This is a genomic window from Chryseobacterium geocarposphaerae (assembly GCF_002797535.1).
GTDB classification, from domain to species: domain Bacteria; phylum Bacteroidota; class Bacteroidia; order Flavobacteriales; family Weeksellaceae; genus Chryseobacterium; species Chryseobacterium geocarposphaerae.
Window position 1 is genome coordinate 115,343 of sequence record NZ_PGFD01000001.1, and the last position, 115,343, is coordinate 230,685.

Below are 115,343 nucleotides of genomic sequence, written 5' to 3' on the forward strand. Positions count from 1 at the left end.
CACATTACAGACCTTTCTTGGTCTAGAGTGAACCACCCATCTGAAATCCTTGAGGACGGACAGACTGTAAAAGTTGTTATCCTTGACTTTGATGATGAGAAAACAAGAATCCAATTGGGTATGAAGCAATTAGAAGCTCACCCTTGGGATGCTCTTTCTGCTGACTTGAAAGTAGGTGACAAAGTAAAAGGAAAAGTAGTCGTTCTTGCTGACTATGGTGCATTCGTAGAAATCGCTCCAGGTGTAGAAGGATTGATCCACGTTTCTGAAATGTCTTGGTCAACTCACTTGAGATCTGCAGGTGACTTTGTAAAAGTAGGTGACGAAGTGGAAGCTGAAGTACTTACTTTAGACAGAGACGAAAGAAAAATTTCTCTTGGTATCAAGCAATTGTCTAAAGATCCATGGGAAAACATTGAAGCTAAGTATCCTGTAGGATCTAAGCATGTAGGAACTGTAAGAAACTTCACTAACTTTGGGGTATTCGTAGAGTTAGAAGAAGGTATCGACGGATTAATCTACATCTCTGATCTTTCTTGGACTAAGAAAATCAAGCACCCATCTGAGTTCTGTGCAGTAGGTGATAAATTAGATGTTGTAGTTCTTGAATTAGACATCCAGGCTAGAAGATTATCTCTAGGTCACAAGCAATTGACTGAAAACCCATGGGATGCATTCGAAACGAAGTATGCTGAAGGAACTATCCACGCTGGTAAAGCGGTAGAAGTTCATGATAAAGGTGCTTCTGTACAATTCGAAGATGCTGAGGTTGAAGCATTCTGCCCATCAAGATTATTAGAGAAAGAAGATGGATCTAAAATCAAGAAAGGTGAAGAGGCTCAATTTAAAGTAATCGAATTCAACAAAGAATTCAAGAGAGTAGTAGTTTCTCATACAGGTATCTTCAGAGATGAAGAGAAGAAAAATGTAAAAGAATCTGCTTCTAGAAATGTGACTTCTTCTTCAAACAATGAGGAAAGATCGACTCTTGGAGATATTGATGCTTTAGCAGAATTGAAAAGAAAAATGGAAGAAGGTAAATAATCTTCATAACATTTAAAATATTAAGCCACTCATTTGAGTGGTTTTTTTTGTTTTTAGTCCCGAAATCGAGGATCTATAGGATTTGTAGATCTGTTATAAATTCACTTTTTAGAGAGTATTAGTGAAATGGAAAAAATAACCTTATAATTTTATCTTATTTTTAAATAAAATTAAATTATATTATGAATTATTATTATATTAGCGCCTTTATTAGTTGAAATGAAAAAAATAATTCTACCTGCTTTAGTTGCTGTGTTATCGGCAATACCTTCCTCTTTATTTTCGCAAGATAATGAAAAGCTGATTAAAGACTATATTTCTCAAAATAAACTAAGAGAATATAAAAAGTCAGATCTTACCAACTTTATTGTTGATAATGTAGATACTTCAAAGTCCTTAAATGGAAGTGTTGTGAAGTTTCAGCAAACTTATAATGGTTTTCCTGTATATAATGCAGAAGGTACAGCCCTCATAAGAGATAATAAAATAATTTATTATACAGATACCTTTTTAAAGGATTACAGTTCTTCGGTTGCAAATAATATTAGTATTAGCAAAACTACTGCTCTTCAGAAAATTTCAGAAAATCTTCAAAAACAAAAGATTGCAGCTTATCCAATTTTAGGTTTTTTTGATATAGAACCAGAAACAGGGTATGTTGCTAAACAGCGTTTAGTTTATGTAAAAGATGGTGATATTTTAAAATTGGCGTACCAATTTTCTCTTCCTGAACCAGATGCATCAAATTATTGGGATATTCTTGTAGATGCAACTGACGGAAATATTATTAGCAAACTCGATTTAAATTTGTCATGTAATTTCCATAATGATGCCTTTTCACATGATCTTACTAACTATCAAAGTGAATTTGTGGGGCCTTTAAATGGGAGCCAGCAAAAATTTTCGCTTTTAGTACCTGATAATGCTTCATATAATATTTTTCCATTACAATTGGAAGCTCCAACATTTGGTCCGAGAGCTATTGTAAGTAATCCTTGGAATTTGACAGCTTCTCCTGATGGGTGGCATTATGATGGAACTACGCATTATACAATTACAAGAGGTAATAATGCATATGCATATGAGGATACTTTAGCATCAAACACTCCTGGGTTTTCTCCTGATGGAGGGACTTCTCGAAATTTTAATTATCCTTTCAATATTTATGGTGATTCTGTTACTAATCAAAGTGCAGCTATTACTAATTTATTTTATATGAATAATAAAATGCATGATATTTTTTATGCATTTGGCTTTACACCGGCGGCAAGAAATTTCCAAAATACAAACTTTGGACTTGGTGGAGTTGGAAATGATTATGTAAATGCTGAAGCACAAGATGGAGGGGGGACTAATAATGCAAACTTTGCATCTCCTGCAGATGGGAATAAGCCAAGGATGCAGATGTATCTTTGGTCAGCTACAACACCTAGATTATTTTTTTATAATGCACCGACTGTTGCTGTTCCTAGACAACCAGGTGCGGGGACTGCTCAATTTGGTAGTGCTTTAACAGCAACAGGAGTTACTGGAAATATTCAGTTAGCATCGGCTACAGATGGTTGTACAGCTCTGCCTGTAGGATCTCTTACAGGTAAGATTGGTTTAGTGGAAAGAGGAACCTGCGCTTTTACTGTAAAAGTAAAAAATGTACAAAATGCAGGTGCTATTGCTGCAATTGTCTATAATGATGCAACAAATGGAGATACTCTTTTAACAATGTCTGGAAGTGATGCTACTATTACGATTCCATCAGTTTTTATCGGTAATACTGAAGGATCGTATATAAAAACTCATTTGTCAGCTAATACTATAGTAAATGTAACTCTTAAAAATGATCCGTCTACAATAATTACTCCAGACGGAGATTTTGATAATGGAATTATTGCTCATGAATATGGACACGGAATTTCAAATAGATTAACAGGTACGGGTGCTGGATGCTTAAACTCATCTTCTGATAAAGAACAAATGGGCGAAGGTTGGTCGGACTTCTTTGCTTTAATGTTAACGAACAAGACGGGAGATAATGCGTCTGTAGCAAGAGGAATAGGTACTTATGCAGTAGGGCAGTCTATTACAGGTGGAGGAATCAGGCCTGCGAAATATTCTCCAGATTTTACTGTTAATGATTTTACATATGGAGATACTAATGGAATGGAATATACATCAAATGGTGTTCTGGTTCCGGATGTACACTCTATTGGTTTTGTTTGGGCGACAATGCTTTGGGATCTTCATTGGCAATATGTTGCTAAATATGGATATGCTTCAGATGTAATGTCAGGAACAACAAATGGAAGCTCTAGGGTTTTGCAGCTTGTTACAGATGCATTAAAGCTTCAAATCTGTAATCCTACATTTATTGATGGTAGAGATGCAATATTAGCAGCTGAACTGGCTACGACAGGAGGTGCTGATAAATGTATGATTTGGAGAACTTTTGCCAAAAGAGGTTTAGGGGTGAATGCTTCTGCAGGATCGAAAACAAATATTAATGATCAGGTGGAAGACTTCACAGTACCGACAGAATGTGTATTGGCAACTGAAGAAGTTAAATCTGTTAAGGCAAATACGATTTCAATTTATCCGAATCCGGCTAAAAATGAATTCTTTATTGACTTTCCAAGTAATACTCTTGGAAAAGTAAGTGTAGAAATTTACGATATGTCTGGTAAATTAGTTTCGTCAGAAGATAAAGTTTCACCGGAAGCTAAGAAATCGGTTTCAACAGATCGATTAACATCCGGAACGTATATTGTAAAAATAAAAGGCATTGGTATTGACGCTGCTTCAAAAGTTATTGTTAAAAAATAATAGTTAATTCTATAGCTTAATATAATAAAATCGCCGCGAGCTTTGCTCGCGGCGATTTTATTTATCTATAATGGTTTTATCAGCGAAAATTTTAATTATTATACCTTACCTTTGCAGGCTGTTCAAAAAATGAATTATGAAGAAGAAAAATATTTTTAAAGGAGTTTTATTTGTAGGAATCGGAGCAAGTATATATGGTATGTTGGCTACATTTGTAAAACTTGCTTATCAGGACGGGTATACAACATCTGAAGTTACCACCTCTCAGTTTGTATTAGGGTTAGTTGGACTTTTAATTTTAAACCTTATTCAAACTGCAACTTCTAAAAAAGACTTATCAACTCCAAGTTCTAAAGAGGTAAGAAATCTAATGTTAGCAGGAACTTCATTGGGCTGTACAAGTCTATTTTATTATATCTCTGTTCAGTATATCAATGTTTCGGTAGCTATTGTTCTATTGATGCAGTCTGTATGGTTCAGTGTGGTGGTTGAAAGTTTTATGACCAAAAAACTACCTAATACCAGAAAGATAATATCTGTAATTATTGTTTTGCTGGGAACTGTTTTAGCGACCAATTTAGTTAACTCGAAAATTGAGCTTGACTGGAAAGGTGTTTTCTGGGGATTAATGGCAGCAGCTTCCTATACGCTGACCATGTTTACATCCAACACGCTGGCTACACATCTTCCGGTTTTCAGAAAGAGTTTTATTATGCTTTGTGGTGGGTCTATAGTAATTTTTGCATTTTTGTTTTTTGCTCAGATCGGACCTTTATATATAGATGGACTGAAGTCGGTTTATTTAAACTTTACAGAAAATACAGAACATATTCGTGCTTTTGATTACTCCATTCTTTGGAAATATGGTTTGGTCCTGTCATTATTTGGTACTATTATTCCTCCTGTTTTATTTAATATAGGTTTTCCGAATGCTGGTTTGGGATTAGGAAGTATTGTTTCATCTTTAGAGCTTCCTGTTTCCGTGACGATGGCTTTTGTTTTATTGGGAGAAGAAGTGGTTTTCATTCAATGGATTGGAATTGCATTGATTCTTTTTGCTATTGTTCTAATGAATTTACCGCCCAGAAGGAGTATGATACCAGAATTATCTTAAAAAAATTATAATTAATACATTACAAACCGTTTCTTTGGGAACGGTTTTTTAATTTTAATGTTTAAAATGATTTGTATGAAGAAATTTAAGAATATTAGTGCTGCTTTAATGTTGTCGATTGCTTCAAATTTTGCTTTTTCTCAGGTCAAACCTTTGGATGTGGAACTTACAGACTACAAATATCCTTATGAAGTGCATTTTCTTAATTTTAAATCTCAGAATAACGATTTGAAAATGGCTTATATGGATGTACAGCCAAAAACATCAAACGGAAAAACAATTTTGCTTCTTCATGGCAAAAATTTTAACGGAGCGTATTGGGGAAGAACAGCAAAAGATCTTTCCGAAAAAGGTTTTAGGGTGATCATTCCGGATCAGATCGGATTTGGAAAATCTTCAAAACCGCAAAGCTACCAGTTTTCATTTTCTCAATTGGCAGATAATACAAAAGCTATTTTGGATGAATTAAAAATTGATAAAGCTGTTGTTTTAGGACATTCAATGGGAGGGATGGTAGCAACAAGATTTACTTTGTTATACCCAGAAAGAGTCCAGAAGCTAATCCTGGAAAACCCAATAGGATTGGAAGATTATAAAACTTTTGCAGCCTATCAGACAATAGATCAGGCATACCAGTCAGAACTTAAAAATACGGCTGAAACCTATAAAAATTATCAGCTGAAATTCTATTATGATAATAAATGGAAAGCAGAATATCAACCATGGCTGGATTTAATTGCAGGTTGGACGTTACATCCTGATTATCCAAAAGTAGCCTGGGATGCAGCTTTAACTTCAGATATGATTTACAATCAGCCGGTTTGCTATGAGTTTAAAAATGTCAAAGTTCCAACCTTATTAATTATCGGAACAAGAGACAGAACAGCCATAGGGAAAGACAGAGCTCCGAAAGAATTACAATCAAAAATGGGCCAGTATCAGGAATTAGGAAAGAAAACCCAGCAGCAGATCGAGGGTTCAAAATTGGTTGAAATTGAAAATGTAGGTCATCTTCCGCATATAGAAGTCTATGACAAATTCTGGAACGCTTTGTATGAGTTTATTAGATAGGAAGTTTAAAGCTGAGAGTGTTGGAAATGAAAATAATAATTTACAGAAAATAACCATTATAATTTAGATATTCTCAAGATTTCCCTCCTCAGGAGGGGTATCAAAAATTTCAAAGAAATTTTTGACGGGGTGGTTAAAAACGAGATATTTAAAATCAAATTGTCCTCTAAAATAAAAAGAGGCTTTCTAGAATAGAAAGCCTCTTTTTGTATGTATTGTTGTCTGAATTATTTCTTGTAAGGAACGTCTTTAATTCTAGCTTTTTTACCTCTAAGGTCTCTGAAGTAATAAATTCTAGATCTTCTAACTTTACCTCTTCTATCCACTTCAATTTTTTGTAAAGCTGGCATGTTGATTGGGAATACTCTCTCAACACCTACATCTCCACTCATTTTTCTGATCGTGAAAGTTTTTGTAGAACCAGTACCTCTTAATTGAATAACTGTTCCTTTGAAGAACTGAGTTCTTGTCTTCTGTCCTTCTTTAATTTCGTAATACACAGTAATTGTATCACCTGCTTTGAATTCAGGGAATTCTTTTTTCGCAATGTACTTATCTTGTACGTACTTTAATAAATCCATTATTAATAAATAAAATGTTAAAGCTAAGCAACTTACACGGTTATCGTCAGAGGTTGAATAACAGGATGCAAAAATATAACTTTTTTATATAAAAACCAATACCTTGCATAATATTTTTATGAAATTTAGACATGAGAAATAGAATAGAAATTTAAAACAATACTGCAACTTAATTTATCTTAATTCCTTAATGGTTCTAATAAAAGTCTTAAATATTGCTTTATATGAACTTGTTTTCACGGTTTCACAAAAATGTTTAAATTTAGAACTGAAAATCTAATACTATAATAATGATAGATAAAAGAGTAAAAAATGCAAAAGAAGCGATTCAAGGAATTCAGGATGGAATGACGCTGATGTTGGGTGGGTTTGGTCTTTGCGGAATTCCTGAAAATTCAATTAATGCATTGGTAGATAGTAACGTAAAGGATCTTACCTGTATTTCAAACAACGCTGGTGTTGATGATTTCGGGTTAGGATTATTGCTTCATAAAAGACAGATCAAGAAGATGATTTCATCTTATGTAGGGGAAAATGCAGAATTTGAAAGACAGATGCTTTCCGGAGAATTAGAGGTAGAATTGACTCCTCAGGGAACTTTGGCGGAAAAATGCAGAGCAGCTCAGGCTGGAATTCCGGCTTTTTACACACCTGCAGGTTACGGAACTGAAGTGGCTGAAGGAAAAGAAGTAAAAGAGTTCAAAGGAAAACCACATATTTTAGAACATGCTTACGAAGCTGATTTTTCAATTGTAAAAGCCTGGAAAGGGGATCATGCTGGAAATTTGATTTTCAAAGGTTCAGCGAGAAACTTTAACCATCCGATGGCCGGAGCGGGGAAAATTACGATTGCAGAAGTGGAAGAGCTGGTAGAGCCGGGAGAATTGGATCCGAATCAGGTTCACATTCCTGGAATCATGATCCAGAGAATTTTCCAGGGTGAAAAGTTTGAAAAAAGAATTGAACAGAGAACAGTAAGAAAAAGAAATTAATATTTTAGCCTACAGTTTCTAAAAATAAAATACCCCGAAGTAAAATTTTCGGGGTAATTTTTTATTGATATATTATTGTCATTCCGAATATAAACTGAAGGTTTACGAACGAAGTTCAGAAGTGAATGATGAATCTCTTAATATTCTTAATCTCTAAATGGATCTTAATGTTTCAAATTTAACCATTAAGTTTTAGCTTAAGGTATTAAGATCATTAAGAGATTCTTCCTTTATCAGAATGACAATACAAAATATTAATGATTTATACTCCCGCAGTCAGTTTACGCTCTCCAATCTGCTGTCTCCACATTGCATAGTACAATCCTTTTTCTTCAATAAGCTGTAAGTGAGACCCTGTTTCTACCACTTGTCCGCGTTCTAAAACATAGATTCTGTCCGCATGCATGATTGTGCTTAAACGATGGGCAATGAGAACTGTAATTTGCTCTTTTTCCTTTGAGATTTCTTTAATGGTCGTTGTAATTTCTTCTTCTGTAATACTGTCTAATGCAGAAGTGGCTTCATCAAAAATAAGCAAATGTGGTTTTCTCAATAGAGCTCTTGCAATGGCGATTCTCTGCTTTTCACCACCGCTTAGTTTTAATCCGCCTTCACCGATTACCGTTTCTATTCCGTTTTCAGCACGTTCCAAAAGAGCTGTGCAGCTGGATTTTTTTAAAGCCAATTGAAGCTCTTCTTCCGTTGCGGTCGGATTTACAAACAAAAGATTTTCTTTGATTGTTCCTGCAAAAAGCTGGGTATCCTGTGTTACAAAGCCGATCTGATTTCGTAATTCATCAAAATCAAACTCCTTACCGTTGATATTGTTATAAAAAATGTTTCCTTCCTGAGGTCTGTACAAACCGACCAGTAATTTTACCAATGTACTTTTTCCTGATCCGCTGGGTCCTACAAAAGCAATGGTCTCTCCATTTTTAACATCAAATGAAATAGAATTTAATGCCTTATAATGAGCGGTCTGATGCTGAAAAGATACCTTTTGAAATTCCAGTTCCTCGATAGCTCCGATTCTTTTCGGGTTGGTAGGTTTCGGTTCAATCTCTTTTTTCATCACCCTGTCAAAATTATTTAAAGAAGCCTGAGCTTCACGGTAAGAAATAATAATATTCCCGATTTCCTGCATCGGTCCGAAAATAAAGAATCCATAAAACATCAATGATAAATACTGTCCCGGAGTTACAATATTTTTAAAGATCAGTAATAGTAAAGTGAAAGTAATCGTTTGCTGTAAAAAATTAACTAGAGTTCCCTGTACAAAGCTTAAAGAACGGATGCTTTTTACCTTTCTTAATTCAAGATTCAGAATTTTATAGGTATTGTTGTTCAGACGTTCCACTTCCTGATTGGTCAGTCCTAAACTTTTTACAATCTCGATATTTCTGAGACTTTCAGTGGTGCTTCCTGCTAAATTCGTGGTTTCTGTTACAATATTTTTCTGAATGGTCTTAATTCTTTTGCTTAATAAATTAGTGACAACCGCAATAAGAACAATTCCCACCACATACACAGGCATAATTGTCCAGTGTAAACGAATTGCGTAGACCGAAACGAAAATGATACTTACCAAAATTCCGAAAAATACATTAATGAAGTTATTGATAAATTTCACAGAATCCTCTCGAACTTTAGTTAGAATGGAGAGCGTTTCACCACTTCTCTGATCTTCAAATTCCTGAAAAGGCAATCTCATAGAATGCTTTAAGCCGTCAGTAAATATTTTAGCTCCAAATTTTTGAATAATCACATTCACTACATAATCCTGAAATGCCTTTGCAATTCGGCTTACCATCGCTGTTCCGATAAGCAGTCCTAAAAAATAGAATACTCCATGATAGATATCGGTTCCGTAAAGGTATTCGTTCATACTTCTCGGGAGAAGTTTTTCTTTATCAAAAAAGTTGGGATGGGTAACCAGTTTGTCTAATATATTCCCTGTAATAGCCGGAGCGAATAACGAAAATACCTGATTGATTGAAGCTAATAAAAGAGAAGCTAAAATCAGCCATTTATATGGTTTTAAATAATTTAATAAAATTTTCATGAGTAAAATTAAAAGCTTACAAATTTACAACAAATTGAAAAGCAAAATTTATCATAGGATAAGAAAAGAAACTATTTCGTAATTCTGAAAAAATGGCTAATTTGGCGGGATAAGATTATGCTATGCTAACTAAAGAACAAATTGCACAAAGAATTTCCAGAGAAGTAAAAGATGGATATTATGTAAATTTAGGAATCGGAATTCCAACATTGGTTGCGAACTATGTTCCGGACAATCTTTCTGTAGAATTTCAGAGTGAAAACGGAGTGTTGGGAATGGGGCCATTTCCTTTCGAAGGAGAAGAAGATGCAGATATTATCAATGCAGGAAAACAGACAATTACTATTCTGGATGGAGGCTCTTTTTTTGATTCAGCATTCAGTTTCGGAATGATTCGTGCTCAGAAAGTAGACCTTACTATTCTTGGTGCTATGGAAGTTTCAGAAAATGGAGATATTGCCAACTGGAAAATTCCCGGGAAAATGGTAAAAGGAATGGGAGGAGCAATGGATCTGGTAGCTTCAGCAGAAAATATTATTGTTGCGATGATGCACGTGAATAAAGCAGGAGAAAGTAAGATTCTAAAAAAATGTACTTTACCTTTAACAGGAGTAAATTGTGTGAAAAGAGTGGTAACTGAATTGGCAGTTCTAGACATCACACCTGCCGGATTTAAACTTGTAGAAAGAGCTCCAGGAGTTTCAGTAGAACACATTATTCAAGCGACAGAGGCGGATTTAATCATTGAAGGTGAAATCCCTGAAATGCAGTTTTAAAAATAGATCAAAAACATAAAAAAGCCGAAAAGGAAATCTTTTCGGCTTTTATTTTTTAATTTAACTTTAAAGAAGTATTTGATATATCCAGGTATTCTTTAAAGTGTTGAGCATTAATATCCCAATCTTTAAAATTTTCGATATCCAATATTTTCTTTCCACTTTCTATTTTTGAAGTAATTAAGATGTTGGGCTTTTCCTTTGAAAATTTTATGATACGATTTTTATCTTCAGTATAGGATGAAATACTGAAGCCGGAAACCAGATAAAAAATATTGTTTCTTTCCAGTTCCTGCTTCGTTTGATCGTTTATTTTTACTTTATCAGTGTACGAAAAATATAAAATAGGAAAACTGACGGGGATCACAAAATGGTTAGTTCCTGTTAAAATAACAGAATTATTTTCCTTGTCAACTTTCATATCTATTGCTTTGATGGTATTTCCTGCTTTTGTATAACAGTATGCCTGTAATTTCTCAACAGGAATATTTTTCTCAAAATATATCGTTAAATTAAATTGTGCACTTGCAGAAGCCTGAGCAAAAAATAGTTTTGAGCAAAAAATAAAAAGAAATACAATCAATTTTTTCATTGATATAACTTTTAGATTTTTATTTAGTGTCCTGAGCTCCAAAAACCTTTTGCAGAATACTCGTTGTTCTCATTGCAGGTGTATTTCGGATTCCGCTTTCTTTCTCCGCAACCATTTTAAAAACTCCGTTGATGGTTTCAGTGGTTACATATTCGTTAAGATCGGTGGTTACAGATTGTCCCGTTAGCATATTATATTTTGAAATGATTCCCTTCCAAACGCTGTCTGCACCTACTTTTCCTAGAGAAGCTTTCACTTTAGGCTGAAAAGCTGTAAAAAGCTGACTTTGAGTTTTGGTTTGCAAATAGTTTGTTGCCGCATTATCACTCCCTAACAGAATATTTTTTGCATCAGTAATGGTCATTGAAGTAATTGCTTTGGTAAAGATAGGTGCAGCTTCTGTTACGGCATCTTCCGCAGCTCTGTTGAGCAATTTAACACCCTGATCGGCAAGACTTCCTAATCCTAAAGAACGAAGGGTAGTATCAACTTTTCGTAATTTTTCGGGCATTAGTATTTTTACAGCCTCATTTTTCAAAAACCCATCCGTTACGCCCAGCTTTTTTACCCCTTCATTCACTCCCAGACTTAAAGCTTCTTTCAATCCTGATGAGATCTGAGTGGAAGTAAGGCTTCCAAGATTAATTGGAGAAGAAGTGGCGGAAGTATTTTTAGGGGTTGTTGTTGAAGTCGTTGTTTTTACAGGCGTATTAAGATCAATACCGGTATTATCTTTTACAGCAGATTTGATGGCATCTAAAATCTGTGCCTGTGTGGAAACTGAAAATAATAACATTCCAGCCAATACAATTGTTTTTCTCATCGTTTATTTTTTGCAAAATTAGATATTTATACTTTTAATAAGTTAAAAAGGATAAGCGAATTTCAGAAATTAAGTATATTCGCTAAAATCTTAAATCCCGTATTATGCTACGTTTTTTACTGGTATTTTCTTTATTTATTTCAACTCTATTTTTTTCTCAAAAAAAACTGAACTTAATTCCTTATCCGCAAAAAGTTGAATTTCTGGAAGGAGAATTTATAATTCCGGAAACCTTTATATTGGATGAATCTCTCCCTAAAGAAGAAACAGAATACTTTAAGAAGCATATTGATAAGGTATTTAAATTTAAAAATGAAAAAAATAAGAATACTGTTCATTTAGTATACTCATTATACCCGCCAACTTTATCACATATATCGAAAAAGGATGAAGAAAAAAAAGAAAAATACTCTGTTTATATTTCTCCAAAACGTATTACCATAAATTCTTATACAAAACAAGGATATTTTCTGGCTCTTCAGACACTGATCCAATTATTTGAACAGTATAAAGATTCAGGAAAAATTCCTGCAATGAAAATCGAAGACGAACCCAAATTCGCTTGGCGTGGAATGCATTTGGATGTTTGCCGCCATTTTTTCACGATTGCAGAAGTAAAGCAGTATATCGATTATCTGGCCATGTACAAGCTGAATACTTTTCACTGGCATTTAACAGATGATCAGGGCTGGAGAATTGAAATTAAAAAATACCCGAAACTGACAGAAGTTGGTTCAAAACGTAAAGAGTCCATGATTGGTGCTTATGTGGATAATACATTTGACGGAAAGCCTTATGGTCCCTATTTTTATACACAGGATCAGATCAAAGAGGTGGTAAAATATGCGGCAGAAAGATATATTACCGTAGTTCCCGAAATTGAAATGCCGGGTCATGCTTTGGCAGCATTGTCAGCTTATCCTGAGCTGGCTTGTACAAAAGGACCTTTCGAGCCTGCTACAAAATGGGGTGTTTTTGATGATGTTTTCTGTCCGAAAGATGAAACGTTCAAATTTCTGGAAAATGTTCTGGATGAAGTAATGACGCTTTTCCCATCCCAATACATTCATATCGGAGGTGATGAATGTCCGAAAACACGATGGAAAGAATGTGCCCATTGTCAGGAATTGATTAAAAAGAATAATTTAAAAGATGAGCATGGTTTACAAAGCTATTTCATTCATAGAATTGAAAAATATGTCAACTCAAAAGCAAGAAAGATTATCGGTTGGGACGAGATTCTAGAAGGCGGATTGGCTCCCAATGCTGCCGTAATGAGCTGGACAGGTGTCAACAGTGGAATTGAAGCTGCAAAATCAGGGCATTTTGCCGTAATGACACCAGGTTCTTATTGTTATTTCGATCATTATCAGGGAGATCCCGCTACGGAACCGAATGCCTTTGGTGGATTTACACCATTGGATAAGGTATATTCTTATGATCCTATTCCAAGTGAATTGAACACGGATCAGGCAAAATTTATCAAAGGAGTTCAGGCTAACTTATGGACGGAATATATTTTAGACTTTAAGCAGGTTCAGTATATGATCTTCCCAAGACTGTTCGCCCTTTCTGAAGTGGGATGGGGAACCTCGGATCCTAAAAACTATAAAGAATTTGAAGGCAGGGTGATTAATGAATTCAAGGTATTGGATAAAATGGGAGTGAATTATGCGAAAAGCATCTATAATATTACCGGAAAAGTAACAGCTGCTAATACGGGTGTTTCTTATGAATTGTCAACGTCACAGGATCCTAACGGAATTCGATTTACACTGGATGGAACAGATCCGACGGCAAATTCGCAGGTTTATAAAACTCCTGTTTCAATTTCAAAATCTTTAACGGTAAAATCTGCTTATTTTGAAAACGGACAATTAAAAAGTGCTGTTTCATCACAAACTTTTACAGTTTCAAAAACGACAGGTAAAAAAATAACACTGGAACAGCAGCCGAGTGAGAATTATTCTTTTGGAGGAGCTTTCACTTTGGTAGACGGAATTATCGGAAATCAAAGGCAGTTGGGAAAAACATGGTTAGGCTTTCAGGGAAAAGATGTGGTGGCAACGATTGATTTCGGACAGAAAACCCAGTTTTCAGAAGTCTATTTTAATACATTAGACAACAAAGGAAGCTGGATCCATTTTGCGAAATCGGCTCAGATTTTTATCTCTGATGACGGAATGAATTTTAAAATGATTAAAGAAATCGGAAAAGAAGAAATTTTGAATGCCAAAGGAAAGATTAAGCTTACGATAGGAAGTCAAAACTCAAAATATATTAAAGTTAAAATAGAAAATGCAGGAATTATTCCTGCCGGAAATCCAGGGGCTGATTCAAAAGCATGGCTTTTTGTTGATGAAATTGGCGTAAATTAGTAAGGAATTTAATAAGATTATGGAAGGCACCATTTTATCCTCAGAATTTAATTCCTCTCCTGAGCTGGTTGAAAAGCTTTATCAGTATGGAATTACCAAAACCTATCATGAAGGAGATATCATTTTAGATGAAAATTCCTCTATCCGTTCTATTCCTATCGTGATGAAAGGCATGATGAAGGTGATTCGTACCGAGGAAGACGGGCGTGAAATTTTATTATACTATATCAAAGCCGGAGAAAGCTGCATTATGTCGTTCTTGGGTGGAATGCATAATGAAAAAAGTATTGTAAAAGCGGAAGTGGAAGAAGATACCGAGATTCTGTTTTTACCCATAGATAAAGTTTCACTTTTTATAAAAGAATATCCGGAATGGTTAGATTATATTTTCCGTCTTTACCATAAACGTTTCGAAGAATTGTTGGATATTATCAATGCAATTGCCTTTAAAAAAGTAGATGAAAGACTGCTAAATCTGCTTCAAAAAAAATCTGAATTATCAAATTCGAGTACCATTATCATCACTCACGAACAATTGGCCAATGAATTGGGAACAGCCAGAGTTGTTGTTTCCAGATTACTCAAACAGCTTGAAGAAGAAGGGAAGTTGAAACTCGGTAGAAATAAAATTCAGCTTTTATTTTAAGTTATGTAACAAAAGTAACTGTACAGAAATAGTAGAATTTCCATTTTTGCTTTCAAATTAAAGGAAGTAAAAATGGAAATTTTTGGTTATATCGCATCGGTTTTAATTGGTGTTTCTTTAGGATTAATTGGCGGCGGTGGAAGTATTCTTACCGTTCCCGTTCTCGTCTATCTTTTCGGGATAGATGCATTATTGGCTACAGAATATTCGCTTTTTATTGTAGGAATAAGCAGTGTGGCCGGTTCCATGGCATATTTCAAAAAAAGATTGGTGAATCTTAAAATCGCCGTAGTTTTTGGAATTCCGTCTGTAATTTCCATTTTTCTTACCCGCAACTATCTTTTGCCTCTCATTCCGGAGAAAGTTTTTAGAATCAATGATCTGATGATTACTAAAGATATTTTCCTGCTGTTGATTTTTGCAGGATTAATGATGGTAGCTTCCTACAAAATGATTCGGAAAGACGTACAACAGCCGGACGAAAAGCAAGAAAATAAAAATAATACCCTTTTAGCAGCAGGAGAAGGCTCTGTTGTCGGAGTTTTAACAGGATTAGTCGGAGCAGGCGGAGGATTTATGATTATTCCGGCATTGGTTAATCTTCTGAAAACACCCATGAAAGTGGCGATCGGAACTTCGTTGGTTATCATTTCTTTAAACTCCCTGATCGGATTTTTTTCCTCCATTCAGGGAACACTTATTAATTGGAGATTTCTGTTATCCGTATCGGCAATCGCTGTTGTAGGAATCATAATAGGATCATATTTATCGAAAAAGATTGATGGGAAAAAGCTGAAGCCTGCATTCGGATGGTTTATTTTGGTTATGGGAATTTATATCATCATTAAAGAAATTTTTCTCTAAAAACCTTATGTAACAAAAGTAGCTGTGCAGGAAATACTAAAAAGAGAAATTTGTACTCAACAAAACAAAATTTATTAAAAATGAAAATAGAACAGATTTACACAGGATGTTTGGCTCAGGGAGCTTATTATATTATTTCCGATGGGGAAGCGATTATTATTGATCCTTTAAGAGAAACAAAACCTTACCTGGACCGTTTGGAAAAAGATAAAGTAACGCTTAAATATATCTTTGAAACCCATTTTCATGCAGACTTTGTGAGTGGTCATTTAGATTTAAGCCAAAAAACGGGAGCCCCTATTGTCTATGGACCCACTGCAACACCGGAATTTGATGCGATTATTGCAGAAGACAATCAGGTTTTTGAGATTGGAAAAATTAAAATTAAAGTGCTGCATACCCCGGGACACACGCTGGAGAGTTCTTCTTTTTTGTTAATGGATGAACATGGAAAAGAGACAGCATTATTTAGCGGAGATACTTTGTTTCTTGGTGATGTTGGTCGTCCCGATTTAGCTCAGAAAGCTGCGGATATGACTCAGGAACAATTGGCAGGACTGCTTTATGACAGCTTATATCAGAAAATTATGCCTTTAAATGATGATATTATCGTTTATCCGGCTCATGGCGCAGGTTCGGCTTGTGGTAAAAATATGCAGAAAGAAACGGTAGACACGTTGGGAAATCAGAAAAGAACCAACTATGCCTTAAATCAAAAAGATAAAGAAAGCTTTATAAAGGCTGTAACTGACGGACTTTTGCCACCTCCCGCTTATTTTGGGATGAATGTAGCGATGAATAAAAAAGGATATGAAAGTTTTGATGAGGTTTTATCTCATGGCTCGAAAGCATTATCTCCCGATGAATTTGAAGAAACAGCAGAGTTTTCCGGAGCTTTGATTCTTGATGTAAGAGATAATCATGAATTTGCAAAAGGTTTTATTCCGCAATCCGTTAATATAGGATTGAATGGAGATTTTGCACCCTGGATAGGAGCTTTAATTGCAGATGTACAACAGCCGATTGTATTAGTGACCAATGAAAATGAGGAAGAAGAAACAATTACCAGACTGAGCAGAGTTGGGTTTGATCATGTTTTAGGTTTCTTACAAGGTGGTTTTGAATCCTGGAAAGATAGCGGAAAAGATGTGGATTCAATTCACAGGATTTCAGCAAAGCAGTTTGAAGATGAAATTAAGGACAAAGCAGTAAAAGTTATCGATGTAAGAAAAGAAAGCGAATACAATGCAGAGCACATCGATGAAGCTTATAATAAACCTTTGGCATATATCAATGAATGGATCAGTCAGATTGATCCTGAAGAACATTTTTATCTGCACTGTGCAGGTGGATATAGAAGTATGATGGCGGCAAGCATTCTTCAGGCAAGAGGCTACCGAAATTTTACCGAAATTGAAGGAGGATTTAATGCAATTGCGCAAACCGATATTCCTAAAAGTGATTTTGTATGTCAGACTAAGGTTTTTCCCTATATTAGTTAAATCTACGTTACTTTTACAATATAGTATTCATAAAAAATAGAACGAAATAATGATAAATTTTGAACAGCAGGATTATAAAAACCATTGGGAGAATGTATATGAAACCAAAAATCAGGATGAAGTAAGCTGGACGCAAAAAATTCCGCAAACTTCTTTGGATCTTATAGAAGAGGCTTCGAAAGGCAAATCTTCAACAATTATTGATGTTGGCGGCGGTGACAGTAACTTGGTCGATTTTTTATTGGAAAAAGGATTTGAAAATATTTCCGTTCTGGATATCTCTGCAAAAGCACTGGAAAAAGCAAAAACAAGATTAGGGACCCAAGCTGAAAAAGTAAATTGGATTACGACAAACATTACGGAATTTAAACCCAATACAACCTATGATATTTGGCATGACAGAGCAGCTTTTCATTTTCTGACCACAGAAGAAGAAATAAAAAAATACGCAGAGATTGTCAAAAATGCAGTTTCCGATACATTGATTATTGGAACATTTTCTGTAAATGGTCCGCAAAAATGCAGTGGTTTGTCAATTGTAAAATATGACGAAGACCATCTGAAAGAAATATTTTCGCAGAGCTTCGAACTGGTGAAATCTTTTACAGAAGATCATATTACACCGTTTAATACTGTTCAGAATTTTATTTTCTGTCAGTTCAAAAAGAAATAAATTGAAATAACTTATGCTGGATATTATAAAAGAACCTTGGCCTTGGTACGTTGCAGGTCCGTTAATAGGACTTACCGTCCCGATATTACTGATTTTAGGAAACAAATCTTTCGGGATCAGTTCATCATTGCGACATATTTGTGCAGCCTGCATACCGGGAAATATTAATTTTTTTAAATACGATTGGAAAAGAGAAAGCTGGAATTTATTCTTTGTGTTAGGAATTTTCTTTGGAGGAATGATTTCTGCCTATTTTCTGGTGAATCCCGGAGAAGTTATCGTAAATCCAAAGCTTAAAGCAGAATTAGCCGGTTATGGAATTACGGATTACAGCAATCTTGTACCTACCCAATTAATGAATTTTAAAAGCCTGTTGACTTTGAAAGGCTTTCTAACCATGGTTGTTGGCGGATTTTTGGTAGGCTTTGGAACCCGCTATGCAGGAGGATGCACAAGTGGTCATGCTATTATGGGACTTTCCAATCTGCAGTGGCCGTCGTTAGTGGCAACAATCTGTTTCATGATCGGGGGCTTTTTTGTAGCAAATGTCGTGTTGCCGATTATTCTTTCACTCTAAAAAATAACCAATGAAAAATAATAATGCAGTTTGCAATAAAGAAATTACTGTTCAAAATAAGTGGTACCATAATCTAAAATACCTCCTGGTAGGAATTTTATTTGGGATTGTTTTTGTAAAAGCTGAAATCATCAGTTGGTTCAGAATCCAGGAAATGTTCCGTTTACAGTCATTCCATATGTATGGAGTCATAGGAAGTGCCGTGCTTACAGGAATGGTTTCCGTATGGCTGATTAAAAAGTTTAGTATAAAAACCCTTGATGGAGAACCAATTACAATAGTACCTAAAAAGTTTAACAAAGGACAAATTTACGGAGGATTGATCTTCGGTTTCGGCTGGGCAATTACGGGGGCTTGTCCGGGACCACTTTTTGCTCAGATAGGAACAGGGGCTTTCGCAGTGGTCATTACTTTATTAAGTGCAATTTTCGGAACTTGGATTTACGGATATTTGAGAGATAAGTTACCGCATTAATTTTGTTAGATAAATATTGGGAAAGGCTGTAGAAAATAATCTGCAGCTTTTTTTGTTTTATGCTAATATGAAAATCGCTAATTTGTGGCCAAATAAATCAAACATGCAGAGTAGAAGAAAATTCATAAAAAGATCGGCAGTAGCTTCCTTGGCTTTGGCTATGAATCCGCTGGATCTGATCGCTAAAGAACTTCCCGAAAATAATAAAACAGTCAATAAACCCATTGTTCTTTCTACATGGAATTTTGGATTAAAAGCTAACGAAGAAGCCTGGACCATTCTGGGAAAAGGAGGTCGTGCTCTAGATGCGGTTGAAAAAGGAGTTCGCCTAGTTGAAAATGATCCTACCGAAAGAAGTGTAGGGTACGGAGGACGTCCCGATAGGGACGGGAGAGTAACGCTGGATGCCTGCATTATGGACGAAAACTACAATATCGGTTCAGTGGCCTGCCTGGAAAATATTAAAAATCCAATTTCCGTAGCAAGAGCAGTCATGGAAAAGACACCACACGTGATGTTGGTAGGTGATGGTGCTTTGCAATTTGCAGTTTCCCAAGGATTTAAAAAAGAAAATATTTTGACCCCTGAATCCGAAAAAGAATGGAAAGAATGGTTGAAAGAAAGCAAATACAAACCCATCGTAAACATTGAAAACCACGATACTATCGGGATGATCGCGCTGGATGCCAACGGAAACCTTTCAGGAGCGTGTACAACCAGTGGAATGGCTTTCAAAATGCACGGAAGAGTAGGAGATTCTCCAATTATTGGAGCCGGTTTATTCGTTGATAATGAAGTCGGGGCAGCAACCGCGACAGGTCACGGTGAAGAAGTGATCAGAACGGTAGGAACTCATCTGGTGGTTGAACTGATGAGACAGGGCAGAAATCCGCAACAGGCCTGTAAAGAAGCGGTTGAAAGAATTGTGAAGATTACCCAGAGAAGAAACAAAAACCTTAAAGATATTCAGGTAGGCTTTATTGCGATCAATAAAAAAGGAGAATACGGTTCTTATTGTATTCAGGACGGATTTAACTTTGCGGTGTACGACCAAAAAGGAAACCGTCTGGAAAAACCTGAATATGCTTTGAAATAAAATTAAAATAACAGATTGATTAATGATAAAATATGCAATTGTTGCTTCTTTATTTCTAATTATTGGTTGTAAAGATGTTAAAAAAACGGATGAAAACACTAATACTTCTGTAGTAGAAAATAAAGAGGTAACCGATATAAAAGGTGAAGCTGAAGCCGCAAAAAACTGGCTGAAAAGTAGTATTCTAAGTTATTTTAAGGCAGATATTTCTGATCAGCAAAAAATAATGCAGAATATCACGACCAAAGACTACTATGAATACAAAACAGATGCAACAAATGTAGATATGGATGTGGATGGAAGTCTTAGTTTAAAAGATTTTCAGCAAAAATGGGGAAATAAATACAATACAAAATATGCCGGAATAAACACAGGATTTCTAATCTCAGCGCAGGATTGGACAAATATTGAAGTTAGAAAATGTGAATTAGATGCTATTTCAGGAGATGAAGCATTTGTTTTTGATGTTGAGTTAGCTGATGATGGAGCCAAAGCTATTTTTAAACGTAAAATAGGTGTTGTGAAAAAAGACAATAAGTTTCTGATCGCAGATGTAATTGAAAAAGATTAAATTGAAAAAAGAATGTCAAAAATAGAAATAGCATGTTTCAATCCTGAATCCGCAATCATCGCTTTTGAAAACGGAGCAGACCGAATAGAATTGTGTGACGGATTAAGCGAAGGCGGAACAACTCCAGACTTTGAAACCGCAAAATTACTGAGAGAAAAAATCAATATTCCGATTTTTGTAATGATCCGTCCCCGTGGTGGAGATTTCACTTACTCTGATCAAGAATTTGCGCAGATGAAATCGGATCTGGTTCAATTAAAAACTTTAAATGTAGATGGTTTTGTATTCGGGATTTTAGATGAAAATGATGAGGTAAACATAGCACAAAACAAAGAATTGGTTGAGCTTGCAAAACCTTACCAATGTACTTTTCACAGAGCTTTTGACCGTGCAAAAGGATTAAAAGATTCTTTAGAAAAGGTGATCGAATGTGGTTTTAAAACAATTCTTACTTCCGGTCAGAAATCTAACGTTTCAGAAGGTAAGGAAAACCTGAAAAAATTGGTGGAGTTATCCAACGGAAGAATTGAAATTCTTGTAGGAGGTGGGCTTCGTTCTACCAATATTGAAGAACTAAGAGACTTTACCAAAGCCAACTATTTTCATTCCTCCGCCATTACGGATGGAGGAGCTTTTGCGAGTCCGGAGGAAGTTATTGCTTTGAAGAGTAAATAATCATTTCGTGATTCAAAGGTGTGTTTGTCATTCAGAACGAAGCGAAGCGTAGTGAAGAATCTAAGCTTAATATTTTTAAAACCTAACTTTAATCTTAATGGTTTCGATTCTTCCTTCGTCAGAATGACAAACTGTATGTTTTAAACTTTACAATTATAAATTATTATAACTTAATTTATTGATGAACAAATCTATACTTTTTTCTTTTCTTTTTGTTCAAAATATCCTATTCGCCCAGTTTTCCGAGCGAAATCTATCATCAGAAAAATGGCAATTTAAAAATGCTAAAGAAAATAAATGGCTCACAGCCTCCGTGCCGGGAACGGTTCATTTGGATTTGATGAATAATAAAATCATTCCTGATCCTTACCAAGATGAAAATGAAAAAAAAGTCCAGTGGGTAGAAAATGAAGATTGGGATTATCAGACTAGTTTTAAGCTTTCCTCTAAAGAATTGGCCAATCAGAATATTGATTTGGTCTTTAACGGATCGGATACGTTTTCAGAGATTTATTTAAATGGAAAATTATTGCAATCAACAGATAATATGTTCAGAAAATGGACGATTCCGGTAAAACAGAACTTAAAAATCGGCGAAAATATTTTACAGGTTAAATTTAAATCGGCGGTAAATGTTGGAAAAGAACTGGCTAAAAGAGTTCCTTTTACCACGCCTGAATCTCCAAGAAGCTACGTAAGAAAGGCACAATATCAGTTCGGATGGGATTGGGGACCAAGATTGGTTACTGCCGGAATCTGGAAAAATGTACAGTTAAATTTCTGGAATCAGGCAAAATTTGAAAATGTAAAAATTGAACAGAAAGCTTTAACCAGACAAAAAGCAGATTTAAATATTCATGCTGAAATTTTTGCTGAAAAAGAAGGAAAATACAGTTTTTTAATCAATAAAATCTCTCAGAATATTACTTTAAAATCAGGCAAAAATCTAATTTCAATTCCCTATCAGATTCAAAATCCAAAATTATGGCAACCCAACGGTTGGGGCGATCCGAATTTATATCAGTTAAAAATTTTATTGCAAAAAGATTCAAAAACCATTGCAGAAAAGTCTGAAAGAATTGGACTAAGAACAGTTGAATTAATTCAGGAAAAAGACGAAAAAGGGAAATCTTTCTATTTTAAAGTGAATGGAAATCCGATGTATGCAAAAGGGACAAACTGGATTCCTTCAGACAGTTTTACCCCAAGAATAACAAAAGCAAAGTATCAGAAACTGATTAAAGATTCCAAAGAGGCCAATATGAATATGATTCGGGTCTGGGGAGGTGGAATTTACGAAGACGATGAATTTTTCAAGGCTTGTGACGAAAACGGAATTTTGGTTTGGCAGGATTTTATGTTTGCAGGAAGCTTTTATCCTTCGGACGGGAATTTCCAAAAAAATGTTGAATTGGAAGTCAAAGATCAGATAGAAAAGCTTCAGAATCATCCATCATTGGCTTTATGGTGCGGAAACAACGAAGTAGATGAAGCGATCGTAAACTGGGGATATCAGAAACAATTCAAGTACTCAAAAGAAGATTCGTTACAGGTTTGGAAAGATTATAAAAAGATTTTCCATGAGGTGATTCCGAATGCCATTAAAAAATATGCAACCAATGACAAGCAAATTTACTGGCCAAGTTCACCATCCATCGGTTGGGGACACCAAGAAAGTTTAACGGAAGGTGACTCCCATTACTGGGGCGTTTGGTGGGGAGAACAGCCGTTTGAAATTTATAACGAAAAAGTTCCGAGATTTGCTTCAGAATATGGTTTTCAGGGAATGCCCACATTGGAAACTACGAAATCGATGTTTTCCGGAGCTCCGGATTTAAGCTTACAAAACGGAACAATAAAAGCACACGAAAAACATTCGAGAGGTTGGGAAATTATTGACAATTATATGAAACGGGATTACCATATTCCGACAGATTTTGTAAAATATAATTATGTTTCTCAACTGCTTCAGGCTCGCGGAATGCAGATTGCCATTGAAGCCCATCGCCGTGCAAAACCTTACAATATGGGAACTTTATACTGGCAATTGAACGATTGCTGGCCTGTTGTTTCATGGTCTTCAATCGACTATTTAGGAAACTGGAAAGCGTTGCATTACCAGATTAAAAGAAGTTTTGAAAACCAGGTAATTCTAACTGAAGAGAAAGATGAGGTTTTGAACTTTTATGCTGTTAATGATGAGTTGAAGAAATTTGAAGATGTATCATTAATAGTTTATGCTAAAAAATTTAATGGAGATACTATAGTAAGAAGAAGAACAGATTGTAAAAAGAGATGTTTGGATGGAATTTTAAAATTAGCATCTCCAAAAACTTCATTTTTTATTTCAGAATCAGAAAGAGATAATTCTTTTTTAAACTTAATTTTAGTAGATAAAAAGGGTAATAAAATTGCAGAATCAAATTACTTCTTCTCCAAATCAAAAGATTTAAAGCTTACAAAACCTACAATTCAGATTAAGAAAATTTCTCCGACAGAAATCGAAGTTTCTACAGATGTTTTGGCAAAAGATGTTTACTTAATGGGAGATACGCATTTCAGTGATAATTTCTTCGATTTGCTCCCGAAAACTTCTAAAAGAATCAAACTTTCAAAACCTTTGGAAAAAGTTGAAGTAATGAGTTTATTTGATACAATGAACTAAAAAATAATACATACAGTTTGTCATTCTGAACGTAGCAAAGCGGAGTGAAGACTCTCTTCTTGTCATAATTAAACAGAAATCTTCCTTCGTCAGAATGACTTCATAAATACTATTCATCGAATAAAATAAAGATGAAACAATTCAAAAAAATCTTTGAAAACGTCGCGTTAAAAAAGAATTGAGCCGTAAATTCGTATCATATCTTTCAACTATGGCGAATTTTGTTCTGATTGCGGTGTGTATTATTGCAGGAATGGTTCTCAAAGCTACAAAGTCCATTCATCCCGATGCGCATAAAGGCATCAATACATGGATTCTTTATTTGGCACTTCCGGCAGTTTCGTTCAAATATCTGCCAAAAGTTCACTGGACAACAGAAATGCTTTTCCCGATTGTAGCTACTTTGCTTACCTCCGTGCTTTGTTTTTTCTTTATGATGTTTTACAGCAAAAGCAAAGGATACTCCAGACGTTCAAGAAGTACGTTGGAATTGATAAGCGGATACAGCAATACTTCCTTCATCGGATTTCCACTTGTTTCTGCCTTTTATGGTGAAAGTCTTTTGAGTATTGCCATTATTTGTGATCAGACGATGTTTTTTTCTCTTTCTACATTAGGAATTATTGCAGCTTTACGAGGAGGAAGCCAGTCAGGGAAAGTGAGTGCAGCTTTCATCCTGAAAAGATTGTTCACTTTTCCGCCTTTGGTAGGCTGTATTGCTGCATTGGTATTATCAAGATTTATAGATTTTACTTTAGCGGAACCGTTTTTCGATAAACTTGCCGCTACCGTAAGTCCGCTGGCGTTATTTTCAGTAGGGCTGCAATTAAAATTCAACGGCTGGAAAAAACTGATTCCTCAAATGTCTGCTTCCATGTTTTATAAATTAATTTTGGCACCTGCCATTACATTAGGATTAGCGCTTTTATTGGGAATAAAAGGGAATATTGCCAAAATCACCATTTTCGAATCTGCAATGCCAACAGTTCTTACCTCAAGTATTATTGCAGAGCAATTCAGGTTAAATACAAAGCTGACCAATCTAACGATCGGTTTTAGCATTATTATCGGCCTCTTTACCTCTGCAATTTGGTATAAAATTATTGATGTCCTTTTTTAATTCAGTTCAAAATCATACAGGATAATAGAATCTATATTGTCTTTCCACTGTTCCATATGGGCTGAATTGCTTACTGCAGGCGTAATTGATGTTTGCTGGTATGAAGAACTTCCTTTTAGTCTTATTTTAGCTTTGAAGTTCATTTTCTTTCCGGTTTTCTGGATAACGTTTAAAACAAAAATTGGCGCTCCCATGAGCTGCCCTTCACTGAATAGCAGCTCAATGCTGTTATCCTTTATATTATCCTTTTTAAAATGGTGGAGCATATCAAAAAAGTCAATTTTTCCGGTAATATCCTTTTCTTTAACAGTTTCGAAACCGATGATTTTATTATTTTTTATTTCAGGTTTAAGCAGGATTTCTTTACCAATCGGGATAGTGATTTCGCCTTTGTTGAAACTTATTTTTTCCTGAGCCTGGATGATGATTACCACAAATAGCGATACAATTGATAGAAGTCTTTTCATAGCTAGTTTATTAATTTGAATAATATTAGAACGATAAAAATAGAAATTATTGCAGTTCACAAAAGAAAAAATTAATTTTACACTTTAAATATTTCTCTTGAACTACGCCCAAATCGTTTTACCGTTAAATTTAAAAGGATCTTTTACGTACAAAGTTCCCCAGGAATTACTATCCGAAATTCAGGTAGGAATGCGGGTTTTGGTTCCTTTTGGTGGTAAGAAGATTTATACAGGGATTGTTTTCGAGCTTCACGACAATGCTCCGGAAAGTTTTGTAGCCAAAGAAGTTATCAGTCTTTTGGATGATAAACCTATTGTTCCGCAAGAGCAGATACAATTCTGGAACTGGCTTTCAGACTATTATTTATCAGGGTTAGGAGAAATTTACCGTTTTGCTTTTCCTTCATCTCTGAAACTGGAAAGTGAAACGTATTTAAAGCTAAAGCCCAATACTACAATAGATTTTGAAAATCTGGATGTCAATGAAATGTATCTTATCCAGGCATTGGAGGTCCGACAACTTATTAATCTGACGGATATTGAAGCTTTCATTCCGAAAAAAGATATTATTAAAACCATCAATTCTTTGATTGATCTTCAATACATCGAGATTGATGAAAAAATTGCGGAAAAATACAAAGCTAAGGAAGTTGCTTATGTTAAAATTAATGATGAGGTTCTAAAAAATCAGAATCTTACGGAAATTATTTTAAGCTTAAAAAGGGCTCAGAAACAGAAAGATCTTTTCCTCCATATTTTAGAAAAACAGACAGAACATCTGGATGTACCGATTAAAAAATCTGATCTGTTTGAAGACGGCTATTTTGGAAGCTCCCATTTCAAAGCTTTGGCAGATAAAAACCTGGTGGAGGAATATTATATGCAGAAAGACAGGATTGAAAGCTATGAAGGGGAAATTGAAGAAATCGAAGAGCTTTCAGAAGCTCAAAAATTAGCTAAGATCACGATTGATGAAGCTTTTGAGGAAGGAAAAAATGTTTTACTTCATGGAGTAACTTCCTCAGGAAAAACACATATTTATTTAGAAAAAATCGAAGAATGCATCAGTGAAGGAAAAAATGTTCTGTTTTTGCTTCCTGAAATTTCTTTAACGAAACAAATTACCCAAAGGCTAGAAAAAAAATACGGACGACAGCTCGGTTTTTACCATCAGAAACTTACGGATTTTGAACGGGTGGAAGTCTGGAGAAGAATCAGGCAGAATGATATTAAAATCCTTATTGGAACAAGAAATGCTCTGTTTTTGCCTTTTCAGAATTTGGGATTAATCGTTGTGGATGAAGAGCATGATTCTGCTTACAGACCCCGTGAGGTATCACCTTATTTCAATGCAAAAGATTCCGCATTGGTTCTGGGAAATTTTTACGGCGCCCATGTGATTTTAGGTTCTGCAACACCCTCCGTTGAAAGTTATTATAACGCAAGAAAAGACAGGATAAAATATGTTTTCCTTGAAGAGCGTTTTGGTAAGGTAACCCTTCCTGAATTTGAATTGATCAATTTTAAAGAAGCCCAGGATTCCAAAAAAGTTTCCGGGAACTTTTCTTTGAGATTAATTGACGAATTAAAAAGGACTTTAGACGAAAAAAATCAGGCAATTGTGCTTCATAACCGTCGTGGCTATGCCAACGTAATAGAATGTGAAAGCTGCGGATATGTCAATTACTGCTCAAATTGTGACGTGGTGATGACCTATCACAAAGCGGCGAATGAAATGAAGTGCCATTATTGCGGTCAAAGAGCTTCCAAGCCTAGGACCTGTCCGAAATGTCATTCTGAAAATCTGAATGAAAGAGGAGTGGGAGTTGAGCAGATTCATGAAGAAGTCTCCAAATTATTCCCTGAATATGAAGTCGATCGTATGGATGTGGACTCGATGAGGAAAAAATTCGCCTACGAAAAATTATACGAAAAAATTGAACATGGCGAAACCGATATCATTGTCGGGACTCAAATGATTTCCAAAGGACTGGATTTTGATCATATTGAACTGGTTGCCATTCCTAAAGCGGATTCCTTATTGTACGTTCAGGATTTCAGAGCAGAGGAAAGGGCTTATCAACTTATTACACAGGTTTCCGGCAGAGCGGGAAGAGTGTCCGGGAAAGGAAGAATCTTAATTCAGACTTTTAATCCGGATCATTCTGTTTTTCAGTTGATTAAAATGAATAATCCGGCTAAGGTTTATAAATATATTCTTACAGAACGTCAAAAGTTTCATTATCCGCCTTTTACGAAGCTAATTATGATTGAGCTTAAGCACAGAAGAGAAGATAAAGTGAATCGTGCGTCTCAGTTTTTAGGTTCGGTTTTAAGAAAATACCTTCCTGAAGACTGTGTATTAGGACCGGAAAAATCTCAAATTGCAAGACTTAATAATTTATACCAGTTTCAGATTTTACTTAAACTCCCAAGAGGGAAGAACTACGAAAAATTCAAAAAAATGGTTTTATTAAGTTTAAAAGAATTTGATGAAATTACTGCTTACCAAAGCATCAAAAAAGACGTTTTTGTTGATTTTTAACAAACTTTAACAAATTTTATAACGTTTTATTATACCTTAAATATCTGATTAATAGCAATAATTTCTACATTTGATCGTTGCTTATATGTTTGGTTGTGCTTTTGGATTTAACTCTGGTTATTCTGTGGCATCCAAATTGAGTAATAAAAAGAAAAATTAGATGGTAAAATTCAGAAAATATATTTCAGGTATTACGGTATTAGCTTCTGGTTTATTCCTCGCTCAGTCTACCGTTTCTACGGTTCTTTTTTCCCCCACATACGATAGTCAGAAATCCAGCTTGAATCTGCCTTCTCCTGCGGCGGCGATTGAAAAAACAATTTTATCGCCAAAAGAACTGATAGATGTAAATCTAAATACAATGGTAACGGATCCTGTGTTGAAAAACGCCAACTGGGGATTCGTGGTATATGATCCTAAAACCAAAAAGATCATTTCTTCTTATAATGAAAATATGCCTTTAGTTCCGGCTTCCACTACAAAATTGTTGACTACAGAGACTGCTCTGAATTTGTTGGGAGAAAACTATCGTTGGATGACACAGCTTGAATATTCAGGTCAGGTGGATGAAAACGGGGTTCTGAACGGAAATTTATACATTGTAGGAAGTGGAGATCCTTCTTTAGGAACCAATAAAGCAGGAGCATTATCTTACAGGGAAATCATTTCAGATTTTGTAAACGGGCTTTCACGTGAGGGGATAAAAAAAGTAAATGGTGATATCATCATTCAGACAGCGCTTTTCAAAGGTAATATTTCAAGACTTCCGGAAAATGTTGTATGGTTGGAAAATAACAATTACTATTTACCGGTAGGTACAACCCGCGAGATTAGTCCTGCAAATGAAAAGCTGATCGTAAAAAAGAATAATTTCTCAGCAGATAAAAAATTCTTCTATGTTTCTCCTTATGCCAATCAGATGGTATATGCAGAAAAATATGAAGGAGATGGGGTTCTAACCACAAAATTACCGGATGCACCGGCTTATCTTGCCAATTCATTTAGAACAACTTTGGTGAAAAGCGGAATTACTGTAACAGGAAAAGTGACGCCAAAAATGACCGATGCTGCTCCGGAAGCCAGAAAATTGGTTTCAGCTTATAAATCTCCTACATTGGCAGATATTGTTTACTATACCAATCAGCACAGTGATAATTCGCTTGCAGAAGCATTGCTGAGAACGGTGGGCTTTTTTAAGAAAGGAGATCAGACGAGTGAAAGTGGAAGAGTTGTGGTAAAAGATCATCTTAAAGATATTGCGTTTGATTCAGAAGGATTAAATTATATGGACGGAAGCGGATTGTCAAGAAGCAATACGGTAACTCCAATTGCTCAGGCAAAATATCTTACCTCTTTAATGAACGAAAAGTATTATGGCACTTATCTGACTTCATTACCAATTGGCGGACAGTCCGGAACATTAAAAAGAATGTTTAATATAACCGGAAACGGGCAGGTTTTTGCCAAAACAGGAACACTGAACAAGGTAAAAACACTGGCAGGTTATATAAAAACCAATTCGGGAAGAACCTTGGTATTCTCACTTTTGGTAAATAACTATGCAGGGTCTGTAGATATGGTGAAAAAAAGAATGGAGAAAATTATAGAACCGACTTTGGAACTTTAATGTATCCGTAAGAATAAATCTAAAAACCTTTTAATCTTTGATTAGAAGGTTTTTTTTATCTTTGATTTATAATAATTTATAATGAAACACTTTTATCTTCTGATATTAAGTATTGTTACTTTTCAGCAGATCTCTGCACAGCATGAAAACATTGAAATGAAATCTTTCCGGGCAAAGGAAATGAAATCATTTACCAATAAAATGATCGCTTACAATACCAATCCTAATACCCTTAACTACGATCTTCAGTATCAGAGAATGGATGTGAGTCTGGATCCTTCGGTGTATATGATCTCCGGATCGGTAACTTCTCATTTTAAGCCGAATCAGAGTATGAGCAATATCTACTTTGATCTTTCCAACGCCTTGACGGTTTCTCAGGTAACATACCATAATCAGAGTCTTCCCTTTCAGCAGCTAACAACAAAAGAAGTGAAAATTGATTTTCCAAACGCACTTCCAGCGAATGTATTAGACTCTCTTACGATTCAGTATTCCGGAACGCCACCAACAGCAAACAATGCTTTTTCAACAGGGTCTCAGGGTGGATCACCGATTCTTTCCACTTTAAGCGAACCATACGGCGCTCAGGACTGGTTTCCGACCAAGCAGAGTATGAATGATAAAATCGAACAATTTGATTTTAAAATAACAACACCCTCTCAGTACAATGTAGCTGCAAACGGGCTGTTGATGTCTGAAACGATACTTCCTCCCGGACAGAAATTAACGTTCTGGAGAACAATGTACCCTACTGCCGCATACCTTATTGCGCTTTCGATTACCAATTACGTGAAGATTACCGATACGATGGGAACTCCGCCATTTCCATTTATTAATTATGTATATCCATCTACAGCAAATAATACAATGAGTATGGCCAATATCAACTGGACCAAGCAGATCATGAATACTTTTGAAACCTATTTCGGGCCTTATCCTTTCAGAAATGAAAAGTACGGACATATGGAGTTTGGATACGGAGGTGGAATGGAGCATCAGACCATGTCATCAATGGGAGGTTGGGATAAAGGACTTATTGCCCACGAACTTGCCCATCAATGGTTTGGAGATAAGGTAACCTGTGGCGCCTGGAACGATATATGGCTTAACGAAGGTTTTGCAACATTTGGGGCACATTTGGCCAATGAAAAACTGCTGATGAACAATACTGAGTTTATGAATTTCTTGTTATCGGAAAAAAACTATATCACAAGTCTTCCTGATGGAAATGTATACGTTGCCGATGCTAATTTGAATAATATCAATGCTATTTTTAACGGGAGGCTGTCTTATTCCAAAGGTGGATATGTGGTGAGAATGATGAAATGGATTCTGGGCGAAACCGCTTTTTATCAGGCTTTAAAGGATTATCATGCAAGACCGGCTTTAGCTTATAATTATGTAAGAACCACGGATCTTAAAAACTCTGTTTTACAGTCCACAGGAAAAGATCTTACAGAATTTTTCAATGACTGGATTTATGGCCAAGGTTACCCGACTTATGATATCCGATGGAAACAAACAGGCAATCAGATTATTTTTAAAGCTTCTCAAACTCAAAGTCACACTTCTGTAAGTTTTTATGAAATGCCTTTACCGATTAAGGTAACAGGAACCGGGGGACAGATTGCTTATTTTGCTCTAGATAATACCGTAAATAATCAATATTTTACACAAACAGTAACATTTCCAGTGAGTAGTGTAGAGTTTAATTATGAATATCAGATCATCGAAAAAAATTCGACGGTAGCCCAGGACAATACTTTGAGTACTTCGGATATTAACAAGGATGAATTTGCATTGTATCCAAATCCTGCAAAAAATGAAATCAATATAAAAGGCATTGACAGGGCTACAGATTTCGCCATCTATTTTATTGATGGAAAGTTAGTAAGAAAAGAGGTGTATCAACCAGGAAAAGTCATTAATATTTCGGAATTGATTCCCGGAACTTATATTTTTAAAGTTAAAGATAAGAACATAAAATTCTTAAAAAAATAAAATAAAACCTTCAGAATTTCTGAAGGTTTTTTGTTTCATAAATATTAATGAAAAGAGATCGGATAGAAAGAATACGTTGGTCTTTCCGCTGAAAGAATAAGATAAATTAATTCCATAATATGTTTATTTAAAGATTAGTATTTATTTAGATCTGGAAGTTCTTTTGCTTTTTAATTGCTCTGTTGGCTTTTCTGATAGCTTTTCTTACTTTGAAATCGAACCATTTTTCTTTAAACAGATTTCGCATGGCATTATCAAAATGTCTTATCAGAACGAGATTTTTAAAGCCTCTCCATTTTTCCAGCCAGCTTGAAGGTAAAGCTCTGATGGAAACAGAATATCCTTCCGTTTCATATTGGATATAATGCCACCATCCGGAAGGAATATAAAGGGTTTCTCCGGGATTGATGACTGCTTCATACCCATCTATATATTTCAAACCGGGGAATTCCTGGTAATCCGGTTCTTTGATATTGGTAATCGAGTGAAAATTGTAAGGAAGCTTATAAAGGAGATCCGATTGTTCCCAAGGGAATAGCCAGATCTTTTTGATGCCTTGAAACTGGGTAATGAAAACATGCGACATGTCAATATCAATATGATTCCGGGTAACGGAGCCTTCACCTCCAAAAAACATAAAAGGAAGCCATTTCAGAATTTTTCCTTTTGTAACATCATTGTATTGAATATCATTTTTAAGTTCAGGTTTAATGCTTAATAAATTAAAGAGAAAAAGACGGTGTTCAGTGGGAGAGGAGGTAATTAAATCGAGATATTCAGAAAAAGTGCTTTGACCGACCGGCTTACTGGCCACTCTGTCCAACGATTCGATTTCACTTCCGTAAATATTGACTTTATGATCACCTGCAATTTCCTTAAAATAATCATAGTCCCATTTTTTGAAGGCCGGACTTTCAGGGTCGACAAAATCTTTTAAAATCACAGGTTTTGCAGGTTTCAAGTAAGTTTTGAGAAAGTCTCCGGAGGATATATTTTCAATTTTTCGTACTGGTGATAATCGCATTTTGCTGAATTTAAATGACAAATATAATTAATAGTCTACTAAAATTATAGACTATTAACGAAAATATTTGGGTTTTATTTAGGAACTTAGAATAAAAATGAGAAAAGCTATGAGTTTACCGTGATTTTATTAAATTAGCACATCTTAAAAATTATTAGAAATGATCTCTAAAAAGTATCTTGAAAACTTACAGAACGAACTACAGAATATTGATAACGACGGGCTTTACAAAAGAGAAAGAATCATTACCTCTCAGCAGAGTGCAGAAATAGAAGCGAACGGAAAAAAGCTGCTGAACTTCTGTGCGAACAATTATTTGGGATTATCAAACAACCCGGAAGTGATGAAGGCTTCTCAGGATATGATTCAATCTCACGGTTACGGTATGTCTTCGGTACGTTTTATCTGCGGAACTCAGGATATTCACAAGCAGTTGGAACAAAAGATCGCTGACTTCTTAGGATTGGAAGATACGATCCTTTATGCAGCTTGTTTTGATGCAAACGGAGGTGTTTTCGAGCCGCTATTCACAGAAGAGGATGCAATTATCTCTGACGAGTTGAACCATGCATCCATTATTGACGGTGTTCGTTTGTGTAAAGCGGCAAGATACCGTTACAAAAACAATAATATGGAGGATCTTGAAGCTCAGCTGATTGCGGCTTCAGAAAAAAATCACCGTTTTAAAATTATTGTGACAGACGGGGTTTTCTCAATGGACGGAATTGTTGCAGACCTGAAAGGAGTTTGCGACTTAGCTGATAAATACGATGCTTTGGTAATGGTGGATGATTCTCATGCAACCGGTTTCATCGGGAAAACAGGTCGTGGAACTCACGAAGCGAACGATGTGATGGGTAGAGTAGATATTATTACTTCTACGTTAGGAAAAGCTCTTGGTGGTGCTTTAGGAGGATTTACTTCCGGTAAAAAAGAGATTATCGATATGCTGAGACAACGTTCAAGACCGTATTTATTTTCAAACTCTTTGGCCCCGGGAATCGTGGGTGCCGCTTTGAAAGTATTGGATATGATCTCTGAAGATACTTCTCTTCGTGATAAAGTAATGGAAAATGCAGAATATTTCAGAGCAGAAATGAAGTCGAAAGGTTTCGATATTCCGGATGGAGATGCTGCCATCGTTCCGGTAATGCTTTATGATGCACCTTTAGCTCAAAAAATGGCTGAAAAACTGATGGATGAAGGAATTTACGTTATCGGATTCTTCTATCCGGTTGTACCGAAAGGAAAAGCAAGAATCAGAGTTCAGCTTTCTGCCGCTCATACCAGAGAACATTTGGATAAAGCAATTGCTGCTTTTGAGAAGGTAGGAAAGGAATTAGGAGTGATTTCTTAAGATAACAATTTTGTTCTACATTTGTAGAATAAAACAGGATTTCTTATATTTACAGAAATCCTGTTTTTTTATGAAAAAAATATTTATTGCTGTAGTATTGTCACTATTTACACTTTCCTGTCAAACGAAGATGAACCAATATATAAAAGTGAGCAAAAACGCTCAGAAAAGGCATGGCAAATGGAAAGAAGAATATTCTACCAATGAAGGAACTCTTGTTGCTGTCGGTAAATATAAGAAAGGTGAAAAGGTAGGAGTCTGGAAAACATATTTTGATGATAAGCTTTATCAAAAGGAAAGCATCCGAAAAGATATTACGAAAATAAAGAGATACTTCCCAACCGGAGCCATCATGGAGAAAGGGCAGACCAAACTTGAAATTTCTCAACATGAACGCCATTGGTTTTATTCCGGAGACTGGAAATATTATGACAATAAAGGAAACCTTTTATATACCAAGAAATATTATAAGGGCAGTAAAACTGATAGTATTCCTGCAAGAAAAAAACTGTAAATAATTATAAAGACAATTTTCATAATATTAATCCGAAATTTTCAGATTAAATTCTATTTTTTTGTGAAATAAACTATCTTTGCGCATAATTTATTTACATGTTTTTAAAGTCTAAATATCGTGTTGAATTTTCTAAATCAAAAGAAGATATTTTAGAAAATATTAAAAACAGCATATTTGGAGGTTTTCCTGATTTTTTTGGTAAAAGTTTTACCGGAAAGGTTTTTGAAAATGGTTTTAAAGTAAGATTAATGAAAAAAGATTCTCAAACTTTTAAGGGAAATTTTATTAAAGATAAAGAAGGCCAATACAGTCTTGAATTATTCATTGGGCTTGAATTTTATCAAGTATTAACTCTTGCTGTTTTCTTTTGTTTTTCATTAACTATTTTGATAAGAAGTTTTTCTGGAAATTATTATATTTTACTCATTTATTTAATTGTAATTGGCCTCATTGCTTACACAAATTACAGAGATTCAAAAAAAGGGAAACAACTGTTTTTTGACTATTTGGAGAACTTTGACAGAAACTGTGAAATTATTCCTATAAAATAATATTGATTAAAATGTTGTATACCATCATCAAAGCACTTCATATTATCTTCATGGTAAGTTATTTTGCGGGAATTTTTTATCTCGTGAGAATTTTCGTTTACTATAAAGATACCGATGCGTTTGCCGAAGATAAAAAGAAGATTTTAAGAGAACAATATACCTTCATGGCACGCAGGCTTTGGAATATCATTACGGTTCCGGCAGGAGTGATTATGGCGGTTTGCGGACTGGTGATGATCTTCTTAAATACCGGATTAATGAAAATGCCTTGGTTCCATTTAAAGCTTACTTTCCTGATCGGTTTGGCTATTTATCATTACTGGTGCTGGAAAAAAGTTTTAAAGCTTAAGGAACTTAACGGAAATACTTTGGAAACAGCGAATATCAAATTACGACAAGCTAACGAAATCGCAACCTTTATTTTATTTCTGGTGGTTTTCACTGTGATCTTAAAATCAATGGTCATTGAATATTGGTGGCAATTAATTACAGGATTTTTCGTTCTGGTATTCCTGATCATGATGACGGTAAAACTGGTTAATAAAAGTAAAAAATAAAAAGATACAAGTAAAAAGCAGTGCGAAGTCAATGTCTTCTTATTTTACATTTGACTTTTAACATAAAACTTCTAACTAATATATGATTGCAATTTTTAAAAAAGAACTTTGGAGCTATTTTGGGAATTGGAGCGCATGGATTATCATTGCGGCTTTCAGTTTGGTAGCAACATTGTTTTTGTTTTTTTTCGAGAATGATTCCAACATTTTTGATATCGGATTGGCTTCTTTACAAAGTTATTTCGTTTTGGTACCTTGGTTACTAATGTTCATTATTCCGGCATTATCCATGAAAACCTTTGCGGAAGAACAGCAGACAGGAACCTTAAACTGGCTGTTTTCTCAGCCTTTGAAAGTTTCGGATCTGGTTCTTGGAAAATTTTTATCAGTTTGGGTAGTTGGGATTTTATGCCTTATTCCATCACTCATTTACCTTTATACAGTCTATGTTTTAGGAGTTCCGGAAGGAAATATCGATTTAGGAATGACGTTCGGAAGCTATTTCGGAATGGTTATTCTGATCGCTGCTTTTTCAGGAGTCGGAATTTTGGCTTCTTCTCTTTCTCAAAATCAGATCATGGCTTATTTGTTGGGTGTTTTCATGTGTTTTATCATGTACTTTGGAATCGAACAATTAGCAAGTTATAAATTATTGGGTGGAGCAGATTTTATACTGCAAAATATCGGCTTTTATCAGCATTTCTTAGGCTTTACAAGAGGTCTTATTGATTTTAAAGATGTCGCTTATTTTGTTTTAATTATCGGAATTACCTTAGTTTTGTCCAACCATTTTATCAATAAAAAGAAGTAGAATTATGAAGAAGATACCATTCAAATCACCATTCGGAATTTTACTGTTTGTTATTTTGCCGTTGGTTGTTATTCTTGCTATTTCAGGAATCAGATTAGACTTAACAAAAGAAAAAAGATATACGCTTTCCGATAATACGATCAAGGTGTTGGAATCGATCAACAAACCGGTAATGGTAGATGTCTATCTGGAAGGAGATTTCCCTGCAAGTTTCAAACAATTGCAGAGCGAAACGAAATTCATGCTGGAGGAATTCAGAAAAATAAATCCGAAAATCGATTTCAAATTTATTGATCCGATTAAAAGTAAAATTTCTCAGGATACTTTGATGGCCATGGGAATGCAGCCTTCTGTACTTCCTGATGTGAAAGACGGAAAAGTGTCCCAGATTTACTTATTTCCTTATGCGGTTGTGAAATACAAAGGAAGAGGAGTTTCCATTCCATTGGTTGTTCAGCAGAACGGGATTGATGCAGATCAGCAACTGACGAAATCAATTGAGAATTTAGAATACAATCTGGTTTCAAACATCAAAAACATTGCGGTTGACAAAAGAAAGAAGATCGGGATTTTAGTCAATCAGGATGAATTGAGTCCGGAAGAATTCCAGGGATTTATGCACTTGGCAACGGAAAATTACGATGCAGGTCCGATTATTCCTAAAAACCAGACTGAATTGACATTGGCGGATGTTCCGATATTGAAACAGATGAATGCTTTGGTGATTGCAAAACCAAGAAAAGCCTTTACAGACGGTGAAAAAGTAATTCTTGACCAGTACATCATGAACGGCGGAAAAACGTTGTGGATGATCGATGCCGTAAACGCTGAAATGGATACGTTGACAAGGTCTAAAAAAGTAATGCCTTTCCCGGTAGACATCAATATGACTGACTTTTTCTTCAACTACGGAATCAGAATCAATCCGGCGTTGGTAAAAGATGTGAAGAAATTTGCGTTGTTGAGACTGGTAACGGGAGAAGTAGGAGGAAATCCTCAGTATACAAGTCTTCCATGGCCGTATTTCCCGTTAGGAATTGCTGAAAAGAATGATCCGATCACCAAAAATATCAACCCGGTAAAATTTGAATTCCCTACATCGATCGATACTTTGGGCGGAAGAAAAAATATCAAAACAAAAGTTCTTTTTGAATCGAGTGAAAGAACCTTATTGAAACAGGTTCCGAATTATGTAGACCTGAAAGAGATTGCAAGTGTAGACAGTCTCGGACAAATGGAAAAACCAAGTACTCCGAAAATCTACGCAGTGGCTCTGGAAGGGAAATTTAATTCTGCATACGCTTCAAGAATTGAGAGAAAATCTTACCCCGGCTTTAAAGGAACAAGCCCGGAAAACAAAATGATCGTGATTGCAGACGGAGATGTGGGAAGAAATAAGGTGATCAAAGGGCAGCCTTTACCTTTAGGTGTAGATATGCTGACCAACGAACAGTTCGGAAACGAACAGTTCTTAAGAAATGCTCTCGACTATCTTTTGGATGACAGCAATCTGATGGAATTAAGAAACAGAAACATCGAAGAACGTCTTCTGGACCGACAGAGAATTACAGAAGAGAAAAACAACTGGCAATGGTTCAATTTGCTGCTTCCTTTGGTTATTATTGGTGCTTTAGGAGGATTATTCTTCTGGTTGAGGAAGAAGAAGTTTGGATAGGATATAGAAAAAGAGAAGCTGAAAGCTTCTCTTTTTTTCTATAATTATTCCATAAGTCTGAACCAGTCTTTAACGGTTAATTCTAATCTGACAATCTCATCTTCTGCTAAAGGGCAACAATGAGCAATAGGTCCTCTTAGCTGATTTAAATTTGTTGTAATCCTCTGGAAAGCTCTTTGTCCTTTTTTGAAAAGACCTTCAAAAGCTTCCCAATTCCCAGTTACAATTTGGCTCAATTCACCAAAAGTTGTATAATCAATTTTTTCTTCTGAACGAGTTGTAAAACCTGAATCTTCTTCTCTTTTTATGTTTTGTTCAACGTTTCTTCTAATGTCCTCTTTAACATTATCCCACCAATTTTCACCGTACTTCTCTTTCATAAGTTCCATTATTAAGCGTCTAATTGATTTTTCTAAACAATAAAATACTTCATAATGTTCGGCCATTTTTCGTGCCTCAATTCTAAACTCAGAATCAAATTGATAGTAATAGTCTCTTCTTTTTATTTCTTCCTTAGACTTTCTTTGTAAATCAATATCTAAATTATTTTCAATAATATCTAATTGATGTTCTGCAATAGAATTTGATAAACAAAAAAATTGAATTTTTTCAAGTATATCATTATTCATTTAATAAATTTTCTTTAAGTGATTTAAATATAGCGTTATAAATAGCGGGGTCTTCGGTTTTTGGAAGTACTAAATTTATTGTATAACTTAATCCTAAATTAACTTTTTTAATTTTATGTTCTTCGGAATTATTTTGTTTTGAATTGTTTAAGATCATTGGTAAATTATTTTCCGAAGATGGTATTATATCATCATTAACTGTTGATTCTTTTTCAAAATCTGCATATTCTTTAGCTAAGAAAAAAGAACTTACAATAAACTTTACTGTAGAATTATCATGAGGAGCGCCAGTAATTTCAGAAATAAGCTTTGTGAAATTTTTTTTATCGAGTTCATTTGCATATTCATTCCTTTCAAAAGCATCTGAATATCCTTTCCTTAATGCTTGCGCCATAGACTCACTTCTAGATGATGGATTTCTAAAATTTTTATATAATTGTGTTGGAGTTCCATCACTATTAAGAAAACCACATTTTTTTGCCCAAGAGATAAAACTTTTTTGATTACCTCCTTTAAATCCTAATTTTGTTCCAAGAAAATCACCATTGAAATTATCTGGTACTACTGCTTCACAAATTTTGTTTAATATTTTAGGCAAAGTACCTGGTGAGGACATGTAAGCTAAATTTATTCCCATAGTTATTGTTTTTAGTTTCTCCAAATATATTCAAAATTGTCTAAAAAATTATTTAACATAAAAAAGAGAAACCGTAAAGTCTCCAATATCAATTAAACAACCTTCTAAACTCTCCCGGCGACTGATTTGTTTTCTGCTTAAACAACTTACTAAAAGACTGCGGATGCTCAAACCCTAGTTCGTAAGCAATTTCGCTTACAGAAAGATTCGTTGTACTCAAACGTTCTTTGGCGGTATCGATAATCTTATTCTGAATATGCTGTTGCGTATTTTGCTGGGTGTGAATTCGTAATAAACTTCCCAGATAATTAGGGGAAATATTCATCTGTTCGGCAATGGCTTTTACAGAAGGAATACCGTTTTCAATAAGGTTACCGTTTTCAAAATATCGAGAAAGGACTTCCTCAAACCTTTCCAGCAATTCGTGACTGGATTTTTTCCGGGTAAAAAACTGACGCTCATAAAAACGTTCGGCATAGATCAGGAACAATTCGAGTTGGGCAACAATCAGCTCCTGTGTGAATTTATCGATGTTCGTCTGGTATTCTTTTTCAATATTTTTAAACAGATCCACAATAATCTTCTCTTCCTTATCCGAAAGAAAAAGCGCTTCATTGATCTGGTAACTGAAAAACTCATAAGATTTGATCTTCTTTGCCAGAGAAGTTCCCCAAAGAAAATCAGGGTGAATCAACAATAAATATCCGGTGGGTTCCACTTCCACACCGGGTTTCATTTCAAGGCTCAGAAACTGGAGCGGAGAAACAAAACACAATACGCCGGAATCAAAATCATATTCCTGCTGCCCGTAATTGAACTTAGCATTTACATTTCTTTTCAGGCCGATCGAATAGAAATTCTGAATCCATTTCAGTTCCGTATCATCCACAGGATAACGGACTTTGCTGTAATCTATTAAGCTGATCAGCGGATGTTCAGGATTCGGAAGATTACAGAAGCTATGAAAATCTGAAAGCGAATTAAAACGAAACGTATTTTTCATAATGACTAAGTTATTTAATTATTTTGGATGTTGACTTGAACTATTAAAATTATTAGATCCTTCGGCAAGCTCAGGATGACATTGTAGAAAAAATTTCCGTACTAATTATATTATAACAGTTAATATTAGCACCTGCCATTCTGAGCGAAGCCGAAGGATATATAATGACCTAGGAAAATGAAGCGTTAAAAAAATAAATAATGTGAACGTTAAGAAAATTCTACTGTCTGAGCGCGAGACAAATTTAGAATCGAATTGTCAATTATGACATCGCGCGAGTTTTAGAATTTTTAGAGAACAGAATTTATTTTTAGCATTCATTTTCCAAGTCTTGAATTTTTGTTTCTTTTGTTTCAAGACAAAAGAAAACTAGATCACAGTAGAAAACGTCAGTTCACTCCATTTTTTAGCATCATCTGTAATAATCTGAATCTTATTATTCAGATACTCATCTGTACCGCTTCCCAGTAAGAAATGCACCGGCGGATTTTCCACTTCACTGATAGCAATAATCGCTTCTGCACCTTTATCAGGATCATTCGGCTGATTTCCGTTAATTTCATCCAAATGTGCCTGTTCGGAATTTCTTGCCGCTTCATATTCAGGAATTGAATTTTCAGGAGTTCTTACGGATTCTTTTGATAAGAAATCTGTTCTGAAATAGCCGGGATACACCACAGTTGCTTTTACCCCAAAATCTTTAATTTCTTCAGCCAAAGCTTCAGTTAGTCCGGCTACAGCAAATTTGGTTGAACAGTAAATTCCCCATCCCGGAAAATTCCCTGAATATCCTCCGATAGAAGAGATGTTGAAAATATGTCCTGATCTTTGCTGACGAAGATGAGGCATTGCATTTCTGATCACGTTCAGTGTTCCGAAAACATTGACATCAAAATTCGCTCTTGCTTCTTTGTCAGAAAGCTCTTCCAATGTACCTAATTGTCCGTAACCTGCATTGTTTACGACAACATCTAATTGTCCGAAATGTTCAATGGTTTTAGCGATAGCGGATTGTACGTTTTCATTATCCGTTAAGCTCACTTCAAGCGGTAAAAATGTTTCCGAAGTTTCTCCGATTTCAGAAATAATAGACTGTACATTTCTTGTTGTAGCAGCTACGCGATAATTTTGTTCTAATAATTTTTTGATTAAGGCTAATCCAAGTCCTTTTGAAGCTCCTGTCACGAACCATACTTTTGTTGTTTCCATTTTTTAAATATTTATTGGTTTTAAATGATGGTACAAAGTTGGGAAGACGACAGATGAGAAAAGTAGCTCAATCAACGAATGATGTAATCGAATCGTGAATCATGAAACTAAGTTGTGTAATTTATAAGGTCGTTCATTGTACCAATATTGAACTCTTTACCTTTTTTATAAGGATTCCAACCTTTATTAATAGCATATTCAATTACTTGTTTTACAATTGAAGGTATAATTTGGACTTCAACAATATCATTTTCAAAAATATTTACATAATTAAATGATGCAAGTAATTTTTGTCCGGGACTTTCTTTTAAACAAATAATTAAATAAATGATATCATCGTTCCCAGAAGCCATCCATGAATATTTTATATTGTTTACAGTAATAATTTTTGAGGTCTTTTTAGGAAGTGCCATTATAATTCCATTTAATTAAACAAAGGCGACTATATACAATTTTACACCATTGTCATTCTGACGAAGGAAGAATCTCATTGCAGTATAGATTCTTCATTTCACTGCGTTACATTCAGAATGACAGAGTCATAATAAATAAGATAGTAGGAGTAACATAAAATTGTATATAATTACCTAAACAAAAATGCAACAAAATAATTTATATCAAGAACAAAAAAGAGAAACCCGAAAGTTTCTCTTCACACTGTTATTTAAAAAAATTACCAAGGACTGATTCCTGTTTCGTCCTCAATATCGTTACTGTAATATTGTCCGGTTGGAGCCTGATCATTCGTCAAAGTATGCTTGATGATGAAAGAGGCTGCGCTTTCCACAGATCCGGGACCGCTGTGTGCATTGAAATCCGTTGCTGTATATCCGGGATCAATTACGTTTACTTTAAAAGGTAGATCTTTCAGTTCGTAAGCCAAAACAATGGTATAGGCATTCAGAGCGGCTTTTGAGGTTCCGTAACCGGCCGTTTTGATATTGTAATATTTCCAGGACGGATCGCTATGCAGGGTTAGCGAACCTAATCCAGAAGTAATATTGCTGATTCTGGGGCTGTCCGATTTTTTAAGTAAATCAAGAAAAGCCTGTGTAACACTGATGACTCCAAAGAAGTTGGTGTCAAAAATGGTCTGAATTTCCTGAATGGAAAAATCTGAAGCCTGTTGAGGTGTATTTCCTAAAATTCCTGCATTGTTGATCAGGATATCCAGTTTTCCCTGCTCATTTTCTACCATATTTTTTGCTTTTGAAATAGATTCTGGATTGGTAACATCAATTTCAATGGCTTTAATATTTTGAAATCCCTGTTCATGCAATGTTTTTACGGCTTTTTCTCCGTTTTCAAGATTGCGGCTTCCTAAATAAATGAATACTCCTTTTGCTGAAAGCTGTTTTGCTGTTTCAAGTCCAATACTTCTGTTGGCTCCTGTAATTAATGCTGTTTTCATTTTCTGTTTTAATTGATAGTGTAAAATTCCGTCAATTAAATAAGGTGACATTTGCCATTTGGCAAAAAAGGAATTTTTATATCAGAAACTGGATAAAAGTGAAATTTTTGAAGTTTTATGACACGATTAAATTCCCGGCTATCTTATATTCTTCCTGATTCTGCTTAAAGAAGACTGGGTGACCCCCAAATAAGAAGCCACATAAGAAAGCGGAATCCTGTTGACAGCAGTAGGATAGATTTCCAGAAATTTTAGGTAACGGGTTGTAGCATCTTCTGAAACCAGCGGACTTCTTCTTTCTACTTTTTGAATCAATGCTCTTGAAATAATCTTATGGACAATCGCATCAAAACCTACAATGGTCTGCAAAAGTTCCAGCCAGTCTTTTCGTTGAAATATGATCATTTTACAATCTGTCACGGCCTGAACATAAGCACTGGAACAAATCTGATTGTCAAAACTTTCAAGATCTACAACGAGATTGTTTTCTTCAATAAAATATTTCGTAATTTCTTCACTTTTATTGTTGTAATAGCAAACCCGGAGAATCCCGTCAACAACGAATCCGACCTGTTTTGCAATTTTCCCTGCTTCAGAAAAGTATTCCTCTTTAGAAAGATCCAGTTCCGTAGCTTTACTTGCAATGAAATCCATTTGCTGCTGATTCAGGTTTCCGAATCTTAACATAAAATCAAATAATTCTTTCATAAATGCAATTTAAGTAAAGAAAATTGTACAGCATTTGTCATTTGGCAAAAAAAAAGAGAAACCCGAAAGTTTCTCTGTATGATTAATTTTCTAAAACAGGAATCAAATGCTCCCAGTTTAATTGTTTTGCAAAATCCAGGGCTGTTTTTCCTTTACTTGTTTTCAAATTTTTATCACCCCCTGAATTTAAAATGATTTCTACAGAACTTAAGTTTCCGGCAATAGTTTCCCTGTGAATGAGAGATAATCCGTTTTCATCCAGATTGGTGAGCTCATCAGGATAATCGTGTAAAAATTCCACCAGTTTTTCCTTCATATTTTTGCTCATAGGGTGCTCAATAAGGTTTTCCGGTTTTTCTTTTTGTTCATGTACAACTTCAATATCATTATAATCTCCAAAATCAAGATCCCAGAATTCATCATGCTCTTTTCTTTCTTTTTCCGACATATCAGCACGCATTTTCTGAATGGTAAATCCTCCATATGCTTTTGGAATTGGATCTTTTGAAGATGAAAATAATTTTGCAAGTCCTTTCTTCTTTACACTAGGCGTAATCGCAAAAAGCCAGTCGCTGATTTCATTCAGAGGGATTTCAAAATAGTCGCCTGCTTTGATTGTTGTGAGATTATTCGGTTCATTAATTAGGTATCCTTTTACATAATCGCCGTCAAAGTCAATCTCGTTGATCCACATATGCTCTACAATATTTTTTCCGGTTTCGGGATCCTTTTCAGAAAAAGCAACTTTCACGCAAGAAAGATTGAGGGCGGGAACTATTCTTAGGTTTTCCCAATATTGTTCTCTCCAGAAATATTTAAAAGTTTCCTGTGCCTTTTTATAAGCTTCCAACATTTTGGGATCTGCACCGTCAGTAAAAAGGAATGTGTTTACTTCCATTATTTAAAATTTTTGTGATTTAGTGTTAAAGAAATACCAGAAATGTTTTGCTGAAGAGCATTATGAATAAACAAGTACTGATATTTTTGGTTTGACTAAAATACGAAAATATTTAAACAAGAGTTTGAATTTTGTGGAAGATTTTCTTACAATTTTCTTTGGTTGCCACATTTTGGACAAAAAGTAGCAGTTTTTGTTCTGTAAGGTTTACCACAGTTTTCACAATCTGGACCATACATATCTATAAAATGATGCATGATTGCATTCGGATTTGTTTCCTCAAAACCACTCAGATTATTATAATAATCAAGCAGTTTTCTGAAATTTTCCGAAAAAGGAACTTTCATTTGTTTCTTTGCTTCCTGAAAACCCTCCGCCAATAATTTTGAAGCAATTTCTCCTTCTTCCTTATTAAGCATGGGAACATCCATTCGGCATCTCTAGCAATATTTGATTTGCATGTTTTATTTAGTTTGATCTTTTTTAATTCTTAGATTATTTTGTAATCTCTTTTAATGGCAGTTTTAATTGTTAGATTATTATCCGTGAAATTATATATTTTGATTGGAAAATTTATCGCAGGAAATTAAGCTTATAATTAAAAAAGCAGATAAAATTTTCATTGGCTAAACATCCTTTATAAAGTCCTCATACTCGTAATAAAACCTTTCAAAACCATCCATTTTCTCAACAAAAAACTCAAAAACTTCCTGCCATGTGTTTTTATTGAAAATAGAAACTCCATGTTTTTCTACCCAGATCCTGCTGATGACTTTTCCGCTTTCCAGGGTATAAAATTCTTCCTTATTGAAGTCTCCAATAAAATCTTTCAGAATATCTTCCAGCGACCATATTTTATTATAATAGGCATCCCTGAAAACTTCGTCTCGCATTTCGATATCTAAAGAAACTTCCGCTTTTTTATTATCTGCATAAAATTTGAACGACATATCCTTTATTTTGGTGTCATACAAAATCCATTTTCTGGGGAATGACTTTCCGAAAGCCGTCCAAAACTCTTTTTTTAATTGCTGTGCTTCTTGTTTACTGAACATAAAGCAAACTTAATGATTAATAGGTAAAATCGCAAAAATGAAGATGGTTAAACCTGTTTAACGGTTTGACAATTCATGATTTGTGGGTTTTGCAAAAATTAAACAATTTTCTTATTTTTGCTATAATGTTGTCAAAAAAATCTCAATATGCTTTTAAAGCGCTTTCATACCTTGTAGAAAAAAGGAATGATGGCCCTGTACTTATTTCTGAAATTGCAGAACATAAGAAAATTCCCCTGAAGTTTTTAGAAAACATTCTGCTGGAATTGAAAAAAGCGGATATCCTTGATAGTAAAAAAGGAAAAGGAGGGGGATATTTTTTCAGAGAAAATCCTGAAAATGTAAAGCTGGCGAAAATTATACGGCTGGTGAACGGACCTATTGCCATGCTGCCTTGTGTAAGTCTTAATTTTTATGAAAAATGTGAGGACTGTAATGAAGATCACTGCGGTCTGCATGACGTTTTAATCGAAGTGCGGGATGCTTCCTTACGTATTCTGGAAAGTAAAACTTTAATGGATTTGATCGACTGATTCTAATCCTTTTTTTTGATTAATTAGTCTACTTGTTTGGTAGGATAATTATTTTATCTGATATTTGCATGATTTCAAATGATAAAATATGATTTCAAAAGAAGATGCAGATACTCTGAAACAGCTTTCAGCAGAAGAGGGATTGAAATTTATCTCAGCAAAATTCTCAGAAGGCATTGTTTTCTCAACTTCACTTGGACAGGAAGACCAGGTGATTACCGATATAATATTTAAAAATCAGTTGCCTATTAAAGTTTTCACACTGGATACAGGAAGACTTTTCTATGAGCATTACGAACTGCTTTCACAGAACAATTCAAGGTATAAAATAAAAACGGAAGTTTATTTTCCGGAAAGTTCCGATGTTGAAAAATACGTGAATGAAAAAGGAATAAATGCTTTCTATCATTCGATTGAAAACAGAAAAGAATGCTGCTTCATAAGAAAAGTAAAACCTCTAAACCGTGCATTGGAAAACGCAACCGTCTGGATTACGGGACTACGTTCCGAACAATCAGAAAACCGTGAACATATGCCGATCATTGAGTGGGATGATGAAAGAAAGTTATACAAATACAATCCTTTGATCCATTGGAACTATCAGGAAGTTCTCGAATATCTTGAGAGAAATAAAGTTCAGGAACTGTCTTTACATAAAAAAGGATTCATCAGCGTTGGTTGTCAACCATGTACAAGAGCCATTGAGCCGGGCGAAAATCCCCGTGCCGGTCGTTGGTGGTGGGAAAATTCCCATAAGGAATGCGGTCTGCATACCCATTAATTCAAAATTTTAAAGAAAAAAATGAATACACATACATTAGATTATCTGGAACAGCTGGAGGCTGAAAGTATTTATATTATGAGAGAAGTAGCGGCACAGTTTGAAAAGCCGGCTTTACTTTTCAGCGGTGGAAAAGATTCCATTACATTGGTGCATTTGGCAAAAAAAGCTTTTGCTCCGATGAAAATTCCGTTTCCGTTGGTACATATCGATACGGGACATAATTTTCCTGAAGCTCTTCAATTCAGAGATTATCTGGCAGAACATATAGGTGCTGAATTGATAGTAAGAAAAGTAGAAGATACCATTAAAGCTAAAAAATTAACCGAACCTAAAGGGAAATTTGCTTCCAGAAACTGGCTGCAAACCCATACTTTATTAGATACTATTGAAGAATTTCAGTTTGATGCTTGCATTGGCGGAGCAAGAAGAGATGAAGAGAAAGCCAGGGCTAAAGAACGCTTTTTTTCGGTTCGAGATGAGTTTGGACAATGGGATCCGAAATTACAGCGTCCGGAACTGTGGAATATTTACAACGGAAGGATCAATAAAGGAGAAAATGTAAGGGTTTTTCCGATCTCAAACTGGACGGAACTTGATGTATGGAATTATATCAGAAAAGAAAATATCCAGCTTCCTTCCATTTATTTTGCCCATGACAGGGAAGTGATCGAATATGATGGTCAATTAATTGCCGCCTCAGATTTTATTCAAATTGATGAAAATGATGAAGTGATCACTAAAAAAGTACGTTACAGAACTGTAGGCGATATGACCTGTACAGCAGCGGTTGAAAGTGATGCTGAAACTTTAGAAAGTGTAATCAATGAAATTATAGCTTCCAAAATTTCCGAACGCGGTGAAACAAGAATTGATGATAAAGTGACGGAAGCAGCTATGGAAGACAGAAAGAAAGGAGGATATTTTTAATAAATGATGAGTGATAATTGAGCAACAATCATTCATCAATTATCATTAATAACTAAACTTATGGATATACTAAGATTTATAACTGCCGGAAGTGTAGACGACGGGAAAAGTACCCTTATCGGGAGACTTCTCTATGACAGCAAAAATATTTTGATTGATCAGCTTGAAGCATTGGAAAAGCAGTCAAAAAACAAAAATGAAAACGGGATAGATCTGGCGATTCTTACCGACGGATTAAGAGCGGAACGGGAACAGGGAATTACCATAGATGTAGCCTACAGATATTTCTCTACACCAAAGAGAAAATTCATTATTGCAGATGCTCCGGGACATATTCAGTATACCCGGAATATGATTACGGGAGCTTCCAATTCTCAGCTGATTGTGATTTTAATTGATGCAAGACAGGGCGTTATTGAGCAAACAAGAAGACATTCCATCATTGCTTCTCTATTAAAAATTAAAAATGTAGTCGTGGCCATCAATAAAATGGATCTGGTAGATTATGCGGAGGATGTTTTTAATAACATAAAAGCTCAGTATCATTTGGTTGCACAAAAATTAGGATTGGAAAACGTACAATATTTCCCGATTTCTGCATTTTACGGAGACAACATTGTTGAAAAATCTGAGAAAACTCCTTGGTATACGGGATCTACTTTACTTGATTTTCTTGAAACGGTAGAAGTAAAAAACTCTGAAAATACCGTTAACAGCAGATTTCAGGTGCAATATGTAATTCGTCCCCAGACTGAAGAACTCCATGATTACAGAGGGTATTCCGGAGAAGTGATTTCAGGAACGTATAAAAAAGGAGATAAAATAACCGTCCTGCCACAGAATATCGAAACGGTTATTTCAAAAATTGAAACTGGAGGGAAGGAAGTAGACGCGGTATTTACCAATCAACCTGTTGTTTTGCATATTGAAGATGATATTGATATCAGCAGAGGTGACTTTTTAGTGAAAACGGAGCAGCTTCCGAAAGTAGAAAATGAGGTAGAAGCTATTGTATGCTGGCTTGATAAAAAGGAATTAAACGAGGGCAACAAATATTTTATTCAGCATAAAAGTAAAGTACTAAAAACGATCGTAAAAGAAGTTGAATATAAAATTGATGTCAATACACTGGAGAATACACCTGTTTATTCAGGAATTAAGCTGAATGAAGTCGTTAAAGTAAAACTGAAAACTTCTTCTCCGCTGGTTTTTGATAGCTTTAGTGAAAATAATAATACAGGAAGTGCTATTCTGATTGATGAAACGAGCAATTCTACAGTGGGAGCAGTAATGATTTTATAATAATCCGATAACACAGACATAAATGGTGATTTCAAGAAAAGTTCAGCTCAGGCTTAATGTATTTTTTGTAACGGCTGCAATAGTGTTGATCGTGATTCTTTCAATGTATGAACTGGGATATTTGGATGAGCTTCTCACTGTTTTGGCAGAAGACAATTATATTTTTTACTGGATGATGCTTATTGGCTTTTTAGCCGAAATTGTAGCGGGATCCATGGGAATGGGATATGGTGTGATATGTACAACAACATTACTCTTTCTGAATATTCCGCCACATATTGTAAGTGCAAGTATTCATTCAGCGGAAAGTTTTACGACTGCGGCCGGAAGTATAAGTCATGTCAAATTAAAGAATGTAAGTAAAAGCCTGGTGAAAAAGCTGGCGATTCCGGCTGTGATCGGAGCGATTATCGGAGCACTTTGCCTGACGTACCTTGGTGAATATTACGCTAAAATTACCAAAACCCTCATTGCATTTTATACTTTATATCTGGGATTCCAGATTTTATCTAATGCTTTCAAGAAAAAACAAAGCAAAGCGCTGAAAAGAAAAACCAATCTTACCCGGCTTGGTTTAATTGGTGGCTTCATCGATTCTTTTGCTGGAGGAGGATGGGGACCTTTAGTAACCGGAACTTTAATCAAAAATTCCTTTACTCCTAGATTTGCCGTAGGAAGCTCTACGGTAGCAAAATTTATTTTAACATTAACTGCGGCAGTCACCTTCTTTTTTACGTTGGGTATCCAACACTGGAGCATCATTGCGGGACTTTTGCTCGGAGGAATTGTAACGGCTCCTTTTTCTGCCATGCTTACCGCAAAACTTCCTGTGAAAAGTATGTTTGTAGTAATCGGATTGCTGGTTATCATTATGAGTTCAATAACGATCTATAAATCTGTTTTTTAATAAAATTCGTTTCATTGTGGAAAAATAAATGAAGCGAAAAGAGGGATGACTTTGAAAATATTTTACATTTACAGTAATAAAAAACAAAGCATGAACTTACATATCGTTGCGCTTTTCAGGTTTAATGAAAACTATCTGATGGAAGCGGTTGAATTGTTTCAGACCTTAGTGAAAGAAACAAGAAAAGAAGAAGGATGCCTTCAATATGATCTTATTGAGGATAAAGACAACAAAGGCACTTTCTTCCTGGTTGAATTATGGGAAAGCGTAGAACATCATAACCGTCACAACGGACAGGACCACCTGCTGGATTTCCGAAGAGATTCTTCAAAAATGTTGGAAAGCTCTACACAGGTTTATAAAGGATTTAAGATTCTATAAATTCAGAGTCCCAAAATAAGAGTTTTAAGTTGATTTCAAATATCCGACTGATACAAAATTTAAAAGGCTGTTCACCAAAGTGAGCAGCCTTTTATTAGAAAAAATAGAAAGTATTATTTTTTAATAAATTTCGATTGAGTAACACCTCCTTTATTATCTTCTGAAACAAAGATATAAACGCCTGTTGCTAAATTAGAAATATTAAATCTGTTGTTGTTAACAGCTCCTTGAACGACAAGATTCCCTGATGCAGAGTAAACTTTGATAGATTTTACGTCTGATTTTCCTACAAATTGTAATTCATTATCTGTATTGATAGCAAAATTTGAACTATTATTGTTTGATTTTGTTTCGGATGTTCCCAAAACAGACATTACATCATAGATAACATCATCTACATATACCGCAGAATGATTTGCTGCTCCTGTAAATTTCCATGCAATATACTGTTTAGCAGAAGCAGGAACGTCCAAGGTAAATGTTTGTGGGGTTGTATTTGAAGTTGTTATGGTGATCGGAGCTCCTAATGAAGTGAAAGTAGACATATCTGTAGGGTTAGAAACTAAGCCAACTTCAAGAGTAGAATTTCCATTGGCACTTGTAGATACACCAGTTGTATATCGTAATTTTTTACTCCCATCCGGCGCTACGATTTTGGGAGCGATAAGATATGAAGTTGTACCTGCTGTATTGGCTGCATAAAACTGAATAGCACTACTTCCGTTATTTGTTGCGATGTATACATTATATGGTACGGTTGCAATTACTTTATTCCAGCCCATTTGAGGAATTGCAGAAGTTCCTGAAGTAAATGCATTAAAATTTTCGTTGATGGTTCCTACTGCAGGAGTATCATATACTACATTGTCAATCAATGTTGCGGTATGTGCAGCCGTAGGAGTAATTTTAAAAACAATATATGAAGATGAAGACGAAGGAATATTTACCGTATAATTCTGAGCAGTTACACTAGAAATTGAAATTGGATTTCCAACTGCAGTAAATGTTGTCATGTCAGCAGGATTGGATGCCAGTCCAATTTGAATTGTTGAAGTTCCTGGGGAAGTACTTACCAATCCTGAGGAAAAAGTTAATGTTTTATCTCCCGTTGGAGCTACGATTTGAGGCGTTATCAGATAAGATGGAGCAGTTCCGTTATTACCTGCATAAGACTGAACCGCTTTGTTGGTATCTGCAGTCACAATCATCATGGGTGCAGGAGGATAAGGAAGCGGATTGGTTGCCAATTGAACGGACCATCCATTTTGTGGAAAGGTAGTGTTGCCGCTAGTAAAGTTATCAAAGTTTTCATTAATTGTTGCTACTTGAGCATGAACGTTAATAGCAGTAAAAGCTAAAGCTCCTAATAGTAGTTTTAATTTCATGATGTTATTTTTATTTAGAATTATTCCACAAAAGTATATAATTATTTTTAACTATTCTAAATAAAATATTATATTTGTCAAAAATTTTTAGCTTTCATGGAGAAGAAAATACTTTCAATAGTATCATTATCCGCATTGGTTTGGGTACATGCGCAGGAAAAAGATTCTTTACATCAGAAAAAAATTGAAGAGGTTGTCATTACCGGACAATATACTCAGCAATCAATTAATAAATCGATTTATAAAGTTGAGGTAATTAATGCAGAGCAGATCAAAAATATGGCTGTTACTACGGCTGCTGAAGTTTTAAATCAGAATCTTAATATTCAAATTGTACCTGATTCTGGAGATGGCAACTCCAGTGTGAGTATTATGGGGCTTGGTGGAGCTTATACCAAAATCCTTATAGATAATATTCCTGTTGTGAATGACCGAGGAAGCGGGAATCAGACAGATCTTAGCAAGATTAATGTCAATAATATTGAACGTATTGAGGTTGTAAAGGGAGCAATGGGGGTTGAATACGGGAATAATGCTGTGACTGGGGTAATTAATATTATTACCAAAAAGAATTATACTAAAAAGGTAACAGCCAATCTTTCTCTTCAGGAAGAAACGGTAGGTAAAGACTATGATTGGTTCAAAAAAGGAAACGGAAGACATGTTCAAAATTTAAATCTGGGGTATAGAATTAATGATAACTGGACTGTAACTGCGGATATTAATCATAATGATTTTCAGGGGTATAAAGGGAAGTATAACGGGTATAAATATTTTACCGAATCAAATGACGGTTTGAGAGGTTACGAATGGCTTCCGAAAGATCTGCTTACAACGAATGCAGCAATAAGATATGCTAAAAACAATACAACTTTGTTTTATAAAATTAATTATTTGAAAGAAGATATTAATTACCGTAATCAAGTTGTACAGGATTTTCCTTTAGGAGGTGGTGAGAGAACTTATATTGCCAACGATAAAGATTATTTTACGAATAGATGGATTCATCAATTTAATATTCAGACAAAATTGGGAAGAATCAACTACATGGGAGATTTTTCTTATCAGACACAAAAAAGAGAAAGTCAGGATTATAGATATGATGTTCCCAATAGAACTGAAATTTCAAGAGCCTCTAAAAATACGTATTACGATTCTAAGGTTTTGTATTCGAGAGGGATGTTTAGTAATTTCTTAAACAGCGAAAAGTTCAATTTTCAATTAGGGTACGAGCTAGACAGAACAAGTGGTTTTGCAACAGGTTCTACGGTTGCTTATAATCCTCAGGAAATCAACAATGTTAATAGAGCCATTTTCAGTTATGCCAATTTTATTTCGGCAGAATGGAAGGTTACGGATGATCTGTCATTAAGACCGGGGTATCGTCTTGCTTTAAGTGACAGATTTGATTCTCAAATGAATTATTCCCTAACAGCAAGGTACAGTACTTCTGAAAAATCAGATTTACGTGCTGTTTTTGGTTCATCCAATAGATTTCCTACTTATGAAGAGTTGTACACGTATGTGGTAGATGCTAATCATGATATCAGAGGAAATGAAAATCTAAAACCTGAAACAGGGTATTCATTAGGTTTATTCTGGGATTACAAACTGGCCAATGCTAATGCTTGGAAATTTGATGTAAGTCTTTCAGGAATGTATCTTGATGTACAGGACAGGATAGAGAATGTAGTTGTCAGCAACAGTCCTTTAAAATACACCTATTTAAATATCAATAAATATAACTCTTTATTATTTGGGGGAGGTTTTACAGCAAAACGAAATAATTTTTCTTTAAATGCCGGGGTTTCTGTGATGGGGATTTCTCAGGAGCTTATTTCGGGTAATGTGACCTCGCCGGATGATTATAACTTCTATGCTGAAGCTAATTTAGCAGTAAACTATACACTTCCTAAAACCAATACCTTATTTGCGTTATATTATAAATATACTGGGACAAGTAAACAGTTTACATTAGAAGAAAACGGAAATATAGCGGCAGAACCGGTTTATATTCTTGGTGAAGTAGGAAGTTTCAATATGTTAAACTTCACAATTTCTCAGCCTTTCTTTAACAATCATTTTGAAGTAGCTGCAGGTATTAAAAACATTTTTAATGTTGGAACAATTAGAAATACTGTAATTCAGGGGAATGCACATACCGCTGCTGCAGGAGATCAAAACCTTTTCTATGGTAGAAGCTATTTTGCCAGACTTAATTATAATTTTTAAAATACTGAAAATGAAAAAAATATTAATGGGATTATTGTTGGGGACAGCTTTGATTTCTCAGTCATGTATCAGCGATAATGAAGATCCAATTGAAGTTTCACCCATAGATGGGGCTTTAGTAAATGTGAGTGTAGGTGGGGCAACACAACCTAATCAGGTTTGGTTTGACCTTAGTGAAAATAAAAGAGTCTTGACTAAAAGAACGGACTGGGATCTTGCTTTCTATTCAGGAAATGAATTTAAAGTTATAATGAACTCTTCTATCCAGATGGCTGCAGCTAAAATTCCGAATGCTACTAATATTGATGCGGTTACTGCGGCAAGTGTGGCTTCTCTGCAAACAGAAGTTCAGGTGGCTAATTTTAATCCTTCCAATGAAATTTATATTGATGATGTGAAAGGAAACTTCCCTTCAGGATATACAGCAATAGGAGAAGTAAAAGCTTTGGATACGGATAATGGAATTTACCTTCTCAATATGGGTAAAGATATCTATCAGGGGAATGTAGCTGTAGGATCTGTCACGTATAGTGGGGATGCAAGAGGCTGGATGAAAATTCAGGTTACGAGATCAGGAGAAGGGTATAAAATAAAGTATGCGGCACTTGATGATACTTCGCACAAGGAAATTACCGTTACAAAAAATACTTCTTACAATTATAATTTTGTAAGCCTCAAAAATAATAAAGAAGTTTTTATTCAGCCTCAGAAAAAGAAATGGGATCTGTGTTTCACAGTATTTACAAACACGATTACAGGAGCGGGAAGCTATGTTTATGCAGATTTTATCAACAATAATAATGTAGGTGGAGTAGGTGCTTATGAAGTAAAAGTAACGGCTCCTGAAACTGGAGTTAATGCTTACAATAATTTTAAAGCTTCAGATATTGACCCGACTAAATTTGTTTACAATGACCATAGAGTAATCGGATCTAACTGGAGAGGAACAGCTAGTGCTCTGGAAGTGTATGGTGATCGTTTTTATGTAATTAAAGATTCAGACGGATATTACTTTAAGTTACGATTTACCAGACTTACCAAAGCAAATACAGACGATCAGGGAGTTGCAGGTGAGAGAGGTTTTCCTTCTTTCGAATATAAGCCTTTATAAAAATAATCAAATAATAGTATATCATGAAAAAATTCATTTTGGCAGCATCTGTTCTTGTTGCAGTATATTCTTGTAAAAAAGAAACCCAGAAGCCAACTGAAAATACGACAGAAGTTTCATCGGAGACACCAAAATCAAATAATAAAATTGTAACGCTCAACGGTGGAATTACAGAAATTGTAGCTGCTTTAGGTCATGAAAAAGAAATTGTAGGAACAGACGTTACGAGTACCTATCCGGAATCTTTGAAAGCTACGGCTAAAGATTTAGGTCACATGAGATCAATGACGATTGAGCCGATCATGGCGGTTTCCCCGACATTGATTTTAGCTTCTGATAAAGATATCAACCCTGAATTAATGGGAAAAATTAAGTCTTCAGGAATCAAAACTGAGGTGTTCAAGCAAGAATTTACAGTTGACGGAACTAAAAAATTAATTGCTGAGGTTGCAAAAGCTATTGGAAACACAGACTATCAGAAGCTTAATGATAAAATAGATGCTGATTTAAAACAGGTTCAGCCTATCGCTAAAAAGCCGAAAGTTTTATTCATCTATGCAAGAGGAAATATGCTGATGGTTTCAGGTAAAAATACACCCATGGCTGCATTGATTGATCTTGCAGGTGGTGAAAATGCCGTGAATGACTTTGAAGATTTCAAACCACTAACTCCGGAAGCAGTGGTAAAAGCAAATCCTGATGTATTATTCTTCTTTACAAGCGGATTACAGGGAGCAGGAGGAAATGAAGGCGCTCTTAAAATGCCGGGTGTGTCTCAGACCAATGCAGGAAAAAATAAAAAGATTATTGCAATGGACGGTGGCTTGGTTTCAAGCTTTGGACCGAGATTAGGGGAAGCTGCTGTAGGATTAAACAAACTTTTAATTGAAAACACAAAGTAAACTATACTTTTACATTACAATAAGTGCCATACTGCTTATTATTATAGCGGTATGGTCACTTAATACCGGGGTTTACGACTTTGGTGATAAATCTGCATTTGAAGTGTTGGGAAAAGTAATCAAAGGAGATCCGGGTTTATCATTAAGTGATAAATATGTAGTTTGGGACGTAAGAGCTGCCAGAATTATCATGGCGATTCTCATCGGAAGTATGCTTGCCGTTTCCGGAACAGGATTACAGGGATTATTTAAAAATCCTCTGGCAACAGGAGATTTAATAGGACTGACATCGGGAGCAACATTACTTGCCGCCATTGCCATTGTTTTAGGAGGGCATTTCAAGCAGTTTCTTCCTGAAGCCGTACAATTTTCATTGGTAGGTATTTCTGCTTTCATCGGTTCTTTTTTATCAATGTTGTTGGTTTACAGAATTTCCACGAGCGGAGGAAAAACAAATGTGGTCATGATGCTGTTGACCGGAGTTGCCATTACGGCGATCGGTTTTTCCATTACAGGTTTTTTGATCTATATTTCAAAAGACGACCAGTTGAGAGATTTAACATTTTGGAATTTAGGAAGTCTGGCTGCCGCAACCTGGACAAAGAATATTATTCTGACAGTAGTTTTGGTCATTTCCTATATTATTTTATTACCAAAAGGAAAAGCATTGAATGCAATGATGTTAGGGGAAAAAGATGCACAGCATTTAGGAGTGAATGTTGAACGCTTAAAAAAACAGATTATCATTATCACTGCATTAATGGTAGGAAGTTGTGTTGCATTTTCAGGAACAATTGGTTTTGTAGGTCTTATTGTACCCTATATTTTAAGGCTTTTATTCAAATCAAATTATGCGTTCATTTTGCCCTTATCAGCAATTTGCGGAAGTATTTTACTGTTGACAGCAGATACATTCAGCAGAAGCATTGTGGAACCTTCAGAATTACCGATCGGAATTTTGACAGCCTTAATGGGAGGCCCTATTTTCATTACTATTTTAATTAAATTCAAAAAATCACTGTAATGATAAAGGTACATCAGATAAGCTATAAACATAAAGAATTCCATATTCTGGATGGTGTTGATGTTCATTTGGAATACGGTGAATTTTTAGCTATTGTAGGTCCGAACGGAGCCGGGAAATCCAGTTTACTAAGTGTTTTGGCGAATGAAGTAAAATCAAAACATCAGATTTTATTTAAAGATAAAAATATCAGTAATTGGAAGGTGCAAGAACTTTCTAAACATAAAGCGAAATTTTCTCAACACAACAGCAACGATATTCCGCTTGATGTAAAAGATGTCGTCATGATGGGACGTTACCCGTATTTTGATGCACAACCAGGACAGGAAGACCATGAGGCTATGAACAATATGATGTACGAAACCGATGTATTTCACTTAAAAGACAGGGAGTATAATACTTTATCAGGCGGTGAAAAACAACGGGTACATCTTTCCAGAGTAATGGCACAGCTACAGAACGATATTGCCCACAAACTTGTTTTTTTGGATGAACCATTAAACAACTTAGATATTAAACATCAATATAAAGCATTGGAAATCATTAAAAACTTTACAAAAAAGGCAAACTCTGCCATTGTAGTTCTTCATGATCTGAATCTGGCGGCACAGTTCGCAGATAAAATTTTATTGATGAAATCAGGAAAAGTTTCTGCATACGGAACACCAACAGAGGTTTTTACCGCTGAGAATATCAGCAAAGCCTATAACTTTCCCTGTACCATTTGCGACCATCCAATCACAAATAACCCCATGATTATTTTTGGATAATATGGAAAAAGAAGACCTAAAAATATTGGCTCAGCATCTTGCCAATCCCCAAGGAGAAAAAGGGATTGAAATCGGTGAGATGATGAATGCTACCAACATCGGAATGACGCTGGAAAGCATTAAAACACTTTTAATAGAAGACGCTGAAACAATACTTGAAATCGGTCATGGCAATGCAGCCCACGTTAAAAGTATTTTAAACAAAGCCAGGAATGTAAAATACACAGGAATCGATATTTCTGAAACCATGCATTATGAGGCTCAGAGACTGAATGAAGAATATAAGAGTCAGGCTGACTTTGTGTTGTATGAAGGGGAAAAGTTACCTTTTGAAGACCAAAGTTTTGATAAAATATTTACGGTAAACACAGTGTATTTCTGGGAACAACCGGTTGAATATTTAAATGAAATCTACAGGGTGCTGAAAGACAACGGAACCTTTGTTTTGACTTTCGGACAAAGAGATTTCATGGAGAAGCTGCCTTTTACTCAATTCAATTTTACATTATACAATACGGACGAAATGGAGGAAACCGTTTCTAAAAGCCATTTCAAAAGAATGAAAATCTCTGAAAAAGAAGAAGAGGTAAAAAGTAAAACAGGAAACGAAACAATAACAAGAAATTATACAGTTTTAACCATAAAAAAATAAAATAATGAGCACATTAGTAAATGATCTTAAGGAAAAATGGGAAGCATTAAAAGCTGAAAATCCACATATAAGAATCAGAAATGCAGCTACAGAACTTGGAGTAAGCGAAGCTGAATTATTGGTAACCAATGTAGGAGAAAGAGTAACGGTTTTGAGGCCGGAATTTAAAGAAATCCTGACTGAAGTTGAACAATTAGGAAAAGTGATGGCTCTTACCCGTAATGAAGAGTGTGTTCACGAAAGAAAAGGAACTTATCTGAACGGGGATTTCAGTAGCCCGCACGCACAACTTTTTGTGGGGGAGGATATCGATTTGAGAATTTTCTTAAACCATTGGAAATTGGCTTTCGCAGTGGTGGAAGGAGACCGAAAAAGTCTACAATTCTTTGGTAAAGACGGATTGGCTTTACACAAGATTTATTTGACAAAAGACAATAATGAAGGAGCTTTTGATGCTATTGTTGCAAAATTTAAAGCAGAAGATCAGACTTCAACATTCGAATTTGAAACGGTGGCTCCAAAAGCTGAAGAAAAAACAGATGCTGAGATTGATATAGAAGGTTTTCAAAAAGCCTGGACAGAGTTGAAGGATACCCACGATTTCTTCATGATGACAAGAAAATTCGGAGTAAGCAGAACTCAGGCGTTAAGATTGGCGCCAGAAGGATTTACTAAAAAAATCGACAATGCAAAAGTGGTAAATGTGCTTGAAGATGCTTCGGAAAAACAATTGCCAATCATGGTATTTGTAGGAAACAGAGGAATCATCCAAATCCATACGGGAACGGTTAAGAAAACACTTTGGCACCAACAGTGGTTCAATGTAATGGATCCTGATTTTAATTTACACCTTGACGTTACAAAAATTGCTGAAGCGTGGATTGTAAAGAAACCAACGGAAGATGGAGAAGTAACGGCTATTGAAGTATTTAATAAAGAAGGAGACTTTATCGTTCAGTTCTTTGGGAAAAGAAAACCAGGGATTCCCGAATTGCAAGAGTGGAAAGACCTTGTGGCAGACCTTGAAAAATAAATAGTTAGATCATTTTTGTGAAGCCGTTTTGTTGTTTGCAGGGCGGCTTTTTTCTTAAGTACAAACCTAAAATTGTAATTCTAAAACCGCAAAAACTGTAAATTTGTTTAGCATACAGTTTGTCATTCTGACGAAGGAAAAATCTCAGCTTAAGTTATAGAGATTCTTCATTTCACTTCTGAACTTCGTTCGTAAACCTTCAGTTTATATACAGAATGACAATCCGCAATTCAATTGCTGAGCGAAACACCTTTGCGAACGTAAAATATTAAGTTAAAATTAAAAGTAAACATTGTGTACTTTGCGTTAAATTAAAATTATAAAAATGAAACATATTTTCATCACGATATTTCTTATTACTTTTGGCTCATTGAATGCTCAAAACTTTAAACCTTATCAGTTTTATGATAAAAAAGGAAAAGAAATCAAGGCTGAAAAATTAGTAAAAAAGCTGGCTGATTATGATGTGGTTTTCTTTGGTGAAAATCATAATAATTCGATCAATCATTGGCTTCAACTGAAAATTACGGAAGCTTTGTATACTCAGAAAAACGGTCAGTTGATTTTGGGAGCAGAAATGTTTGAAAGAGATGATCAATCTCAGTTAGATAAATATCTAAACGGGAAGTTTGATGCTAAAACCTTAAAAGATTCCGCACGTTTATGGAATAATTTCACAACAGATTACAAACCTTTGGTTGATTTTGCGAAAGAGAAAAAGCTGAGCTTTATTGCAACAAATATCCCTAGAAGATATACCTCTCAAACGTCAAAAGAAGGACTGGAATCTTTGAATAATTTATCCGAAAAAGAAAAAACATACATTGCTCAATTACCAATAACAGTAACGTTGGACACACCCGGTTATCCTGAAATGAAATCGATGATGGGAGATCATGCCGACGGAACAAAAGTGATGAATTTTATTTCTGCTCAGGCCATAAAAGACGCTACAATGGCGGAATCTATTCTGAAAAATAGTCAGGCGGGAAAAACTTTTATCCATTACAATGGAAATTACCACAGTAAAGAATTTGGAGGGATTTACTGGTACATCAAACAGAAAAATCCTAATCTGAAAATAGCGGTAATATCAGTTTTTGAATCCGAAAATCAGGAGTTGAAAGTTCCTGAAAAAGATTATATCCCAACAGATTTCAATCTGGTTATTCCGAGTGATATGACGAAAACGTATTGAGAAAGAGCCAAGTAACAAGTAAAAAGAACCAGGTTTGAAAAGTAGAGAAATCATTAATTGTAAAATTATCAATAGGAGCGGGCTTTAGCCCGTTTTTATATGCCAAAAAATCAAATGGTTTTAACCAAAACGTAGCTGCGGATTAATTATATTTGTAAAACATCCTTTAAAAAATGAAAAAACTACCTTTTCTCCTTATACTTTTCATGGGTTTAATCCATGCTCAGAAACTAACTTCTACTGAGATCTCAATTATTAATCAGGGAGATATCAATTCAGCATTACCGATTTATCAGACGACGGATGAGCATCAGCATAAAACTTTGTTAAGTCTTTCCACAGAAATTGATCCGTTGGATAAAAACACGGCAATTTTAGTCAAAAGAATGAAAGAATCTTTACTTTCAACGGATGGAGGAGTAGGAATTGCAGCACCACAGGTGGGAATAAATAGAAAAATTATCTGGGTTCAGCGTTTTGATAAACAAGGCGAACCTCTGGAATATTTCATCAATCCTATGATTGTTTGGAGATCGGAACTGCAGAATCTTGGTCCGGAAGGCGACTTGTCCATTCCTGATTTCAGAGACCAGTTTTACAGAAGCAAAGTGATCCAATTGGAATATGTTGATTTAAAAGGTCAAAAATATTCAGAAATTGTAGAAGGCTTTACTGCGGTAATTTTCCAGCACGAAATCGACCATCTTTTCGGAATTTTAATTTCAGATAAAAAAGAAAAAGAGAAAAACGATTCTTATAAAAAAGTGGATGCCTTCAAGAAAAGTGATTCTGTGACAAGATAGATTTAGTTTAGATTATTCTTCTGTTTATTATTAATATCTTCAACCATTTTAATAATTTCTAGGAAGTCATCTTCTTTTTTAAAAGCTTTTATCTTTTCAATAACTTCAGGGTAATCTTTGAACAGAATATAGAGATTTTCTTTTGCCTTTTCATATTTCTTTTCTTTCATTCTTATCATATAAGGGTAAGCATATAACTTTTTATCAGGATCACTGGAATCCTGAAAAACAAAATTCGGATAATCTTCTGCGACTCTTGCGATCGCATTATAACCTCTTATAGAAGTAAAATAAATATTGAATTTTCCTTCAGAAATGACTTCTCCAAAGGTTTCCGTAATTTTTGTCGGACTTCCAACTAAAGCATAATTTTCGGCATAGGCAGAGAAATTGTATAAAGGGACAAATTTCATGTTTTCCGAAGAAAAGCTTACAATATCATAAGGTGTATACTTTACAGGTTTTTCTTTTTCGGCTGTTCTGAAACTTAATTTATCATTCTGACTCGGGTACCATTTGATCTGCCCGCTGAGTTCGGACTGATCCTTGAGTGTTATCTTTCCATCGGTAAACTCTGTGGCAAAAGCATACTTTTGGGCATAAGAAAAAATTGTACTTACAACTAAAATTAGACTGAAGATTTGTTTCATGATATTGGTGTTGTTTGAAATCCAAAAATATTAAATTATTTCGGTGTTGAAGCATTAATATCTCCTGATTTAAACGCTATAAATTAACTGAGAAATTATAGTGAACAATAGATTATAATGGTAATAATCAGGATTGTTTTCACTTTGATATCACAATTAATTTTCGACAGTATTTATCTTTGTCATAAACATATTTTGTATTTAATGAGCTTTCTGATGAAGGTATTTCTTTAAGATCGTATCGAATGAGGTCAAATAAAACTTTGACTTTATTATTCCAATCTTTAGCAATATAACTTTTTTGCAAATTGTATTGACGTGGAAAAGAAACACTAAAGGTTTTCGGAATATCATTTTCCATTTCATAGATTTTTACACCATGATGATACATAGTATGCATTTTTTTGTCAATTATTATTTTACCATTATCTAAAATTGTAGGAAAGGAACTTGAAAAATATGCGATCTTATTTTTTGTATTAAAAAGAATATAATTATCAATTTCGAAAGTCTTTACATTAAAAATAAAATAGTTTTCGATTTTAGCAACAATCGTAATCTTTGTTCTTTCGTCACAAAATGGAACTGAAATTACTTTATCATCCTGTAATACTTTTGAATTAATACAATGTTCTGTAATTTGACCTTTAAATTGTAAATTAAATTCTTTCCAAAGCGTATTTTGATCGGGTGAATTTATTTTGGGAATGATAATGCTGTCTTTTTTTATATGATTAAATAAAATATTGTTAACCAATTGAACATTCATTCTAAGATTTCCTACAATAGTCATATCGAAATCTTCACAATTAAATTCATAAGGATTGGAGACATAATCCTGTGCTTTTGAAAAGGAATTTATAATTACTAATAGAAATGTTAACCATTTAGCCATTACTCTATTGAAATCTCAATTAAAACTTTAAATTCCTGGATTTAATTTCATTTTCGAGCTCTCTGCTGTCCGTTTTATTTTTGATTAAAAAGAATACAAAGACTAATGGAAAAAGAGTGAAAAAAGTAAAGCCATTTTTTACAGCTCCATATATTGAAATTCCTATTAGAAATCCAATAAGGACGGCATTGATAATAAGTTGTGTTTTTAAATTTTTCCTTTTGTCTAATAACTCCTGATCACTGTATTTTGCAAATTTTTCTTCTTTCATTATCTGATGTTTTAATGTTGTCTGATGATTCTATAAAATTAATTATTTTCCTCAGAAGAGCTCTTAAAAAACAAAAAAATCCGCTTCAAAAGAAACAGATTTTAGATTATACTTAAAGAAAATTATTCTTAATTGTTTGTTACCGATAACTTCACTTCAATATTATTTCTTGTGGCATTCGAATAAGGGCATATTTCGTGGGCTTTTTCCGTTAAAGCCTGTGCTTCTTCAATCGAAACTCCGGGAATATTCACATCCAGTTCAACGGCTAATCCGAAACCTCCGTTTTCTAATTGTCCGATGCTTACTAATGCTGTAACGGTTGTTTCTCCGGTTCTTGTTTTTGATAAGCTAATGACTCTGTTCAAAGCACTGTCGAAACACGCTGAATATCCTGCTGCAAAAAGCATTTCAGGATTGGTAAAATCATCGTTTGCACCACCTAAAGCTTTTGGCATTCTTACTTCTAAATCAAGAATTCCGTTTTCACTTTTTACCTGACCGTTTCTGCCTCCTTTTGCGGTAACTTTTGTTGTATATAAGGTTTTCATTTATTTTTCTATTTTGTTTAATATTTTTTGGACACTTTCTTTCAGCGCTATCCAGTCTTCTTTCGTGACATCTATTTTGCTGTGAATCTTTTCGGGAATCTCACATGCCTTTTGCTGAAGAGCCTTCCCTGATTCTGTGATGAATACTTCAACCACTCTTTCATCTTCTTTTTTCCTTTTTCGCTGGATAAATCCTTTGGCTTCCAATCTTTTTAAAAGAGGAGTCAATGTACCGCTGTCTAAATACAGTTTTTCTCCAATGCTGTTCACGGCAAGACCATCATTTTCCCACAACACCATCATGACAAGATATTGCGGATAGGTAATGTCGAGCTCGTCAAGAAACGGACGGTAAAGTCCTGTAATCTCCTTTGCAATTACATAAAGTGGGAAGCAAATTTGATTTTTTAATTGTAAAGATTCTGAATTTTTCATACGATAGAAAAATGAAAATTGATGGTTGTTATTTTTTAATGATGAATTCCTGCATCGGAACACGAACTTTCTTCATAGAAGCCAGCCAGTCTTTTTCTTCGTCTCTGTAACCAAGATAAAGCAAACTTACACTTTTTAGCCCTAATTCTTTTAGCCCCAGAATTTCATCAACGATCTCATTACTGAAACCTTCTGCAGGCGTACTGTCGATTTTCAGTTCTGCTGCCTGAGCTAAAGCAAACCCTAATGCAATATAAGTCTGTCTTGCTGTGTGGGCAAAGTGTTCTTCAGGAGTCTGCGCCCCATAAATTTCTTTAATTTTATCCGTATAACTGCCAAAACGTCCTCTTGGCAATTCTCTTACATCGGTGTGATAATCATAAACTTTGTCGATTTTTTCGTCAGAATAACTGTCCCAGGCTGCAAATACCAAAACATGGGAAGAGTCTCTCATTACTTCAGGATTCAAAGCACCCTGAACCATTTTTTCTTTTAATTCCTGGTTTTCCACTACGATAACACGGAACGGCTGTAAACCTGATGAAGTAGGAGCTAATCTTGCTGCCTCTAAAATAGTATTTAAATCTTTTTCTGAAACTTTTTTAGTCGGATCATATGCTTTTACGGCATGTCTCCATTCTAAATCTTGTATTAATGACATCTTGTTTTATTTTAAAAATTATTGTTTACTGATATTATTATGCAAATATATAGCCAATTAAATTGTACACAATTTAATTTATTAAAATTTAACATTTGAAAAAATCTATAATTATTATTAATGGAAATTTAAGTTACTGATTTTTAATTTGGTAAATAAAAAAAAACTGTATCAGATAGATGCAGATTGACGTCTATTTTTTAATTAGATCACTTTTAAGAATGATATTTTTAATTTCAGTTTCGAAATAATAGTATAAACTGCTGTCTTCATTCATCTGATTTTCCAGAATAATAATACTGACATCACTTTCAGGAATATAAATATTAAGAGAAGCAAAGCCGTCTCCCAATCCCGTATGACCGAAATACTGAATATTCTGATCCTTTACAATTCTGATATTATAGCCATATCCCATTTTTTCTTTTCCGAAAACATCATGTTGCGACATTGCGGAGGGAGTAGTCATCACCTGATACATTTTAGAGCTTAAAATTTTTCCTTTATGAAGGTTGCCGTTCCAGATGGATAGATCTTTTGCAGTTGTTATTACCCCGTCTGCAGGCAGATTTTCATTGTTGATAAAAGACTCCTGAACCGGAGTGAAAATATTATTTTCTACCATATGTCCGGAAACAAGATTTCTCCGGTTTTCTTTAGAATAGCAGAAAGTATTTTTCATTCCTAATTGCCGGAACAGTTTATTGGCTAATTCCGTATAAGTTTTATGAGAAACGTTTTCAATAATTTTCCCCAGGAGAATATTAGACAGGTTGCCATATTTAAAATCGGATCCAGGTTTGAATAACAAAGGTTTTTCAAGATCTGAAATTCCATGGGTATGATTTAATAATTGATGAACTGTCACGAAATCTGCCCATGTTTGGGTGAGGTTTGGCAAATACTTTTTGATTGGCGATTGTAAATCAATTTTTCTCTGTTCGACTTGTTTTAATAATAAAACGGCTGTGATTTGTTTGGTGTTTGACATAATTTCAAACTGATCATCAGGTTGTAAAGGAATTTTGGTATTTACATTTTGAAAACCATAAGCTTTTGAATATTGCGTCTTCCCGTTTTTTGTGATCAGAATGACACCGTTGAATGTTCTGGGAGTTTTGGTTGTTATTAAGCTGTCAATTTTACGGATATATTTAGTCTGAGCAGACGAAAATGAAAACAGAAAAATTACTAATAGTGGAAATAATCTGAACTTTTGTGACATGGGGTAGTGTTATTTTGAACCTCAAAAATAAAATTAAAAATCAAATTAGATGATATAAAATAATCTGAATTCCGCAAGAATCGGATTTTTTGAGAACCGCTGTTTTTGAAACTTTGCATTAGTATTTTAAACGATAAACAATGCAAAGATTTACAAACAAATCTGCCTTAATCACAGGCGGAACAAACGGGATGGGATTCGCAACGGCACAACAATTGATCAGGGAAGGCGGAACGGCGATTATTACAGGAAGGAGCGAGGAAACCGTTAACAAGGCATTAAAAGAATTAGGGAAAAATGCTTTCGGAATTGTTTCCGATGTCGGAAATATAAGTGACTTAATGAATCTCCGAAATGAAGTCAAAAAATACACGGAGAATATTGATTTGGTGTTTGCCAATGCAGGTTACGGAAGATTTTCACCGATCGAAAATGTGGACGAAAATCATTTTGATGAATTGTTCAATATGTTGGTAAAAGGTTCTTTTTTCACGGTTCAGCAGATGTTACCGTTGATGAAAAAAGGAAGTTCTGTGATTTTCAATACCTCCGTTGCTACTGAAATTGCGATGCCCAATTTTTCAGTTTATTCTGCGGCAAAATCAGCGGTACAGTCTTTTATCAAAACATTTGCAACGGAATTGACAGAAAGAGGAATCCGGGTAAATGGAATAAGCGCAGGTCACATCAAAACGAATATTTTTAACAATACCGGTCTAAATTCAGAACAAATTGAAGAGGCGGTCAAAAATATTATTCCTACTATACCTTTTAAAAGACAAGGAGAAGCATCAGAAATTGCAAATGCGGTACTTTTCCTGGCATCGGAAGAGGCTTCATATATTCATGGCGCGGAACTGAAAGTGGATGCGGGGATTTCTGTGATAAGATAATAATAAAAAATCTCCTATGTTTACAATATTAAAACATAGGAGATATTTATTTTACTAATAAAAGATTATTTATAATTTAATTCCGCCTCAAAAACATCCGTAAAATGTTTCCTGATTTTAGCTTTAATGTCTTCCATTTCTTCGGGAGTCAAATCTCTTTCAAGTTCTCTTTTTAAAGAAGTGACTTGCTTATCTTTGATTCCACAAGGAATGATGTATTCAAAATAACGCATATCCGTATTCACATTCAAGGCAAAACCATGTAAAGTTACCCAGCGTGAAGCTTTTACACCCATCGCACAGATTTTTCTGGCATATGGTTTTCCGACATCCAGCCAGACTCCCGTTTCTCCTGGTGAGCGTTCTCCTTTTAAACCATATTCTGCAATGGTTCTGATGATCACTTCTTCAAGATTTCGCATGTATTTATGAATATCCGTAAAGAAATTTTCAAGGTCTAAAATCGGGTAGCCCACAATTTGCCCGTATCCATGATACGTAATATCTCCGCCACGGTTTACTTTTACGAAAGTGGCGTCGATTTCCTTTAACTGATCCATTCCGGCCAGCATATTTTCTTCATGTCCGCTTTTTCCCAATGTATAGACATGTGGATGTTCAACTAAAAGAAAATGGTTGGGAGTTGTGCTATGTTCTTCTGCAGGTAAGTCGCGATTCTTTATTTTCGTATCAATAATATCTTTCATCAGTTTTTCCTGATAATCCCAAGCGGGTTGATATTCTTTTATGCCTAAATCTTCGAATTCTACTACTTTATTCTGAATTGTGTTCATACCATTTTTTGAATACACAAATTTAGTGATTTTTATGCTTGTATGGAATGGACAAAATCTATGGTATTTATTCTTGAATCTCTATTTTGTAAAGCTTAATCAGACAGTTTTCAGGATTTGCCTTCTTACTCTTGACAACGTTTCTCTCGACATCCCAAGATAAGAGGCAATCATATGCAGAGGAACTCTGTTGAGCAAATCAGGATGATTTTTAATAAAATGTAAATATTTATCTTCGGGAGTACTGCTGATATTCACCAGCAGCCTGTTATTGATTTCCATTGTTTTTTTTGTTAAAAGTTCCTCAATAAAGATACTGAGTGTAGGAATCTCTTCCCGAAGCTGATGGAAATCATTAAGATTAAATATGAAAATCTCTGAAGGTTCCAGAGTTTCAATATTCAGTTTTGAAGGCGTATTAGTATAGAAACTTTCAGGATCTGTAGTCCAGGACATTTCATTGACAAACTGCAGAATATGCTCACTTCCGTCTTCGGAAATAGAATAATTCCTGAGTAGACCTTTGGCAACAAAAATTTTTAAGTTACAGATATCTCCCTGCCTGCAAATCATTTCCTTACGTGGAAGCGTGATTAATTTACTTTTTTCTACAATTAAATTAAACTTTTCATCCGTTAGATCAGGAAGAACCTTCTGGAAATATTTTTTAAAGATTTCTGACATTTTTAAATAGAAATTATGTTTAAAATTACTCCTTTTTAATGAAACTGTGGTGAAATTGTGTCAAATGACCTATTTTTAAGAATACACTAAAGCTACATTTGTACTAGAAATTTTTAACACAATACATATAATATGAAAGTTTTTGTAACAGGAGCTTCAGGATTTGTAGGCTCTGCAGTCGTAAAAGAATTAATAGCAAACGGACATCAGGTAACAGGATTGGCCCGCTCAGAGGAATCTGCGAAATTTATTTCAGAAGCCGGAGCAGAAGTTCTGATGGGAGATTTGGAAAGTTTTGATATTCTACAGAAAGGAGCGAGAGAAGCAGACGGGGTTATTCACACTGCTTTTATTCATGATTTTTCGGATTACCAAAGTAACGCGCTTAAAGATGAAAAAGCTATCGAAGCCATGGGAGAGGTCCTCAAAGGAACGGATAAGCCTATTGTTGTTACAGGAGGAACACTGGGGTTACCGCTTATTAATGGAAAAATCACTGAAGACAGCAAAGCACCTGCGGAATCGGTCCGGTTTTCTGAAAAAGCTTTTGTGAGTTTGACGGAAGCAGGTGTTAATGCATCTATTGTACGTCTTTCCCCAAGCGTTTATGGGAATTCTGAACATGGTTTCAAAGGAGGTTTTGGCGTGATACTGGCAGAACTGGCAAAAACTAAAGGAACAGCAGCTTATATAGAAGATAGAAATAATGTTTGGCCTACAATTCATCGTCTGGATGCTGCGAAATTGTTTCGTTTAGCGCTCGAGAAAGGAGAAAAAGGAGCAAGATACAATGCTGTTAACAATGATAAGCAGTTATCCATGAAAGAATTTGCAGAATATATAGGTGAAAAGCTAAATATTCCGGTACAATCTTTTTCTAAAGAAGAAGCCTCACAATATTTTACCTGGATGACATATTTTGTACAGGAAAATTGTCCGGCAACAAGTTTGCAAACCCAGGAAAAACTGGGTTGGAAACCTTCCGAGAAAAGCTTTTTTGAGGAATTAGAAAAGTATTTCTTTTAAAAGATAAACAGTCTTATTTCTCAGGGAATAAGACTGCTTTTTTTTAGTTCTTTATATTTTTGATGAAGCTCTGCGCTTTGTCTTTCCAATGTTGATTTTCTAAAAGGATTTTCACAAAAGCTGTTCCGATGATTCCTCCGTCTGCTTTTTCGGTTACGCTTTCAAAATCTTTTTTTGATTTAATTCCAAAACCGATCATGACAGGATTTTTTAAGGGGAGAGAAGCCAGTCGCGAAAGATATTCTTCATTACTCAAAACGGTATTTTCATTTCCGGTGGTTGAGGAAGAGCTTACGGCATATAAAAATCCGGAACTTAAAGAATCCAGATAGAGAATTCTTTCGTCTGAAGTTTCCGGGGTCACCAGAAATGTGAAATTGAGATGGTGTCTTTCTAAAATTTCTTGATAATTTTTCTCAAATTCAATAGGAGGCAAGTCAGGAATAATTAGCCCTGAAACTCCACTTTCAGAACATTCTCTACAGAAGTTTTCAAATCCAAAACTTAAAGCCGGATTGATATAACCCATTAAAATAATCGGAATTTTTATTTCGTCTTTAATGGATTTTAATTGAGAAAATAATTTTTCAATATTCATTCCGTTTTTCAACGCCAGTTCATGAGCCTGAGAAATGATCGGCCCATCTGCAACAGGATCTGAATAAGGCATTCCGATTTCGATCATATCTGCTCCGGAATCCTGAATAGTTTTTATAATATCAGCAGTGTCTTCCAATTGTGGAATGCCTGCGGTAAAGTATATATTTAGTTTTTTCATTTTTTAGAAGTTAGAGGTTAGAAGTTAGAAGTCAGCAGTGAGAAGAATGAATATTGGTTTAAGGTTATTTACCTTTTCATTTGCTTTAAATACGTTTCCATATCTTTATCGCCTCGACCACTCAAACAAACCACAACAACATCATTTTCTTTAAACTGTTTTTTATCTAAAACAGCCAATGCGTGAGCGCTTTCCAGTGCGGGAATAATACCTTCCAGTTTTGTCAGTTCAAATGCAGATTGTAAGGCTTCATCATCATTAATACTAAAAAACTCGGCTCTTTTTTCTTTAAATAAATTGGCGTGAAAAGGCCCGATTCCGGGATAATCCAAACCTGCTGAAATAGAGTGGGGTTCGATGACTTGGCCATCTTCTGTCTGCATCACCAAGCTTTTACTGCCGTGTAAAACACCCAAAGTCCCTAAAAAAGTTGTTGCTGCTGATTTTCCTGAATCTACACCAAAACCTCCAGCTTCTGCTGCAATGATTTTTACACTTTCTTCCTCTACAAAATGATAGAAAGTCCCTGCTGCATTACTTCCGCCACCCACGCAGGCAATGATATAATTAGGATTTTGTCTTCCTGTCTGTTCAAAAAGCTGTTCTTTAATTTCTTTTGAAATAATACTCTGAAAACGGGCAACCAGATCGGGAAAAGGGTGTGGACCGACCACGCTTCCAATCACATAATGTGTTGTTGACGGATTATTGATCCAGTCTCTTAAAGCTTCATTTACAGCATCTTTTAATGTTTTTGAACCTGAAGTTGCGGCTATTACTTCCGCTCCCAGCATTTTCATTCTTGCCACATTCGGGGCTTGTCTCTGAATGTCGATTTCTCCCATATAAACAATACATTCAAGGCCTAACAAAGCACAGGCTGTAGCAGTAGCCACTCCATGTTGCCCGGCTCCGGTTTCCGCAATGATTCTGTTTTTACCCAGACGTTTTGCCAGTAAAACCTGTCCCAAGGCGTTATTGATCTTGTGAGCTCCGGTGTGATTCAGATCTTCTCTTTTTAAGTAGATCTGAGTATGGTATTTCTGACTTAAATTTTTAGCGAAATATAAAGGAGTAGCCCGCCCGACATAGTTTTTTAATAAATCCTGATATTCCTTTTGAAAATCTTCCGATTCAATGATTTTAAGATAGTTTTTCTGTAATTCTTCCACATTAGGATAAAGCATTTCCGGGATGAAAGCTCCGCCAAATTCTCCATAATATCCGTTTTCATCGGGGTTTTTATAATTCATTTCTTTATTCTTTAGTGATTAAATAAGCATTATTCTTATCGCTCAGCTGGCTGAGCTGTTCTTTTCTTTTTGCTGAAACATTAAAAATCAAAATATCATCGTCTTCCGAATTTATCCATTCAGTTCCTATATTTTCTTTTATTGTTTTGGCCTTATCATATAATATTTCAACATTACATTTTTCATAAAACGGACGAAGTTCCTGATGACAAAACCCAATAGTCTCTATATTATTGCTGACCACATAGTCCCTGAAATACTCAACAAGCTTAGCTCCATATCCTTTTTTCTTCTGAGCTGCGACAAGCCCGACAGCTTCTGCAAATGGCAGCTGTGTTCCTGAAATTTCCAATACGAAATCGTAATTAACACGAATGAGAGACAGGATATTTTTATCAGCATCCAAGAGAAAGTGAAATGCTGAATTTTTGAAAAATGTGCGAAAATAATCAGATTTCATTGAGTTCCAGGATGAAATATCCCAGAGCTGAAGAATATGCTCAATTTCCGTTTCAGTTAATTCAGTGATCTGTTTTACTTCATATTTCATATTAGTAAATATTTTTTGCTTTTTGGTATGTTTTTATTAACTCCTGTTTAGGAATTCTTTATGTTAAGGAAGATATAAATCTTTGTATTTTGCTGATGTCTTTATTGCCAGGTTCTGTTTCAAACTTTGAATTGATGTCCAGAGCAAATGGTTTCTGCTTAAGATGCTTAATGTTTTCTATGTTGTCTTCTGAAATACCACCGCTCAGCAAATAGGGAAGTGGGATTTCCACTGTGTTTAAAATATTCCAGTCAAACTGTTTTCCAGTTCCGCCAAATGCTTTGCTGTCTGTATCAAATAAGAAATAGTTGATAATTGAGAGGTTCTGGTTGATAGATTTTTGTAATTCATTGGCAGATTGATTTCCTATTCTGATTACTTGAATGATTTTAATCTCTGGGTTGATTTTTTGTTTTAGTTTAACAATAAAGTCCGCACTTTCATCTCCGTGAAGCTGGATGAAATTTAAATCTGCTTTTTCGGATATTTCAATAATTCTTTCAGCAGTTTCATTGACAAATACACCAACCTTTCCATGATGCTGAATTTTTGAAATTTCTTTTAAATTCAAATGATTCAAAACATATCGTGGTGATTTTTCATAGAAAATAAAGCCCAGAAAGTCTATGTTCAAAGAAATCAATTCCTGAACCTGATCTAATCTTGTTAAACCGCAAACTTTGATTTTAGCCATTATGCAATTTTATATATTGGAAATAAATTCTTCAAATGCTTGAGCAGGATTTGTATTTTTCATAAAATATTCACCCATTAAAAAGCCATCAAATCCTTTTTCTTTTAAATAAAAATAATCCTGAATGTTGTAAATACCACTTTCTGCTACAGATAAGACGTTTTCGGGGAGCAGATTTTTCAAATGAACTGAATGTTGCAGATCAACTTTAAAATCTTTTAAGTTCCGGTTGTTAATTCCCACCAGGTCAATGCTTGAGTTATAATGTCCTAGTTCATCTTCCGTATGGATTTCCAACAATACTTCCAGTCCCAATTCATGAGAGAGCTCCGTAAATTCCAACGTCTGTTGTGGGGAAAGGCAAGCTGCAATAAGCAATACGACATCGGCTCCCATACTTTTTGCTTCATAAAACTGATACTCATCAATCATAAAATCTTTTCGCAAAATGGGAATATGGATGTGATTTCTCACATTTAAAATATCTTCAAAGCTTCCCCCAAAAAAGTCTTTATCCGTTAAGATTGAAATTCCGCTTGCCCCTAACTTTTCGTACGCAGAAACAACTTCTAATGGCGAAACTTTATCATTAATTATTCCTTTGGAAGGAGATTGTCTTTTAAATTCGGCAATAATTCCGGATTTTGATTTTATGGTTTCTTTTAAAGAATAGGTTTCTCTTCCGAAAAATTCTGAATCTTTCAGCTGCTGTAAGGAAATTTTTGATTTTGAATCCGAAATTTCCTGTTTTTTTCTTTCTATTATTTTGTCAAGAATTGTCATTATGTTTAATTTTCAATCTGTCATTTCGAACGCAATGAAATGAAGTGAGAAATCTATTCTTAGCTTACTTAGTCCTTCATTTGAACGATAGAGATATAATTTATAGCTTGTGATTATTCAATCGAATTATTTAAAAAATCCCAATTCTGATTAAAAGTATTTACTAATTTATCTTTTTTTATTCTGGAATAACCTTTAATTTGTTTTTCTCTTGCAATTGCATGTAAACGTAATAGTTATGAGTTCCAAAATTTTTCATTTGTTTGTGTTAGATTCTTCACTTTACTGCGTTCCGTTCTGAATGATAATTAAAGTTATTAGTTTATCAAAGAGTCCAAGCTGTTCAATGCTTTACCACTAAACAAACTTTCTTTCGCCAAATTCAAACAATTCTCATAGTTTCCAAACTTACTGGTATGATGCAATGCAACTGCGGCATTGGCCAAAACAACTGCATTTTGCGATTCTGTACCCTTTCCTTCCAAAATATTTCTGAAAATTTTTGCGGTCTCCGGCGTGTTTTTGCCCGCTTCTATACTTTGAGGAGTAACGGCTGCAAAACCAAGTTCTTCCGGTGAATAGATTTTTTCTCCTTCTTTTGTAATAATCTTGCTGTCCTGTGTTAAGCTTATTTCGTCATAACCATCCATTCCGTGAACCAAAACGAAATCTTTTTCATCTTTTTGCAGCAGATACTGATATATTCTTGCAATTTCCAGATTGTACGTTCCAATCATGGAATATTTGGGTTTTGCAGGATTTACTAAAGGACCTAATAAGTTGAAAAATGTTCTCAGGCCTAAAGATTTTCTCAAGCTTACCACAGATTTTAAGGCAGGATGAAAGTAAGGGGCGTGTAAAAAGCAGATATTGACGTTCTGTAATTCATCATTTAATTCTTCTGAATTGGTTTTAAACTGATACCCCAATTCTTCCAAAAGATTGGATGCTCCGGTAATTGTTGAAGCTCCATAATTTCCGTGTTTAATTACTTTTTGCCCTGTTCCTGCAATCACGAAACTTGCTAACGTAGAAATATTGATCGTATTTTTTCCGTCGCCGCCGGTCCCAACAACATCAATGGCGTCACTTGCATCCAGATCTACAGGAATAGCCATTTGTAATAATGCTTCCCTAAAGCCTTCCAGCTCCGGTAATGTGATGTTTCGCATCAGAAAAATACTTATAAAGGCAGTAACTTCTGTTGCATTGAACTTATTTTGGGCAATCTCAATCATGATGGCTTTTGCCTCAGATTTGGACAAAGTATGGTGATTGAAAAGATATTGCAGAATTTCTTTCATATTATTTAATTCAAAAGAAAGTTTTTAATGATGGTTTCTCCATCCGGTGTTAAAATACTTTCAGGGTGATACTGAACACCGTGAACATCATAGGTTCTGTGTTGTAAACTCATAATCATTCCTTTACTGTCTGTACTGGTAATTTCCAGCTCTTCGGGGAAATTTTCGGGATTAACTGCCCAACTGTGATATCTTCCGACTTCCAGAGTCTGTGGCAAATCATTAAAAAGTTTATGTTCACTGGTTTGGATGGCTTCTGTAGCAACACCGTGATAAATTTCGCTAAGATTAATTAAGGTTCCTCCAAAAGCTTCTGCAATTGCCTGTTGACCAAGACAAACGCCTAAAATACTCTTTGTGGAAGCATATTCTTTAATGACATCCAGTAAAATTCCGGCTTCTTCAGGAATTCCCGGACCGGGCGAAAGAATAATCTTATCATATTTTTCAATTTCTTCCAGCTTAATTTCATCATTTCTTACCACATCAACTTTTGTATTCAAAATTCTTTCGATCATTTGAACCAAATTATAAGTAAAGCTGTCGTAATTATCGAAGACTAATATTTTCATTGTGGATAGTTTATAAGTTTGTAGATCTTTGAATTGTTATATTTTTTCTGCCTTTTCGATGGCCTTTTTCAGAGCATTAAGCTTGTTATTTACTTCCTGGAGCTCACTTTCAGCATTGGATTTGGCTACTATTCCGGCTCCAGCCTGGTAATATAACGTGTTGTTTTTGCTTAAAAAAGTACGGATCATGATAGCCTGATTACAGCTTCCGTTTAAGCCAACCATTCCGATGCAGCCTCCGTAATAACCTCTCGAATCTTTTTCGTAGGTATTTATTAGCTGAAGAGCTTTATGTTTAGGTGCTCCGCTTAAAGTGCCCTGAGGAAAAGTGGTGGCAACCATTTCATAAGGATTAGTGTTTTCTTCTAATTCTGTTGTCACTTCACTTACCATGTGAATCACATGAGAAAAAAGCTGTATTTCTTTGAGTTTGGTAACGGTTACATTTTTTCCTAGTTTTCCTAAATCATTTCTGGCTAAATCTACCAACATGGTATGTTCTGCATTTTCTTTCGGATCGTTTTTTAGTGATTCAATAGACTGTAGATCGGTCTCAAAATGCCCTGTTCTTTTAAAAGTTCCGGCAATTGGATGAATGATGGCTTTATTATCTTTAATAATGAGCTGACTTTCCGGGCTTGATCCGAAGAGTTTATAATCTCCATAATCAAAAAAGAATAGGTAAGGAGAGGGATTAATATTTCGTAGCGCTCGATATACATTGAATTCATCTCCTTTGAATTTTTGTTCGAATCTTCTGCTTAGAACCAATTGGAAAACATCTCCTCTCATACAGTGTTTCTGGGCTGTTTTTACCAATTCGATATATTCTTCATCGGTAATATTCGAAGTTTCTTCTGCTGTTTTTTCAAAAGGATAAATAACCGAATTCTGATTTTTGATCAGACTTTCTAAGAGATATAGCTCAGATTTTAAATTTTTAATCTGATTTTCAATAATGTGCATTTCATCGTTGTAATGATTGATTGCAATAACATATTGATAAAGTCTGTAACGCAGAATCGGAATTTCTACTTCCTTACTTTGAGCTTTAAATGTAAGGTTTTCGAAAAATTGTACGGCTTCAAAACTGGTATATCCAAAAAGGCTCTGGGCGGTTTCTTCTATAGAATCCTTAGTGCCGCTGCAAATAAAAGACTTTGAAAATTGATTTAAGAGATCCGGAACAGAATGATCTGCTAAAAGATGCTTCTCAGGGCTCTCACCCGGGAATTTGATTTCAAATTCTTTAAGATTCTTAATTTCTATGCCTGCAATCGCATTAATGGCAATGAATGAGAAATTATGATCCATATTTTTAGAATCCGAGCTTTCCAAAAGGATCGTATCACGAAACTGATCTCTTATTTTCAGATAGATGTTCATGGGAGTCTGCAGATCTCCCAGCATTTTTTTTGAGGTGGTTTTTATGTTGATGTTTTGTTTGAACATTGGTAGTGTTTTAATTTTTAGCAATAAAAAAAGACTTTAACGAAATCGTCAAAGTCTCTGTATATTTTCTATAATATTCCGGCTGTCAATTAACAACAAGAGTATAGCTTCAGACCCGACGAGGAGTTTGAATGCCACCACCAAAATTTGTTGTTTGAATTAATCATGATGCAAATGTAGATAATTTTTTAAAATGAAAAATAAAAATTGATAAAATTTTATTGCAATGTATGTCAAAGGCTGAAATAAAAAAACTTCCTTTACGGAAGTTTTTTTATTATTTTAAAATTGAAGTCATTTCGGGGTGGTTATACTGAACTGCAAACTCTTTTGCTGTTTCTCCTTTTTCGTTCTTTGTATTTTTATTAGCTCCTTTTTTCAGAAGAAGTTTTGCAAAATCCAATTTACCATATCTCGCAGCAACCATTAGTGGAGTCTGATTACCACATTCTTTGTTAAGATCCGCTTCATTGTTTAATAAATACTCCAGAATATTCTTTTTATCATGTTTTACACTTAAAGAAAGCAAACTGTATGAACTCTCTTTTATTGCAAAACACTTATTATAATTGTCTTTTGGGAAAGCTGCTTTAAAAGTATCTACATTGTCAGACTGAAAAGCAATCATCTGCTGTTTCGAAATTTCCTGTGCAGAAACCAAGTTAGCAAAAAGAAGTCCCAAAAAAACGAAAGTTGTAGAGATTATTTTTTTCATAAAGCTTATTTTAAATAATATACAAAGCTAAATTATTTTTTTGATAGATTTAGCAAAAATGTACAAGTTTTTTGAATCTTATCCCTGTTAGAACAAATAAAATGTTGATTTTCTTAAATATTTAGAAAAACTACTTCTTAGCATTCAGCTCTTTTTTCAACTGTTCAGCTTTGTTTCTGTATTCCTGATTGTCATACGTTTTCAAATAGTCTTCCAAAGCATTGAGGTATTCCCGGATAAAATCTTTATTGGTAGGATCTGTTTCGTACTTTATTTTCGCGGTATTGATCGGCCTTATTTTTTCGTATTCCTGCAATTGTTTTCCTTCTTTAGACTGGTAATAAAGAATAACAATATTTTTTTCATACCCGGGAATGTACTTTACCGGGAATTCCTGTTCTGTTCTTGGGATTCTTATTGCATTTTCAATAGGATATATGGCAGCCGAAGTTGTTGAAAAATAAGTATCTACATATTTTCCGTCCTGCTTTTTTACAATAGCTTCATAATCATGAATATACTGATCATTAAGTGTCGAATTGGTCTCTATATCGGATGTAATAATGGCGGTGCTTTCTACACCATATTGATTTAAAAACCAGGCATTGGTAAATTGACCTCCAATTCCGTTAACGATTGAAAACGGGAGGATTAAAATAAGCCACCATGCTTTTTTAGTTAAATAAGCAATAATTCCGAAGAACAAAATAAAGATAATCACTGCATAAAAGCCGTGGTGACTTAAGAAAAATAAGATTTTTGAAATGATAATCATAATTTTCAGGTTTATACAAAAATACAATTTCTGATTATAATGATTAAAAAGTATTTTATACGCTACACAAGCAATATTTTTTATATTTTTGTCTAAATTTTATAGGAAAAATAATGAAAAAAGTATTAGCAATCGCATTTATCGGAGGTTTATTGGCAGTTAGTTGTTCAAAAAAGCCTAATCATGATTTACAAGACAGCAACACGATGTTACCGGAGCCGGATGCACCAACTGTAGTAGATTCTACCGCCAAAAAAACTGAATCAGTAGATGTAAATGCTGCTGTATCAGTTCCTGCAAATGAAGCAAAAGCAGATACTCTTACGAAAAAATAATGAAGAAATTAGTATTGGCAGGATGTTTGGGTATGCTGATGTTTTCCTGTACTAAAAAAGAACAGGCTTCAGTTTCAGAAACTTCTGCAGAACCAGTAGCAACAACTAATGCTCATCTTTCCGGAAACCAGATTATTGAAACATTAGATTGCTCCGGTTGTCACTCGGTAAGTGAAAGAATGATTGGCCCGTCATATCAGGAAATAGCAGATAAGTATTCTGAAAAAGATATGGATGCTTTGGCTACAAAAATCATAGAAGGAGGAAGTGGAGTTTGGGGAAATGTGCCTATGCAGCCTCATTCTCAGGTGTCTAGAGAAGATGCGAAAAAAATGGTAAGTTATATTTTGTCACTCAAAAAGAAATAACATCCATTTAAAAATATTTTAGAGACAGCATAATTCTGCTGTCTTTTTTTATGGAAAAATCACTAAATTTGTACGCTTTTAGAAAAAATAAAAAATGCAATTATCAGAACAGGAAATCATTAGAAGAGAAAAGCTGAATAAGCTTGTTGAAATGGGAATCAACGCATTCCCGGCAGATGAATATGTAATTACAGATACTACGGAATCTATAAAACAGAATTTTTCTGAAAGTAAACAGGTGAAGATTGCAGGAAGATTGATGTCCCGAAGAATTCAGGGGAAAGCATCTTTTGCGGAACTACAGGATTCTACAGGTAAAATTCAAGTCTATTTTAACAGAGATGAGATCTGTACTGGTGAGGATAAAACTTTATATAATGAGGTTTACAAACATCTTTTAGATATAGGAGATATTATTGGGGTAGAGGGTGAGTTGTTCACCACTCAGGTAGGGGAAAAAACAGTTTTGGTTAAAAACTTTACCCTTTTAACAAAATCTTTACGTCCATTTCCACAACCAAGAACTGACGAAAATGGGGTTGTACACGATGGATTTAACGATCCTGAAATGAGATACAGACAACGTTATGTAGATTTAACGGTAAATCCTCAGGTGAAAGAAATTTTCGTGAAAAGAACAAAGCTGTTCAACGCCATGAGAACTTTCTTTAATGATGCAGGATATTTTGAGGTTGAAACTCCAATCTTACAGTCAATTCCTGGTGGGGCTGCTGCAAGACCTTTCATTACACATCACAACGCTTTAGATATTCCATTATATTTAAGAATTGCAAATGAATTGTATCTGAAAAGATTGATCGTTGGTGGATTCGACGGAGTGTATGAATTCTCTAAAAACTTCAGAAATGAAGGAATGGACAGAACACATAACCCTGAGTTTACAGCCATGGAAATCTATGTAGCCTATAAAGATTACAACTGGATGATGGATTTCACAGAAAAATTATTGGAATTCTGTGCCATTCAGGTAAACGGAACAACAAAAGCTACATTCGGTGAATACGAGGTTGATTTCAAAGCGCCTTACCAAAGGATTTCAATGACAGATGCCATCCTGAAATTCACAGGTTATGATATTACAGGAAAAACTGAGCAGGAATTGTTTGATTTTGCTAAATCTATCGGAATCGATGTTAACGGAACGATGGGGAAAGGGAAATTAATTGATGAGATTTTCGGTGAAAAATGTGAAGGAAACTTCATTCAACCGACTTTCATTACGGATTATCCGATCGAAATGTCACCGCTTACCAAGAAACATAGAAGCAAAGAAGGTCTTACAGAGCGTTTCGAATTAATGGTGTGTGGAAAAGAAATTGCCAACGCCTATTCTGAGTTGAATGATCCGATTGATCAGAGAGAACGTTTTGAAGATCAGTTGAGATTGTCTGAGAAAGGAGATGATGAAGCCGGACAATTTATCGATGAAGACTTCCTAAGAGCCCTTGAATATGGTATGCCGCCAACTTCAGGATTAGGAATTGGAATGGACAGATTGATCATGTTCTTAACGAATAATGCGTCCATCCAGGAAGTGTTGTTCTTCCCTCAGATGAGACCTGAAAAAGCAGTTCCTCAAATCGAACTGGGGGATGATGAAAAAGTAATCCTAGACATTTTAAAGTCGGGAGAGCAGATTGCTTTAGCTGAAGTAAAAGAACAATCGAAACTTTCAGGAAAAAAATGGGATAAAGCCTCAAAAATTTTGACCAAAGCGAATTTGGTAAAAGTGGAGAAAATTGAGGAAAGCCTTTTGATGAAATTGGTTTAAATTAATTCGAAATAAATTTAGTTCCGGCGGAAGCGAAGCTTCCGCCGGAACTTTTTTCTAAAATACCCGAAACTTGAACTATTTTCTGTTATTTTGCGTTTGTAAGAAAACAATCCTGATGAAAGCCTTTCTGTTTTTACTTTTCTTCTCTACAGTTGTGTATTCGCAGACGCTTACTTCTATTTATTTTAAAAATAACAGTTATGAGTTGAGTAATGAATCAAAACGAAAACTGGATAGCTTGGCGAAACTTGATACAAAGCTTATTTTTAGGATCTTTGGAAATGCAAATCCACTAGGAAATGAAGCGCTAAATAAAACATTGTCTGAAAATAGGGCGAAAACAGTAAGCGATTATTTAAGTAGTAAAATCGGTAAAAATATTCGGCTGACAAGTGTTGTAGGATTGGGAATTTCAAAACAGATCAACGACAACAGTTCGGAGAGCCTGCTTGCAAAAAATCGTCGTGTTGATATTTTCATTGAACGGTATTTTGAGAAAGGAGAAAAGATTTCAAGAAAAGTTTATCCTAGCTTTTTTGATATGAAAGTTGCGGCAATGAAAGTAAAAGATACTTTTTCTTTACCGGATGTCAATTTTATTGGTGGTCGTCATATCTGGCTTCCGCAGGCAAAACCAAAGTTATATCAGCTGTATAAAATTTTGAACGAAAATCCGACACTTGAAGTTGAACTTCAGGGGCATATTTGCTGCGATTACGAAAATTTTGATGGTGAAGATCAAGATCTGGGAACATTTAATCTTTCTTTTACACGGTCACAGTCGATCAAAGATTTCTTATTGGCAATGGGAATTGATGCTAAACGTATAAAAGCAGAAGGCGCGGGACATCTTAATCCTGTTGTATACCCTGAACAAACAGAATCGGATCGGACTAAGAACAGACGGGTTGAAATTGTTTTGCTAAAAAAATAAATAAAAAGGTTTCGGCGGCAGCGAAGCTGCCGCCGAAACCCATATTGTAAATTCCTATTTTCTCAACTTACTAAATGAAGCCATCAGATAAAATAAAAATGGCAGAATAAATAAAGAACCCAACATCAATGCCCAACCCAATGCGGAAATTGTTTTCGGTGCAGCAGCTTGCTCCAGTAAAGAAAGGTGCTCTCCATTAGCAAAAAGGATAATATTGGGGTTGTGTTGATAAGTTGCAGCCACTAAAATCATAACCACCTGAAATCCTGCTAAAGCTCTTACAGGGAGAAGCTTCTGTCTGTTCATGGCACGAAGAATAAGAACTAAACAAATCGTAGCAAATGAAACGGCCATTATTCCTAAAGGTTTTGAGAATACCCACATGACTAACGGAATATCAGAAATGTAAGCCGTGAAGAATACTAAGATACCTGTTATCACTACAAAGATCATGGTCTGCTTAGACTTTTTGATCATTAGACCTAATTCTAATCTGTCATTGGTTTCTCTTAACGCGAAAACCGAAGCCAGATAGGCGCAAATGGAAACGGTAAACAATCCTACAGCAATGCCAAACCAATTCAGCCAGCTGAAAATATATAAATCTAAAAAGTTTGTTGCATTAGGATCGATAGAATGAGAAACCGTTGCAGCGGCAATTAATCCTAAGAAAAAAGGAGTTAATAAGCTTGAAAAATAAAAGATTTGAGTGTAAACGTGCTGCCAATCATCTTTTACAGCATCATAATGTCTAAAAGTGAATGCGGTTCCTCTCGCAATAATTCCGACCAGCATTAAGACTAATGGAATATGAAGATAAGTGGAAAGTGTGGTGTAAATCTCAGGAAAACCGACAAACAAAATTACAATCGCAATAATCAGCCACATATGATTGGCTTCCCAAACTGGCGCAATAGATTCATACATGATTTCTTTTGTTTTATCGCGTGCTCTTTTTTTTGTGAAAAGTTCCACAATTCCGGCTCCGAAATCAGCTCCTCCTAAAATCACATACAGGCAAATCGAGAGCCAAAGAAAACCTATAACAACGTAAATCATAATTTCTTATTTTTAGGGTTGAACTGAGCATCTGTTGGATCGTACAATCTCGGCACCATATGTATTTGTCGTCTCAAAAGGAATACAATAATCAATGATAACGAAACAAAAATTGCTGTGAAAAAATAAAATGAATACTGAATTCCCGGCATCGGAGTTACCGCATCAACTGTTCTCATGATCCCATAGATAATCCATGGCTGTCTTCCAACTTCGGTTACTGTCCAGCCCGCTTCCAAAGCAATATATCCGAAGGGGGTAGCATATAAAAAGGTTTTTAATAGCCAGTTTTTATTAAGCCATTCTTTTTTGAAAAAGAAAGCATATAAATAAACCATTCCAATCATAATCATCACAACTCCAAAGAATATCATAATCTGAAAGGCGTAGTGTACAACGGCAATCGGAGGCCATTCGTCTTTTGGAAAATCTTTTAAACCCTTTACTTCAGCATTAAAGTCATTTGCAACCAGAAAACTCAGGACTTTCGGAATTTTTACTGCATATTTTATTTCTTCTTTTTTCTCGTCAGGAATTCCGCCTATCACGAAAGAAGCTCCTTTTTCTGTTTCGAAATGGGCTTCCATTGCGGCTAATTTAATAGGTTGTCTTTTGGCAACAGATTTAGCGGCAACATCACCGCTTAAAGGCGCTCCAAATGCTCCGATTAATGCGAATCCTGCAGCAATTCTAAATGCTTTTGTGTGAAACTCAACATTCTTTTTTCGCATAATTAGATAAGCATGAACTCCGGCAACCGCAAACCCCGTAGCACAAAATGCAGCAACCGTCATATGCAGAGCCTGAGGAAACCAAGCTTTATTAAACATAGCTTTAATAGGATCTATATTTAAATATTGCCCGTCTACATAATCAAATCCGGCAGGAGAATTCATCCATGCATTGGCCGCAACCACTAAAATTCCTGAAGCCAGACCGCTTAATCCAACTAGAAATCCACAGAACCAGTGAAACCATTTATTAAACCTGTCCCATCCGTATAGGAAAAAGCCAATAGCAATAGCTTCAATAAAGAATGCGGTTCCTTCCAATGAAAAAGGCATTCCGAAAATAGGTCCGGCGTGTTTCATGAATTGGGGCCAGAGCAATCCTAGTTCAAAAGAAAGCATGGTTCCGGAAACAGCTCCGGTGGCAAAAAGGATGGCTACACCTTTGCTCCAGGCTTTGGTAAGTCCTTTGTAGACTTCATTATTTGTTTTTAAATATTTCCAGTGGGCAAATGCCATCAAAAAAGGCATTACCATACCTACGCAGGAAAATATGATATGAAAACCGAGTGACATTGCCATCTGTGAACGGGCAGCCAGAAAATCATCCATAAAATCAACTTTTTGAGTAAATAAATTTAAGCATAAATTATTGATGCTCGGTATGATTTACAACAGTATTCGTTTAAAGAATAGGTTTTAACTTTGATATTTTTTAAAATAAATCACTAATATTTTTGTTGAAAAGTCTCTCTTTTTTTTGACATATTTTAACTTTCATACCTCGAAAAAAATCACGATATTTGTGAGTCTTTGCATTGGGCAAAATTTTTAAAATTTGATATGAGTCAGAAACAATATACAGCTAGTAGTATTCAGGCATTGGAAGGAATGGAGCACGTACGTATGCGTCCTTCGATGTACATTGGTGATGTGGGAGTAAGAGGTCTCCATCATTTGGTTTATGAAGTAGTAGATAACTCTATTGACGAAGCATTGGCAGGGTACTGCGACACTATCTTTGTCAGCATTAAAGAAGGAAACGGAATCGAAGTTAGCGATAACGGTAGAGGTATTCCGGTTGACTTCCACGAAAAAGAACAAAAATCTGCTCTTGAAGTTGTAATGACAAAAATCGGGGCCGGAGGTAAGTTCGATAAAGATTCTTACAAGGTTTCGGGTGGTCTTCACGGAGTTGGGGTATCGTGTGTGAATGCACTTTCCAATGAAATGATCACTACTGTTTACAGAGACGGAAATATTTATCAGCAGATATATTCAAGAGGAAAAGCTCAGACCGGTGTCGAAGAAATAGGGCACAGCGAAAAGAGAGGAACAAAACAGTTCTTCCAGCCGGATGATACTATTTTTACGGAATTAGTATATAACTATGATACTTTAGCAAGCCGTTTAAGAGAACTTTCTTACCTTAATAAAGGAATCACAATTACCCTTACAGACGAAAGAGAAAAGCTGGAAGACGGTTCTTTCAGAACTGAAGTTTTCCATTCAGAAGGCGGTTTGAAAGAGTTCGTAGCATACATCGACGGAAACCGTGAATCGATCATGGAAAATGTAATTTTCATGGAGGGAGAAAGAGATGATATTCCTGTTGAGGTAGCAATGCGTTATAATACTTCATTTAACGAGAACCTTCACTCTTATGTAAATAATATTAATACCCATGAAGGAGGAACTCACTTGGCAGGTTTCAGACGTGCGTTAACGAGGACTTTGAAGAAATATGCGGATGACTTAGGAATTCCTCAGAAAGAAAAAGTTGAAATTACCGGGGATGACTTTCGTGAAGGTCTTACGGCGGTAGTTTCGGTAAAAGTAATGGAGCCTCAGTTTGAAGGACAGACCAAAACGAAATTAGGTAACTCCGAAGTTTCCGGTGCTGTAGATAAAATTGTAGGGGAAATGCTTACCAATTTCCTGGAAGAAAACCCAACTGAAGCAAAACAGATCGTACAAAAAGTTGTTTTAGCTGCAAAAGCAAGACAAGCTGCAAAAAAAGCCCGTGAAATGGTTCAGAGAAAATCTCCGATGGGAGGTTCCGGACTTCCGGGTAAATTATCTGACTGTTCATCTAAAAATCCTGAAGAATCTGAGATCTTCTTAGTGGAGGGGGATTCAGCAGGTGGTACTGCAAAACAAGGTCGTGACAGATTTTTCCAGGCGATTCTTCCGTTAAGAGGTAAAATTTTGAACGTTGAGAAATCAATGCTTCATAAAGTGTATGATAACGAAGAAATTAAGAATATTTATACTGCACTTGGAGTTTCTGTAGGAACAGAAGAGGACAGTAAGGCATTGAATATGTCGAAACTAAGATATCACAAAATCGTAATCATGACCGATGCCGATATTGATGGTTCTCACATTTCTACGTTGATCTTGACATTCTTCTTCAGATATATGAAAGAGCTGATTGAGAACGGATACATTTATATTGCTCAACCTCCTTTGTATCTATTGAAAAAAGGTAATAAAAAGCAATATGCTTACAACGAGAAAGAACGTGAAGAATTCACTTTAGAAATGTCTCCGGACGGAAAAGGAGTTGAGGTTCAGCGTTACAAAGGTCTTGGAGAGATGAATCCTGAACAGCTTTGGGAAACTACTCTAAACCCGGAACACAGAATTTTAAAGCAGGTTACTATTGATAATGCAGTAGAAGCAGACAGTGTTTTCTCTATGTTGATGGGAGATGAGGTTCCGCCAAGAAGAGAATTTATCGAAAAGAATGCAAAATATGCAAAAATTGACGCATAATTAATTGTGCAGATTATAATAAAAAGACTTCAGAAATGGAGTCTTTTTTATTTTACAACCGCTAAAGCTTTTTAATACAAAAAAATATTTTCAACAGTTATTAGATTTCACTATTTTTGCCTTATTTTTAATAACCATGATGAAAATATTTTGTATTGGAGCACTTTCGATGGCTTCTTTTTATTATGCTCAAAATTTTCCCGCTTCTACGATTCCTGAAAATTTGAAGAAAAATGCAAATGCTGTTATCAGGAAAGATCTTACAGAGATTCAAATTAACTCTATTAATGATATTAAATATCAATATACAACAGTAACCACTGTTTTAAACAAGGATGGTGATGAAAAAGCTGTGATTGCTATTCCTTATGAAAAAGGGGATAATATTTCAGATGTTAAAGTTAATATTTATGATGATGCCGGAAAGAAGATAAAATCATATTCCAAGTCTGATTTTGGTGATTTTGCCAATAACAATCAGGGTACTTTTTATTCTAATAGTAGGGTGTTAGCTTTATCATATACTCCGACTCAATATCCTTATACGGTTGAATTTTCATATCAGATTGGTGAAGAAAATACGGTTTTCTTACCTGACTTTGTTCCTTTTAGATCCACAAATGTCTCTTTGGAGGAGGCTCAAATGAAAATCATCAACAAATCTGGGATTGAGCTTAAGTCAAAAACCTATCCTTCACAATATAATTATACGTCAGTTGCAGAAAGCGATAATTCAGGTGAAAAGACATATATGTATAAAAATGTTCCAGCGATAGATGATGCGTTTTTGTTACCGCAACCGATAAAAATTTTGCCAAAAGTTAGCTTTGCCCTTACTAAATTTAATTTGGAAGGTAAACAAGGAAGTATCAATAATTGGGGTGATTTCGGATCCTGGTATTATAACAGTATTTTGCAGCCTGTTTCTTTATCAACACCTGCCATTAAAGCAGAAGTAAGTGCTTTAAATTTACAAGGTTCAACCGAAGAAAAAGTAAAAAAAATATATCAATATATGCAGACAAAAACCAGGTATATTTTTGTCGCATTAGGAATTGGAGGATGGCAGCCAATGCTTCCGGATGAGGTTCAGAAAAAAGGGTATGGTGATTGTAAGGGGCTTACCAATTATATGAAAACTTTGTTGGATGAAGCTGGTATTCCGTCTTATTATTCAGTGATCAATTCAGGAATTTCTCCGGTTTCTTTTGATAAAGATTTTCCAAAAATGGGAGGAAATCACGTGATTTTGATGGTGCCTACAGACAAAGGAAATATCTGGCTGGAAAATACTTCTCAACAGATAGCGTTCAATCATTTAAGTTATAGTACAACAGACCGGAATGTGCTTTCTATCAGAAAGAATGGAATTGAATTAATTGAAACTCCATCTTATTCTGCAGAGCAAAGTAAGGAAAAACAAAACCTGAAGATCAAAATTAATGAAGACAACAGTATTGTTGGCGAAGGAAATTTCTCTTATACCGGAATTCAATATGATAATAATTTGGTGCTTACCAATTTGAGTCCGAAAGAAAGAAATGAAGTGATGAAAAATTCATTAGATATCTTGAATTTTGAAAAAATTGAAATGAAAAATTTTCTTAATGATAAAGATAATGCAATTGCAAAATTTGATCTTGATTTTAAGGCCCATAATTATTCAAAGAATGCAGGTAGCAGTATAATTTTTAGAGCTGTTCCCATTTATTCCAATACGGTTTATAAAACTGATGAAAACAGAGAATTGCCTTTTGAACTCAGACAATCGTTTGAAGACGAATATGAAATCAATTTCACAGTACCTAAAAATTATGAGCTTGATGAAATTCCTGAAAATGTTACTATTAATTCTGAATTTGGAACGTACAAATTAAATTTTGTGAAGAATGGTGATGAATTAAAGGTAACCAGAACAATTAGAATCAACAAAGGACTTTATCCTAAAGAAAAATATAACGATTATATTAATTTCAGAAAAAAAACACTTAACCTGGACAACTCTAAAATTTTAATTTCTAAAATCTAAGCATGAAAAAAATTATAATGATAGCTATTTGTTCAATGAATTTTATGTTCATTGAGGCGCAAAAGCATGAATTCCTTAATTCTCCTAAATTTAATGATGCAGACCTGTCTAAACAGAAATCGACTTTGGATGAGAATGCACCTGCAGAAATATTATATAAATCAGTACATTTCAGTATAGATAATAATACTGGTAATCTGATTAAAAGAACTTTTTATAGAGTTAAAATCTATGACAAAGACAAAGCTGAAGACTGGCTGAATCTAGAGATTCCTCTTTATCAAAATGGAAGTGATCAGGAAACACTTACTAAAATGAAAGCTTTTACCTATAATCTTGAAAATGGAAGTTCGGTTGCAACGAAAGTTGACAAAAGCTCAAAATATAAAAGTAAAGAGAGTAAAAATGTTTCTATTACAAAATTTGCATTTCCAAATGTAAAAAACGGCTCTGTTATTGAATATCAATATGAGGTTACTTCACCATTTCTGTTTAGTGTTCCGGAAATTCTGATTGAAACAGATACTCCATCTTTATATACAGAATATGTTCTGGATAGTCCTTCAAATATCTCCTACAATGTAAATTATACAGGATCTTTAAGTCCAAAATACAGAGAAGTTGATGAAAGAACATTATACGGTACCAACTACAGAACTTATAGATTTGGTTATGAAAATGTAAAAGGTTTTAAAACTGAAAAATTTGTAAGTAATGACAGAAATTACAGAACAAAAGTAAGTGCAGAAATTCATTCCACGAATTTTAGAGAGTTAAAATTGTTTTCCTCATCCTGGGAGCAGATCAAACAAAGGCTTTATGAAAATGAAGATTTTGGAGGAGAATTAAAAAAGACAAAGCTGGCAAAGGAAAACATGCCTTCCAATATTGCTGGGATTTCTAGCGAAGTTGAAAAAGCAAATGTTGTTTTCGATTATGTGAAAAATACCTTTACTTGGAATCAGGACAGGGGAATTTATGTGGAAGATGGGATCAAAAAAATGCTTGAAACTAAAACGGGAAATGCTGCAGAAATCAATCTTTTTTTGGTGATGATGCTTCGTGAAGCCGGAGTTAAAGCAGACCCATTGACGATTTCAACCATCAATAACGGAATAATAAATATTGCTTCACCCAATGTTTCAAACATGAATTTTGTAATCGCTGCAATCCAAACAAAAGACGGCTTTCATTTATATGATGCGACATCAAAACAATCTTCAATAGACCAGTTGCCACCAAGAGACTGGAATCAGTTTGGGATTTTAATGGCAAAGGAAAAAGTACAGCAATTATCTATGGTTAACAGTAAGCCGAGCTTTACTTACCTTACAGTAGATGCAAAAATTAATGATGATGGAAGTGTTTCAGGAAGCTATTCAGATAAGGATACAGGGACTTATGCAATGTTTGCAAAAGAAAATTATGATGATAATGCCGATAAGTATAAGAAACAATATAAAGAGAATTTTTCAGTAGATTTTACAAATATTGATTCTAAAGTTTTGGATAATGGAGATTTTGAAAGCACGATGAAATTTTCTTCAGAAAATATGATCGATAAGATTGGTAAAAAAATCATTATCAATCCGATGTTATTTTTAAATAAGACATCCAACGAATTTGATCAGACGGAAGAACGTAAGTATCCTATTGATTTTATTTCTCCATACACAAGAGTGAAAAAAGTCGTATTGGAAATCCCTGAAGGATATGCAATTGAAGAAATGCCAAAGAGTAAAAAAATTGTAACTGAGGATAAAGAAATAGAATACCATTACATCATAGAACAAAAAGGAAATAAACTGGAAATTGTTTCCACAACCAAAGTGGCAAGTGCAGATTATCCGAAAGAATACTATCCGGCCTTTAAGCAGATTTGGGGAGTGGCTTCCAAACAGGAAAATCAGGTGATTAGCTTGGTGAAAAAGTAAAAAGCAATAAAATTTCAAAATAATTCTAAAACCATTCATCTTTTGAATGGTTTTTGCATGTAAAAAGGAAAATCAAATTCAAAATCAAACTATGAAAAACACAATTGCTGTTTTGGCACTTTCTGCCTTCTTTACTTTTTCTGCCTGTAAGAAATCTGAAACGACAAACCTGACAACAAACGAGGAAACACAAGCTGAACAATTTTCTGTCGATTCAGTTAAGGTGAATGATTCTATCAAGCTTAATGACTCACTGACCATAAAATATTCTTCTAAAATGTTGGTTTTTCCAAGTATTAAGGATAAAAAACTCTTAGATAGTATTTATTTTGGAGATAAAAATGTTCAGGATTTTTCTAAGAATGGAATTCAGTCACTTTTGGAAAAAAATAAGAATGAATATTTTAACAGTATTAAAAAAGACTCAAAAGACTGGATCTCCGATATGAAATTTGCGCAGGAATGGTATTCAGATCTTGGAATGGATCTGAAATCAAATAGTAATGATTATCTTCATATACAGTATAGCTGGGCTTCTTATGAAGGAGGTGCTCACGATAATTATGGTTTTTCCGAAAGAGTTTTTGATGTAAAGAATAATAAAAAAGTAGAATTAAAAGATATCACCTCAATGCCTAAAGATAAATTGGAAGCTTTGCTGATGAAGAATGTCAATAAAATGAATGGAGGTGCTTCCGATGATAAGGGTGAAATCAATAATTCTGATATGCTTTTGGTTGAAGTCATTCCAGCTACCGGAAACTTTTATTTTGATGATAAAAACCTCTATTTCCATTATAGCCCTTACGAAATTACGGCTTTTGCAGCCGGTGATATTACGATTCCGGTTTCCTGGCAAGATTTGGCTGGAACATTAACCCCCCAGTTTAAAGAACGGATGAAATTTAAATAATTCTAAAATGCTTCTCTATAAGGAAGCATTTTTTTATTTTTGCTTCAATGGAAAACGTAGCCTTTATTATTAATCCTTTTTCTGCAAAAAAGAACTATCAGCCTTTTCTTGAAGAGTTAAAGAAAAAAGTAGAGAATCCTTTATATTATATTTCGGAATCTATTCAGGGAACTGATGATTTTATTCAGGAGAACTTTCAGAATATAGATATTTTTGTAGCTATAGGAGGAGACGGTACAATTTCTACCATTGCCAGAAATCTTATTAATACTTCCAAGATTTTAGCCATTTTTCCTGCAGGTTCAGGGAATGGGTTTTCCAATGAAACCAATTTCAGGAAAAATCTGGATGAACTTTTGGAAAAAATTAAAACAAAAAAGTCCAGGAAGATCGATACGTTCACCGTTAATGATAAGCTATCAATCAACGTTTCGGGAACCGGCTTTGACGGAAAGGTGGTGAAAGAATTTGAAAAAACGAGCAGAGGATTTAAAAATTATATCAAAGTTTCCCTTAAAACATTTTTTAATTATAAGCCGATTAAGGTTAAATTTTTTGATGAACAGTATCAGCAATACAACGGAAAATATCTGATGTTGAATATTGCCAACACCCGTCAGTTCGGAAACAATGCTTACATAGCACCAAATGCCAGTAAAAGTGATGGTTTGGTTGATATTGTTTTGGTGAAAAAGTTTCCTTTAACCTATTCCGCATTATTCGCCTACAGAATGTTTACAAAAAAACTGAAGGATGACGATTATGTTACTTATCTTCCCGTTTCAGAAATAGAATTCAAAGTAAATACTAAGAATTGGCACTTGGATGGAGAGTTCAATAAAATAAAATCACCTATTCACATAAAGGTTTTGCCTTCAAGTTTAAATATCTTGGTATAGATTTAAACATATCAAAATAAAAATAGCCACATTAGACAAGTGCTTTTGTGGCTATTTGTTTGATAATTATTATTCTTTTATAAACTTTTCCGAAAATTCTTTTCCGTTTTTATCTTTACCTATCAGCAAATAATTACCTTTTGGTAAATTCTCTACGAAGATTTTTTCTGTTTTTTCTTTTTTATTCAAAACTTTTCTTCCACTTATATCTAAAAGGCTAACTTCAGAGAGTTCTGTTGAAAAGTGGAGGATGGATGTAACAGGATTTGGATAGACTGTTATGCTTTTGTTTTTGGCAATAGTTTCGCCTGTAGATAAAGCAGCTGTTATCTTACTTATTGTACTTACACCATAATTACAGATGTAAACGTCTCCGGTAGTTTCATTTTTAACTATGCCCTGCGGATAAGTAGCACCACCTGCCAAAGTAGCCCAAACCTGGGTTACGACACCTGCCGGTGATATTTTACTTACAGTGCTATTGTTGTTGCCTGTATAAAGATTACCGGATGCGTCTATGCTGAGGCAAAGAGGTCCTGGGTTGTTGGTTAATGTGGCCCAAGCATGAGTAACAATACCTGCTGGAGTTATTTTACTTATCGTACTGTTGCCTAAATTAGCTATATAGAAATTACCAGATGTATCTATTACAATACTTTGTGGGTTTGCATTGCTTGCTAAAGTGGCCCATGTCTGTGTTACTGTACCAGAAGGTGTGATTTTACTGATAGTATTATTTTGATTGACGGTATAAACATTCCCTGAATTGTCTACAATAATATCTTTGGGATAAGCTTCATTTGCTAAGTATGCCCAATCTTGTGTAATTGCTGTACCAGTAGCCAGAATTTTACTTACCGTCTTGTTGGTGTTAGCCGTATAAATATTGTTTGAGGCATCTAAGGCTATTGCTATAGGAGCGTTACCGGATAGAGTAGCCCAGGCTTGAGTAACGCTACCTGCCGGAGTTATTTTACTTACAGTATCATTTCCGAAATTGGCCGTATAAACATTTCCTGATGCATCGATAACTATATCGCGAGGTAAAGCATTACTTCCTAAAGTAGCCCAAGCCTGTGTTATTGTAGCATTCGGAGCTATTTTACTTATAGTGTTGCTGCCATAATTAGCTGTATAAAGATTACCAGAGGTATCTATGGTCATTTCTATGGGGTTATAGAAATTGGTCAAAACAGCCCAGTCTTGTATCACTGTTATTTGTGCAAATGTAATTGTTCCAAAGATTGATGTTAATAAAAAAGTAAAGATTTTTTTCATATTATATTTTAAAGTGTTGATGTTAATTTTTGACTTTCAGTATAGAATTTCAAAATGAAATTTTGCAATGTTATAAAATAGGTGTTTCCACGAACTTACTGCTGGAAAAATTTATGGGATGATTGGCATGCTCTCGGCTACTTGGAAAGCAGGTTGCAAGTGCTATAATATTATATCATGACTAGGTACGATGTTAAAGTTAACAAATTTTTTAATATAATGTTGATAAGCCTTTAAAATTGCAGACAAAACACAAAAAGCCTCTACTGTTAATGAGAGGCTTTAAGATTTAAAATACAGAGTTTTTGATTTCTAGGGATTCAAAAAATCAAATTTCAAGTTTCTTTTCTATTTCGTTCGGGTGATTCAAACAATACTGCAACTGATTTTTATCTAACTGTTTCTCCCAGTTCGCAACAACTACGGTTGCCACGGAATTTCCGATAACATTTGTTAAGGCACGACATTCACTCATAAATTTGTCAATTCCTAGAATCAAGGTCATTCCTGCAATCGGAATTTCAGGAACTACGGCTAATGTCGCAGCCAACGTTACAAAACCGGCTCCGGTTACTCCTGCTGCTCCTTTAGAACTTAGCATAGCCACCAAAAGCAGCATGATTTGTTTTTCGATAGGAAGATGAATATTTAAAGCCTGGGCAATAAATAAAGAAGCTAATGTCATATAAATATTGGTTCCGTCGAGATTAAAGGAATATCCGGTAGGAACTACCAGTCCCACGATAGCTCTTGAACAGCCTGCTTTTTCCAGTTTTTCCATAATTCCCGGAAGGGCAGATTCGGAAGAACTTGTTCCCAATACCAAGAGAAGCTCTTCTTTTAAATAATACATCAGCTTAAAAATATTGAAGCCATTATACCACGCAACGGAACCTAAAACCAATACAACAAAAAGAATGGAGGTGATATAAAAGGTGCCTACTAAAAATATTAAATTCAATACGGAATGGAGCCCGTATTTTCCAATAGTAAAAGCCATTGCTCCAAAAGCTCCTATGGGTGCCAGTTTCATGAGCATATGAACAATTTTGAAAACCGGAGTGGAAAGATCTTGTAAAAAATCAGTTACTTTCTGGCTCTTTTCTTTTGTCAGAACCAGGGCAACTCCCATTAAAATAGCAACCAGAAGTACTTGTAAAATGTTATCTCCTACCAAAGGACTGAATAATGTTTCAGGGATAATATTCATGATAAATCCTGTCAATGTAGTTTCATGAGCTTTCTGCTGATATTGTGAAACATCACCTGAAAGGGTAGAAGGGTCAATGTTTAAACCATGGCCAGGCTGTAAAATATTTCCTACAATGAGTCCAATAATTAATGCCAATGTTGAAAAAGTAACAAAATAAATCATAGCCTTTACAGCAATTCTCCCCACTTTTTTCAGATCAGTCATATGAGCGATTCCCAGAGTAAGGGTAATGAAAATTACCGGAGCAATAATCATTTTTACCAGTTTGATAAAGCCATCTCCTAAAGGCTTCATTTTTTCGCCCAATTCCGGATAAAATTTCCCTAAAAGAATTCCTGCGACAATTGCTATAATAACTTGAAAATAAAGCTGCTGATAGATTTGTTTTGCTTTCAAAGGAGCTGTTTTTGTATTTTGAAGGGCGAAAATTAAGAATTTTTATTTGTAAATATGACAAAAGTCATGAAAAGTTTCGGCGGGGCTTCAGCCCCGCCGAAAGTATTAAGTTCTAAAGAATAAGACTTTATTTAATCTTAAAAAGTATTATATTTCCAGCTTTCTAATCATCAGATTCTTCCTATAGCAGTAAAATTCATAGGTTGGTTGCTGGCCAAATGAGAAAACTTTTTCGATATGTATTGCGTCATACTGGTTTTTCAGACTGTTGTATTTTTCTTTGAGAATGTTGGGCAGCTCATCAGATTGTATCGGTCGCTCCACTTCAAAACCATCATCAAAGGCAAATTCTATAATAAAATCGGTATTTCTCCAGGAAATGACAGATTCTGATTCAGACGTTTTATGGCTGCTAGATAAAGAAATTTTATCCTGTTGAATTATTTTATCAGAGGTTCCTATGAATAAGAGAATACCCGAGAATACCATGGCTCCGTATCCTATTTTTTTAAACAAAAATTCACTTAAATAGGGCAGAATATATTTTACGGTATAAGATGATAGAATGGTTGCCGCGGCTATTGTCATTCCCAGCCATAAGGCGGTTGATGAATATAGACCAAGAGAAATATAAATAATCAGTTTAATTAAATGGAGAAAAACCTCATTTGCTGCTCTTGTCGCAACAATTTCTTCTTTTTTAAGCCCGAATCTCAAATAAAAACGATTGAATAACAAACCGATTGCACCTGTAATACCCGAGATAAACCCCGCAAAAAAACCTATAGCAGCTAATAAGAACTTAGAATATGGTTTTTGATTTTCCTGTTTTATTTTATTTGTTTTAAATAATTCCGGCAGATTGGCAATAAGGAAAAAAGCAACAATTAATTGAAGGTAATTGGGATTAATATATTTAATAAGATATGCTCCTAATAAAACAGCCGGAATTGAAAAAGGCACAAACCAAAAGAAAATTTGCCACTTGATATGTTTTTTAAAAACAGAAATTCTTGATACAGAACTTGTGAAGCTACCTATGGTTAATGAGAAAGGAACGACTGAACTTGGTAAAAGTAAATTGAGAATAGGAATTAAAATCAGGCTCGCTCCACCACCACAGATTGCGCTTATCCAAAAAGCTATTATTGTTCCTAAAAACAGAAGAATGATATTTAAAGCCATGTCAAAAAAATTAAAAATTCTTTACAAATCCAATTCCTGCATTTCCTTTCTGATAATAAGGCATAATCATCGTCTGGCTTTTTTCCTTTTTTCCGCCTAAAAGATTATTGATTTTCGGATACAGCCAATAAGCCAATTCGGTAGATAAAATACCGAAACCAGCGCCTCCAACAACGTCTCCAAGCCAGTGCTTGTTATTCAGCATTCTGTATATTCCAGTAAAAACGGCAAGAGAATATCCGGAAATTCCCAATAGAAAATTGGTGTCTTTGTATTCTCTGAACATGAACTGAGCAGAAGCAAAAGCCATGGCAGTATGACCGGATGGAAAAGATAAATTATTGGAAAAATCGGGTCTTTCTTCTTTTACAGTATGCTTAAGAGGAAGAATGAACGCAGTGGTAATCATTAACGAGGTACCATAAATAATAGTTCTGTCTTTAAAGTTATGCTTTCCTTTTACTCCTAAGGCATTTAAGCCATAAACCAAAACTCCCGGAGCATATTGGGTATAATTATCAAGTCTTATATGGTCGGGTTTATGTTCGCTGATCTCATATTGGGTAGAAAAATTAAGCTTTTTCAAATCTTTTATACTCAAACTTGCTATCCCGTAAGAGATTAAAGCTGTAGGTATAATTAGTTTTTTATAGTTTAACTGATGGGTGGTATCTTCTGAATTAAATTTTGATATGACAGTATCTTGAGTACTCTTGATTTCCAAGCTGTCTTGTGCATAAACGTTCTGAAAGCATATAAGAACGATGAGTATACCTGATAATAAACCTTTCATTGGATGTATGTCTTTAAGATGAATTATTAGCACAAAATTGCAACCCAATTTGGAAGAAACTTTGAATTTTAGAACTTTACAGAAAAAATATGATGATTATTTTCAAATTTATAGCCGATTTCCCACTTGTGAAACCTGCAAATTTCGCTGATGATAGCCAATCCTAAACCACTTCCGTTATAATGAGAAGAAGATTTTGAAAATCTTTTAAATAATGATTCTGTATTGAGTTTTTCAGTTCCCGAATTCGAAATTTCAAAAAAGGATTCAGTTAAAACTACAGAAACTGACCCATTCTGGAGAGTATGACGGATGGCATTAATCAGTAAATTATTAATGAGAATTTCACACAATACGCTATTTCCAAGGACTTTAATTTGGGGATGAACGGATGAGTATACTGAAAGATTCTTTTGATCAAAATGTTCTTCAAATATTTCCAGACTCTGTTTTACCAAAACATCAAATTCAATCTTCTCTGAATTGTTAAATTGATTGTTGCCTATTTTGGCAAGAAGCAACAGATTTTTATTGATTCTTGAACTTCGTGTTAACGCTTTATTGATATCTTCTGCAATCAGATATTGTTCTTCCGTTAAGTTTTCATTTTGAAGCAGAATATCTATTTTATGCTTGATGATCGTTAAAGGTGTCTGCAGTTCATGGGAAGCATTTTCTGTAAACTCTTTTTGAGCCTGGTATACAGAAACATTATGTTCAATCAGTCTATTCAGTGACTCATGAAGCTCTTCAAATTCTATGGTGTCTGTTTTTTCAAACTCAATTTGATTTTGATTATTTAAATTGAATTTTTTGAGTTTTTCTAAAGTATTTCTGAATGGTTTCCAGATAATGAAAGACAATCTTCGGTTTAAAAATAATAAACCGGAAGCAATAACGAGAAAAAAGAAAACAGTAGTCAGTGCAATCACGCCAATGGTTTCCTGAGATTCTTCAATATTGGTATGTACTGTAAACAGAAATGGCTTATTATTAATATAGACTGTTTTTTTTAAACATCTGTAATTTTCTATTTCGTTTTTACCCGCAAAGTTTTTATGCTTTTCTATTGTGAAATATAAATCTTTATGCGAAATACCCACAGGAATACTTTCTATATTCGTTTCTGGCTGAATACGATTCCAAAGCCTGATGTTTTCATATAATTCAGTGTCAGAAAGCTTTAGAAGATTAAATTCATAAGCGGTTTTTTCGGCGACAGTTCTATTATGCTCATCAAGTTCATTTTCCCAAACGGTATTGATTACCAGATAATAAATCGGAATACTTATCGTGAGAACGATAAGGACATAAATAATAAAAGGTTTTGTGGCTTTGCTTAATAAAGGTTTCACAATAGGTATAAGTTACAATTATTTGGAAAATATTTTTAATGTTGCTTATGTAGTCCATTTATAACCGGTTCCATACACTGTTTTCAGGTAATGGTTGCAGCCCGCATCATAAAGTTTTTTCTTTAGATTTTTTATATGAGCATACACAAAATCATGATTATCCAGCATATCAGCAAAGTCGCCCGATAAATGTTCAGCCAAAGTGCTTTTTGAAATGACCTTATTTTTATTTCCGATGAAGTAAATGAGAAGATCAAATTCCTTTTTGGTAAGATCAATATGCTGATGATTGATAGAAACGCTTTTAGCTAAAAGATCAATTTGTAATTCGTTCTGAATGATAATATTGGAATTGTTAAACTGCTTTCTGCGGATAATAGAGTAGATTCTTGCCATTAATTCAGAAAGATGAAAAGGTTTGGTGAGGTAATCATCGGCTCCCATCTGTAGGCCAGTTATCTTATCATCCAATGCATTTTTAGCAGAAACAATAATTACCCCGTCTTGCTTGTTTTCTTTCTTTAAAGCTTCCAGAATAGCAAGACCATTTCCGTCGGGAAGCATAATATCCAGGACGATACAGGCATAATCAAAAGTCTCTATTTTGCTTATCGCTTCATGAAATGTAGACGCAAATTCACACAAATAACTTTTCTCAGAAAGATATTCAGCAATACTTTTTGATAATTCTATCTCGTCTTCGATAATTAAAATTTTCATGCTGCTAATGTATTAATCCAATTTTGTAGAAATTTTGAATAAATAAAAATGATTGGAAAATCAATTATTCAACTCCTACAGAATCATCACCACGACCGTCCGCAACTGCATGAATATTTCCGTTCTCATCAATCAGGATTATTTCCGTTCTTCCGATCTGGTTCCATTTTTCGGTTTTGTAACCTAATTTTTCCAGGTCTTTAATCGTAGTTTCAGGAAAGTTTTTTTCAAAAGCCACTGTTTCAGGAAGCCACTGATGATGAAATTTCGGAGCATTTACTGAAATATTGGCATTTAATTTAAAATCAATAACATTAACAATCGACTGAAAAACAGAAGTTGGAATGGTCGTTCCTCCTGGAGTTCCGACAACCATGTAAGGTTTTCCATTTTTAAGGATAATCGTTGGAGTCATGGAAGAAAGCATTCTTTTGTTCGGCTGGATAGCATTGGCTTCTCCGCCTACAGCACCGAACATATTGGGAACACCGGGTTTTATGGAAAAATCGTCCATTTCATTATTCAGGAAAAATCCTGCTCCCGAAACTACGACTTTGCTTCCGTATAAGCCGTTCAGAGTGGTGGTAACAGCGGCTGTGTTTCCTTCTTTGTCAATAACGGAAATATGTGTAGTTTCCGTAGATTCTTTGGGTTGTTTTATGATTTTTCCTACTTCAGAGCTTGGTGTTGCTTTATTGAAACTGAAACTTTTCCATCTGTTTTTTAGATATTCATCAGAAATTAAATAAGAGGTTTTATCCTGAATAAAATCAGGATCACCCATATACTCGGCTCTGTCGGCAAAAGCTCTTCTTTCTGCTTCTGTCATGATCTGTACTGCCTGTGTGGAATTCTGCTGATATTTTTCAAGATTTTCGTAACCTGACATTTTCAGCATTTGAGCCAGTAAAATTCCGCCGCTTGAAGGTAATGGCATAGATACGATGGTATTACCTTTATACTCAAACTCCAAGGCCTTTCTTTCTGCAACTTTATAATTCTTCAGATCTTCGGCCGTAATTATTCCGTTACCCCTTTTCATTTCAGAAACGAGAAATTCTGCAGTTTTTCCTTCATAAAATCCTTTTGCCCCGGATTTCTGAATTAGTTTTAAAGTTTCCGCCAATTCTTTTTGAACTAAAAGATCTCCTGCTTTCCAAGGGGTATCTTTTACAAAAACTGTAACTGTCTGATTGTGTTTTTGGAAATTGGCTTTATGAGTATTCAGTAAACTGGCTTCCTGTTCTGTGATGGCAAATCCTTTTTCTGCAAGATCAATGGCTGGCTGAATGATTTTCTCCATAGGAAGTTTTCCGTGTTTTAAAGTGGCAAAAAAACCGGCAACACTTCCGGGAATTCCTACTGCTAATCTTCCGTTTTGTGACAGATCCGTATCCGCTTTACCGGTTTTATCAAGATACATGTCTCTTGATGCCTTTTTAGGAGCTGTTTCCCGGTAATCTATCGTGAATTTTTCGCCATTATTCTTTACACCGACCAGAAAACCACCGCCTCCAATATTTCCGGCTTGGGGATAGACAACAGCTAAAGCATATTGGGTCGCAATGACGGCATCATACGCATTTCCTCCCATTCTCAGGATTTTTGCGCCGGCCTCACTTGCAAGAGGATGAGCGGAAACAACCACTCCTTTATTTTTTACTTTGACTTCTTTTATAATATTAATGTCCGTGTATTGTGCTGAAACAGAGAAAGAAAAAAGGATAAATATGATGGCGATCTTTTTCATTTACAAATTTTATATCCGAATTTACAATTTTGTTTTAAGATAGGGTTGAAAATATTTACTTTTGCTCAAATCAACTAATTATTAAGTAAAATGGAATCCTATACGGAAAGAATACTGATTACAGGTGCTCTGGGACAGATCGGCACCGAACTTACGAACAGACTTGTTGAAATTCACGGGGCAGATAATGTGGTTGCTTCCGGGCTGGACAGATGGCAAAAGGGAATCACTTCTGCAGGTCATTACGAAAGAATGGATGTTACCAATACTCAGCTGGTAAGACAGGTGATCAAAGATTATGAGATCACTACTGTTTATCACCTTGCTTCATTATTGTCAGGAACTTCAGAAAAGCAGCCGATTTTCGCGTGGAAATTAAATCTTGAACCTCTGCTTCATTTTTGTGAATTGGCGAAAGAAGGACTAATTAAAAAGATCTTCTGGCCAAGTTCCATCGCAGTATTTGGAAAAGGAATTCCCAAAGAGAATGTAGGGCAGGATGTAGTATTGAATCCTACGACAGTTTACGGGATTTCTAAAATGGCGGGAGAAAAATGGTGCGAATATTATTTTGACAAGCATGGAGTAGACGTAAGAAGTATCAGATATCCGGGGTTGATTTCATGGAAAACTCCTGCCGGTGGAGGAACTACCGATTATGCCGTTGAAATTTTCTACGAAGCCATTGAAGAAGGAAAATATACCAGCTTCATTTCCGAAAATACAGGAATGCCGATGCTGTACATGGATGATGCCATCAACGCAACTTTGAAATTAATGGAAGCTCCGAAAGAAAGTTTAACGGTTCGTTCATCTTACAATTTAGGTGGGATGTCATTTACTCCAAAAGAATTGGCGGAAGAAATCAAGAAAGAAATTCCTGAATTTACGATCGATTATAAACCGGATTTCAGACAGCAGATTGCAGACTCCTGGCCGGCTTCAATTGATGATTCTGTAGCCAAAAAAGATTGGGGACTGACTTATGATTTCGGAATTTCTGAAATGACTAAAGATATGATCAAGAATTTAAAAGTTAAATTGGGTAAGAATTAATATACTTCAAGTTTGACTTTAATTAAAAAATATTTTAACATCTGATTTTTAATCTATTAAAAAATTTATCTAAAATTTAATTTAAATGATATTATTCACTTTTAACATCGTAAATATTGAAGCTGATTCCAAAAATGGCGTTCAGATTTCCGATGAAGAAAGACTGAAAATTTCAGAAAATAATACAAAAGCAATTCTTAGGATTTTAGATATTCACGATGTTAAAGCGAGCTTTTTTGTGGAAATTTCCATTGCTGAAAAACTGCAAAATCTAATAAAAGCAATTTCATCCCAAGGGCATGAAATTGCTTTTTATAATAAAAATTCTGCTCTTCATGAAATTGAAGAAACAAAGAAGTCTGTACAGGATTTTCTTGAAAAACAGATTCGCGGAATCCGGCAGAAAGATCATAAGCTGCCCCATGAAGATTTGAAAATGTTGGAATTTAATTATGTTTCCAATATTGATAATGCCAATATTCTCTTTCCTTTTAAGCGCTTGAAAAGAGATACGGAAATCACAGAAGAAGATGGGGTAAGTATTGTACCGGAAAGTATTTCTCCCTACAGTCAGTTGCCATATAATGATTTCGTGTTTCAGATCCTCCCTATGAAGTATTATCAGAATATGGTGTTTGAAACCCTGAAGAATGATGATTTTGTTCTGATCTATCTTAATTCCTGGCAGTTTACTGATTTTAGTAAGTATAAATTTGATATTCCGTTTTTCAGAAGGCTAAATTCGGGCAAAAAAATGGAGGACAAATTAGATGCCCTCCTTACCTGGATTAACGAGAAAGAATTAGCAACTTCTCGAATGAAAGATTATATTTTTTAATTTTATTTTCCCACGGATTTCACGGATTTACACGGATGTTTATGTTTTAATTCGTGAAAAGATTAGTAAAAACTATTTGGGATTATAATCATTTCTTACTTATTCTAAAAATCAAGCAGATTTTAAGAAAAAAAATTATACGCAAACATCCGTGTAAATCCGTGAAATCTGTGGGAAAAGATTAAGCCAATTCAAAAAGAGTAATCTCCGGCAAAACACCCACTCTTCCCGGATATCCCAATACGCCAAAACCTCTGTTTACGTAAAGCATTTTTCCTTCACTTTCATATAAATCAGCCCATTTTGGGTAACGGTATTGAACCGGTGACCATTTTACGTTTTTTAAGTCTAATCCGAACTGCATTCCGTGTGTATGACCGGAAAGTGTCAGATGAATATTATTAGGGTGCTTTTTTACCACATAATCAAAGTGAGTAGGGTCGTGGCTCATTAAAATTTTCGGTGCTGATTCTGGAACGCCTTTTAAAGCATCATCCAGCCTTCCGAATTGAGGAAAAGGCTTTAGTCCCCAGTTTTCAACTCCAAGAATGTAGAGTTTGTCACCATTCTTTTCGATAATTCGATGTTCGTTCCGAAGCATATCAAAACCGGCCTGTTTTTCGTATTCAATGAGTGTTTTCAGGTTTTGTTTTTTAGCATCTGCGGACTCCCAGTTTACATAATCGCCATAATCGTGATTTCCTAATACCGAAAACTTGCCGTCTTTTGCTTTGATTTTGGAGAATAAAGGAATGAAAGGCTTGAATTCATCGGCCACATTGTTCACCATGTCTCCCGTAAATAAGACCAAATCCGGGTTTTGTTCATTAATTAAGTTGATAGCATGTTCGAGTTTACTTGGATCAGAAAAACTTCCACTGTGAACGTCTGAGATCTGTACAATTTTGTAGCCTTTGAAGCTTTTAGGAAGATTGGTGAAATTCATTCGTACCCTTCTTACTTTGTGGCGGTATTTACCAAACGTAATTCCATCAATGAATAAAGCGGATAGTACTCCGCCTAATCCCAATCCTGCCAAGCTTAAGAACTTTCTTCTTTCCGGAAAGAAATTTTCACTGGTAGATTGTGTTAAGCCAATTAAGTAACCTCCTGTTCTGAAAATATCATCAATCAACAAAAACAGAACGATGAAAATTTTAGGAAGAATAAAAACTAAAAACAAAGAGATCATAATTTGAGCTCTTGCAGTGCTTCTGTCGGCTCTGCTAAAATGAGTGACCTCATAAGCAAAAATACCATAAATGATTAAAGAAATTGCCCAATAACCGGTTCTTATCCAAAAGTTATCTGTCAGTGTTTTTATTGCCTGATAAATGTATATCTCCAGGAATAAAAAAATAGCGGCAATAATTAAAAAATTTCTCTGCATAATTAAATGTAAAAAAGCACAAAGAATAGTTTCCCTGTGCTTTTTATATTTTAAATTAAATAATATTAAGGAAATCTATAAACGATAGCATTGATGTTCATTCCGGCACCTACCGAAGTCATCACAATGTTACCTTTTTCTTTAAACGTTTGACCCTCCATTTTTCCTTTAATTATTAAATCATACATGGTAGGAATGGTTGCAACAGAGGAGTTACCGAAGTCCTGGATCGTCATTGGAGAGATAGAATGGTCGTAATCTTTCACATCATAAAGCTTGTGAAGTCTTTCGATCATGGCATAATCCATTTTTGCATTTGCCTGGTGAATTAAGATTTTGTTGATGTCTTCAATAGACAGGCCTGCATCCTCAATGGTTTCTTTAATAGCTGCAGGAACGTTTTTAAGAGCATACTCATAAATTTTTCTTCCCTGCATTCTTACAAATAAGCGGGTTTGGTCTGCATCTTTATTGATAGAAGGTCCGTTTGCTAAATAGTCAAGTTCGATACCATTGTCACAGATTGTGTTGTGGGCAATGATTCCGACGTTTTCTTCGTCAGTTGCTTTTACCACAACAGCTCCTGCTCCGTCTGCAAAGATCATTCTGTTTCTGTCGGAAGGGTCGGTTACTCTGCTTAATGTTTCTCCTCCGATTACTAAAATGGTTTTTGCTGATCCAGCTTTAATTAATGTATCGGCCAGGATCATTGCTTCTACCCATCCAGGACATCCGAAAAGCATATCATAAGTTACACACTTTCTGTTTTTGATGCCTAGTTTATTTTTTACTCTTGCAGCCATTGTCGGCATAAAGTCAGCATATCCATGTACTGTAACTTCCCCGAAATTACTTGCATAAATGATATAATCTAATTCTTCCTGATCTATTTTTGCATCTGCAATAGCAATCTTTGCAGCTTCATAACCGATTTGTGAATTTGAAAGATCATCATCTATGAATCTCCTGTTTTCTATTTCTGTGATTTCTACAAATTTCGCAATAGTTTCTTCAGCAGGTTTGTCAATCTTCACCCCGTCTTCTGTATAAAACTCTGAATCTAGAAAATAATCTCTTCCAATTATTCTGTTGGGAAGGTAAGATCCAGAACCAATAATGATCGTATTCGGCATTCGTTTATATGATTTTTTTAAAGATGCAAAGTTAATAATTAATATTAATAACGGAGAATTAAAAATATTATTAAATTTGCAAAAATTGTACTTTACAATCTATGAAAAACAATTCGTCCTTAAAAGGCTTACTTATTGCAGTTGTGGTGTTTATCATTGCCTTTGGGATCTACTTCCTTTTCTTAGCAAAGAAGAATTATTATGTGGTAGACAATCCTACGCCCAATACCTATTATTATAAGATTAATAACGGTTCCGAAGGAATTGTTGCTGCAGGGCAGTTTGTACATGTAGATTTAAATAAAGGAAAAAATTCGATTAAAGTTTTCGATCAGAATAAAAAATTACTTTACGATTCTGCGTTTGAAGTAAATAAAATCCGTGGTCTGATCAATATTGCCCATCAGGATTATTATGTAAACGATCAGTATTATGGATACAATCTTAAAAAAGATTCATTACTTTTGGCTCTTGATAAAACGATGATTGACGGAAAAGCATATTATGGAGGGGCAAGACACTTCAATAAGCTGTATACTGAAGATTTTTATTATAATGTAGATGAAGATTATGATAAAGTTATCAAAAATATCCAACAGGTAGAATCCAGATCGAAAATTTTCAGAAAGCAGGATTACCTAAATTATTATAAAGAATATTACAAGTTTTAAGTTTTGACAAAAGATATCAACCAAGTTACTCCCTACAATTCTGATGCTACAAAGAAGAGCCAGGTAGAGGATATGTTCGACAATATTGCTCCGAAATACGATCTTCTGAATCGTGTTTTATCTCTGAAAATTGATGTTTTATGGAGAAATACTTTAGTAAAATGGATGAAAAACGATCATCCTCAAGAAGTGCTGGATGTGGCTACAGGAACGGGAGATTTAGCAATTACCATTGAAAAAGGAACGGGTTCCAAAGTAATTGGTTTAGATTTATCGCAACAAATGTTAAATGTTGGCGTTATTAAAATAAAAAAACTTAATTTAGACGGCAAAATTTCCATGCAAAAAGGAGATGCAGAAAATTTACCCTTTGAGGACAATAGATTTGATGCTGTTTCCGTTGCATTTGGAGTAAGGAATTTTGAAAACCTTAATAAGGGGTTAGCAGAATTAAGAAGAGTAGTTAAAGATAACAAGAGTGTTTATATACTGGAGTTTTCAAAGGTTGAGGGGTTCTTAGGACCATTATATATGTTTTACTTCAAAAATATATTACCTGCCATTGGCAGACTGGTTTCAAAAGATAATAGGGCATATACATACCTTCCGGATTCTGTAAATGCTTTTCCTTTTGGGGAAAAGATGAGACAAATTCTTTTAGATACAGGATTTAAAAAAGTTGAATATAAAAAACTAAGTTTAGGTATAGCCACAATTTATAAAGCAACAAAGTAACCTATGAATAAATTTTTATTAAGAGCACTGGTTTTAGCGTCAGTAAATATTGCCGTTTTGGCAAATGCACAATTCTTCAGAACCCGAAACAGAATGGATAAGTTGGAAGACTTTGATGAGCAAAAGTTCAGTTGGGGATTTTATTTGAATGGCAATATGCTGGATTACCGTATAGTACTTAATCCGAGATACGGTACCTATGGCAACCAGAATCTTGTTACCTCTAAAGAAAGTACAAGTTTTGGGGCCGGTCTTATCGCAAAATGGAGACTTAATGATTATTTAGACTTAAGAATGGAGCCGGGGTTACAATTTGCTCAAAGAAAATTAATGTTTAATACTCAGTATAATGACCAATATCAAAATGGTACATTAACGAATGATCCTTTTGTTCCTATACCACTTACAGACAAAGATAAAACAAGAGAAGTTAAATCTACTTTAGTTGATGTTCCTGTATTATTGGAACTTCACGGACACAGATGGTACAACTCCAGACCTTATGTTGCAGCAGGGGTAAATTATGTAGTAAACCTACAGTCTAATTCAGACTCTACAGATGATAATATGCAGCAGGTGTTCAGATCTACAACGCATAACTTTGCTTGGTCTGCTGAAATGGGTATTCAGTTCTACTTTAATAAATTCAAATTAACACCGGCCATCAGAGGGACCTTCTTCATGAATAATGAAATGGTTGCAGATAATGCAACAACTCCTCCATATTGGGCGTCAGCTATATCTACTTTACAAACAAGAGCGATTATGTTTGTATTGAAGTTTGAATAAAAAAATATTTAAAATAAATATTGAGGAGATACGCTTTGTGTCTCCTTTTTTTGTTTTAAACTCAAAATATAGAGACTTTTATTTTTGTTAATATTAATATTTTGCTATTTTTGCTAATAGTTAGAATATACAAAACCTGAAATGCTTCAAGAGTTAGAAACCAATTTTTCAGAATTAGAAAAAAAGATTATGAATTTGCAGAAGAATTATAATAATCTTACTGAAAAATTATCGGAACTAAGCATTGAAAATAAGGAACTGCAGAGGAAATATGATGAAGAAAGGAAAAAAAATCAGGTATTAGCAGAAGAACAAAAAAATATAAAGCTCTATTCAGCAATTTCAGGAAATCCTGAACACAACAGATTAATGAAGAACCATATCAACAGACTGGTAAAAGAAATTGATTTCTGTATTGCACAGCTTCAAAACAGTGGATTATAATGGAGGTAAGAAGAATAACCATAAACATTGCAGGAAGAGTGTATCCGCTGAATGTACCCGCAGCAGAGGAAGAAACTTTGCGTAAAGTTGGGAAGCAGATAGAGAATATGATTAAAGATTTTGAACAAAATTTCGATGTAAGAGACAAACAGGATGCTTTGGCAATGTGTGCCTTAAAATTAGGAACCAATGCTGAAGTGGTGTCTATGAACTACGAAAAAAATATAAATTCTACCAACGAGAGATTAAGCAAAATTAATCAATCGCTGAATGAAATTGGAAAATAACTTTTCCAAAAGACTGCCTACAATAATTCTAACACATTAAAGGTAAACTCAACGCTAAACAATTACCGAACAAATGTCCGTTGAATGGCGCGCCGGTTCGTCCGGATTACAGACAATGGAAATCAGTTCAAATCGTGTTGATTAGGAGTTTACTCTCAATCTCTGAATTATTGTAGGCTTTTTTATTTTATGAAATTTGACAATTAAAACTCAATATATATGACAACAGCCATTATAGTCGGCGTTATTTGCTTAGTATTAGGGGCCATTTTAGGGATGTTTTTCTCTAGAAGCTCATTAAATACTAAGGCAAAATTTATCATAGATGATGCAAAGAAAAATGCCGAAAACCTTATAGAAAAAGCTAATGTACAAGCTGAATCCATAAAGAAAGAAAAAAACCTTCAGGCCAAAGAAAAATTCTTGGAACTGAAGTCTCAGCATGATGCTGATATTCAGGCTCGTGAAAAGAAAATGCAGGAGATTGAAAAAAGAATCAAAGACAAGGAAAACAAGCTAAATGACGAGCTGAGCAAGACAGGAAAACTTGAAAAAGATCTGGATAAGCAAATTGCTGATTATGCTAAGAAAACAGAAATTTTAGAGAGAAAACAACAGGAACTGGATACAGCAACTGCCAAAAAAGTAGAAATTCTTGAGAAAATCGCTAATTATACGGCGGATGAGGCTAAAGCAGAATTGGTGGAAACCATGAGAGCTGAAGCAAAAACTAGAGCTCAGGCACATGTTCAGAGTATCATGGAAGAAGCTCAGATGAATGCGAAAAATGAAGCCAGAAAAATCGTTATTCAGACAATTCAAAGAATTGGAACGGAGCAGGCTATCGAAAACTCTGTATCTGTTTTCAATATCGAATCTGATGAGGTAAAAGGTAGAATTATCGGTAGAGAAGGTAGAAACATCCGTGCTTTGGAAGCGGTAACAGGTGTAGAAATTATTGTAGATGATACTCCTGAGGCTATTCTTCTTTCATGTTTTGATCCGGTAAGGAGAGAGATTGCAAGATTATCACTTCACAGATTAGTTACTGACGGAAGAATCCACCCAGCAAGAATTGAAGAAGTAGTAGAGAAAACCAAGAAACAAATCGAGGAAGAGATCATAGAAGTAGGAAAGAGAACAATTATTGATTTAGGAATTCACGGATTACATCCGGAGTTGATCAAAATTGTAGGTAGAATGAAATACCGTTCTTCTTATGGACAGAACTTATTGCAGCACTCGAGAGAAGTAGCAAATATTGCTGCAACGATGGCTGCTGAATTAGGTCTAAATGTAAAATTGGCTAAAAGAGCAGGTCTGTTACACGATATTGGTAAAGTTCCGGAGCAGGAGTCTGAACTTCCTCACGCTTTATTAGGTATGCAATGGGCAGAGAAATACGGTGAAAATGCAGAAGTTGTAAATGCTATTGGAGCTCACCATGATGAGGTTGAAATGACTTCTTTATTGTCGCCGATCATTCAGGTTGCCGATGCCATTTCCGGAGCAAGACCGGGAGCAAGACGTCAGGTATTGGAATCTTATATCCAAAGATTAAAAGATCTTGAATCTGCAGCATTAAGTTTTGACGGGGTTTCATCAGCGTATGCCATTCAGGCGGGTAGAGAATTAAGAGTAATGGTGGAAAGCGGAAAGGTAAATGATGAAGTAGCTTCTCAATTATCGTATGATATTTCAGAAAAAATCCAGAATGAATTAACTTATCCCGGACAAGTAAAAGTAACAGTAATCAGAGAAACTAGAGCTGTGAATATTGCAAGATAATAATCAAAAAAAGATATTTTATAAAAACCTTTCAAGAAATTGAAAGGTTTTTTATTTTTAGCGAAATTTATAATTCTATATGCAAGAGCTTTCGTTGTCTTCAAAATTGAAGTACATTTTTTCTATTCCTGTGATCATTGCCGCTTTAGGCTATTTTGTAGATATCTATGATCTGCTTTTATTTGGAATCGTAAGAATTCCGAGTTTGAAAGCTTTAGGCTTAAATCCTGATGTTGACGGAACCTTTATTCTTAACTGTCAAATGACAGGCTTGCTTCTTGGAGGTATTTTCTGGGGAATTTTTGGAGATAAAAAAGGGAGATTATCAGTTTTATTCGGATCGATCTTAGTATATTCCTTAGCTAATATCGCCTGCGGATTTTTACCCTATTTTCCAAAAGAGCATCTGGTATATCAATATGCCGCTTTAAGGTTTATTGCAGGGATTGGGCTAGCCGGAGAGCTTGGAGCGGGAATTACATTGGTTTCTGAAAGTTTGCCAAAGAATTTAAGAGCAATCGGGACCTCAGTAGTGGCAGGGTTTGGTTTAATGGGTGCTGTTGTGGCTCAATTAACAGTGGAATTAGCCGGAGGCTGGAATATCTCTTATGTTATCGGAGGAATTTTGGGAATTCTGCTTTTATTCCTGAGAATCAGCGTTTCCGAATCCGGGATTTATAAAAATATGGAACATGAATCTGTTGCCAAAGGAAATTTTCTTTCCTTTTTCACAAATAAAGACCGCTTGATACGGTATTTGAAATGTATTGCAGTAGGGTTGCCAACTTGGTATTGTATCGGGATTTTAGCAGTTTTAGCCAATCAATTCGCTCCTGAATTAGGAATTACAGACCTGAATCCGGGAAAAGCAATTATGTGGGCTTATGTGGGGATTTCTGTCGGTGATTTGATGAGTGGTTTTATTTCCCACGCTTTAAAGTCCAGGAAAATGGCCATTTTCTATATGCTTGTCTTCACCATTATCGGGGTGGGTATTATGCTCTTCGGAAATACCAATACTGAAACAAAATATTATATTTTCTGTGTCTGGCTGGGATTAGGAACAGGATATTGGGCAATGTTTGTGACGCTGGCTGCTGAGCAATTTGGAACTAATATCAGAAATACAGCAACAACAACGGTACCCAATATGGTTAGGGGCTTGGTTCCTGTCATGATCTTTATTTTTGACTTTTTCAAGAAAGACTTTTCAGTGATTATGAGTGCTGCTCTTTTGGGAGTGATCATATTCGGGCTGGCTTTTTATTCTTCATTGACAATCTCGGAGACCCACGGTAAAGACCTGGAATTTACAGAATAATTATAACTGTTTAAGAAATATTTAAATCGTAATTTTCGTTATTACTGCAATTAAGATGAACTAAATAAGTAATTTATGAAATTTAATATTAAATTATGCTTTGGATAATTAATATTTGTTTAACTTTATAACACAATAAACTATAAACAGTACAAACCTTAAAACTAAATCACAATGCAAAACAACATTTTGAAAAACGCGAAGAAATTACAAAAGCAAGATCTTAAGAACATTCAAGGAGGAATAAGCGGAAATCCTGATCTATCCCTTTGCGGATGCAGCTGCTCCGGATCTGTAACAGGACCATGGTATTGTGTACAATATATGGCTTGTCCGCAAGTTTACACTTGTGATCAGTCAGCGGTATAAAGAATTATTTCAACTAGAAATAAACATTTCCACATTTAATACGCAAAAGCCTTTTGAATTTCAAAAGGCTTTTGTAATTTATAACTGAATTTTAATATTTAGGCTTCTTAAAGTTTCGGCGGCGGCTTTGCCGCCGCCGAAACTTTAAGATATACTAGAATTATCGAATTTCTTAAGTAATCAGTCAAAATTCAAAATAAAAAGAAGACTTCCTGTACTTATAATGCTCCAAAGAAAAACGGCCATAGCCAAAGGTTTCAGACCTATTGTTTTCAAAGTTTGGATAGATAAGGTAGAACCTATAAAAAATAAGGTCAGATTTAATCCTGATTTAGCGAATAGCGTAATTCCTGAACTTAGCCGATTAAAAAAAGGGAAGTAGGTATTCAGCAAAATGGCCAGAATAAAATATCCGATGAACCATGGGATTTTAATTTTAGATTCCTTATTTTTAAAAAGAAACATGGTGACCAAAGAAACAGGAATAATCCATAAAGCACGGGCTAATTTTACAGTAGTCGCAATTTTCAGAGCTTCATTTCCGTATTTACTTGCTGCTCCAACTACAGAGCTCGTATCATGAATCCCAACTGCACACCATAATCCAAATTGTTCCTGAGTAAGGCTTAAAATATGGCCAATCGCGGGATAAACAAATAATGCGATGGAATTCAGAGTGAAAATAATGGCTAAAGCCAGGGAAGTTTGCTTTGTATTGGGTTTAATGATCGGTGAAGTGGCTGCAATTGCACTTCCGCCACAGATTGCGGTTCCTACTGAAATAAGATAAGATAAAGGTCTTTCCAGTTTGAAAGCTCTTCCGATAAAATATCCTAAGACCATAACGGTAACAATACTGATAACCGTCAATATGAATCCTGATTTTCCTGCTTCCAAGGCCTCATTTAGTTTTAACCCGAAACCTAATCCTACAATTGAAATTTGTAATAGCAAATGAATATACTGATGTAAGCTTTTCTCAAAAGGATTTCCTATGCAAACTGCTAAAATAAAACCAAAAAGTAATGCAATAGGGGAAGAAATAATGGGTGTTAAGCAGATTACCGCCAATAGAAGGAAAATAAGCTTTTTAGATTTTTCATTCGAAATAAAATCTTTCATTTTGTAAACTTTAAATTTATGGTTCAAAATTCCATAAATTAATATTACAAATTAGATCATATTTTGTTATATTGAATAACTTTAAGTTATGATTGGAGTCGGTTTTTTAAAGTTGAAGAGCAAATTTTAAGAAGAGTTTGATTAGCACAGATTGCTCACCTTTAGGAAGAATAAAATGAAAATTTCTTTCAATGCTGAAGTTTTTAATATCAATAATACTCAACTGTTTGTTTTTCAATTCATTTAAAACCGTACTGATGGACAGAAAAGCTAAGGAATTTGAATATAAAAGATAGTTTTTTATACTTTCACTGCTTCCTAACTGCATCACAATATTCAATTCATCAAGAGAAATCCCTTTTTCTTTCAGGCGATTCTGAATGAACTCTAAAGAACCTGAACCCGGTTCCCTGAAAATCAATTCCAGATGATATAAATCTTTGATATTTAATGTTTTATTCGCTAATAAATGATTTGCTTTTGCAACCAAAACAATTTCGTCAGCTTTAAATATTTGATAATCAAAATAATTCGATTGAGATTCACCTTCGATAATTCCCAGATCAATTTTTCCTTCTTTTAAAAGTTCAGAAATAATTTCCGTATTGTGAGTAATCAGTTCAATTTTAATGTCCTTATAATATGAATTGAACTTGGCTAAAATCTCTGGTAATATATACTGAGCTACGGTAGTGCTTGCTCCGATGATCAGTTTCCCTTTATGTTGCTGGTTAACCTGATTGATTTCAAATTCCAGATCACGGTAAATATTTCTGATTTTTTCAGCATATTCAAATAAAATTTTACCGCTTTGTGTAAGTTGGATACTGGTACCTTTTCTCTCAAATAATTTGGTGTTCAGCTGGTTTTCGATTTCTTGAATATGTTTGGTTACGGCAGGCTGGGAAATATTCAGCTCTTCCGAAGCCTTTGTAAAGCTTGATCGGGAAGCTACGGTGTGAAAGACTTTTAATCTGTAATCAAACATACTTTAGTGGATTGTTGTTGGTAGTTTTTATTTAAATAAAATTACGAATCTCAGGCCAAAAACCAGCAACCATCAACTAAAAAACAATTTTTACAGATCAGAGAAACTTTTATTCTTAAGGCTATCAAATCTTCTGTTTTTTGCTTCTCCGATTTTTTGTTTCGTATAAATACTGTTGTTTCCAGAAAATAAATAAGAGACAACACAGGCAATGGCGACGTAAATTCCACATTCAGCTCCAAATAACTCAATTCCCATCAGCATACAGGCGAATGGAGTATTGGTAGCTCCTGCAAAAACAGCCACAAATCCCATGCCTGCAAGCAAGCCAAACGGAAGTGGTATAAATAATGACAAAGCACTTCCCAAAGTAGCCCCAATAAAGAATAACGGGGTTACTTCACCTCCCTTGAAACCTGCAGAAAGGGTAACAATGGTAAATATCATTTTTAAGGCAAAATCATAGAGTGGAAGCTGCTTTTCAAAAGATTCTACAATGGTTGGAATTCCCAGACCGATATATCTCGTCGTTCCCATTGTAAAAACAGCTACTGCCACAATGACTCCACCAATAACAGGACGAAACGGAGGATATTTAATATTAGATTTAAAGACCGAACCTGCCCAATGAATCAGTTTACTGAAAGCTGCGGCACAGATGCCAAAAGCAATTCCTGCAATAATACTGTATAAAATAGGAAGAAATTCAAGTTTGGGGATAAGATCTATATGATAGTGGGTATGCTTCACATTCCAAAGATTTGTTACCCGGTCTGCAAAAACTGCCGATATAAATGCCGGAAAAATGGCATTATAACGAATTCTTCCGATCAGGAAAACTTCAAGTCCGAAAACTGCACCCGCTAAAGGAGTTCCGAAGACTGAACCAAAACCTGCTGCGATGGCAGAAATGATTAAAATCTTTCGTTCATTTTTGTCGAGCTTAAATGGTTGGGTTAATTGGTCGGCAATCGCTCCGGCCATTTGTAAAGCGGTTCCTTCACGACCTGCAGAACCTCCGAAAAGGTGAGTGATTATCGTTCCCAAGTATACAAAAGGAGCCATTTTAAAAGGAATAATCTCTTTTGGGGCATGTATGTTTTCAAGGAACAAGTTGTTTCCGGCTTCCACGTCCTCACCAAAATAATAGTATAAAAGTCCAACCAAGAAACCGGCAACCGGCAGAAAGACAATCAGCCATATATGATTTTCCCTGAAGTTCGTTGCCCATTCTAAAGATTGTAAA

At 34.9% G+C, this 115,343-nt stretch carries 113 protein-coding genes (2 of these 113 running past the window's edge); 63 read left to right on the forward strand and 50 right to left on the reverse strand.

What is annotated here, in order from left to right:
* The 4 genes from rpsA to CLV73_RS00480 all read left to right on the forward strand — a co-directional run.
* A protein-coding gene (gene rpsA, locus CLV73_RS00465) for a 30S ribosomal protein S1 (RefSeq protein ID WP_100374944.1) crosses the window boundary here: on the forward strand, positions 1-1,044 show its 3' portion. 747 nt of this gene lie to the left of the window's left edge; 1,044 of the gene's 1,791 nt are visible here — the last part of the coding sequence; the start codon falls outside the window, past its left edge; the stop codon is at positions 1,042-1,044.
* Positions 1,045-1,263: 219 nt separating this feature from the next.
* Positions 1,264-3,861, forward strand: coding sequence for a T9SS-dependent M36 family metallopeptidase (locus tag CLV73_RS00470; RefSeq protein ID WP_100374945.1), 2,598 nt, complete (start codon positions 1,264-1,266; stop codon positions 3,859-3,861).
* Between the two features lie 136 nt (positions 3,862-3,997).
* Positions 3,998-4,975, forward strand: coding sequence for an EamA family transporter (locus CLV73_RS00475; RefSeq protein WP_100374946.1), 978 nt, complete (start codon positions 3,998-4,000; stop codon positions 4,973-4,975).
* A gap of 75 nt (positions 4,976-5,050) precedes the next feature.
* Positions 5,051-6,046, forward strand: coding sequence for an alpha/beta fold hydrolase (locus tag CLV73_RS00480; RefSeq protein ID WP_100374947.1), 996 nt, complete (start codon positions 5,051-5,053; stop codon positions 6,044-6,046).
* A 227-nt stretch (positions 6,047-6,273) separates the two neighbouring features.
* On the opposite strand, the gene rplS is transcribed toward CLV73_RS00480, so the two are convergent.
* A complete protein-coding gene (rplS, locus tag CLV73_RS00485) occupies positions 6,274-6,627 on the reverse strand; it encodes a 50S ribosomal protein L19 (protein WP_089742977.1) in 354 nt (117 codons plus the stop codon).
* Between the two features lie 290 nt (positions 6,628-6,917).
* On the opposite strand from rplS, the gene CLV73_RS00490 reads away from it, so the two are divergent.
* Positions 6,918-7,619, forward strand: a complete 702-nt coding sequence (locus CLV73_RS00490; RefSeq protein WP_100374948.1) for a CoA transferase subunit A — start codon at positions 6,918-6,920, stop codon at positions 7,617-7,619.
* A gap of 262 nt (positions 7,620-7,881) precedes the next feature.
* On the opposite strand, the gene CLV73_RS00495 is transcribed toward CLV73_RS00490, so the two are convergent.
* Entirely contained in the window at positions 7,882-9,681 is a 1,800-nt protein-coding gene (locus CLV73_RS00495; protein WP_100374949.1) for an ABC transporter ATP-binding protein, read from the reverse strand.
* 122 nt (positions 9,682-9,803) lie between these two features.
* Here CLV73_RS00495 and CLV73_RS00500 point away from each other — a divergent pair, with 122 nt between their 5' ends.
* Positions 9,804-10,457 carry a CoA transferase subunit B gene (locus tag CLV73_RS00500; protein ID WP_100374950.1) on the forward strand — a complete coding sequence of 218 codons (654 nt, stop codon included), beginning with the start codon at positions 9,804-9,806 and terminating at the stop codon, positions 10,455-10,457.
* Positions 10,458-10,512: 55 nt separating this feature from the next.
* Here CLV73_RS00500 and CLV73_RS00505 read toward each other — a convergent pair whose 3' ends face one another.
* The gene (locus CLV73_RS00505) at positions 10,513-11,049 is read right to left on the reverse strand and encodes a hypothetical protein (RefSeq protein WP_100374951.1); all 537 of its coding nucleotides are present in this window, start codon (positions 11,047-11,049) and stop codon (positions 10,513-10,515) included.
* A gap of 19 nt (positions 11,050-11,068) precedes the next feature.
* Positions 11,069-11,872 carry a DUF4197 domain-containing protein gene (locus CLV73_RS00510; protein ID WP_100374952.1) on the reverse strand — a complete coding sequence of 268 codons (804 nt, stop codon included), beginning with the start codon at positions 11,870-11,872 and terminating at the stop codon, positions 11,069-11,071.
* 104 nt (positions 11,873-11,976) lie between these two features.
* Between CLV73_RS00510 and CLV73_RS00515 the strand changes: the two genes are divergently transcribed.
* From CLV73_RS00515 to CLV73_RS00570, 12 genes are all read left to right on the forward strand, one after another.
* The gene (locus tag CLV73_RS00515) at positions 11,977-14,250 is read left to right on the forward strand and encodes a glycoside hydrolase family 20 protein (protein WP_100374953.1); all 2,274 of its coding nucleotides are present in this window, start codon (positions 11,977-11,979) and stop codon (positions 14,248-14,250) included.
* Positions 14,251-14,269: 19 nt separating this feature from the next.
* Positions 14,270-14,896: a Crp/Fnr family transcriptional regulator gene (locus CLV73_RS00520; RefSeq protein ID WP_100374954.1), complete on the forward strand. Its 627-nt coding sequence runs from the start codon at positions 14,270-14,272 to the stop codon at positions 14,894-14,896.
* Positions 14,897-14,968: 72 nt separating this feature from the next.
* Entirely contained in the window at positions 14,969-15,760 is a 792-nt protein-coding gene (locus CLV73_RS00525) for a sulfite exporter TauE/SafE family protein (protein ID WP_100374955.1), read from the forward strand.
* A gap of 80 nt (positions 15,761-15,840) precedes the next feature.
* Positions 15,841-17,262 (forward strand): MBL fold metallo-hydrolase, encoded by a 1,422-nt coding sequence (locus CLV73_RS00530; RefSeq protein ID WP_100374956.1) that lies wholly within the window; start codon positions 15,841-15,843, stop codon positions 17,260-17,262.
* 49 nt (positions 17,263-17,311) lie between these two features.
* Positions 17,312-17,935: a class I SAM-dependent methyltransferase gene (locus CLV73_RS00535; RefSeq protein WP_100374957.1), complete on the forward strand. Its 624-nt coding sequence runs from the start codon at positions 17,312-17,314 to the stop codon at positions 17,933-17,935.
* A gap of 13 nt (positions 17,936-17,948) precedes the next feature.
* On the forward strand, positions 17,949-18,512 hold the full coding sequence (locus CLV73_RS00540; RefSeq protein WP_100374958.1) for a YeeE/YedE family protein: 564 nt from the start codon (positions 17,949-17,951) through the stop codon (positions 18,510-18,512).
* A 10-nt stretch (positions 18,513-18,522) separates the two neighbouring features.
* The gene (locus CLV73_RS00545) at positions 18,523-18,987 is read left to right on the forward strand and encodes a DUF6691 family protein (protein ID WP_100374959.1); all 465 of its coding nucleotides are present in this window, start codon (positions 18,523-18,525) and stop codon (positions 18,985-18,987) included.
* Positions 18,988-19,090: 103 nt separating this feature from the next.
* Complete coding sequence (locus CLV73_RS00550; protein WP_100376936.1) at positions 19,091-20,083, forward strand: isoaspartyl peptidase/L-asparaginase family protein; 993 nt, start codon at positions 19,091-19,093, stop codon at positions 20,081-20,083.
* Between the two features lie 22 nt (positions 20,084-20,105).
* On the forward strand, positions 20,106-20,654 hold the full coding sequence (locus CLV73_RS00555) for a hypothetical protein (protein WP_100374960.1): 549 nt from the start codon (positions 20,106-20,108) through the stop codon (positions 20,652-20,654).
* 12 nt (positions 20,655-20,666) lie between these two features.
* The gene (locus tag CLV73_RS00560; RefSeq protein ID WP_100374961.1) at positions 20,667-21,329 is read left to right on the forward strand and encodes a copper homeostasis protein CutC; all 663 of its coding nucleotides are present in this window, start codon (positions 20,667-20,669) and stop codon (positions 21,327-21,329) included.
* 181 nt (positions 21,330-21,510) lie between these two features.
* Entirely contained in the window at positions 21,511-23,994 is a 2,484-nt protein-coding gene (locus CLV73_RS00565; protein WP_100374962.1) for a beta-mannosidase, read from the forward strand.
* Between the two features lie 211 nt (positions 23,995-24,205).
* Positions 24,206-25,114 carry an AEC family transporter gene (locus CLV73_RS00570; RefSeq protein ID WP_100374963.1) on the forward strand — a complete coding sequence of 303 codons (909 nt, stop codon included), beginning with the start codon at positions 24,206-24,208 and terminating at the stop codon, positions 25,112-25,114.
* Here CLV73_RS00570 and CLV73_RS00575 read toward each other — a convergent pair.
* Positions 25,111-25,581, reverse strand: a complete 471-nt coding sequence (locus tag CLV73_RS00575; protein WP_100374964.1) for a hypothetical protein — start codon at positions 25,579-25,581, stop codon at positions 25,111-25,113. The genes CLV73_RS00570 and CLV73_RS00575 overlap by 4 nt on opposite strands.
* 97 nt (positions 25,582-25,678) lie before the next feature.
* On the opposite strand from CLV73_RS00575, the gene priA reads away from it, so the two are divergent.
* The 3 genes from priA (at position 25,679) to CLV73_RS00590 (ending at position 31,757) form a co-directional block, all read left to right on the forward strand.
* Positions 25,679-28,126, forward strand: a complete 2,448-nt coding sequence (priA, locus tag CLV73_RS00580) for a replication restart helicase PriA (RefSeq protein WP_100374965.1) — start codon at positions 25,679-25,681, stop codon at positions 28,124-28,126.
* Positions 28,127-28,286: 160 nt separating this feature from the next.
* Positions 28,287-29,753: a D-alanyl-D-alanine carboxypeptidase/D-alanyl-D-alanine endopeptidase gene (gene dacB, locus CLV73_RS00585; protein ID WP_100374966.1), complete on the forward strand. Its 1,467-nt coding sequence runs from the start codon at positions 28,287-28,289 to the stop codon at positions 29,751-29,753.
* Between the two features lie 81 nt (positions 29,754-29,834).
* Positions 29,835-31,757 (forward strand): M1 family metallopeptidase, encoded by a 1,923-nt coding sequence (locus tag CLV73_RS00590; protein WP_100374967.1) that lies wholly within the window; start codon positions 29,835-29,837, stop codon positions 31,755-31,757.
* Between the two features lie 145 nt (positions 31,758-31,902).
* On the opposite strand, the gene CLV73_RS00595 is transcribed toward CLV73_RS00590, so the two are convergent.
* Positions 31,903-32,781, reverse strand: coding sequence for a cupin-like domain-containing protein (locus CLV73_RS00595; RefSeq protein WP_100374968.1), 879 nt, complete (start codon positions 32,779-32,781; stop codon positions 31,903-31,905).
* A gap of 160 nt (positions 32,782-32,941) precedes the next feature.
* Between CLV73_RS00595 and kbl the strand changes: the two genes are divergently transcribed.
* The 6 genes from kbl to gldG all read left to right on the forward strand — a co-directional run bounded on the left by kbl (position 32,942) and on the right by gldG (position 38,249).
* Positions 32,942-34,138 (forward strand): glycine C-acetyltransferase, encoded by a 1,197-nt coding sequence (kbl, locus tag CLV73_RS00600; protein WP_100374969.1) that lies wholly within the window; start codon positions 32,942-32,944, stop codon positions 34,136-34,138.
* Between the two features lie 70 nt (positions 34,139-34,208).
* On the forward strand, positions 34,209-34,652 hold the full coding sequence (locus tag CLV73_RS00605; protein ID WP_157798691.1) for a toxin-antitoxin system YwqK family antitoxin: 444 nt from the start codon (positions 34,209-34,211) through the stop codon (positions 34,650-34,652).
* A gap of 98 nt (positions 34,653-34,750) precedes the next feature.
* On the forward strand, positions 34,751-35,206 hold the full coding sequence (locus CLV73_RS00610; RefSeq protein WP_100374971.1) for a hypothetical protein: 456 nt from the start codon (positions 34,751-34,753) through the stop codon (positions 35,204-35,206).
* 11 nt (positions 35,207-35,217) lie between these two features.
* Complete coding sequence (locus CLV73_RS00615) at positions 35,218-35,763, forward strand: CopD family protein (protein ID WP_100376937.1); 546 nt, start codon at positions 35,218-35,220, stop codon at positions 35,761-35,763.
* Between the two features lie 82 nt (positions 35,764-35,845).
* Positions 35,846-36,574 (forward strand): ABC transporter permease subunit, encoded by a 729-nt coding sequence (locus CLV73_RS00620; RefSeq protein ID WP_100374972.1) that lies wholly within the window; start codon positions 35,846-35,848, stop codon positions 36,572-36,574.
* A gap of 4 nt (positions 36,575-36,578) precedes the next feature.
* Positions 36,579-38,249, forward strand: coding sequence for a gliding motility-associated ABC transporter substrate-binding protein GldG (gldG, locus tag CLV73_RS00625; protein WP_100374973.1), 1,671 nt, complete (start codon positions 36,579-36,581; stop codon positions 38,247-38,249).
* 44 nt (positions 38,250-38,293) lie between these two features.
* Here gldG and CLV73_RS00630 read toward each other — a convergent pair whose 3' ends face one another.
* The 10 genes from CLV73_RS00630 to CLV73_RS00675 all read right to left on the reverse strand — a co-directional run bounded on the left by CLV73_RS00630 (position 38,294) and on the right by CLV73_RS00675 (position 45,799).
* Positions 38,294-38,878 carry a Swt1 family HEPN domain-containing protein gene (locus CLV73_RS00630; RefSeq protein WP_100374974.1) on the reverse strand — a complete coding sequence of 195 codons (585 nt, stop codon included), beginning with the start codon at positions 38,876-38,878 and terminating at the stop codon, positions 38,294-38,296.
* The gene (locus tag CLV73_RS00635) at positions 38,871-39,515 is read right to left on the reverse strand and encodes a DUF5343 domain-containing protein (protein ID WP_100374975.1); all 645 of its coding nucleotides are present in this window, start codon (positions 39,513-39,515) and stop codon (positions 38,871-38,873) included. Before CLV73_RS00635 ends, CLV73_RS00630 begins: the two co-directional genes overlap by 8 nt.
* Positions 39,516-39,603: 88 nt before the next feature.
* Positions 39,604-40,518: a helix-turn-helix domain-containing protein gene (locus CLV73_RS00640; protein ID WP_100374976.1), complete on the reverse strand. Its 915-nt coding sequence runs from the start codon at positions 40,516-40,518 to the stop codon at positions 39,604-39,606.
* Positions 40,519-40,887: 369 nt separating this feature from the next.
* The gene (locus tag CLV73_RS00645) at positions 40,888-41,727 is read right to left on the reverse strand and encodes an SDR family NAD(P)-dependent oxidoreductase (RefSeq protein ID WP_100374977.1); all 840 of its coding nucleotides are present in this window, start codon (positions 41,725-41,727) and stop codon (positions 40,888-40,890) included.
* 107 nt (positions 41,728-41,834) lie between these two features.
* Positions 41,835-42,140 carry a hypothetical protein gene (locus CLV73_RS00650; RefSeq protein WP_100374978.1) on the reverse strand — a complete coding sequence of 102 codons (306 nt, stop codon included), beginning with the start codon at positions 42,138-42,140 and terminating at the stop codon, positions 41,835-41,837.
* Positions 42,141-42,400: 260 nt separating this feature from the next.
* Positions 42,401-43,138 carry an SDR family oxidoreductase gene (locus CLV73_RS00655; protein ID WP_100376938.1) on the reverse strand — a complete coding sequence of 246 codons (738 nt, stop codon included), beginning with the start codon at positions 43,136-43,138 and terminating at the stop codon, positions 42,401-42,403.
* A gap of 138 nt (positions 43,139-43,276) precedes the next feature.
* The gene (locus tag CLV73_RS00660) at positions 43,277-43,846 is read right to left on the reverse strand and encodes a Crp/Fnr family transcriptional regulator (protein ID WP_100374979.1); all 570 of its coding nucleotides are present in this window, start codon (positions 43,844-43,846) and stop codon (positions 43,277-43,279) included.
* 82 nt (positions 43,847-43,928) lie between these two features.
* Positions 43,929-44,744 (reverse strand): DUF2314 domain-containing protein, encoded by an 816-nt coding sequence (locus CLV73_RS00665; RefSeq protein ID WP_100374980.1) that lies wholly within the window; start codon positions 44,742-44,744, stop codon positions 43,929-43,931.
* A 146-nt stretch (positions 44,745-44,890) separates the two neighbouring features.
* Positions 44,891-45,163 (reverse strand): hypothetical protein, encoded by a 273-nt coding sequence (locus CLV73_RS00670; RefSeq protein WP_228424135.1) that lies wholly within the window; start codon positions 45,161-45,163, stop codon positions 44,891-44,893.
* Positions 45,164-45,370: 207 nt separating this feature from the next.
* Positions 45,371-45,799: a DUF4268 domain-containing protein gene (locus tag CLV73_RS00675; RefSeq protein WP_100374982.1), complete on the reverse strand. Its 429-nt coding sequence runs from the start codon at positions 45,797-45,799 to the stop codon at positions 45,371-45,373.
* A 125-nt stretch (positions 45,800-45,924) separates the two neighbouring features.
* On the opposite strand from CLV73_RS00675, the gene CLV73_RS00680 reads away from it, so the two are divergent.
* From CLV73_RS00680 to CLV73_RS00705, 6 genes are all read left to right on the forward strand, one after another.
* Entirely contained in the window at positions 45,925-46,332 is a 408-nt protein-coding gene (locus CLV73_RS00680) for an RrF2 family transcriptional regulator (protein WP_100374983.1), read from the forward strand.
* 88 nt (positions 46,333-46,420) lie between these two features.
* Positions 46,421-47,113 (forward strand): phosphoadenylyl-sulfate reductase, encoded by a 693-nt coding sequence (locus CLV73_RS00685; protein ID WP_100374984.1) that lies wholly within the window; start codon positions 46,421-46,423, stop codon positions 47,111-47,113.
* A gap of 21 nt (positions 47,114-47,134) precedes the next feature.
* Positions 47,135-48,043: a sulfate adenylyltransferase subunit CysD gene (gene cysD, locus CLV73_RS00690; protein WP_100374985.1), complete on the forward strand. Its 909-nt coding sequence runs from the start codon at positions 47,135-47,137 to the stop codon at positions 48,041-48,043.
* A gap of 60 nt (positions 48,044-48,103) precedes the next feature.
* The gene (locus CLV73_RS00695; protein ID WP_100374986.1) at positions 48,104-49,345 is read left to right on the forward strand and encodes a sulfate adenylyltransferase subunit 1; all 1,242 of its coding nucleotides are present in this window, start codon (positions 48,104-48,106) and stop codon (positions 49,343-49,345) included.
* A 22-nt stretch (positions 49,346-49,367) separates the two neighbouring features.
* Entirely contained in the window at positions 49,368-50,252 is an 885-nt protein-coding gene (locus CLV73_RS00700; protein WP_100374987.1) for a sulfite exporter TauE/SafE family protein, read from the forward strand.
* Between the two features lie 90 nt (positions 50,253-50,342).
* A complete protein-coding gene (locus CLV73_RS00705) occupies positions 50,343-50,633 on the forward strand; it encodes a putative quinol monooxygenase (protein WP_100374988.1) in 291 nt (96 codons plus the stop codon).
* Between the two features lie 113 nt (positions 50,634-50,746).
* Here the strand turns inward: CLV73_RS00705 and CLV73_RS00710 are convergent, their stop codons facing one another.
* Complete coding sequence (locus CLV73_RS00710) at positions 50,747-52,018, reverse strand: T9SS-dependent choice-of-anchor J family protein (protein ID WP_100374989.1); 1,272 nt, start codon at positions 52,016-52,018, stop codon at positions 50,747-50,749.
* Positions 52,019-52,114: 96 nt separating this feature from the next.
* On the opposite strand from CLV73_RS00710, the gene CLV73_RS00715 reads away from it, so the two are divergent.
* The 9 genes from CLV73_RS00715 (at position 52,115) to def (ending at position 61,743) form a co-directional block, all read left to right on the forward strand.
* The gene (locus tag CLV73_RS00715) at positions 52,115-54,250 is read left to right on the forward strand and encodes a TonB-dependent receptor plug domain-containing protein (protein ID WP_100374990.1); all 2,136 of its coding nucleotides are present in this window, start codon (positions 52,115-52,117) and stop codon (positions 54,248-54,250) included.
* Between the two features lie 10 nt (positions 54,251-54,260).
* A complete protein-coding gene (locus tag CLV73_RS00720; protein ID WP_228424137.1) occupies positions 54,261-55,361 on the forward strand; it encodes an HmuY family protein in 1,101 nt (366 codons plus the stop codon).
* A 23-nt stretch (positions 55,362-55,384) separates the two neighbouring features.
* A complete protein-coding gene (locus tag CLV73_RS00725) occupies positions 55,385-56,263 on the forward strand; it encodes a heme/hemin ABC transporter substrate-binding protein (RefSeq protein ID WP_100374991.1) in 879 nt (292 codons plus the stop codon).
* The gene (locus CLV73_RS00730; protein ID WP_100374992.1) at positions 56,247-57,287 is read left to right on the forward strand and encodes a FecCD family ABC transporter permease; all 1,041 of its coding nucleotides are present in this window, start codon (positions 56,247-56,249) and stop codon (positions 57,285-57,287) included. The genes CLV73_RS00725 and CLV73_RS00730 overlap by 17 nt, the downstream gene beginning before the upstream one ends.
* The gene (locus tag CLV73_RS00735; RefSeq protein ID WP_100374993.1) at positions 57,287-58,057 is read left to right on the forward strand and encodes a heme ABC transporter ATP-binding protein; all 771 of its coding nucleotides are present in this window, start codon (positions 57,287-57,289) and stop codon (positions 58,055-58,057) included. The genes CLV73_RS00730 and CLV73_RS00735 overlap by 1 nt, the downstream gene beginning before the upstream one ends.
* A gap of 1 nt (position 58,058) precedes the next feature.
* Positions 58,059-58,709 carry a class I SAM-dependent methyltransferase gene (locus tag CLV73_RS00740; RefSeq protein ID WP_100374994.1) on the forward strand — a complete coding sequence of 217 codons (651 nt, stop codon included), beginning with the start codon at positions 58,059-58,061 and terminating at the stop codon, positions 58,707-58,709.
* A 4-nt stretch (positions 58,710-58,713) separates the two neighbouring features.
* Positions 58,714-59,742: a hemin-degrading factor gene (locus CLV73_RS00745; RefSeq protein WP_100374995.1), complete on the forward strand. Its 1,029-nt coding sequence runs from the start codon at positions 58,714-58,716 to the stop codon at positions 59,740-59,742.
* Between the two features lie 325 nt (positions 59,743-60,067).
* Positions 60,068-60,940, forward strand: coding sequence for a ChaN family lipoprotein (locus CLV73_RS00750; protein WP_100374996.1), 873 nt, complete (start codon positions 60,068-60,070; stop codon positions 60,938-60,940).
* A gap of 173 nt (positions 60,941-61,113) precedes the next feature.
* Entirely contained in the window at positions 61,114-61,743 is a 630-nt protein-coding gene (gene def / locus CLV73_RS00755) for a peptide deformylase (protein ID WP_100374997.1), read from the forward strand.
* Between the two features lie 2 nt (positions 61,744-61,745).
* Here def and CLV73_RS00760 read toward each other — a convergent pair whose 3' ends face one another.
* The 7 genes from CLV73_RS00760 to CLV73_RS00790 form a co-directional block, all read right to left on the reverse strand.
* Positions 61,746-62,393: a hypothetical protein gene (locus CLV73_RS00760; protein WP_100374998.1), complete on the reverse strand. Its 648-nt coding sequence runs from the start codon at positions 62,391-62,393 to the stop codon at positions 61,746-61,748.
* Positions 62,394-62,532: 139 nt separating this feature from the next.
* Positions 62,533-63,288, reverse strand: coding sequence for a hypothetical protein (locus CLV73_RS00765; RefSeq protein ID WP_100374999.1), 756 nt, complete (start codon positions 63,286-63,288; stop codon positions 62,533-62,535).
* Positions 63,289-63,307: 19 nt separating this feature from the next.
* On the reverse strand, positions 63,308-63,559 hold the full coding sequence (locus CLV73_RS00770) for a hypothetical protein (protein WP_100375000.1): 252 nt from the start codon (positions 63,557-63,559) through the stop codon (positions 63,308-63,310).
* A gap of 128 nt (positions 63,560-63,687) precedes the next feature.
* The gene (locus tag CLV73_RS00775) at positions 63,688-64,110 is read right to left on the reverse strand and encodes an organic hydroperoxide resistance protein (RefSeq protein WP_100375001.1); all 423 of its coding nucleotides are present in this window, start codon (positions 64,108-64,110) and stop codon (positions 63,688-63,690) included.
* Positions 64,111-64,545: a MarR family winged helix-turn-helix transcriptional regulator gene (locus tag CLV73_RS00780; protein ID WP_100375002.1), complete on the reverse strand. Its 435-nt coding sequence runs from the start codon at positions 64,543-64,545 to the stop codon at positions 64,111-64,113.
* A gap of 28 nt (positions 64,546-64,573) precedes the next feature.
* Positions 64,574-65,206 carry an NAD(P)H-dependent oxidoreductase gene (locus tag CLV73_RS00785; RefSeq protein ID WP_100375003.1) on the reverse strand — a complete coding sequence of 211 codons (633 nt, stop codon included), beginning with the start codon at positions 65,204-65,206 and terminating at the stop codon, positions 64,574-64,576.
* 193 nt (positions 65,207-65,399) lie between these two features.
* Positions 65,400-66,431 (reverse strand): serine hydrolase domain-containing protein, encoded by a 1,032-nt coding sequence (locus CLV73_RS00790; protein ID WP_100375004.1) that lies wholly within the window; start codon positions 66,429-66,431, stop codon positions 65,400-65,402.
* A 140-nt stretch (positions 66,432-66,571) separates the two neighbouring features.
* On the opposite strand from CLV73_RS00790, the gene CLV73_RS00795 reads away from it, so the two are divergent.
* A complete protein-coding gene (locus CLV73_RS00795) occupies positions 66,572-67,324 on the forward strand; it encodes an SDR family oxidoreductase (RefSeq protein WP_100375005.1) in 753 nt (250 codons plus the stop codon).
* A 65-nt stretch (positions 67,325-67,389) separates the two neighbouring features.
* Here CLV73_RS00795 and lipB read toward each other — a convergent pair whose 3' ends face one another.
* Positions 67,390-68,118, reverse strand: a complete 729-nt coding sequence (gene lipB, locus CLV73_RS00800; protein ID WP_100375006.1) for a lipoyl(octanoyl) transferase LipB — start codon at positions 68,116-68,118, stop codon at positions 67,390-67,392.
* Between the two features lie 99 nt (positions 68,119-68,217).
* A complete protein-coding gene (locus CLV73_RS00805) occupies positions 68,218-68,802 on the reverse strand; it encodes a Crp/Fnr family transcriptional regulator (RefSeq protein WP_100375007.1) in 585 nt (194 codons plus the stop codon).
* Positions 68,803-68,934: 132 nt separating this feature from the next.
* Between CLV73_RS00805 and CLV73_RS00810 the strand changes: the two genes are divergently transcribed.
* Complete coding sequence (locus CLV73_RS00810; RefSeq protein ID WP_100375008.1) at positions 68,935-69,828, forward strand: SDR family oxidoreductase; 894 nt, start codon at positions 68,935-68,937, stop codon at positions 69,826-69,828.
* 43 nt (positions 69,829-69,871) lie between these two features.
* On the opposite strand, the gene trpA is transcribed toward CLV73_RS00810, so the two are convergent.
* The 10 genes from trpA to CLV73_RS00860 form a co-directional block, all read right to left on the reverse strand.
* Positions 69,872-70,606 carry a tryptophan synthase subunit alpha gene (trpA, locus tag CLV73_RS00815; RefSeq protein ID WP_100375009.1) on the reverse strand — a complete coding sequence of 245 codons (735 nt, stop codon included), beginning with the start codon at positions 70,604-70,606 and terminating at the stop codon, positions 69,872-69,874.
* Between the two features lie 68 nt (positions 70,607-70,674).
* A complete protein-coding gene (gene trpB, locus CLV73_RS00820) occupies positions 70,675-71,859 on the reverse strand; it encodes a tryptophan synthase subunit beta (RefSeq protein WP_100375010.1) in 1,185 nt (394 codons plus the stop codon).
* A gap of 4 nt (positions 71,860-71,863) precedes the next feature.
* Entirely contained in the window at positions 71,864-72,409 is a 546-nt protein-coding gene (locus CLV73_RS00825; protein ID WP_100375011.1) for a GNAT family N-acetyltransferase, read from the reverse strand.
* 58 nt (positions 72,410-72,467) lie between these two features.
* Complete coding sequence (locus CLV73_RS00830) at positions 72,468-73,103, reverse strand: phosphoribosylanthranilate isomerase (protein ID WP_100375012.1); 636 nt, start codon at positions 73,101-73,103, stop codon at positions 72,468-72,470.
* Between the two features lie 9 nt (positions 73,104-73,112).
* Complete coding sequence (gene trpC, locus CLV73_RS00835; RefSeq protein ID WP_100375013.1) at positions 73,113-73,886, reverse strand: indole-3-glycerol phosphate synthase TrpC; 774 nt, start codon at positions 73,884-73,886, stop codon at positions 73,113-73,115.
* Between the two features lie 317 nt (positions 73,887-74,203).
* A complete protein-coding gene (trpD, locus tag CLV73_RS00840; protein WP_100375014.1) occupies positions 74,204-75,190 on the reverse strand; it encodes an anthranilate phosphoribosyltransferase in 987 nt (328 codons plus the stop codon).
* 5 nt (positions 75,191-75,195) lie between these two features.
* Positions 75,196-75,762 (reverse strand): anthranilate synthase component II, encoded by a 567-nt coding sequence (locus CLV73_RS00845; RefSeq protein WP_100375015.1) that lies wholly within the window; start codon positions 75,760-75,762, stop codon positions 75,196-75,198.
* Between the two features lie 36 nt (positions 75,763-75,798).
* Complete coding sequence (locus CLV73_RS00850) at positions 75,799-77,214, reverse strand: anthranilate synthase component I family protein (RefSeq protein WP_100375016.1); 1,416 nt, start codon at positions 77,212-77,214, stop codon at positions 75,799-75,801.
* Positions 77,215-77,491: 277 nt separating this feature from the next.
* Positions 77,492-77,929, reverse strand: coding sequence for an ankyrin repeat domain-containing protein (locus tag CLV73_RS00855; protein WP_100375017.1), 438 nt, complete (start codon positions 77,927-77,929; stop codon positions 77,492-77,494).
* 130 nt (positions 77,930-78,059) lie between these two features.
* Positions 78,060-78,704: a hypothetical protein gene (locus tag CLV73_RS00860; protein WP_100375018.1), complete on the reverse strand. Its 645-nt coding sequence runs from the start codon at positions 78,702-78,704 to the stop codon at positions 78,060-78,062.
* Positions 78,705-78,817: 113 nt separating this feature from the next.
* Between CLV73_RS00860 and CLV73_RS00865 the strand changes: the two genes are divergently transcribed.
* From CLV73_RS00865 to CLV73_RS00880, 4 genes are all read left to right on the forward strand, one after another.
* Positions 78,818-79,039 (forward strand): hypothetical protein, encoded by a 222-nt coding sequence (locus CLV73_RS00865; RefSeq protein WP_100375019.1) that lies wholly within the window; start codon positions 78,818-78,820, stop codon positions 79,037-79,039.
* Positions 79,039-79,407 (forward strand): c-type cytochrome, encoded by a 369-nt coding sequence (locus tag CLV73_RS00870; RefSeq protein ID WP_100375020.1) that lies wholly within the window; start codon positions 79,039-79,041, stop codon positions 79,405-79,407. Before CLV73_RS00865 ends, CLV73_RS00870 begins: the two co-directional genes overlap by 1 nt.
* A 94-nt stretch (positions 79,408-79,501) precedes the next feature.
* On the forward strand, positions 79,502-81,199 hold the full coding sequence (lysS, locus tag CLV73_RS00875) for a lysine--tRNA ligase (protein WP_100375021.1): 1,698 nt from the start codon (positions 79,502-79,504) through the stop codon (positions 81,197-81,199).
* A 118-nt stretch (positions 81,200-81,317) separates the two neighbouring features.
* Entirely contained in the window at positions 81,318-82,136 is an 819-nt protein-coding gene (locus tag CLV73_RS00880) for an OmpA family protein (protein ID WP_100375022.1), read from the forward strand.
* A 54-nt stretch (positions 82,137-82,190) separates the two neighbouring features.
* Here the strand turns inward: CLV73_RS00880 and CLV73_RS00885 are convergent, their stop codons facing one another.
* Both CLV73_RS00885 and CLV73_RS00890 read right to left on the reverse strand, forming a co-directional pair.
* Positions 82,191-83,195 (reverse strand): cytochrome d ubiquinol oxidase subunit II, encoded by a 1,005-nt coding sequence (locus CLV73_RS00885; protein WP_100375023.1) that lies wholly within the window; start codon positions 83,193-83,195, stop codon positions 82,191-82,193.
* Entirely contained in the window at positions 83,192-84,535 is a 1,344-nt protein-coding gene (locus tag CLV73_RS00890) for a cytochrome ubiquinol oxidase subunit I (RefSeq protein ID WP_100375024.1), read from the reverse strand. Before CLV73_RS00890 ends, CLV73_RS00885 begins: the two co-directional genes overlap by 4 nt.
* A 231-nt stretch (positions 84,536-84,766) precedes the next feature.
* On the opposite strand from CLV73_RS00890, the gene gyrB reads away from it, so the two are divergent.
* From gyrB to CLV73_RS00915, 5 genes are all read left to right on the forward strand, one after another.
* The gene (gene gyrB / locus CLV73_RS00895; RefSeq protein WP_100375025.1) at positions 84,767-86,701 is read left to right on the forward strand and encodes a DNA topoisomerase (ATP-hydrolyzing) subunit B; all 1,935 of its coding nucleotides are present in this window, start codon (positions 84,767-84,769) and stop codon (positions 86,699-86,701) included.
* A 136-nt stretch (positions 86,702-86,837) separates the two neighbouring features.
* Positions 86,838-88,730 carry a DUF3857 domain-containing protein gene (locus tag CLV73_RS00900; protein ID WP_100375026.1) on the forward strand — a complete coding sequence of 631 codons (1,893 nt, stop codon included), beginning with the start codon at positions 86,838-86,840 and terminating at the stop codon, positions 88,728-88,730.
* A gap of 2 nt (positions 88,731-88,732) precedes the next feature.
* A complete protein-coding gene (locus CLV73_RS00905; RefSeq protein ID WP_100375027.1) occupies positions 88,733-90,664 on the forward strand; it encodes a transglutaminase-like domain-containing protein in 1,932 nt (643 codons plus the stop codon).
* A 91-nt stretch (positions 90,665-90,755) separates the two neighbouring features.
* On the forward strand, positions 90,756-91,577 hold the full coding sequence (locus CLV73_RS00910; protein WP_100375028.1) for an RsiV family protein: 822 nt from the start codon (positions 90,756-90,758) through the stop codon (positions 91,575-91,577).
* Positions 91,578-91,624: 47 nt separating this feature from the next.
* Positions 91,625-92,476, forward strand: coding sequence for a diacylglycerol/lipid kinase family protein (locus tag CLV73_RS00915; RefSeq protein ID WP_100375029.1), 852 nt, complete (start codon positions 91,625-91,627; stop codon positions 92,474-92,476).
* Between the two features lie 69 nt (positions 92,477-92,545).
* Here the strand turns inward: CLV73_RS00915 and CLV73_RS00920 are convergent, their stop codons facing one another.
* The 7 genes from CLV73_RS00920 to ggt form a co-directional block, all read right to left on the reverse strand.
* Entirely contained in the window at positions 92,546-93,754 is a 1,209-nt protein-coding gene (locus CLV73_RS00920; RefSeq protein ID WP_100375030.1) for a virginiamycin B lyase family protein, read from the reverse strand.
* Positions 93,755-94,082: 328 nt separating this feature from the next.
* Positions 94,083-95,363 (reverse strand): dicarboxylate/amino acid:cation symporter, encoded by a 1,281-nt coding sequence (locus CLV73_RS00925; RefSeq protein WP_100375031.1) that lies wholly within the window; start codon positions 95,361-95,363, stop codon positions 94,083-94,085.
* Between the two features lie 147 nt (positions 95,364-95,510).
* Complete coding sequence (locus CLV73_RS00930) at positions 95,511-96,548, reverse strand: sulfite exporter TauE/SafE family protein (protein WP_100375032.1); 1,038 nt, start codon at positions 96,546-96,548, stop codon at positions 95,511-95,513.
* 10 nt (positions 96,549-96,558) lie between these two features.
* Positions 96,559-97,341, reverse strand: coding sequence for a phosphatase PAP2 family protein (locus CLV73_RS00935; protein ID WP_100375033.1), 783 nt, complete (start codon positions 97,339-97,341; stop codon positions 96,559-96,561).
* Between the two features lie 68 nt (positions 97,342-97,409).
* Complete coding sequence (locus tag CLV73_RS00940; protein ID WP_100375034.1) at positions 97,410-98,696, reverse strand: sensor histidine kinase; 1,287 nt, start codon at positions 98,694-98,696, stop codon at positions 97,410-97,412.
* A 45-nt stretch (positions 98,697-98,741) separates the two neighbouring features.
* On the reverse strand, positions 98,742-99,416 hold the full coding sequence (locus tag CLV73_RS00945) for a response regulator transcription factor (RefSeq protein ID WP_100375035.1): 675 nt from the start codon (positions 99,414-99,416) through the stop codon (positions 98,742-98,744).
* A 64-nt stretch (positions 99,417-99,480) separates the two neighbouring features.
* On the reverse strand, positions 99,481-101,166 hold the full coding sequence (gene ggt / locus CLV73_RS00950) for a gamma-glutamyltransferase (protein WP_100375036.1): 1,686 nt from the start codon (positions 101,164-101,166) through the stop codon (positions 99,481-99,483).
* Between the two features lie 90 nt (positions 101,167-101,256).
* Here ggt and CLV73_RS00955 point away from each other — a divergent pair, with 90 nt between their 5' ends.
* Positions 101,257-102,222, forward strand: a complete 966-nt coding sequence (locus tag CLV73_RS00955) for an NAD-dependent epimerase/dehydratase family protein (RefSeq protein WP_100375037.1) — start codon at positions 101,257-101,259, stop codon at positions 102,220-102,222.
* A gap of 85 nt (positions 102,223-102,307) precedes the next feature.
* On the forward strand, positions 102,308-103,060 hold the full coding sequence (locus CLV73_RS00960; RefSeq protein WP_100375038.1) for a polysaccharide deacetylase family protein: 753 nt from the start codon (positions 102,308-102,310) through the stop codon (positions 103,058-103,060).
* A gap of 181 nt (positions 103,061-103,241) precedes the next feature.
* Here the strand turns inward: CLV73_RS00960 and CLV73_RS00965 are convergent, their stop codons facing one another.
* Together CLV73_RS00965 and CLV73_RS00970 are read right to left on the reverse strand one after the other, a co-directional pair.
* The gene (locus CLV73_RS00965) at positions 103,242-104,450 is read right to left on the reverse strand and encodes a metallophosphoesterase (RefSeq protein WP_100375039.1); all 1,209 of its coding nucleotides are present in this window, start codon (positions 104,448-104,450) and stop codon (positions 103,242-103,244) included.
* A gap of 65 nt (positions 104,451-104,515) precedes the next feature.
* A complete protein-coding gene (locus CLV73_RS00970; RefSeq protein ID WP_100375040.1) occupies positions 104,516-105,583 on the reverse strand; it encodes a 3-oxoacyl-ACP synthase III family protein in 1,068 nt (355 codons plus the stop codon).
* A gap of 101 nt (positions 105,584-105,684) precedes the next feature.
* On the opposite strand from CLV73_RS00970, the gene CLV73_RS00975 reads away from it, so the two are divergent.
* The 8 genes from CLV73_RS00975 (at position 105,685) to CLV73_RS01010 (ending at position 111,987) form a co-directional block, all read left to right on the forward strand.
* A complete protein-coding gene (locus CLV73_RS00975; RefSeq protein WP_100375041.1) occupies positions 105,685-106,254 on the forward strand; it encodes a hypothetical protein in 570 nt (189 codons plus the stop codon).
* A gap of 3 nt (positions 106,255-106,257) precedes the next feature.
* Positions 106,258-106,989 carry a bifunctional demethylmenaquinone methyltransferase/2-methoxy-6-polyprenyl-1,4-benzoquinol methylase UbiE gene (ubiE, locus tag CLV73_RS00980; protein ID WP_100375042.1) on the forward strand — a complete coding sequence of 244 codons (732 nt, stop codon included), beginning with the start codon at positions 106,258-106,260 and terminating at the stop codon, positions 106,987-106,989.
* A gap of 3 nt (positions 106,990-106,992) precedes the next feature.
* Positions 106,993-107,778 (forward strand): type IX secretion/gliding motility protein PorT/SprT, encoded by a 786-nt coding sequence (gene porT, locus CLV73_RS00985; RefSeq protein ID WP_100375043.1) that lies wholly within the window; start codon positions 106,993-106,995, stop codon positions 107,776-107,778.
* 141 nt (positions 107,779-107,919) lie between these two features.
* Positions 107,920-108,222 (forward strand): hypothetical protein, encoded by a 303-nt coding sequence (locus CLV73_RS00990; RefSeq protein WP_039365955.1) that lies wholly within the window; start codon positions 107,920-107,922, stop codon positions 108,220-108,222.
* Positions 108,222-108,509 (forward strand): cell division protein ZapA, encoded by a 288-nt coding sequence (locus tag CLV73_RS00995; protein WP_039365953.1) that lies wholly within the window; start codon positions 108,222-108,224, stop codon positions 108,507-108,509. The genes CLV73_RS00990 and CLV73_RS00995 overlap by 1 nt, the downstream gene beginning before the upstream one ends.
* Before the next feature lie 219 nt (positions 108,510-108,728).
* The gene (gene rny / locus CLV73_RS01000) at positions 108,729-110,297 is read left to right on the forward strand and encodes a ribonuclease Y (protein WP_100375044.1); all 1,569 of its coding nucleotides are present in this window, start codon (positions 108,729-108,731) and stop codon (positions 110,295-110,297) included.
* 79 nt (positions 110,298-110,376) lie between these two features.
* Positions 110,377-111,618 carry an MFS transporter gene (locus CLV73_RS01005; protein ID WP_100375045.1) on the forward strand — a complete coding sequence of 414 codons (1,242 nt, stop codon included), beginning with the start codon at positions 110,377-110,379 and terminating at the stop codon, positions 111,616-111,618.
* A gap of 174 nt (positions 111,619-111,792) precedes the next feature.
* The gene (locus CLV73_RS01010) at positions 111,793-111,987 is read left to right on the forward strand and encodes a hypothetical protein (RefSeq protein WP_100375046.1); all 195 of its coding nucleotides are present in this window, start codon (positions 111,793-111,795) and stop codon (positions 111,985-111,987) included.
* A gap of 180 nt (positions 111,988-112,167) precedes the next feature.
* On the opposite strand, the gene CLV73_RS01015 is transcribed toward CLV73_RS01010, so the two are convergent.
* The 3 genes from CLV73_RS01015 to CLV73_RS01025 all read right to left on the reverse strand — a co-directional run.
* Complete coding sequence (locus tag CLV73_RS01015; RefSeq protein WP_100375047.1) at positions 112,168-113,109, reverse strand: YeiH family protein; 942 nt, start codon at positions 113,107-113,109, stop codon at positions 112,168-112,170.
* 106 nt (positions 113,110-113,215) lie between these two features.
* Positions 113,216-114,097: a LysR family transcriptional regulator gene (locus CLV73_RS01020; protein WP_100375048.1), complete on the reverse strand. Its 882-nt coding sequence runs from the start codon at positions 114,095-114,097 to the stop codon at positions 113,216-113,218.
* Between the two features lie 90 nt (positions 114,098-114,187).
* Positions 114,188-115,343 carry the 3' portion of a voltage-gated chloride channel family protein gene (locus CLV73_RS01025; protein WP_185116749.1) on the reverse strand. Its footprint extends 149 nt past the window's final position, so only the last 1,156 of its 1,305 coding nucleotides appear in the window; the start codon falls outside the window, past its right edge; its stop codon occupies positions 114,188-114,190.

Coding starts and splice junctions, on each gene's coding strand:
- CLV73_RS00590 (WP_100374967.1), top strand. CDS start 29,835: ATGAAACACTTTTATCTTCTGATATTAAGTATTGTTACTTTTCAGCAG.
- CLV73_RS00975 (WP_100375041.1), top strand. CDS start 105,685: ATGAAAAACAATTCGTCCTTAAAAGGCTTACTTATTGCAGTTGTGGTG.
- CLV73_RS00735 (WP_100374993.1), top strand. CDS start 57,287: ATGATAAAGGTACATCAGATAAGCTATAAACATAAAGAATTCCATATT.
- CLV73_RS01015 (WP_100375047.1), bottom strand. CDS start 113,109: ATGAAAGATTTTATTTCGAATGAAAAATCTAAAAAGCTTATTTTCCTT.
- CLV73_RS00850 (WP_100375016.1), bottom strand. CDS start 77,214: ATGTTCAAACAAAACATCAACATAAAAACCACCTCAAAAAAAATGCTG.
- CLV73_RS00595 (WP_100374968.1), bottom strand. CDS start 32,781: ATGCGATTATCACCAGTACGAAAAATTGAAAATATATCCTCCGGAGAC.
- CLV73_RS00805 (WP_100375007.1), bottom strand. CDS start 68,802: ATGTCAGAAATCTTTAAAAAATATTTCCAGAAGGTTCTTCCTGATCTA.
- dacB (WP_100374966.1), top strand. CDS start 28,287: ATGGTAAAATTCAGAAAATATATTTCAGGTATTACGGTATTAGCTTCT.
- CLV73_RS00470 (WP_100374945.1), top strand. CDS start 1,264: ATGAAAAAAATAATTCTACCTGCTTTAGTTGCTGTGTTATCGGCAATA.
- trpA (WP_100375009.1), bottom strand. CDS start 70,606: ATGAAAAAACTAAATATATACTTTACCGCAGGCATTCCACAATTGGAA.
- rplS (WP_089742977.1), bottom strand. CDS start 6,627: ATGGATTTATTAAAGTACGTACAAGATAAGTACATTGCGAAAAAAGAA.
- CLV73_RS00535 (WP_100374957.1), top strand. CDS start 17,312: ATGATAAATTTTGAACAGCAGGATTATAAAAACCATTGGGAGAATGTA.
- CLV73_RS00785 (WP_100375003.1), bottom strand. CDS start 65,206: ATGTCATTAATACAAGATTTAGAATGGAGACATGCCGTAAAAGCATAT.
- CLV73_RS00575 (WP_100374964.1), bottom strand. CDS start 25,581: ATGAAAAGACTTCTATCAATTGTATCGCTATTTGTGGTAATCATCATC.
- CLV73_RS00965 (WP_100375039.1), bottom strand. CDS start 104,450: ATGCAGAGAAATTTTTTAATTATTGCCGCTATTTTTTTATTCCTGGAG.
- CLV73_RS00620 (WP_100374972.1), top strand. CDS start 35,846: ATGATTGCAATTTTTAAAAAAGAACTTTGGAGCTATTTTGGGAATTGG.
- CLV73_RS01005 (WP_100375045.1), top strand. CDS start 110,377: ATGCAAGAGCTTTCGTTGTCTTCAAAATTGAAGTACATTTTTTCTATT.
- CLV73_RS00715 (WP_100374990.1), top strand. CDS start 52,115: ATGGAGAAGAAAATACTTTCAATAGTATCATTATCCGCATTGGTTTGG.
- CLV73_RS00560 (WP_100374961.1), top strand. CDS start 20,667: ATGTCAAAAATAGAAATAGCATGTTTCAATCCTGAATCCGCAATCATC.
- CLV73_RS00615 (WP_100376937.1), top strand. CDS start 35,218: ATGTTGTATACCATCATCAAAGCACTTCATATTATCTTCATGGTAAGT.
- CLV73_RS00710 (WP_100374989.1), bottom strand. CDS start 52,018: ATGAAATTAAAACTACTATTAGGAGCTTTAGCTTTTACTGCTATTAAC.
- CLV73_RS00970 (WP_100375040.1), bottom strand. CDS start 105,583: ATGCCGAATACGATCATTATTGGTTCTGGATCTTACCTTCCCAACAGA.
- CLV73_RS00880 (WP_100375022.1), top strand. CDS start 81,318: ATGAAAGCCTTTCTGTTTTTACTTTTCTTCTCTACAGTTGTGTATTCG.
- CLV73_RS00760 (WP_100374998.1), bottom strand. CDS start 62,393: ATGAAACAAATCTTCAGTCTAATTTTAGTTGTAAGTACAATTTTTTCT.
- CLV73_RS00910 (WP_100375028.1), top strand. CDS start 90,756: ATGAAAAACACAATTGCTGTTTTGGCACTTTCTGCCTTCTTTACTTTT.
- CLV73_RS00705 (WP_100374988.1), top strand. CDS start 50,343: ATGAACTTACATATCGTTGCGCTTTTCAGGTTTAATGAAAACTATCTG.
- CLV73_RS00765 (WP_100374999.1), bottom strand. CDS start 63,288: ATGGCTAAATGGTTAACATTTCTATTAGTAATTATAAATTCCTTTTCA.
- CLV73_RS00860 (WP_100375018.1), bottom strand. CDS start 78,704: ATGATTATCATTTCAAAAATCTTATTTTTCTTAAGTCACCACGGCTTT.
- CLV73_RS00565 (WP_100374962.1), top strand. CDS start 21,511: ATGAACAAATCTATACTTTTTTCTTTTCTTTTTGTTCAAAATATCCTA.
- CLV73_RS00915 (WP_100375029.1), top strand. CDS start 91,625: ATGGAAAACGTAGCCTTTATTATTAATCCTTTTTCTGCAAAAAAGAAC.
- CLV73_RS00935 (WP_100375033.1), bottom strand. CDS start 97,341: ATGAAAGGTTTATTATCAGGTATACTCATCGTTCTTATATGCTTTCAG.
- CLV73_RS00885 (WP_100375023.1), bottom strand. CDS start 83,195: ATGATTTACGTTGTTATAGGTTTTCTTTGGCTCTCGATTTGCCTGTAT.
- CLV73_RS00945 (WP_100375035.1), bottom strand. CDS start 99,416: ATGAAAATTTTAATTATCGAAGACGAGATAGAATTATCAAAAAGTATT.
- cysD (WP_100374985.1), top strand. CDS start 47,135: ATGAATACACATACATTAGATTATCTGGAACAGCTGGAGGCTGAAAGT.
- CLV73_RS00555 (WP_100374960.1), top strand. CDS start 20,106: ATGATAAAATATGCAATTGTTGCTTCTTTATTTCTAATTATTGGTTGT.
- lipB (WP_100375006.1), bottom strand. CDS start 68,118: ATGAACACAATTCAGAATAAAGTAGTAGAATTCGAAGATTTAGGCATA.
- CLV73_RS00695 (WP_100374986.1), top strand. CDS start 48,104: ATGGATATACTAAGATTTATAACTGCCGGAAGTGTAGACGACGGGAAA.
- CLV73_RS00775 (WP_100375001.1), bottom strand. CDS start 64,110: ATGAAAACCTTATATACAACAAAAGTTACCGCAAAAGGAGGCAGAAAC.
- CLV73_RS00865 (WP_100375019.1), top strand. CDS start 78,818: ATGAAAAAAGTATTAGCAATCGCATTTATCGGAGGTTTATTGGCAGTT.
- CLV73_RS00670 (WP_228424135.1), bottom strand. CDS start 45,163: ATGCTTAATAAGGAAGAAGGAGAAATTGCTTCAAAATTATTGGCGGAG.
- def (WP_100374997.1), top strand. CDS start 61,114: ATGAAAAAACTACCTTTTCTCCTTATACTTTTCATGGGTTTAATCCAT.
- trpC (WP_100375013.1), bottom strand. CDS start 73,886: ATGACAATTCTTGACAAAATAATAGAAAGAAAAAAACAGGAAATTTCG.
- CLV73_RS00855 (WP_100375017.1), bottom strand. CDS start 77,929: ATGAAAAAAATAATCTCTACAACTTTCGTTTTTTTGGGACTTCTTTTT.
- CLV73_RS00685 (WP_100374984.1), top strand. CDS start 46,421: ATGATTTCAAAAGAAGATGCAGATACTCTGAAACAGCTTTCAGCAGAA.
- CLV73_RS00990 (WP_039365955.1), top strand. CDS start 107,920: ATGCTTCAAGAGTTAGAAACCAATTTTTCAGAATTAGAAAAAAAGATT.
- CLV73_RS00905 (WP_100375027.1), top strand. CDS start 88,733: ATGAAAAAAATTATAATGATAGCTATTTGTTCAATGAATTTTATGTTC.
- CLV73_RS00995 (WP_039365953.1), top strand. CDS start 108,222: ATGGAGGTAAGAAGAATAACCATAAACATTGCAGGAAGAGTGTATCCG.
- CLV73_RS00795 (WP_100375005.1), top strand. CDS start 66,572: ATGCAAAGATTTACAAACAAATCTGCCTTAATCACAGGCGGAACAAAC.
- CLV73_RS00520 (WP_100374954.1), top strand. CDS start 14,270: ATGGAAGGCACCATTTTATCCTCAGAATTTAATTCCTCTCCTGAGCTG.
- CLV73_RS00645 (WP_100374977.1), bottom strand. CDS start 41,727: ATGGAAACAACAAAAGTATGGTTCGTGACAGGAGCTTCAAAAGGACTT.
- CLV73_RS00640 (WP_100374976.1), bottom strand. CDS start 40,518: ATGAAAAATACGTTTCGTTTTAATTCGCTTTCAGATTTTCATAGCTTC.
- CLV73_RS00525 (WP_100374955.1), top strand. CDS start 14,969: ATGGAAATTTTTGGTTATATCGCATCGGTTTTAATTGGTGTTTCTTTA.
- CLV73_RS00680 (WP_100374983.1), top strand. CDS start 45,925: ATGTTGTCAAAAAAATCTCAATATGCTTTTAAAGCGCTTTCATACCTT.
- CLV73_RS00490 (WP_100374948.1), top strand. CDS start 6,918: ATGATAGATAAAAGAGTAAAAAATGCAAAAGAAGCGATTCAAGGAATT.
- ggt (WP_100375036.1), bottom strand. CDS start 101,166: ATGAAAAAGATCGCCATCATATTTATCCTTTTTTCTTTCTCTGTTTCA.
- CLV73_RS00725 (WP_100374991.1), top strand. CDS start 55,385: ATGAAAAAATTCATTTTGGCAGCATCTGTTCTTGTTGCAGTATATTCT.
- CLV73_RS00655 (WP_100376938.1), bottom strand. CDS start 43,138: ATGAAAACAGCATTAATTACAGGAGCCAACAGAAGTATTGGACTTGAA.
- CLV73_RS00960 (WP_100375038.1), top strand. CDS start 102,308: ATGATATTATTCACTTTTAACATCGTAAATATTGAAGCTGATTCCAAA.
- porT (WP_100375043.1), top strand. CDS start 106,993: ATGAATAAATTTTTATTAAGAGCACTGGTTTTAGCGTCAGTAAATATT.
- CLV73_RS00740 (WP_100374994.1), top strand. CDS start 58,059: ATGGAAAAAGAAGACCTAAAAATATTGGCTCAGCATCTTGCCAATCCC.
- CLV73_RS00845 (WP_100375015.1), bottom strand. CDS start 75,762: ATGAAAATATTAGTCTTCGATAATTACGACAGCTTTACTTATAATTTG.
- CLV73_RS00540 (WP_100374958.1), top strand. CDS start 17,949: ATGCTGGATATTATAAAAGAACCTTGGCCTTGGTACGTTGCAGGTCCG.
- CLV73_RS00480 (WP_100374947.1), top strand. CDS start 5,051: ATGAAGAAATTTAAGAATATTAGTGCTGCTTTAATGTTGTCGATTGCT.
- CLV73_RS01020 (WP_100375048.1), bottom strand. CDS start 114,097: ATGTTTGATTACAGATTAAAAGTCTTTCACACCGTAGCTTCCCGATCA.
- CLV73_RS00660 (WP_100374979.1), bottom strand. CDS start 43,846: ATGAAAGAATTATTTGATTTTATGTTAAGATTCGGAAACCTGAATCAG.
- CLV73_RS00495 (WP_100374949.1), bottom strand. CDS start 9,681: ATGAAAATTTTATTAAATTATTTAAAACCATATAAATGGCTGATTTTA.
- trpB (WP_100375010.1), bottom strand. CDS start 71,859: ATGAATTATAAAAACCCCGATGAAAACGGATATTATGGAGAATTTGGC.
- CLV73_RS00630 (WP_100374974.1), bottom strand. CDS start 38,878: ATGAATAATGATATACTTGAAAAAATTCAATTTTTTTGTTTATCAAAT.
- CLV73_RS00780 (WP_100375002.1), bottom strand. CDS start 64,545: ATGAAAAATTCAGAATCTTTACAATTAAAAAATCAAATTTGCTTCCCA.
- CLV73_RS00550 (WP_100376936.1), top strand. CDS start 19,091: ATGCAGAGTAGAAGAAAATTCATAAAAAGATCGGCAGTAGCTTCCTTG.
- CLV73_RS00745 (WP_100374995.1), top strand. CDS start 58,714: ATGAGCACATTAGTAAATGATCTTAAGGAAAAATGGGAAGCATTAAAA.
- CLV73_RS00605 (WP_157798691.1), top strand. CDS start 34,209: ATGAAAAAAATATTTATTGCTGTAGTATTGTCACTATTTACACTTTCC.
- CLV73_RS00810 (WP_100375008.1), top strand. CDS start 68,935: ATGAAAGTTTTTGTAACAGGAGCTTCAGGATTTGTAGGCTCTGCAGTC.
- CLV73_RS00700 (WP_100374987.1), top strand. CDS start 49,368: ATGGTGATTTCAAGAAAAGTTCAGCTCAGGCTTAATGTATTTTTTGTA.
- CLV73_RS00515 (WP_100374953.1), top strand. CDS start 11,977: ATGCTACGTTTTTTACTGGTATTTTCTTTATTTATTTCAACTCTATTT.
- CLV73_RS01010 (WP_100375046.1), top strand. CDS start 111,793: ATGCAAAACAACATTTTGAAAAACGCGAAGAAATTACAAAAGCAAGAT.
- CLV73_RS00720 (WP_228424137.1), top strand. CDS start 54,261: ATGAAAAAAATATTAATGGGATTATTGTTGGGGACAGCTTTGATTTCT.
- CLV73_RS00505 (WP_100374951.1), bottom strand. CDS start 11,049: ATGAAAAAATTGATTGTATTTCTTTTTATTTTTTGCTCAAAACTATTT.
- kbl (WP_100374969.1), top strand. CDS start 32,942: ATGATCTCTAAAAAGTATCTTGAAAACTTACAGAACGAACTACAGAAT.
- gyrB (WP_100375025.1), top strand. CDS start 84,767: ATGAGTCAGAAACAATATACAGCTAGTAGTATTCAGGCATTGGAAGGA.
- CLV73_RS00870 (WP_100375020.1), top strand. CDS start 79,039: ATGAAGAAATTAGTATTGGCAGGATGTTTGGGTATGCTGATGTTTTCC.
- CLV73_RS00890 (WP_100375024.1), bottom strand. CDS start 84,535: ATGGATGATTTTCTGGCTGCCCGTTCACAGATGGCAATGTCACTCGGT.
- CLV73_RS00545 (WP_100374959.1), top strand. CDS start 18,523: ATGAAAAATAATAATGCAGTTTGCAATAAAGAAATTACTGTTCAAAAT.
- lysS (WP_100375021.1), top strand. CDS start 79,502: ATGCAATTATCAGAACAGGAAATCATTAGAAGAGAAAAGCTGAATAAG.
- CLV73_RS00665 (WP_100374980.1), bottom strand. CDS start 44,744: ATGGAAGTAAACACATTCCTTTTTACTGACGGTGCAGATCCCAAAATG.
- CLV73_RS00510 (WP_100374952.1), bottom strand. CDS start 11,872: ATGAGAAAAACAATTGTATTGGCTGGAATGTTATTATTTTCAGTTTCC.
- CLV73_RS00825 (WP_100375011.1), bottom strand. CDS start 72,409: ATGAAATATGAAGTAAAACAGATCACTGAATTAACTGAAACGGAAATT.
- trpD (WP_100375014.1), bottom strand. CDS start 75,190: ATGAAAGAAATTCTGCAATATCTTTTCAATCACCATACTTTGTCCAAA.
- CLV73_RS00750 (WP_100374996.1), top strand. CDS start 60,068: ATGAAACATATTTTCATCACGATATTTCTTATTACTTTTGGCTCATTG.
- CLV73_RS00900 (WP_100375026.1), top strand. CDS start 86,838: ATGATGAAAATATTTTGTATTGGAGCACTTTCGATGGCTTCTTTTTAT.
- CLV73_RS00920 (WP_100375030.1), bottom strand. CDS start 93,754: ATGAAAAAAATCTTTACTTTTTTATTAACATCAATCTTTGGAACAATT.
- CLV73_RS00570 (WP_100374963.1), top strand. CDS start 24,206: ATGGCGAATTTTGTTCTGATTGCGGTGTGTATTATTGCAGGAATGGTT.
- CLV73_RS00675 (WP_100374982.1), bottom strand. CDS start 45,799: ATGTTCAGTAAACAAGAAGCACAGCAATTAAAAAAAGAGTTTTGGACG.
- CLV73_RS00500 (WP_100374950.1), top strand. CDS start 9,804: ATGCTAACTAAAGAACAAATTGCACAAAGAATTTCCAGAGAAGTAAAA.
- CLV73_RS00610 (WP_100374971.1), top strand. CDS start 34,751: ATGTTTTTAAAGTCTAAATATCGTGTTGAATTTTCTAAATCAAAAGAA.
- CLV73_RS00530 (WP_100374956.1), top strand. CDS start 15,841: ATGAAAATAGAACAGATTTACACAGGATGTTTGGCTCAGGGAGCTTAT.
- CLV73_RS00635 (WP_100374975.1), bottom strand. CDS start 39,515: ATGGGAATAAATTTAGCTTACATGTCCTCACCAGGTACTTTGCCTAAA.
- CLV73_RS00790 (WP_100375004.1), bottom strand. CDS start 66,431: ATGTCACAAAAGTTCAGATTATTTCCACTATTAGTAATTTTTCTGTTT.
- CLV73_RS00650 (WP_100374978.1), bottom strand. CDS start 42,140: ATGGCACTTCCTAAAAAGACCTCAAAAATTATTACTGTAAACAATATA.
- CLV73_RS00770 (WP_100375000.1), bottom strand. CDS start 63,559: ATGAAAGAAGAAAAATTTGCAAAATACAGTGATCAGGAGTTATTAGAC.
- CLV73_RS00475 (WP_100374946.1), top strand. CDS start 3,998: ATGAAGAAGAAAAATATTTTTAAAGGAGTTTTATTTGTAGGAATCGGA.
- CLV73_RS00830 (WP_100375012.1), bottom strand. CDS start 73,103: ATGGCTAAAATCAAAGTTTGCGGTTTAACAAGATTAGATCAGGTTCAG.
- gldG (WP_100374973.1), top strand. CDS start 36,579: ATGAAGAAGATACCATTCAAATCACCATTCGGAATTTTACTGTTTGTT.
- rny (WP_100375044.1), top strand. CDS start 108,729: ATGACAACAGCCATTATAGTCGGCGTTATTTGCTTAGTATTAGGGGCC.
- CLV73_RS00930 (WP_100375032.1), bottom strand. CDS start 96,548: ATGGCTTTAAATATCATTCTTCTGTTTTTAGGAACAATAATAGCTTTT.
- CLV73_RS00955 (WP_100375037.1), top strand. CDS start 101,257: ATGGAATCCTATACGGAAAGAATACTGATTACAGGTGCTCTGGGACAG.